Source organism: Carboxylicivirga caseinilyticus, assembly GCF_050589785.1.
Classification (GTDB): Bacteria; Bacteroidota; Bacteroidia; order Bacteroidales; family Marinilabiliaceae; genus Carboxylicivirga; species Carboxylicivirga caseinilyticus.
Genome location: NZ_JBNGOX010000020.1, coordinates 1 through 90,524, shown reverse-complemented (window position 1 = coordinate 90,524; position 90,524 = coordinate 1). Strand labels below are relative to the sequence as shown.

Below are 90,524 nucleotides of genomic sequence, written 5' to 3'. Positions count from 1 at the left end.
TACTAAATATCAAGCATATAAACAAATAATTAAGAAGATAAAATACTGATTATGAACAAAAAAAGAGGGCATCCGTTTTTGGACACCCTCTTTTTATAGTATATATTGCCAAAATAAATATTCGGGATCCGTTTTGTCAAATCCTTCACTTAAATATAAATTCTGAGCTACAGGGTTGTCTGTTCTGACTTCAAGGGTGATTTTACAACATTCATTTTTTAGTGCAACATCTTTAACTGCACTCATCAATTTTCTTCCAAAACCTTTACCTCTTTCTTTTTTAAGAACAATAAAATCATGAATATTCAAAAGAGGGGCAGCTCTAAATGTAGAGAAAGCATAAAAGCAATTGGCTAAACCAACATAGTTATTACCTTCTTTAAGTAAGACCCCGCAATAATTGCTTTGCTTTTTTAGACCTTCTTTCATCAATTCAAAAAGATCTTCACTTAAAACGGTTTCTGAACCCATCGGGTCTTGCATGTAGGCATTCATAAGCAAGAAAAGAGCATTCTGATGCTCTTTCTTAGTTAAATCTACAATTTCGTAAGTTGATAAATTGGTATTCATTTTTACAAATTAAACTTTAAATCTCCAGGCATCAATTTCGTATTTTTTTATTCGAGTACCTAACATTCTTTCAGTAATTTGTAATACTTCTGCTGCCTTGGTAATATTTCCTTTTGTAGTGGTAAGTGCATCGCGTATTAATTGCTTTTCAACTTGCTCTATTATAGGAACCATACCGCCTTCAATCTGTGTATTGGTTGAGTCGGCTGTTTGAAGAGTAGGAGGTAGGTCGTAACTATGAATTACATCATCCTTACACATAATACAGGCTCTTTCGATTACATTTTCCAATTCACGGATATTGCCCGGCCAGCGATGTACCATAAGCATATTGATGGCAGAAGTTGTTATTCGTTTGATGCTTCTTCCATTCTTTTTGTTAAACTTATCTATAAAGTGGTCAACCAAAATTGGAATATCATCACGTCTTTCTCTTAATGGGGGTATGAATATTGGGAATACATTGATACGATAGTATAAATCCTCACGATATTCTCCTTTTTCAATTTGTTCTTCCAGGTTTCTATTTGTAGCTGCTACTATGCGAACATCTGTTTTTATTGTTTCAGTTCCACCTATTCGCTCAAATTCTCTTTCCTGAATTACACGAAGTAACTTTACCTGTGTTGGAAGTGGTAAATCACCAATTTCATCCAGGAATATTGTTCCTCCATGAGCCAGTTCAAACCTTCCTTTTCGCTGCTGGTCAGCACCTGTAAAAGCACCTTTCTCGTGACCAAATAATTCACTTTCGATTAACGACTCAGGTAATGCTGAACAGTTAACCTTAATCAGGTTTTTATTTTTTCTGTTACTATTATTGTGAATGGCCTCGGCAAATAACTCCTTTCCAATACCACTCTCGCCACGTAGCAATACGGTACTGTTAGTTTGAGCAACACGGTTAACTAAGGCAAACAGGTCCTTCATTTTACCAGAATTGCCGATGATATTATGCCGATTGGTTTCTTTAATCTGATCCTGCAGATTTCTATTTTCTTCACGTAAACGCTCAAGCTCCTCCATCTTAGCTTGTTTGTAACGAGCTGTTTTTGCAATCATGGAGCCTATGATGCTTAGTAATTGGATGTCTTCAGACCCTTCTATTTTTGGGTTAAAAACTTTAATAACACTTAAAGCTCCCGATACAATATTGTCAAGCAATAATGGAACACATATATATGTAAGTTCTTGTCCGTTTTTGGTAAGTTCAGCTTTTGTTTTATTGATAAATAATTTAGATTTAGATATCTCAGGTATAACAACGGGTTTTGCTAATTCAACAACTTTACCAATAATACCTTCACCTAAATTGTATTTTCCTCTTGCTTTTTGAGATTCGCTTAATCCATAAGAGGCTTTAATTAATATTTGTTGATTTTCGCGGTTAAAAATTGTTACAAAGCTTCTTTCTGCATTAAGGTGTTTTACTAAAGAAGCCATAATGGGGGTTAGGTCATTATTTAATTCTTTACTTTCAAGCAATCGCTGGCTGATATCAAAAAGTAATGTTAACTCTTTGAATCCATAACATTCATCACCAACTTTTCTACATCTGAATTCCATAGGCTTTGTTGTCGTGGTTGTATTAGATATGTCAAAAATACAAATTATTCGATACAACCCCTTTGAATTGTAGCTTAAAACAGTTAATTTATAATAAATATAAATTTAAACCCCTTAAAAAGTTCTCAAATGTAAGGAGTGTTTTTGATTTTCTCGAATAAGGATTGATTGCCGGTTTTTACTTTTATCACAATTTATGTCAAAATAACGTTTGAGAGTTTATTTTGAATTAATGATTAAAAGGATTATTCTACTCTAATTTTGCTAGAGTATTTATTGTTTTATATTATCGTATTTGCTTGTATTTTTTGTTTATTTTATCAAATAAATATTTGAACAAAATACTCGGGTAGTCGTTTGAATGATATTGTTTAAAGATTATTTAATGAAAAAAACAGGTGTATTATTAGTTAATTTAGGAACTCCTGATAGTTTTTCCAGAAAAGACGTAAAGAAGTATCTGGCCGAATTTCTAATGGATGGTCGTGTTATTGATATTCCATATTGGAAACGTTTTTTATTAGTTAGGGGAATAATAGCCCCATTTAGGTCAAAAAAAGTATCAATAGAATATGAAAAGTTGTGGTTGGATAATGGATCACCCCTTTTAGTTTATGGAAAAGAATTAAAAGAGAAAGTACAGAATTTATTTATACGGAATGCAGCTAATGTTGAAGTTGAGCTTGCAATGAGATATCAAAGTCCTTCGATTGAATCTGCTTTAAACAAACTTAAACATAAATCCGTTGACCGAATTATTGTTTTTCCATTGTTTCCTCAATATGCATCGGCTACTATTGGTTCTGTTGCTCAAAAAGTAATGGAAATTATCTCTAAATGGGAAGTAATACCATCTATTGATTTTATAAATGATTACCATGAGGATTCTGAATATATTAATGCATTTGCAAAAAAGGTGAGTGACGATGTAATTAAATATAAACCTGACCATATTTTATTTAGTTACCATGGTATACCAGAAAGACACTTGGAAAATATACAAAAACAAAATTCTAATCTTTGTAGTTGGCCTGAATGTAGTTGTAGTCGTAAAAATGAAGTTAAAAGATATTGTTATAGGTCTGCTTGTTTCAATACAACCAGGTTAATTGCTGAAAGAGCTACCTTGGATATGAATACCTTTACTACTTCCTTTCAAAGCAGATTAGGTAAATCGCCATGGATTAAACCTTACACTGATGTCACGGTTGAGCAATTGGCGAGTAAAGGAATTAAAAACTTATTGGTTGTGTCGCCTTCTTTTGTGGCGGATTGTTTGGAAACAACACTGGAGATTGGTGAGCAGTATAAAGAATTATTTTTGGAAAAAGGAGGTGAGAAGTTTGCATTTACAGAAAGTTTAAACGCCGATAATAGTTGGGCTGAAGCAATTTATAATATTCTAAATCAAAGAATATAATTTTATGAATTTAGAAATTTTAAAAGCGTTATTAAAGTATAAAAAAGATGGTAGCCGTTGCTGCCATCTTTTTTATATAACTCAAATTTATAAAAAAAATCTACTGAAGTTAACTCAAATCCTATGCCAAATTAATTGACAAAAATAAATTAAAGTTGATTGGTGAAAATATAGCACTAGAAATATTATTAAATTAAATAAATGCGTGTTTGACAAGATGAATAATTCAAGGATTGAGAATATTAATATTCCTCTAACTATTTGTATTTCTTTAATGATAAAAAATAATGTTTTCTTAGGTTGGATTAGTTGACTTCTTTATTCAATTTAAATAAGAATAGTTGTATTGAATATTATTTTTACAGATAGATTGTTGACGTATTGATCAATAAATGTTATATTAAGTTTATGAATTGCTTTTAAACCCTTCCTAAACTTAATAAAATGAGTATTTTATATCAGAAACATTCCCGGTTTTCTAAATCAATACTTATACGTAATTTTAAAGGTGAGGTAGATGTTAATGAGATTATACGATCCTGGGAATATTTGCGAAATGAAAGTCTTTTAACGCACCAGCTAAAAGGCGTCATCAATAATCTTACAGAGTGTGATTTGGTAATGGATTTAAATTCCTTTAAACTGTTAATGTCATATTTAAATCAGCATGAATGCTTTTACTCTATAAAATTAGCTGTTGTTTGTGATAAACCTAAGTCAACTGTTTACCCAACATTAGGAGCAGAGAAAGAAAGTAAACTAAAGATTAAACCGTTTTCAACTGTAGATGCTGCCGTTCAGTGGATTATAGTTTGATTGGTTGAGATAGGATTTTGATATAGCTTGCAATGTAATTTTAAAAAACTACCATAGGGTTGAATACTTATGGTAGCTAAACATGTATACAATTTCAACCGAGAAAAGTGAATTAGATATAGATATGATTGTTCAATATCTTTCTGAAGACTCATACTGGGCTCAGGATAGAACAAAAGATATGATACAGGAATCTATTAATAATTCGTTATGTTATGGTATTTATAAAGACTGTAAGCAAATTGGTTTCGCACGGGTTATTACCGATTTTGTTGTTTTTGGTTGGCTGTTAGACGTTTTCATATTGCCCGGATATCAAGGTTGTGGAGTTGGTAAGTACTTATTGAAAGCAATAATGGAAGATGAAAAATTAATTAATGTTAAGCGTTGGCGCCTTGCTACTGCTGATGCTCATGGGTTTTATGAACAATTTGGATTTAAGTCACCGGCTAATCCTGAATATATTATGGAAAAATAACGTTATAGAGTTAGCTATACTTTTTTATTAACTCATTGCATAAATCTTTAGGTTTCTTTTTGAAAAAGGAGATTACTAAAGATATATTACTTAATGCCTCCATATTTTTATATAGTAAATACAATTTACACCTTATATTATTAAGCAAGTAATACATTACTTGCTTATTGCAAAATTGCGTTTTATCCAACTAATTATCTAATCTGCTTTTTTATTTGCGTAATGTATAATATTCAAATATTGATATTCTTTATATTAAATCCCGATCTATTCAGTGAAATTATTTTTTAGTCTCTTTTCGTTTATTGATTTTGCCTGCCACTTTAAGTTTATCTTGTATAAGGTTAAACTCAATCTATCTTCCTTTGATATATCCTGAATAATATATGTGTTTTTTACACTAAATGTAACATTAATGTGTTTTTTGAAGGATTGAATATATATTTAAGGGGGTTGTAATCAAATAATTGCATATTTTTTACTTCAAATGTTGCTTTAGAATAGGGTTTCTACATAAATGTAGGAAAATAGGTGCGTGCCAAAAAAGCAAAAAAATATTTTCAAAATTTTATAGTGCAGAATATCAATAAGATAGGATCTTTTTAAGATGGTTCTTTATATCATGATTTTTGTCATTGGCACATTGTGTGCTTTGACTCTTGCAAATAATAACCATTAAATATTAAGAGTCATGAGAAAAGTTGCAATTTACGGAAAAGGAGGAATTGGTAAATCTACCACTACTCAAAACACAGTAGCCGGTCTTGTTGAAATGGGTAAAAACGTAATGGTAGTTGGATGTGACCCTAAAGCAGATTCAACACGTTTATTACTTGGTGGCTTGGCACAAAAAACTGTATTGGATACTCTTCGTGAAGAAGGTGAAGATGTTGAATTGGATGATGTAGTAAAAAGAGGATACGGACAAGTTCGTTGTGTTGAATCAGGAGGTCCGGAACCAGGAGTAGGATGTGCTGGTCGTGGTATCATTACTTCAATTAACCTATTGGAACAATTAGGTGCATGGGATGAGAAATTCGAAACTGAGTACACTTTCTATGATGTATTAGGTGATGTTGTATGTGGAGGTTTTGCGATGCCTATTCGTGATGGTAAAGCTGAAGAAATTTACATTGTAGTATCAGGTGAGATGATGGCAATGTATGCAGCAAACAACATTTGTAAAGGTATTAAAAAGTATGCTCAAGCTGGTACAGTGCGTTTAGGTGGTTTGATCTGTAACTCACGTAAAGTTGAAAACGAAAGAGAAATGATCGAGCAGTTGGCTAAGCAAATCGGTACTCAAATGATTCACTTCGTACCTCGTGATAACATGGTTCAACAAGCTGAGATTAACAGAAAGACTGTTATTGAATTTGCTCCTGAGCATACACAAGCTAACGAATACCGTGCACTAGCAAAAGCAATCGATTCAAACGAAATGTTTGTTATTCCTGAGCCTCTTGAAATTGAAGAGCTTGAGAAATTATTGATCGATTACGGTATCGCTAACTAATAAAAACCTTTTACAGGTTGTGCTAAATTAAACTCAGACAAAATAACTACTAAAGAGAATCGACTATGTTAATGATAAAAGCGATAATTCGCCCAGAAAAAACAAGTAAAGTGTTAAAAGCTTTGTTCGAAGCTGGTTACATAGCTGTTACAAAAATGCCTGTTGTAGGTCGTGGTAAGCAGCGAGGAATCAAAATTGGTGATGTTACCTATGATGAGCTTCCAAAAGAAATGTTAATAATGGTGGTAAAAGACGAAGATAAAGACTTTGCAGTTACTACAATTATGGAGGCTGCTCGCACTGAGCCTAAAGGTGCTTTCGGAGACGGTAAGATATTTATTTCTCCTGTTGACGAATCGTACACTATCAGTAGAGGTAGTAAGGAACTTTAATCAATTAACCTGATTCTATGTAACTAACCGAAAGAGGTGCCAGGTACAATTCCTCTTTACAAGCTAAAGAAAAGTACTGATTTCGGTAAGTTTCATATGACCATTAAAAAACTAAGCAGATGAAATGTGTAATGGCCATAATTCGCATCGATAAGATGAACGAAACCAAAAGAGCTTTAAGAGATGCAGGTATCACTTCAATGACAGCATCAGGAAAAGTTTTTGGAAGAGGTAAAGGCTTATGGGATGCAAAAGTAATTGAGGGAGCTAAAAATGATACTCCTGAGGCACTGGAACTACTGGGTAAAGAACCGCGTCTACGTCCACAAAGGGTAATCCAAATCATTATCCCTAATAATAAAGTGGAAGCATGTGTTGAAACAATTATCGAAGCCAATCAAACTCCTTCTCCAGGTGATGGTAAAATATTCGTTCTTCCAGTTAGCGAATCCATCAGAGTTAGAACCGGTGAAAGAGGTGATTCAGTGTTGGACATTTAAAAAAAGAGTGCAATGGTAAAAAAGAAAGATATCACAAAAGGATTACCTGATCCATCCCCACTTATGGATGAGATCCTGGCAAAATACCCTACAAAAATTGCTAAGAAGCGTAAGAAAGGGATGGTAATTAACGATCCTTCTGAGGAGCAAGAAATTCAGGCTAACATTCGTACTATTCCTGGAATTATAACTCAAAGAGGTTGTACTTACGCAGGTTGTAAAGGGGTAGTTTTAGGACCTACAAGAGACATTATTAACCTGGTACATGGTCCAATTGGATGTAGTTTCTACGCATGGTTAACCCGTCGTAACCAAACCCGTCCAGCTGAGGGAGAAGATAACTTCATGATGTACGCTTTCTCAACTGATATGCAAGATGAGAACATCGTATTCGGTGGAGAGGCAAAATTGAAAGATGCTATCCGCGAAGCAATGGAAATTTTCAACCCAAAAGCGATAGGTATATTCTCAACTTGTCCGGTAGGTTTGATTGGTGATGATGTTCATGCAGTAGCTCGCGAAATGAAAGCAGAAACCGGAATCAATATCTTTGGTTTTAGTTGTGAAGGATACCGTGGTGTATCACAGTCTGCTGGTCACCATATTGCCAATAACCAGGTGTTTAAAAACGTTGTAGGTCTTAACGATCGCGATCGTAAAGGTAAATTCCAGATTAACCTGTTAGGTGAATATAATATTGGTGGTGATGCTTTTGAATTAGAGCGTTTATTCGAAGAAGCTGGTATTGAGTTATTATCTACTTTCTCAGGAAACTCTACTATCAAAAGTATGGAATACTCGCACACTGCTGACTTAAACCTGGTAATGTGTCACCGTTCTATCAACTACATCGCTGAGATGATGGAGACAAAATACGGTATTCCATGGTTCAAAGTTAACTTCATTAGTGCTGAAGGTACTGCTAAGTCACTTCGTAAAGTAGCTGAGTTCTTCGATGATGCTGAACTAACAGCTAAAGTAGAAGAGATTATTGCAAGAGAAATGGCAAAAGTTGAAGCTGTTAAAGCAGCTGTGAAGCCAAAAACAGAAGGTAAACTAGCCATGATGTTCGTAGGAGGATCTCGCGCTCACCACTACCAGGATCTTTTCAATGAGCTAGGAGTTACTACCGTATCAGCAGGTTACGAATTTGCTCACCGTGATGACTACGAAGGACGTCACGTGATTCCAGATATAAAAATTGATGCAGATTCACGTAACATCGAAGAGATTACTGTTACCAAAGATGAAGAGCTTTTCCGCGACGATCTTGTTGCTAAAAAAGAAGCGGCTGTTGCAAAAGGTATGGAATTCAGCGATTATGTTGGAATGATGCCTGAAATGAAAAAGAATTCATTGGTAATTGATGATGTTAACCATTGGGAAACAGAAAAGTTAATTGAGTTCTACAAGCCAGACATGTTCTGTGCAGGGATTAAAGAAAAATATGTGGTTCAGAAATTAGGGGTGCCTTTGAAGCAGTTACACTCTTATGATTATGGTGGTCCATATGCCGGATTTGAAGGTGCTATCAACTTCTATAATGAAATGGAAAGAATGTTGGGTACTGATATCTGGAAAATGGTTGATGCACCATGGAAATCAGAACCAGAGATTGTAGGTAGTTTCGCTTTTAACGGATAGGAGGATACATTATGTTATTACGTCATACAACAGATAAAGTAAAAGAAAGAAAGGCTTTAACCGTAAACCCGGCTAAAACTTGTCAGCCGGTTGGAGCCATGTACGCAGCCCTTGGTATTCATGGATGTTTACCACATAGCCACGGTTCTCAGGGATGTTGCTCATACCACCGAAGTGCTTTAACACGTCACTATAAAGAGCCAGTAATGGCAGCCACCAGTTCATTTACCGAAGGTTCTTCTGTATTTGGTGGACAAAGTAACCTTTTGCAGGCGATTGGTAATATCTTCCAAATTTATGAGCCAGATATTATTGCTGTTCACTCAACTTGTTTATCAGAAACTATTGGTGATGACCTTGCTCAAATCGTTACAAAAGCTCGTACTGACGGTAAGGTACCTGAAGGAAAGCATGTAATCCAGGCTCCAACACCTAGTTATGTAGGTAGTCACGTTACAGGTTACGCTAACATGTTAGAAGGTATTGTAAAATATTTCCCTACAAAAACTGATAAACTGATCAATCAGATCAACCTATTGTCAGGATGGGTAGAGCCTTCAGATATGAAAGAGTTGAAGCGTATCATGGGCTTGATGAAAGTAAACAATGTATTGTTACCTGATACTTCTGATGTTTTGGATACTCCAATGACCGGTAAATACGCCATGTATCCAAAAGGAGGAACTACCATTCCTGAAATGGTAAGTATGGGTGACAGTCTTCATACTTTAGCTCTTGGAGAATGGGCAACGAATAAAGCCGCTATTGCTTTGGATAACAGCTGTAAAGTAGCCTTTACTCAGGAGGATTTACCAATCGGTATCAAGGCGACAGACCGTTTCATTCAAGCGCTATCTAAAGTAGCTGGTGTTTCTGTACCAGAATCAATCAGCGACGAGCGTGGTAAACTAATGGATTTAATCACTGATATGCACCAATATCTTTATGGTAAGCGTGTAGCCCTTTTTGGCGATCCTGATCAATTAATTCCATTAACTGAGTTCTTATTAGATATGGATATGAAACCTGTATACATTGTATCTGGTACTCCTGGTAAGAAATTCGAAAAACGCATGAGCGCATTGTTAAGCGAACGTTGTCCGGAAGCTAAATTTAAAAATGGACCACAAGCTGATATGTTCCTGTTGCACCAATGGATTAAAGAAGAAGGAGTTGATTTGTTAATGGGTAATACATATGGCAAGTATATTGCTCGTGATGAAAACATTCCTTTCGTTAGAATGGGATTCCCTATCCTTGATCGTGTTGGACACAGTTACTTCCCAACTTTAGGTTACATGGGTGGTATCCGTATCTTAGAAAAAATGCTTAACGAGATCATGAGCTACCAGGATGCTACTTGTCCTGATGAAAAAGTAGAATTGGTTATGTAATTGCAAATTTTTGAGCCTAATACTAATAATGCATTGATGAGGAGGAGCAGGAGAAGTTTTTCTCTACCTTTTATGACACATTCCAGTTTTTAAATATTCGTCTCCTGCTTCCTTTCTTCGTCAATTCATTATCTCATCAAACAAAAAAGTTTGTTTGAATAAACTAAAAAAATACCGGAAAGAAGATAGCCCACAAATTTTGAAATGTGTCTGCTTAACATTCTCTCTATTATTGATTGACCTTTGTAATGCATTTACACCATTTACTCTTGACATTTCAAAAGGGCTCCTTCACCGGTTAAATAAAAAGAAAATTAACCTATAAAAATGACGACGATGGAAAGGTTAATAAAAGAAAGAGATAATCAAATTCATACCATAGGAAGCTCAAAGCATGAGGTAGCCTGCGAAAAGAAAAGTCTGGCAGGTAGTGTTAGTCAAAGAGCTTGTGTTTTCTGTGGATCAAGGGTAGTACTTTACCCAATTGCTGATGCTTTACATTTAATTCATGGCCCTATTGGGTGTGCGGCCTACACCTGGGATATCCGTGGAGCAATGTCATCAGGACCTCAGTTACACCGCCTTAGTTTCTCAACCGACCTTAGAGAAAAGGATGTAGTTTTTGGTGGTGAACCCAAACTTAAGAAAGCCTTAACAGAACTTATTGAAGCCTATAAGCCTAAAGCAGCATTTGTATACTCTACCTGTATTGTGGGTGTAATTGGCGATGATGTGGAAGCTATTTGTCGCGAAGTATCAAAAGAGCAAGGTATTGATGTTATACCTGTAATGGCAGAAGGTTTTAAGGGTACTAAAAAAGATGGATATAAAGCGGCTTGTGATGCTTTATCTACATTGGTTGGTACCGATAATGATTACGAAGCTCCTGAATACAGTATTAATATTTTAGGTGATTTTAACCTTGCTGGTGAGCTTTGGATTTTGAAAGATTATTACGAAAGAATAGGAGTTAATATCATTACATGTCTAACAGGTGATGGTAGAATAAACGAAATACGTAAAGCTCATAAAGCTTCTTTAAATGTTGTGCAATGTTCAGGTTCAATGATGCACCTGGCCAAAGAGATGAAAGAGAAATACGGTATTCCGTTTAAAAAAGTATCCTATTTTGGTATAGAAGATATGTCAGAAGCCTTGTACGAAGTAGCAACTTTCTTTAAAAATGAAGAGATGCTTAATAAAGCCCGTACTTTGGTTTCAAACGAAATACAAGAGCTGATTCCTGCTCTGGAACCATATAAAAAGAAATTAACTGGTAAAAAAGCTGCCATTTATGTTGGAGGGGCTTTTAAAGCCATCAGTCTTGTAAAGGCATTGCGATTGCTGGGAATGGAAACGGCAGTAGTGGGTTCGCAAACTGGTAACCAGGATGATTATAACCTGTTAACCAAACTTTGCGACAAGGGTACTGTGATTGTTGATGACTCAAATCCAAATGAGTTATCAGAATTTGTAAAAGAAAAAGGAGTTGACTTATTCATTGGAGGTGTTAAAGAACGCCCCATAGCTTATAAACTGGGTTTAGGATTTTGCGATCATAATCATGAGCGTAAGGAAGCCTTAGCCGGATACGAAGGAATGCTAAATTTTGCCAAAGAAGTACATGCATCAGTTTGTAGTCCTGTTTGGCAGTTTTTCAACAGACCATCATCAACCAACGAAAATGAATAGCTATGGATAAGTTACCTAGATTAAAAGATATACGCCCATTTGTATCAACCCGTAACGCATGTAAATTGTGTTCTCCATTGGGCGCCAGTATTGCCTTAAAAGGCATTGAAGGATGTGTTCCTGTTATTCATGGTTCACAAGGGTGTGCCACATACATCCGTCGTTATATGATTAGTCATTATAAGGAGCCTGTAGATATTGCTTCATCAAATTTTAGTGAAGAAACAACCATTTTTGGTGGAGCTGAAAACCTGAGAGTTGCTTTAGGAAATGTAATTGGCCAGTACAAGCCAAAAGCCGTTGGTGTAGCCACAACCTGTTTAAGTGAAACCATTGGTGAGGATGTAGAGCTGATGCTGAATCATATCAAAGGCATGACTAATGATGAGGAATGGCCTGACTTGTTTACGGTATCAACACCAAGTTACCAGGGTACTCATATGGATGGTTTTCATGCCACTATTTTACAAATGGTAAAAAACTATGCCAAGGATAACATTAAAAACGAAAAAGTTAATGTGTTACCTAACCTGGTTTCACCTGCTGATATTCGTCATCTAAAGGAGATATTTACCGATTGTGGATTAGATGCAATTATTTTACCTGATTATTCAGATACTTTGGATAACGGTGCATGGGATAAATACTACAGAGTACCTAAAGGTGGAACTCCTATAAAAGATCTGAAATTATGTGGTGGAGCTAAAGCAACTTTCGAAATGGGTGAGTTTACAAAGGTTAGTGCAGGTAAAAATACCAGTGGAAACCTTAGTGCTGCAGCCTGGCTTGAGAAAGAACATGGAGTTGCTAAGTATCAAAGTATACTACCTATAGGAGTAAAGGCTACCGATGTTTTATTCAACAATATAGCCACTATAAGTAGTGAAGAAACTCCTGAAAAATATCAGGCTCAAAGAGCTCGTTTACTGGATTCATATGCCGATGGACATAAATATGTTTTTGGAAAAAAAGCCATTGTCTATGGAGAAGAAGATTTAGTGTTAGGCATCTGTGCTTTTCTTGATGAAATAGGAGTGGAAGTTATTTTAGCTGCAAGTGGAGCTAATAATAACCTTACCGAAAGATTAAAGTACCATTGCCCTTCAAACGCTGAAACAATAAAGGTTATGTCTGATTCGGATTTTGAGCAAATCAATGAACAGGCACACGAGTTGAAACCAGATTTTATTGTTGGTAACAGTAAAGGTTATTACATAGCCAGAGAACTTGAGATTCCTATTATTCGGGTTGGATTTCCAATTCATGACCGTTTGGGCGGACAGCGAATTAAGCATTTGGCATACGAAGGAACACAGGAATTATTCGACCGAATAGTGAATTCATTGATTGAATACAAACAGGATAATTCACCAATAGGATACAAATACATTTAATATAAATCGATTATAAACCTCTTTAAATATACTCTCATGAAAGATTTTTCTAAACATCCGTGTTTTAACAAGGGAGCGCATCATACTAATGCAAGGGTTCATTTGCCGGTAGCACCTCAATGTAATGTGAAGTGTAACTACTGCAATCGTAAGTTCGACTGTGTAAATGAGAGTAGACCCGGAGTTACCAGTAATGTTCTACAGCCAGAACAAGCTCTGGAATATGTAAAGAAGTTAAAGAATATTATGCCCGAACTTACCGTGGTTGGTATCGCTGGGCCTGGTGATCCGTTTGCCAATGCGGAGAAAACCATGAAAACACTTCGCTTAGTGAAGGAAGAATTTCCGGATATGTTGTTGTGTGTTTCTACCAATGGCTTGAATGTTGGGCCTTATATTGATGAATTGAAAGAACTGGATGTATCTCACGTAACCGTTACCTTAAATAGTTTCCGTCCTGAAACATTAGAGAAAATATATGGATGGGTACGTTACGATAAAAGAGGTTATTTCGGTAAAAGTGCCGGAGAAGTTCTTTTGGAGAACCAATTGGCAGCCATTAAAAAGATGAAATCTTTAGACATGGTTGTAAAAGTTAATTCGATTGTTATTCCTGGTATTAACGATCATGAAATAGAAGAAGTAGCAGAAAAAATAGCGGAACTGGGAGTGGATCTGATGAATACAATTCCTTTGTTTCCTGTTAAAGATACGCCATTCGAGGACTTAAAAGAACCATCGTCGGAGTGGATGAAAGCATTGCGCCAAAGAGTTGAAACTTATTTGCCACCTATGTCACATTGTGCACGCTGCAGGGCCGATGCAGCGGGACTATTAGGGAAAGACTCAGCTGAAGCGGCGCAATTGCTTTCTGAAGCTGCAAAACTTACCATAAATGATGGAGAAGAAAGACCTTATGTGGCTGTTGCCAGTATGGAAGGTATATTGGTTAACCAGCATTTAGGAGAAGCAGACCGAATTCATGTTTTTAAAGAAACACCCAATGGTTATAAACTGGTTAATATCAGAACAACACCAGACAGAGGAGCAGGAGATAAGCGTTGGCTCGAATTGGCAGATACTTTAAATGATTGTCGTTCAATGTTGGTGGGTGGTATCGGACCTAAACCTTCAAAGATTCTTGCAAAAAGTGGAATCAAAATAGTTGAGATGAGTGGGATGATAGATCAGGGTCTGGATCATGTCTATAAAGGAACAGAATTAAGAACGCTCTGTAAATCTGAAGTATTTAAATGTGGTTCAGGTTGCACTGGTAATGCTTCTGGTTGTGGTTGATATTTTATAAGTAGAACAGTTTTTAGGCAGAAGGCAGAAGTGTTGGTTATGACGAAATAAAATCTTAATACTTCTGTCTTGTTAATTAATAAAGCAAATAACAGACATAAATAAACTAAACAAATAAAATCGAATCGTATGAAAAAGCCGGATTATCACATTTTAGTATGTAATTCCTTCAGAATGGCAGGCGATGCGCAAGGTTACTGTAATAAAAGTGGAGCAGTTGATCTGATACAGTACCTGATGGAAGAGTGTGACGACAGAGGTCTTGATGTTACTGTTTCAACAACAGGATGTTTAAATGTTTGCTCACAAGGACCAATTATGGTTATTCATCCAAATAACCTTTGGTATGGAGGTGTTACTGAAGAGCGCATCGATGAAATATTGGATGCACTTGAAGAAGGAGAAGCTGTAGAGGATTACTTGATTACAGACTAGTAATTAGGCAGATTTTAAAATATAAATTTAAATTCCTTTGTTATGGCCTACAAATTAATTGATACGACTTTGCGTGATGGAGAACAGGCTCCGGGTGTTTCTTTTTCGTTAAAGGAAAAGATGGAAATTGCTGCTTTGCTTGATGAAGCAGGAGTTCAGGAGCTCGAAATAGGTACGCCTATTATCTCTGACAAAGAAGAGAAAGATATTAAGGCATTAATTGCACAGGGATTTAGATTTGATTCAACGTGTTGGGCGCGTGCAAACCGTGCCGATTTGGAAGCGTCGTTGCGCACAGGTGCAAAGCGGATCAATATTTCCTTCCCCGTATCTGCAATACATCTGGCGTCGATGAATAAAGATCGTTCCTGGTTAATGCAAACGCTTCAAACAATGATGAAAGAAGCCCGTGAAAGGTTTGAATTTGTTTCAGTGGGTGCTCAGGATGCATCGCGCACTGATCAGACATTTTTAAATGATTTTATCTCTCAGGCTATTAATTTGGGAGCTGATCGAATACGTCTGGCTGATACTGTGGGTATCATGAATCCGTTAAGTACAGCAGAAATGTTTAAACGTTACAAGGAGCTTTGTAATGGCGTTGAGCTGGAGTTTCATGCCCACAATGATTTGGGCATGGCTACAGCCAATACGCTGGTTGCATTGCAGTCTGGTGCAACATGCGTATCACTTACCGTTAATGGTCTAGGCGAGAGAGCCGGTAATGCTGCCCTGGAAGAAGTGGTTGCAGCGCTTCATTATTCGGTTCATCAGAATAATAGAATTAATCTGGAGACTTGTACCAGGTTAAGTAGTTTTATTGAAAAGGTTTCGGGCAGGAAGAATTCTGTTTCAAAACCAATTGTAGGAGAAAGAGTTTTTTCGCATGAATCAGGTATTCATTGTCGTAGTTTAATAAATGATCCAATGAGTTATCATGCATTTAATCCAAATGATATTGGTCAAAATAGCAGATTTATCATTGGAAAACATTCAGGTAGTGCAGTAATTCAATCTGTACTAAGCGAAGTAGGTGTTCATTTATCTAAATCAGAATCTCAAAAAGTTCTGGATGCAATCAAAGAACGTGAAAAGAGTTTGAACGGTGAGGTAGATAAAGATGAATTGTTCGCTATTTATAAGCAATTGTTTAATTAGTTTTAAATATGGTGTGGCAGAATCAAAAACACTAATTGAACAAGGCTTTAAGTATTGTAAGCATGTTGAGGGATTTAAAACTTCTAAATTATTAACCATACCCATTTTGGTTAATATGGCCGGAATGGCAGGTGAATGTTTACTCGGTGGGTTATCTCAGAAATATCAGTTAATTGCCGATCATGGTGATATTATAAGTCATCTTACCCTTTTAAAAACAGTATTGATTATTCCAGAGGACGTTGAGACGGCCTCTCAAAATATTGCCCGAACAACTACGATGTGTAGCATAAATACAAATGACGAAATTGTATTGGGAGAATTGGCAAATGATATTAAAATCTTGAAAGAGTGGGTTGCAGATAAAATTAGAGAGGTTTGAAAAATGCCTGCAACCTTAAAGAAAATGCGCATGACGAAACGGTAGTCATGCGCTTTTTTACTTTTTCACAAACTCTAAATTTGAAGTTATCCCATCAATTGTTATTAAACAAATATATGCTCCCATGTGTAAATGGCTAATATCAAGTGTAACATTGTTTCTGGATTGCAATGCAATACATCCTGAAAGGTCATAAACTTCTATCAGCAATTCTTGATACGTTCTGTTCATTATGATATTTAAATGGTCATAAGCTGGATTGGGGTAAAGAATTGGATCGATAGTGACAACAGTATTTATGTCAAGGTCCGTACTTGAATCGCAATAATCAATTCTAGGATTTGTTTGACTATTACAAGGAGAATTGTATTTCGATTGATTATATATAGAAATGGGAATATCACTCCAGGATAAAGCTTGTACCAATCCCATATCAATTTGTTCTGTACTTCCATTGCCCAACGCTATTTGCTTTGCTGTTACATTACCAGTAAAGGTATAATCAGCCAATGCATCCAGCAATCGAAAGGTTACATAATAGTCTAGGGCATCAAATTCACTATCACCAGTATATTGTGCAGGAAGAGTATGGTCAGCTTCATAATTGTATCCTTCAATTGTTGATGAATAAGCTATGAGACAATCTTTATTCTCCTTTCCAATGGAAATATTATTAAAAATGTCCATTCCCATACGATGATCATTTGATGTGTCATCATCATATATAACAGTTAAAAGATTACAGTCATTTGGGAAGTTCTGTAATTCCTCTTGTGTTATTTCCAACGCATACCAAGGAGCCGAACAATACATAAAACGTCCGTTTTCTCCCCAGTTATTTTGGGTGAATAATTTATACGCATTGCATGGAGTAGCTCCGCCACCAAATGATTGACCAAAGAAACCGACCTGAGTTGTATCGATAATTGATTTTGCTGTTCTAGCAGCTTTCATAAAGCCATTTCGTAGTGTTACATAACGTTCAGTGTTATCTATCCCAATTGATTTATAAGGAACAAATACAACAGCAAATCCTCTGGATGCAATATGTCGAAGTGTTTCAATGTGATAAGCGGTATCTACTGATGCATAACCGTGTGAATAAAAAACCGTAGGGACCGGAGTTGTAATATCAGAAGGATAAAAAATAGAGATATCTCTTAATAGCCAATAATCATTAGTGATATTTAGTACTGAGACGTCATGTGTACCATTGGCACCGTATCCTTCATAAATTGGTTCGATGGGTCCTTGATATTGTGCCTTAATAGATAATGTTATTAAGCAAGTTGCTAAAACAAAAAAATATTTCATGAGTCGGTTTTGGCTCAAATGTAAGTAATTTTAATACCACCCCACAATTTGCAATATTGTAGCAGAAATTACTGTTGTAATAGCAGCAACTCCAATTGCCAGACTACTAACGGCGCCTTCTGTTTCACCCATTTCAATGGCTTTGGTCGTTCCCAAAACATGAGCCGCGGTACCTAATGTTAAACCTTTGGCAATAGGGTGGGTTATTTTAAGTATTTTATATAATATTTTCGCTATTGCAGCTCCCAATAATCCGGTAATAATAATGGAAATAACAGTAATGCCTTCTACTGCATTTAAAGAGTTACTTAATGCAATGCCTATTGGAGTGGTTACAGAATGTGGTATAAGTGAACGTTCAAGTACATCATTTAAATGAAAAATACGAGATAATATAATCACAGAAATAAATGAGGCAGCCACTCCACTAATAATACCTCCAATAATTGAGTATTTATGTTGTACTAATAATTTTCGCTGTCGGTATAATGGTAAAGCCAATACAACTGTTACCGGACCAAGAAAAGCATGAATAAAACCTGCTCCTTTAGTATAATGTTCATATGGAATGTTGAGTTGAGTAAGGAATATAATGATTGCAAATGCACTTATCAGAAGTGGATTAATCCAGTTTTTTTTATGGCGTTTACGTAACCATATACAACCAAAATATAGTCCAAGTGTTAACAAAATTCCAAATAAGTGTGTATTTGTCAGGGCTTCAGTCATCATTCTTTTTTTTAATTAAAAACTGTGTTATAAGACCTGTAATAATCATTACAAATAAAGTTGATAAAACAATGGTACTAATGGTTGCGGCCAGATGCCCTTCCAGGAATTGATATGAAACCATTACACTAACTCCAGCAGGAATAAAGAAAAATGGCATATTATCAAGTAGGAAAGAGGCAGTTTCTGCTATATGTTCCTCTTTCACCAATCCTAACAGTAAAAAAGTTAGTAGTATCAACATGCCAATAATACTGCCTGGTAAGGGTAAAGAAAGTGCTTCACTTAATAATTCTCCGGCAAAATTGATTGAAAGGATAATCAGAAGTTGTTTAAATATTTTCATTCCCCGCAGTTAAAATCAGATATCATGCAAAAATAACACAATTATCAAAACAATTAGAACTGCCTTTGCTTATTGATTTATTTAATTTTTAAGAACAGTTTTTTCCTGTATCAATTGTAACCACTGATATAATTGAATAGCTGCTTGTGAAAGGTTTTCTCTGCTACAATCTCCACTTTGCTTAAGCAATATCCTATGGTATTTATGAGTTCGATTATTCAGTATATAAGCTGAATAAACAATGGTGCCGGCATCAGCCATCTCACATTTAAGGTCGGAAATTGGTCCTATTGAGGCCTGATAGATTTTAGCGGCTTTATCTATAATCTCATAATTATCAATAGAATGTGTAATTGAATCGGTAAATGTAAGATTTTCATTCATTGCTTCTTCATGAAAAGTTCCATCATCTTCGATAAAATTCCATTCACTTGGGTTGTTGTAATAGTATATATTGCCCGAACAGTCAATCAGAAAACCATTGTGTTGATACACCCATGCATAATTTAGATACTCTACCTGAAATAGAATTCTTTGATTATTTGGTAAGATTTCAGTGTCTTTCTGACAAGATGTGAGCAAAAAAATTATGAAAAAAGTAAAAATGGAAAATAAGATTCTTTTCATCATATCTGTTTTATTCATTGATGAAAAGATAAATACATGGTTGCGTATTAAATGATAAAATTAAGCGTTTTAGTAGTTACAATTTATATCTCGTTTTATTACCTCAATACGGTGAAATAAAGCTGATGTTAAAGTGTTAAGAGTTTAGTAAGGGTATGGAATCAAGATAATTATTTTTCCATAGTGCGGTTTGAGTTATATTATCAATGTTGCCTCCGGAAAGGATGATCATAACACGTTTTTTATTTTTTTGTGTTTTCAACCATTGAAAAGCAGCTTCCATTGCCATGGCACTGGTAGGTTCTATATGCAATTTTAACAAATGAGTTAGCCATTGGGTCCAGTAAATGATTCTAGACTCACTTACCTCATAAAATTCATCCAATTGTTTAAGATATTCAAAAGTGATATCACCAACCGACATTGTCATTGCACCATCTGCAAGTGTGTCTGGCGTTGCATTTAGTTTCTGAATAGAACCCTGTCTTAATGATTCGGCAGCATCATTGGCATTTAATGGCTCTGCACCAACAACTTTAGTCTTAGGTGATAAAGAACGGGTTGTGATTAATGTTCCTGATAATAAGCCACCTCCACCACATGGGGCACAAATGGCATCAATAGTTTCTACTTGTTTCAGAGCTTCAAATGCAGCAGTACCCTGACCAGCGATAACCTGTTCGTGGTTAAAAGGGTGAATCCAATACGTGCCTTTGTCAAGTGAAGCTTGTTTAACTTTTTCGTCGGTGATAATTCTATTCTCAGATAAATCAACTAGCGCACCATACGCTTGCGTAGCCTGTACTTTTACTTTAGATGCATAAGCCGGCATATAAATAGTTGACGGAATATTAAACTGACTTGAAGCATAAGCAACAGCCTGAGCATGATTTCCTGAACTATTGGCAATTATTCTATCAGGTTTGATATTATTTTCTATTAACCACGAAACTGTATTACATGCTCCTCGTGCCTTAAACGCTCCAATTTTCTGAAAACATTCAGCTTTAAATAAAATGCTATGTCCTAGCCAATCATTTAATAATGAAGATTGTATTACGGGTGTTTCATTAATGAACGGTTGAATACGACTACTGGCATTTTTTATATCCTCGATTGCTAGCGGCATATTGAATAATATTTGGATTCAATAAATATATATAAAATCAAAAAAAGGATGAAAGCTTAAGCAATCATCCTTTATAATGTCTAAAGATATTAATTATCAGATATGATCTTAATTTTCTTTATTCTGTAAAGAAGCAATATAATCCCAATCTGCTTGATTAACACCAAAAATGCTATTGGTTAACTTCCAAACAGATTGCTGAATCTTACCTTGAATAACATTATAGTCAGACATGTTATCGCTGAATTCAGAAATATCTATTTTTTTAGGTTCCAAAGCGTTGACTAAATCCTTGAAGGACTTAGAAGCTGTAACACCTCTGATTATATATGTGTCAACAGTTCTACTTGCTGGTCTACCTTCATTTAAACATTGTAAATAAAATTTAACTTGAACCTTACTATGGCCAAGTACATGTATTCTGATGGTTTGCATACACATTCCACTTTGTCCATCTTCTTCTAAACATTCAAAAATAGTTCCACCTTTAATTTCTATATCACAATCTTCGGCATTAGCATTTCCAAAGGTTAGTTCACATTGTACCTGACTACCACAACCTCTTTCTCTTCTATCTGAAGTTTTCTTTAAAGAAAGGTCGACATCAGTAATTTCAATTGAAGAAAGTCCTGTAATGGCAGACATTTCAATTCCAGCTGGCAATACAAAGGCTTCTGAGATTTCAAAATCACCGGGTGTTTCACCCATACCAGGGATGTTTCCTGATTCAATTTCAGTATTTTCTTTCTCACACGAAGCAAGAAAAGTCATCCCAATTGTTAAAATAATAACAAACAGTTTTTGGCTAAGTCTAATCATATCTTATTTATTTAATTTGTTCCAATACTAATTCAGCAAAATTCTATTATTCCCAATTAAATGTCAATAGGGAAATGATTAAATTGAGATTAATTGTGACAGACGTGCTTAATTAAATGTCAAGTTGATATTCTAGGAACAATATTTAAGGTTTTCTATTTGTGTGTACTCTAGTTTTTATAACATAACTGTTCTTAAAAGCAATTAAATAGATTGTATATCATTTAATCTCGCAATTGGATGTTTAGATTATTTATTATACAAATAAAATTCTATGTACTTAAAACAATAAAAAAGTCCCAATTAATGGGACTTATACAAACATTCAGTCAATTGTGTTGTCGGAATGGGTTGGTTTGTATTGAAACATGACTTAATGCCATATTAATATTTTAGTTCATCTGGAACGAATTTAATGAATGACCAGGAAGGTTAACTTCCAGGTATTTCGTACCTATTTTTACAGTTATTTCTTTAGCCTCATAATTAAAATTTCCCGCAAATATTGATAATTTCCCTTGTGGATTTTTTATAATCATAACAGGCGTTTTTTCATCTTTATTATTTACAAAAGCCAAAATTTTGCTACCTGGAGTGATATATTGAGTATAATGTTTAACTGCAAAATATTCGGGAGTATAAGTTGCTGTTTTGGTTTTGGAATCCACACGGATAAGAGCATTTTGCTTCCAGCCCCAGCCACTTATTCCGTCATCACTCAAAATAGCATTCCAAAATGTATATTCTTCGCAACCGTTGCCCAGATAATGATTTATCAACTGAAAGGTGTGTTCTGCAGCACCCCAGTCAAATGATCCCCAGCCACATTCGCTTTCGGTTTGTACATATTTATAATTAGGATATTTCTCACGAAGTTTTGGAAGAATCTGACCACCTTCCCATTGAAATCCAACACCGTCAAATGTTTCAGGCATACGTGGATCCGATAAAACCTGATCAACAACATCATAACGGTTGGTATTTATGGTTCCAAAATATAATTTAACATCAGGATGTTGCTTCTTTAGGGCAGGAGCAAGATATTCAGCATTAAATTGTATAATCCCTTCAGGAGTCCAAGCACAGCCAGGGTAGGGAGTATAACTCCAGGGTTCATTTTGGAACATTACCATATCAATATTTATCCCTTCTTCCTGATAAGCTGAAATAAATTTGCAGAAATAATTGGCATATGTTGTCAGATAACGTGGTTCTTGTATAAAGTAGTTATTAACTGTTATTTGATGCGGAAAAACACTGTTGTCTTTTTGTTCTAATCCTTCAAATAAAAGAAAATTCATTTTTGGATCCATTTCATTATACTGATCATTACTAACGACTGAGTAATAATGATTAATCTTCATCCAGGACGGAGGTGACCAAGGTGAAATCCAAAAACTTAGTTTCGGATTTTGCTCTTGTGCTGCTTTTATAAACGGAATTAGCGTAGTTTTATCCCTATCAATATTAAAGTATTTAAGCTGAAAGTCACCTGATACTTCATCGCAACTATACCAATCACGGGCATAATCATTGGCATTCATTGAAAAACGACCTAAAGTAAATTGCAAATCTCCACTTGGCGAGAATAAGTTTTTAAGGATTGATTCCTGTTCTTCTCTTGGAAGTAAGTTTAACGCATCCCAACCGCGTTCATTAAAACAAGTTCCCCAAGCTTTAAAGGTTACAATATGTTCATCTCCATTAACCTCAAGAATAGGCTCAGTTGATGACTTTGATTGTAATTTAACTTTCGATTGTTGCCAGGTATTTCCTTCCGTACTAACGGTCCATGTTAATGTTTGAGCTTTAACTAATAAGGAAGTAATACTAAATAGAATAATTAGAAAGGTTATTTTCATGATTGTTCTTGAATATAGTTACATTATATAATCACAAATTTATTGGCTTACAGTTGTTAATCATGTAGTAAATTCGTCAATTACAACCAGAAAATAATCAATAAAGAAATATGAGTGATTATTCCGATTAATGATTAGATATTATATGCGAACTGAATAATTCATGGTTGTTTAATGCCTTTAAATCCCAAAGAATTGTCAATTTTCTGATTTATATTTTTGAAACTAATTGTAGAAAAATAAGGTTATGTAGAAGATTTCATATTGTTAATTGCTTCTTCTATTAAAGTTCTGACTGATTTTTTAATTCCAAATTGAGAAATAGCAGTATCTATGCCGGAGACAGTATGAATTTGAAATCTTTTATACTTTTGAAACGATTCCAATAAATTACTGAAAACAACTTGATTTGGTGTATGAGTTAAAAAAACGATTATTCTTTTCGTTTGTAATGATGGATGCTTCCGGATGTTATCTGCAAATATTCTTATTTCATCCATATCTATATTAAATTCAGCTTCTCTGAAATCAAAAAGGGATTTAAGATTTGAATTATAATCCTTATCCGATAAACTCTGAATAATATTTGTATACAGATCATTAATAAGAACTTTATTTCTGAAATATCGAATTATCAGGTTATGCTCTTTCAAAATTTTATATCTGTGTACACAACTTTCCATTTAATGAATAATGTCAATAAATTATAAACAATCAGATAATGCAGATTGTATATTTAGGGAAAAGTATGGATTTGGGTGGACAGTTAATTTTTAGTTTCTAATTCAAATTTACTAATTATTTGGAGTAGGTAGTAAGATGTATCTTAAAATTTTAAATAGTTTTCACTTTTTGAACAAATTTACTTTATTGAATATAAAGATTTAACTTCTTACATTTGATTTTCCTAACAAAATGCATACGAAGAATTCACATAAACTTTTAAACCTTAATAACTATGAAAAGTATGAAGTGGGCTTTACTTGCTTTTTTTGCAGTATTTTTTGCTCAAAGTTTTGCTCAACCAGTTTGGATGAGATATCCTGCCATTTCACCTGATGGCAAACAAATTGTATTTTCTTTTAAAGGAGATATTTATAAAGTTGATGCTGAAGGCGGAATGGCTGTGCCGTTAACAATTCATCCATCTCATGATTACAGGCCAGTATGGTCTCCTAACGGAAAATCTATTGCATTTGCATCGGATCGTTATGGGAATTTTGATGTATTTATTATACCTGCAGAAGGAGGTAGTGCACGACGATTAACTTATCATTCAACAAACGAGGTGGCTTATTCATTTACACCTGATGGACAGAATATAGTTTTTTCAGGTAGGATTTTGGATGATGCCGCTTCAACACAGTTTCCATATGGCCGATTTTCAGAGTTATATAATGTGAACATTGAAACGGGTGATGTCAATCAATTATTAACCACACCTGCAGAGGAAGTTGTATATAGTACGAATGGTGATTTTATGCTGTACCAGGATTATAAAGGGTATGAAGACCCTTGGAGAAAACATCATACTTCAGCTGTTACACGTGATTTATGGAAATATAATATTGCAGATGGTTCGCATACTCAGTTAAGTTCATTTAAAGGTGAAGACAGGTATCCTGTATTGTCCTCAGATCAGCAAACCGTTTATTACTTAAGTGAGCAGTTTGGTACTTTTAATGTTTGTAAATTTCCTTTGAGTGATCCTGCAAAAGTGAGTCAAGTTTCGTCGTTTAAAAATCACCCATTACGATTCCTTACCATTTCAGAAAATGATGTTCTTTGTTATGGCTATAATGGTGAAATATATACACAAACACCCGGACAAGATCCTCAAAAGGTTAATGTTGAAATAAACCTTGATAATGGTGACAGTGAACTTGAATACATGAGTTTAAGCAGTGGTGCCAATGAAATGGATTTATCTCCGAATGGTAAAGAAATAGCCTTTATTGTAAGAGGAGAGGTGTTTGTAACTTCAACTGAATATGGAACTACTAAAAGGATTACTTCTACTCCTGAACAGGAAAGGTCAGTGAGTTTTAGTCCTGACGGAAGATCATTAGTTTATGCTTCTGAAAGAAATGGAAGTTGGAATTTATATCAATCAACAATAGTAAGTGATGATGATTTATATTTTTCCAATTCAACACTTATAAAAGAAGAACCAATCCTTGAGATTGATGAAGAAACCTTCCAACCACATTATTCGCCTGATGGTAAGGAAGTAGCTTATCTGGAGAACAGAGTCATATTAAAGGTAATTAATCTAAAGACGAAGGCTGTCAGAACTATTCTTGACGGTAAATATAATTACTCCTATTCTGATGGAGACCAGTGGTATCAATGGTCTCCTGATAGTAAATGGTTTTTAGTTGATTATACACCAAATCATTGGATGGTTAATGAAATAGGATTAGTGCCGGCTGATGGTTCAGGAAAAGTCATTAATATAACAAAAAGTGGATATGGTGATAACCGGCCACAATGGATGATGAAAGGAAATGCGATGATTTGGTTTACTGATAAAAATGGTATGCGAAATCATGGTAGTTGGGGTGCTACAGATGATGTATATGCTTTGTTTTTTAATCAGGAAAGCTTTGATCAGTTCAAACTGACAAAAGAAGAACTTGAATTGAAAAAAGAGGCAGAAAAAGAAAAGAAAAAAGATGATACATCTGACGATAAAAAGAAAGACAAAAAAGGGGATGATAAAGAAAAAGCCGATGAATTGATCAAAATTCAGATGAATGGATTGGAAGATCGTAAACAACGTTTAACCATTCATTCTTCATCACTTGCCGGAGCTTTGCTTTCTCCAGAAGGAGATAAATTATATTATTTAAGTCGTTTCGAAAAAGGTCATGATTTATGGGTACAGGATTTTAAGAAGAACGAGACAAAAAAAGTAGCAGTACTTGATGGACAAGGAGGTTATATGCAGGCCGATTCTTCGTTCAACAATATTTTTGTAATGTCGGGTGGTAAAATAATGAAGATTAGTACTTCTGATAACAGTACCAAAGCTGTAAGTTACAAGGCCGAAATGTACCTGGACACTCAAGGTGAAAGAGAAGCAATGCTTGAACATGCCTGGCGTCAGGTGATGCGAAAGTGGTATCGTAGTGATTTGCATAATGTTGATTGGGAGTTTTATAAGAGTGAGTATTCCAGGTTTTTACCTTTCATCAGTAATAATTACGATTTCTCAGAAATGATGAGTGAATTGCTGGGTGAAATGAATGGATCTCATACTGGTTGTCGCTATTATCATAGTGCAAAGGGAGGTGATCAGACAGCTCATTTAGGTTTATTTTATGATAATAATTACGATGGATTAGGTCTAAAAATTACAGAGGTAATGGACAAAAGTCCGGTAGTGGATGATGAATCTAAAATAGCTACAGGAGTAATTATCGAAAAGATTGATGGTGTTCAGGTTACCAATGCTAATAAGTATAAAATAATGAATCATAAAGCAGGTAAACCAACGTTGCTAGGTTTATACAGCCCTGCTAGTGGACAAAGATGGAATGAAACAGTTAAACCAATTACACAAGGTCAGGAAGATCAGTTGTTATATGAACGATGGATAAAAAACAGGAGAGAGGAGACGGAAAAACTATCGAATGGCACCATTGGTTATGTCCATGTAAGAGGAATGGATTCTCCAAGTTTCCGTGAGTTCTACTCTGAAGTTTTAGGCCGTAATCATGATAAAAAGGCTTTAATTGTTGATACCCGCTTTAATGGTGGTGGCTGGTTGCACGATGATTTGGTAACTTTTTTAAGTGGTAAGCGATATGTTGATTATTATCCAGGTGGACGTTTCTTTGGTTCAGAACCCATTGCTAAATGGAATAAACCATCCTGTGTACTTATGAGTGAAGGAAACTACTCTGATGCGCATGCTTTCCCATTTGCGTATCATGCTTTGGAAATTGGTAAATTAATAGGAATGCCTGTGCCTGGTACAATGACTGCAGTTTGGTGGGAGCGTATGCAGGACCCTTCATTGGTTTTTGGTATTCCGCAAGTAGGAGCCAAAGATATGAATGGACAGTATCTTGAAAATTCGCAATTAGAACCAGATGTGAAGGTTAAAAATACCTATGAGATTATGACATCAGGTAGAGATGAGCAGTTAGAAAAGGCTGTTGAAGTTATGATGGAAGAGGTGAAAGAATAAAATTATAAGAGCATAATTAAGGCTTGAAAAGCAAATGATTGGGTGATTTTGATATTTATCAAAGTTACCCAATTGTTATTTTTTAAAAAGAGTTTTCCTTGGTAATTAATATTAAATTTACGTATCTTTGAATTCCGGAATGAAGAAAGAAATTAATACAAACGGGCGTCATAAATGCCATGCTTATCATCCGGTTGACGATAAGTTAAGTAATGGTTTTTCTTTCTTTAGTGACGTTACCTATAACAAAGAGCAATTTTTCATTTTTAGATATTTTTTAAAAGACCTGATATTTTTATCAGGTCTTTTTTTTGTGAAATCTTCGGTTCTTTCTCTTTTTAATAATTCTCAAACTAAAAATAATAAACCAAAATATCTGTCGTGCCTTGTGGTATGATTAATCGCTAAAAAAGAATGCAAATGAAGAACAAAAGTTTAGTATCCATCACTGATTTCTCTAAGGATGAGATCATGCGCATTGTTGAGTTGGCTTCAGAATTTGAGGCAAATCCTAATCAAAAGCTTTTGGATAGTAAAGTTGTGGCAACACTATTTTTTGAACCCTCAACCCGAACCCGTTTAAGCTTCGAAACTGCTATCACTCGATTAGGAGGTGGTATTATAGGATTTTCCGATTCGTCATCTTCATCTACCACTAAAGGCGAGACACTTAAAGATACCATTAAAATGGTTAGTAATTATAGTGATTTGATTGTAATGCGTCATCCATTAGAAGGAGCTGCTCGATATGCATCTGAACAGTCAAGTGTGCCTATTATAAATGCCGGAGATGGTGCCAACCAACACCCTACTCAAACCTTATTGGATTTGTATTCAATCTATAAAACTCAGGGAACTTTAGACAATTTGAATATTTTTATGGTGGGTGATTTAAAATACGGACGTACGGTGCATTCCTTATTAATGGCTATGTCACATTTTAATACCACTTTTAATTTTATTGCTCCAGACTCTTTAAAAATGCCTGATGAGTATAAGTTGTTTTTAGACTCAATAGGTATCAAATATTACGAACACAAGGAATTTACAGATATCATATCGGAAGCCGATATTTTATATATGACAAGGGTTCAACGTGAACGTTTTTCTGATCCAATCGAATATGAAAAAGTCAAGAATGTATATGTATTGCGTAATTCAATGCTTAATCATACTAAAGATAATTTGAGAATTCTTCATCCTCTGCCTCGGGTTAACGAAATTCATACTGATGTTGATGATAATCCTAAAGCCTATTACTTTCAGCAAGCCGAGAATGGTGTTTATGCGCGAATGGCCATCATAGCCTCAATTTTAGGTTTAGTGAAATAATTTAAGAATTGATAAAGTAAGAAGTCATGGTTAAAAAAGAATTAAACGTAAGCGCTATAAAAAACGGAACTGTAATTGATCATATTCCGGCAAATCATTTGTTTAAAGTTATTTCCATCTTAGGTTTGGATCAAAGCGAGAGTATGATAACTTTTGGAACAAACTTTAAAAGTAAAAAGCAAGGAAGAAAGGCTATCATTAAAGTGGCTAAAAAATTCTTCGCTGATGATGATATTAATAAAATTTCATTAGTTGCTCCGTCAGCCAAATTAAACATCATTAAAGATTATCAGGTTGTTGAAAAAAGAAATGTAGAAATACCAGAGCGTATTATAGGTATAGCAAAATGCTTCAACCCAAAATGTATTACTAATAATGAGAAGATTACAACAAAATTTTCATTAGCAGGTAAGGAGCCCCTAGCTCTAAAATGTCATTATTGTGAAAAAATTACTACAGCTGAACATCTGGAGGTATTGTAGTTGAATATATTAATTTAACAGAAAACATCTATTTGAATAACAGATGTTTTCTGTTAAAACCTTATAAAATATCCAAGATTTAAAACTTTATTATATCCAAAATCTAACTTTCCTGTTAAACTATAGCTCTGTCCCTATGTAATGCTATCATGTTTAGTCAATGGGTTATCTTCAATCGCATAGTTAGAATTAAAATAACTACTCACTTCAAAATATTCCAATGTAAATTAGTTTCAGAATATTGAGTAAAAAAGACCAAAGCAAAGAATTGAACTAATTAAAAAGTATCTCATTTTATAAAGTACAACTTTTAAGCAAAACATATAAGCGGGATTCTATGCCTTTTATGAAAATGCTTTTAGCCTAATTTTTATATGTTATTTTTGTATAATAAAGACGTAAGAATATGGGAAAGCAAGATTGGAAACCAGGAAATATGATTTACCCACTTCCTGCTGTAATGGTAACAGTAGGAGATAAGCCGGAAAACTATAATATAATAACAATAGCATGGACAGGAACAATATGTTCTGATCCGCCAATGTGTTATATATCTGTTCGAAAAGGGCGACATTCTTATCCCATTCTTAAAGAAACCGGAGAGTTTGTTATCAATCTAACAACAAAAGATATTGCTTATGCAACCGATTGGTGTGGCGTTAGGTCAGGAAGGCAGTTTGATAAGTTTAAAGAAATGCATCTTACTCCCGGAAAGGCTCTTAAGGTAAAGGCACCCATCATTGAAGAATCATCTGTTAATATTGAGTGTGTAGTTACTGAGATTAAAGAGCTTGGAACACATGATATGTTTATTGCCGAAGTGGTTAATGTGAAAGCAGATGAAAAATATATTGACGAAAAAACAGGTGCTTTTAGTTTGCAAAAAGCAAGGCCGATAACTTATTCTCACGGACATTATTTCGAAGTGGGAAAACGCATTGGTAAATTTGGTTATGCGGTTGAAAAGAAAAAGAAGAAACCCAGGGCGACAAAAAAAACAAACAAGTAATAAAAGATTCATTAAATATATTCTAAAATTCGATTTTTAAATTAAGTATTTGATTGTTTTATTTACCTGTATGTAAGTTTCTTAATTGAACTTTATAATAGGAGTTTTGTTAGAGTTATGAATTGTATTTTTTTTAACAAAACACCTACCCAAACATGTTTAAAAAAAGTATTCTAAGACGACTACAGTTATGCATGTTAGCATTTGGAATTATAATGGGATTTGTATTCCCTGTTTATGCTAACTTCTTTGTGCATTGGAAAGAAGGAATGTTTATTTGGTTTTTAATTGGTTGCATTTGCGCTGGTATAACTGTTGGTTTAGTAAGTTATGGCTTTGTGAAATTGTTGTTAATTAAAAAATTAAGGCTAATTGCCAATGTTGCAGATGATTTAAGTAATAAAAATATTCCTGATTTAATTATACTGGAGAGTAATGACACTATTGGAGTGATAATAAAAGGCATTAATTCAAGTATCGAAAGTATCAAATTGCTTTTAAAGGAAATATTAAAAGTAACCAATTATTCTGGTACTATTTTAAACGACTTCGAACATACCAATAATGGCGTAACTACATTGGAAGATTTAAATAAATCACTTTATCATGTGCGTGAGATAGGAGAAAGATTAGGTAAAAGTTCAGGTGAGTCAGAGAGAGTTGTAAATACAGCCCTAAGATCGATGGGTATTGTAGAAAATAACTTTAAGCTAACTCAGGAAAAGATTGTTAATTACAAAAAAGTGATTGAGGAAATGGTGCATCACTCCGATGAAATTGAAAAATCACTTGATCAGATTGACAGTATTGCAGCACAAACTAATATTATTTCTTTAAATGCCTCAATAGAAGCTAGTAAAGCAGGTGACGCTGGTAAAGGGTTCGCAGTTGTAGCTGGAGAAGTTCGTAAATTGGCAGATCTTACTGTTCAGTCTTCAGCATCAGTAGCTTCAAAAGCAAACGAGATTAGAAGCAATCTTAATTCGATAATTGAAATTATTTCGGATATTGTACATAAGGTTGATCAGAATAACTCAGACGTAGAGAAGTTAAGTGAAGATCTTCAGATATTACGGACCAATGTTGGCTTTACCAATAATAAAAGCTTCGATTTACATGATTCAACAGAGTCTTTACATACTAATTTTGAAAAAGTTAATGCTTCATTTCAAATGATGAAAGAGCAGTTATCTATTATGACAGGAAAAATTAATGAATATCAGTTCTGATTTAGAAAAGTTTACCTTGTTGCGGTTGATCAAGTACTTCTTCAATTAAATTCTCGGATCCCATATACCATAAAAAACCTCTCACATTTTTATAACCCATTCTAATTAAGAGGTTTTTATAACGGTTAACCTGAGATCTATATTTGTCGTTTCTGATTTCACCAAATTTATAATCAATAACGATGGTTTCATTTTTTGTTATAATTACACGATCAGGGCGATATAGTCCAGAAGGCGTTAGTATATCACCTTCGTTAATGATTGTATTTTGGGGGTTAAACCATTCAGATACCAATGGTTGATTAATTTTTTCGCTTATAAAATCGATAATTTTATCTTTTTCCGAAGTTTTAATCTGACCATTGATTATAAGTTGCATTACTGCTCTTTCAACGTCTTCAGATGTTACAATCAGTTCAAATAACTTATGCATTAACTTGCCTTTTTTCAGATTAATAAGCCCGTCAGGTGAATTCAATATCATGCTTTCAGGGTGAATTTTAATCCGATCACTTAAGGCATAGGTGCGAACGATGTAATTTTCGGTCTGAGGTTCATTTATTTTATTGTTTTCATTCGCTGGTATTGCTCCGTATTCAAAAATCAAATGGTCAATGTCCCATGCAGCAATCATTTTTTCTTTTCTGGAAGCATCATCGATCTGTACCAGGTTAAGTTGATTGACAATTCGATGTAAAATATTGGATACGCTTTTAAGTCCTCCTGTTTTTGTAGGTTGTTCTCCCAATACGATCAGGCTTTCTTTGGCGCGGGTAAAAGCAACATATAGCAGGTTTAGATTATCTACAAACTGATGCAATCTTTCATCAAGATATTCACCAATAAAATGAGATTGAAGTAGTTGTGAATTGTATGATACAGGCACAAGATCTATTTGATTAAAAGGTTCACTTTGGGGTTTACACCATATCAGGCTTCCAAAACCTTTGTCATCTATAGGCCAGTTGCAATAGGGAATGACCACTGCCTTAAATTCCAGACCTTTAGATTTATGTATGGTCATTACATTAATTGCATTTTGTCCTTCCGGAACTGATATGGCTGTGTTCATACCTTTATCGTCCCACCAGGCAATGAAATCATGCACATTAACAGAATAGTTGGTCACATAGTCGCGTATTGCATCCAATAATCCCTGGATGAAAATAAACTGATGCTCAAAAATTTGCTGGGGTAATTCACGCACCAATGTTTCGGCCATTTCAAACAAAGGCTGACCTTTTAATTCAAGTAATTTTTGTTTTAGTACTTCTTTAATAGTTTGATCACTACTAATTAAATCTGTTCCATCACAACTGCCAACTTGGTCAACATTGTCAACTTTGTAAAACGAGTTGTATAAATCTACATAGGCTTCATAAACTGTGTTTTCGGGATCCTGAATGTACTTAATTTGTTGAATTACCAGGTTTACGGCCGGAGAACTACCCAGCAAAAGTGTTTCGTTTGAAATAACCGGATGTTTTTGATTCGTGGTTGAATAAATTCCCGAAAGCAAAGCTTCTGTTATTTGCTGACCTTCTTTTTTACGACGAACCAAAATACAAATGTCCTTGTATTCATAACCCTTAGCAAGTAAGGACTCAATTTCTTCAACAGCCTTGGTTGTTGCATTAATCATAAATTCGGCTTTTTTACTGCCTTCCGGAAAAGCCATTTTAATATAGCCACCTGTTCCTGTTGATTTTGAAGCTACTTTCTGAACCGTATCATCATATGCTTTCGTTATTTTTGTTTTTAAATCTTCAGGTATTTCAAACTGAGGGTTGTTTTCTTCTGTTGATGAAATAAATTCATATTGAAGCATTCTGGCTGCTTCTTTGAATACAATATTGTTGAAATGAATGATATTTTCAAAGCTTCTCCAATTTGTTTCCAGAATCAGAGGATCTGTTCCGAAATCACTGAAGTCATTTTCAACCTGATCACTTAACAATTTCCAGTCTGAATTACGCCAGCGATAAATTGATTGCTTTACATCCCCAACAATCATTGCCATTTTATCCTCAGCTACACTGTTCAAAAGCAAAGGTTTAAAATTATTCCATTGCAATCGAGAGGTATCTTGAAATTCATCTATCATATAGTTTTGATAGCGTGTTCCTGTTTTTTCATAGATAAAAGGTGTTTCATTCTGATCAATAATCTGAAACAACAATCTATTGGCATCAGCAAGTAGAAATAAATTCTCGTTACGAGCTATTTCCTGAACTTTAATCGCAATATCGGTTGTTATACCCAGTGCATTAATATTTGACGAAATAAGTCTGGCCGTGCAATAATTTGTCTTGTTTTTTATAAAGAGTTCAGAAAGGTCGAATAATATTTTATTTAACCCGTCACCAAAGCAATCAGCTATTTTGTTATTATCCGATTCGTTATTCTTCTTGTTAAAACACTCTTCCGGATTATCAACTAACGGAATTAATTTCTGAATAGTAAGAATATCATCTGCCTTTTGCAGAAGACTAAGTTTTTCAAGATTTTTAAGTGGAGACCTTGATTTTAAATGAAGCATGTCGTAGTTAACTCCATGTTGCTTTATAACCAGCAATCCTTCCGATGCAAGGTTTTTAACAGCGTTTTCAAAGTCGTGAGTGATCTGTCGTAATTGTTTATTATAGAGGTTAAGAAGTTGTTTATTTTGCAGTTTTTCTAGGGTTTCACTATTCAAACTCTGAAATTCCTCTTTAAATACTTCTTTACCAAGTGTTTTTAGCTCACTGGCGATATTCCAGTCTCTTCCGTCTTCAATTTTTGATAATGTATGATTGATAAGCCATCCACGAAGTTCTTCATTTCCTTTTAATTCTAATTCTCTTAGTAATTCATCAACCGCCTGTGATAAAACTCGATCGGTATCAAGTTCCACCTTAAAACCCGCAGGCAGATTAGCTTCATAAGCAAATGAACGAATTACTTTCTGAAAGAAACTATCGATTGTATTAACTGAGAATTTCGAAAAATCATTTAGAATATTAATTAATAAATGTCGCGCAGTCTTTTGTATTTGTTTTTTTGATTTGTTATAAATCTTCATTAAATCTTCAAGATAATCAGCATCATTTTCAACCGATAAGGCATATAAATTTTCGAGAATCCTGTTTTTCATCTCGGAGGTAGCTTTATTGGTAAAGGTAACTGCCAGTATGCTTTTGTAATTTAAAGGATCTTCAAATAATAGCTTGATAAATTCGCCCGAAAGAGTATATGTTTTACCAGAACCGGCGGAGGCTCTGTATATTTTTAGTTGCGACATGCATTAATCTTTTTTCAAAAATAGGTAATCATCACGGGCTATCAAACAAAAAAATAGCCGCTTTTGGCGGCCATTTAAATAAAATGTTATAGGTGATTAATTAAAAACTTCACTCTCACCCATAAACCCTTCTGATATAACAGTCATTTTGATATTTTGGCGATTAACAACACTAGCTTCTAAAAGTATAGCAGGTACTAATCTTTTACCGTTATTAACAGTGATATTCATATTTGAAGGTGCTTCTCCATCTGCAATTTTCATAGCTGCATTGGCAGCAGCAAACGCCAATGCTTCAATGGGTTTGTAAATTGTTATGGTTTGGTTGCCTGCAACAATATTTCTAACGGCCTGTATGTTAGCATCCTGTCCTGCAAGTAAAACGGTCCCTTCTTTGTGTGCATCTTTCAGGGCAATAATAACACCTGAGGCCAGAGCATCATTTCCACAAATGATAGCATCAACCTGATCTGATGTTTTCAAATAGGCATTCATAATTCTGAAAGCTTCATCGGGAAGCCAAAAGTTGGAGAATTCATCCACAACAATTTCAATATCTCCTTTATCAATTAAAGGTTGTAATATATTCATCCATCCTAAATGAAGTAAATAAGCATTATAATCACTCTTAGGTCCACTGATTAAAGCATATTTACCTTGGGGTGAGATCTTTGTAAGATAATTAGCCTGTAATTCACCGACATGAATATTGTCGGTTGATATATAGTAATCCAGATTGCAGTCTTTTATTAAGCGGTCGTAAGAGATAACAGGAACATAATTTCGATGGGCTAATTTTACTATTTCAGCAGCTTTTTGAAGGTCTACAGGAACAACGACCAAAACATCTATATCCTGATCAATCATTTCCTGAGCCTGTAAAATTTGTTTTTCCGGATCGGTATTAGCAATTTCAACAATTGCTGTACCTCCCAGTTCTTCAACTTTTTGAACAAACAGCTCTTTATCTTTTTTCCATCTCTCGTTATTGAGGCTATCCATCAAAAAACCAATTTTTGGCTTTTGATTACATCCCGTAATAAGAATTACGAATATTATCCATAATAATGCAATGCCAATCCGTTTCATGTGATAACTATTTAGGTACGTAATTTTGTATATAATTTACAAAAACTATTTCAGAAAGTAAAGAGAAAGATGTATTGTCTTTTCTGATTTGCAAGTTAATAGATATCATTTTTTAAGGATAGTTATGCATTCTATTTCAGCCAATAATTACATTTGGATATGTAATTAGAGTTACGTTAGAATAATGAGTGTTGGAATTTATTTTGAAGACAGTTTTGTGAATTTGATCTTCAAATTAATGCAAAAAATGGGCTGTTATTTTTGATTTGATAATTATCTAATTATATTTGTGTTGTATTCTAAAACAAGTGACAGAAATAATGATGATTTATAATCTTACATCTACTCTAACAAATACCACAACCCCTTTGGGGGTATAATTGTTAATATCATCAGGTCAGGTTTTTATTCTATTTTGTTATCACATTTTACTTATAAATATGAAAGTACTTAAGTTTGGAGGTACCTCAATGGGTTCATCTGTAGCTATGCTAAGTGTTAAGCGTATTGTTGAAAAGATACAAGGTCCCAAGGTCGTTGTAGTTTCGGCAGTAGGCGGTGTAACAGATGAACTAATTAATGCATCCAAAAAAGCGGTTAAAGGCGAAGCATATCAGGATGTATTAAGTTATTTAAAAGAAAAACATAATAAGATTATATCGGAACTGTTTACTCCTTCTGTAGAAGTTATACTTCAGGAAGACCTGAGTGTAATTTGGAAAGAGTTGGAGCAGTTATTAAAAGGTGTAAGCTTAACGGGTGAACTAAGTACGAAAAGTTACGATACCATTTCAGGTTGTGGTGAAAGGTTATCTTCAAATATTATCTCATATTTAATTACGGAAGCTAAATTATTTGATAGTCGTAAGTTTATTAAAACAGAGATAAACGGTCGTGGCCATGTTGTGAAAATCAACGAAACCATGCAAAATATCGGTGAACTAAAGTTTAGTTTGCCAGAAGTTGCTGTTTTTCCAGGATTTATTGCCAGTGATGAGCACGCAGATAATACCACTTTAGGTCGAGGAGGTTCAGATTATTCTGCCGCTTTATTAGCTGCCGGATTAGATGCTGAAATATTGGAGATATGGACTGATGTGGATGGTTTTATGTCTGCCGATCCAAGAGTGATAAAACGTGCATATTGTTTGGATCATCTGAGCTATGCCGAAGCAATGGAGTTATCACATTTTGGAGCAAAAGTAATCTATCCTCCAACTATTATACCAGCGCTTCAAAAGCAAATTCCGATATTAATTAAAAATACCTTTAATCCAGAGGCACCGGGAACTTTAATAGATAAAAATACCGATGAAGAAAGAAAAGTAAAAGGATTATCATCGATCAAAGATGTGAGTCTTTTAACTCTTCAAGGTAATGGTATGATTGGTGTTTCGGGTATTTCTATGAGAATGTTTAAAGCATTAGCTTCTGAAAACGTTAACATCATTCTTATTTCTCAGGCATCAAGCGAAAGCAGTATTTCAGTTGTTATTAATTCAACCGAGGCTGAAATAGCAAAAATGGCTTTGGTAAATGAATTTGAAAAAGAGATTAGTCGTAAACAAATAAACGGAGTACTGGTAGATAGTAATATGGCAGTAGTTGCCATAGTGGGAGAGGGAATGAAGCATACTTCCGGTGTTTCAGGTAAATTGTTTAATGATGTAGGAAAGAACGGTATCAATGTATATGCAATAGCTCAGGGTGCTTCAGAGTTAAATGTATCCTTTGTTGTTCATCAGGATGATTTAAGAAAGGCGCTTAACGTTGTGCATGAAACGTTCTTCCTTAGCCAGTATCAGGCAATTCACCTTTACCTAGCTGGTGTTGGAACAGTTGGAAAAAGTCTCTTAAAAAAGATCGAACGCCAGGCAGAAAGATTGCTTAAAGTGGAACGTTTAAGCATTCGTGTTGCCGGTATTGCCAATTCAAGACAAATGATTTTTAAAGATAGAGGTTTGGATCTTGAATCTGCATTAGAAGTTTTGAAAGAGGCTAGTCCTGGCAATATTGCTCAGTTTGTTGATCAGATAATTGAAAACAACATGTCTAATAGTGTTTTTGTTGACTGTTCTGCCAGCCCACAAGTTGCACAACATTATTTAAAATTACTTCAGAATAATGTTTCGGTGGTTACCGCAAATAAAATAGCCAGTTCTTCTGATTACGAAACGTATAAAAAGCTGAAGACAACTGCTGTTCAAAAAGGAGTAAAGTACCTGTTTGAAACAAATGTTGGTGCTGGATTACCAATTATCAATACGATTAATAGTATGATACAAAGTGGAGATAAGATTCTTCAGTTGGAAGCCGTATTATCAGGTACACTGAATTATATTGTCAATAATGTGTCTGCCGAAAGAAAATTATCTGAGGTTGTTCAGGAAGCCAAAGAAAAAGGTTATAGCGAACCAGATCCACGTATCGATTTAATTGGTAAAGATGTGTTGCGAAAATTGTTAATTCTAGCACGTGAGTGTGAGTATCCGTTGGAAGAAAAGCATATTGATATTACCCCATTTCTTCCACAGGAATTCTTTACAGATGAATCGGTTGAGCAATTCATGGCTCGTTTAAAAGACTATGATGAGGCTTTCGAGCAAAAAAGAAAAGAGGCTGAGAGTAGAGGAATGATCTTACGATATGCAGCTTCATTAAAAGAAGGTAAGGCAAAAGTTGGATTTATTGAGGTGGATGCCAGTCATCCGTTCTATCAGCTTGAAGACAGTAATAACAAAATAATGTTACGTACCGATTATTATTACGATCATCCGATGGAAATAAAAGGTTATGGTGCGGGTGCAGATGTTACTGCGGCAGGTGTTTTTGCAGATATAATTAAAGTTGTTAACCTTTAAACAATTCCCTGATTTTTAGGGTTAGTTATGCATTAAAGCTGCATCTTAACAAACAAATGAAAAACATTAATCTATGAAATATTTAGTAATTCTGGCTGATGGTTTTGCTGATCGCCCTATAGAAAGATTGGGCGGAAAAACACCGATGATGGCAGCCAAAACACCACATATTGACCAGTTATGTAAGATTTCAAGAACTGGATTCTTAAAAACAGTGCCCGATTCACTTCATCCTGGTTCTGAAGTAGCAAATATGACCATAATGGGATACGATGCTGCCAAATATTATCAGGGTAGAGGAGTATTGGAAGCTGCAGCTCTTGGAATTGAATTCTCTGAGGATGATCTGGTTTTCCGGTGTAATTTGGTGAGTGAGGAAAATGGTATTCTGTTGAATCATTCTGCAGGACATATTACCACAGAGGAAGCTAAAGAACTGATTGACGAATTGAATGATAAGATGAGTGATGACAGAGTCAGTTTTTATGCAGGGGTAAGTTATCGTCATGTTATGATTATCAAGGGAGGGAAGAATGGATTAAATTGTATTCCACCTCATGATGTTCCTGGTGAAAAAATTGATAAAATATTACCAACTCCTGCTGAAGGACATGAAACAGCTGATTTGTTACGAGAGTTGATGTTTAAATCAAAAAGCGTTCTAGAAAATCATCCGGTTAATCAAAAGAGAAAAGAAAATGGAAAGGCAATAGCTAATATGATTTGGCCGTGGTCTGCCGGTTTTAAACCTAGCATGCCAACTCTAAAGGAGCTTTATGGACTTGAAAGTGGTGTTGTTATTTCGGCTGTTGATTTGATCCATGGTTTGGGTAAACTGGGAGGACTTCAATCTGTTTTTGTTGAAGGGGCAACAGGTCTATTTAATACAAACTATTCAGGTAAAGCCGAGGCTGCTTTAAATGCTCTTGAAAGTAATGATTACGTATTTCTTCACATCGAAGCACCCGACGAAGCCGGACATGAAGGTGATGTTGAATTAAAGATTAAGACTCTTGAGGATATTGATCAATTGGTTGTAAAACCAGCTTTGGAGTATTTGGCTAAGCATAAAGATGAATTAAGCATTGCTATGTTACCAGATCACCCAACACCTTGTGAAATAAGAACACATACACGTGACTTTGTACCATTTATGATCTATCGTCCAGGCAATGAGCCTGATTTGGTGCAGGAATATGATGAAGAATCGGTTAAGAAAGGTGATGTAGGCTTTTTAGATCAAACCGAATTTATGAAAGTGTTTTTATCTGGAAGTAAATAGTTAGTTGTTAAAGCAGTAAAAAATTGGATATGCAATTTTATAGTACCAATAACGTATCGCATAAAAGTGATTTAAAAAATGCCGTAATTAACGGATTGGCACCTGATAAGGGTTTGTATATGCCCGAGGAAATTCCTGTTTTGCCTGAAAGTTTTTGGATCGATTTGCCAAATATGAATTTAGGTGAAATAGGGTACCATGTGCTTAAACCTTATTTTTGTCCGACTATTCCAGAAGGAGAGTTTAAAGAATTAACAAAGGAAGCCTTTAATTTTCCTATTCCTTTACAGAAGGTTAGTGAAAATATCTCTTCACTGGAACTTTTTCATGGACCAACACTTGCTTTTAAAGACATAGGTGCCAGATTCCTGGCAAGGGTAATGGCCCAGTTTACACGTGGTATGGAACATCATATTAATGTACTGGTTGCAACATCAGGTGATACGGGTAGTGCCGTGGCCAATGGTTTCCTGGGTGTTGATGGAGTTGATGTATATGTTCTATATCCTAAAGGATTAGTGTCTGAAGTACAGGAAAAGCAATTTACAACTCTGGGGCAAAACATTACAGCAATTGAAATTGATGGTACTTTTGATGATTGTCAGCGTTTGGTTAAGTCAGCTTTCATGGATGAAGATTTGCAAAATAAACTGGTACTTACATCTGCAAATTCAATTAATCTGGCCCGTTTCTTACCACAAATGGTTTATTATTTTTATGGATATGCACAAGCCGTAAAACAAGGTAAAAAAGATATTATAGTTTCTGTTCCAAGTGGAAACTTTGGAAACCTTACTGCCGGAATTATTGCCTATAAAATGGGTTTGCCGGTTAAACATTTTATTGCTGCTACCAACATTAATGATATTGTTCCCAAATACCTGTATTCAGGTATATATTCACCTGCAAAAAGTATATCAACCCCAGCAAACGCTATGGATGTAGGCGATCCAAGTAACTTTGTGCGAATTCAGGATTTGTTCGATAAGAAACTGGAAGGAATCAAAAATGTAATTACAGGCTATGTTTGTCCGAATGAGGATATCTTTGCAATGATTGAAAAAGTGTTTACAGATAATGATTACATATTGGATCCTCACGGAGCGATAGGTTATAAATCTTTGACAGAACTTTTGGATGAAGGAGAGTTTGGTATGTTTCTTGCAACTGCTCATCCAGCAAAGTTTCCCGAAACGGTAGAGGAAATAATAAAACAAAAAGTTGAGCAGCCAGATCGATTAAAGGCTTTTCTAGCTGGTAAGAAAGATGTGGAAGAACTATCAGAAGATTTTGAATCGTTCAAATCGTTTCTTCTGAATGTTTGTAAATAATCAACTTTAAAGAAAATGCCCTATAAATATTAGTGTTTTTCAAAAAAAAACTATTTTTACGGGCATTGAAATGAATCAAATCTATTAAATAAAGATTAAAAGTTTATTATTATGAGGTATTTAGCAACTTTATCCTTTTTGATGTTGATGTTTGTTGGAGTAACTGCTCAGGACAAATCTGCTGCTGAGCTAAAAAACGAAGGAAATGAGGCACTAAAAGCAAAAGATTACAAAACAGCCCTTGGTTTATACGAACAAGCAATTGCATCTTGGGAAGAGGAAATGGACGCAGCCATGGTGTATAATGCAGCTACATGTGCATACAAAACAAAAGCAAATGATAAAGCAATAAAGTATTATTTACAAGCTAAAGGATTAGATTATAAAGCTGACGCTTGTAATTATTATTGTTACAAAATCTATGATGCACAGGGAAATGAAGCGGAGATGAAGAAGTTAAGTGATGAGTCTATCGAAAAATTCCCAACAAGTAAATACACAACTGCAATCAAAAAAGATTTAGTTAAACCATTGGTTTCAAAGGCAAACGAATTATATGCAAGTGCTCAGGCAAAATTAAATGCAAGAACATCTGATAATGCTGATCAATGGGCTACACTTAAATCTGAATCAGTAGCATTATGTGATGAAGCAATTGCTAAATGTGATGAAGTATTATCAATTTATAAAGGAGAAAAAAATGCTCCTACTATCAAAGCTCGTTGCGAAGAGTTGAAGAAAGCTGAATAAAAGCATAAAAAATATTTATCAAAGCGCTTGGATTCTCCAGGCGCTTTTTTTGTGTTTTGTAGTGACAGAATTCAGTTATCTTTGCATTCTTGCTCAAATTTAAAATGACAGAGTTGAAGTTTGATTTATCTAAAATAGAATTACCTATTGTTGAAGTATTATCTGAAATAAGCGAAGTACTTGTAAATGATAATCGATTAATTATTCATGCACCTCCCGGGACTGGAAAAAGTACCATTGTTCCTTTAGCTTTGCTTGATCAGCCTTGGTTAAAGGATAAAAAGATTATAGTGCTTGAACCCCGCCGTTTGGCAGCAAGAGGAATTGCTTCTCGCATGTCAGACTTAATAGGAGAGAAGGTAGGAGAAACTGTGGGATATCGAATTCGATTTGATAATGTTGTTAGTAATAAAACAAGAATAGAAGTTGTTACAGAAGGAATACTTACCCGAATGCTTCAAAGTGATAATGCTATTGAAGATATTGGATTAGTAATTTTTGATGAATTTCACGAGCGTAATTTATTTGGAGACCTGGCATTGGCACTTTCATTGGAATCACAACAGGTTCTACGAAATGATTTGCGAATTATAGTGATGTCGGCAACACTGGATGTTAATAATTTAACTCATTTACTTAACAGTAAGGTTGTAAAAAGCGAAGGACGTCAATATCCTGTTGAAATAAAATACACAGGAGACTCAGATATGTATATGATTCCTGAATTGACGGCAAGGATCGTATCCAGAGCTTTAAATGAGCAGGATGGCGATATTCTTGTGTTTTTACCAGGTGAAGGAGAAATTAAGAAATGTGAATCACTCCTAAAAGGTAAAGTTGGAAATACTCAAATTCATAAATTATTCGGGCAATTAAATATTTCTAAGCAATATGCTGCTATAATGCCTGATCGACAGGGTAGAAGAAAGATTGTATTGGCTACTTCAATAGCCGAAACCAGCTTGACAATAGAAGGTGTAAAGGTCGTAGTTGATTCTGGTTTTGGCAGAACTTTGCGTTTCGATAGTCGATCTGGCTTATCAAGGTTGGAAACTATTGAAATAACAAAAGATTCAGCTGATCAACGTGCCGGACGAGCTGGGCGATTAGGTCCTGGTGTGTGTTATCGGATGTGGACCAACGCTAGTCATCATCAAAAAACAGAGCATCAAAAACCTGAAATTGAAGATGCTGATTTGGCATCTTTAATGCTTGATCTTGCCAAATGGGGTGTGGCTGATATAGAGTCACTAAACTGGTTAACCTTGCCACCTAAAGGTCATGTCAGACAAGCTAAGAATGTGCTTCATCAGATTGATGCATTGGAAAATAATACCATTACTGAACATGGGAAGCAATTAAGTACTATTCCATCTCATCCCCGCATAGCGCATATGTTACTAAAAGCGAGTGAAGAAGGTTTGAGTTCTTTGGCTGTAGATTTGGCTGTAGATTTGGCTGCAGTGCTGGAAGAACGTGATCCATTGGGGAAAGAAGCAGGAATTGACATTAATCTGAGAGTTGAAGCATTACGAAGATATCGAAGTGGAAATCTTAAGAATAACAAGCTAAAACGAATTGAGCAAATATCACTTCAATACAGAAAAATGCTCAATTGTGAGGTTGACAATGGTGATTTTGATCCTTTTGAAACAGGATTATTACTTGCTTTTACCTATCCTGAGCGGATCGCTCATTGTAAACCGGGTAATAATGCCCAGTTTAAATTAGCCAACGGTAGAATAGCAGCAGCGGGACATGAAGATGATTTGGCACACGAAGAATGGCTTGCAATTGCTAACCTGAATGCAACAGAAGGAGTCGGAAGAATATTTCTGGCTTCTCCACTAAATCCGCGAGATCTGATTACAATGGTGAAAAACGTTGATCGGGTTTACTGGGATACAAAAGATGGAGGTTTTAAAGCTGTAAATGAGTTGCGAATAGGTAGTATTATTTTACAAAGTAAACCATTGACTGATTATTCTGAGAATGCCAAAATAGAGGCTATATGTGATGCCATTAAAAAAGAAGGAATTAGTCTGCTTGATTTTAATAAAGAAGTAGTTCAATGGCAAAACAGGGTATTAAGCCTGCGTGTCTGGAATGGAGATCAAAACTGGCCGGATGTTTCCAATGATGAAATAATTGCCACTTGTGCCGAATGGTTGGCTCCTTATCTGAATAATGTAAAGCGGCCAGAAGATTTGAAGAAAATTAATCTGAAGGAAGTGCTTCAGCATTATTTATCTCATGATTTACAGCAACAGTTGGATATATTAGCTCCAGAACGAATTACAGTGCCTAGTGGATCCAAAATTAAACTGCAGTATTTTGATAATGGCAATACACCTGTATTGGCAGTACGATTGCAGGAAGTATTTGGTATGATGACAACACCAGTCATTAATAATGGAAAAAACAAAGTATTAATGCACCTTTTGTCACCAGGTTTTAAACCTGTTCAGATAACAGGTGATTTAGAAAGTTTCTGGAGCAATGCTTATTTTGAAGTTAGAAAAGAACTGCGAGCCCGTTATCCAAAACACGAATGGCCAGAAGACCCTTTGAAAGCGATGGCAATAAGAGGTGTTAAAAAATGAGGTGAGAAAATATGTTTAAGAATTTCTTGATATAAAGACTTATAAATTAATATAGTTTTCCCCTGTTTAACGAAAAATAAATACCACTGAAACAAAGTAAAGAGAATATTAGAAATAAGATTTTCATTCCTTTTACAAAAGTGTTGATATCAATTGTATCAATTGATTTTTTATCGAAATAAACGGCAAATAATGCAGTAGCTATTGTCATACTTAAAATCTGACCTAAAACACGCATGGTTGCAGAAATACCACTTGCCATTCCTGCCTTCTCCTTACTTACTGAACTCATTATGGTATTCATATTTGGTGAGGAGAACAATGCAAAACCTAATCCAATAAACGCCAGATTAATAATAATAAAATATAAAGAGCTGTTTTCATTAAGAGTAGCGAAAAGTCCTAAACCTAAACTACATATAAACATTCCGGCTGAAGCAAGGTAACGAGGTTCGTACTTATCCGATAGTTTACCGGCAATTGGTGAAAGAACTGCCATTACAATGGGTTGAGCAATCAATATACTTCCAGCAGTTCTAGGATTTAAATCAAGTGCTTTTTGTAGAAATAAACTCATTAAGAATACAATAGCAAATGTCGCACTGTAATTAATTAAAGCTGCCAGATTAGAATAGGTAAACAAACGATTTATTTTGAACTCCTTAACCGGAAAGAAAGCATCTGATGACTTACTTTGTTGCCATATGAAAAGAAACATTAGCACTATACCACTCAAAACAATAATTTGACCACTATATTCTTTAATAACAGATGATCCGTATACAAGAGCTGATAAGCCTATGGCATAAATTATTGCACCTTTATAATCAAGGGATTTTTTGTCAGACTGAAGTTTGTCAGATCCCAAATATTTAAAAGCCACAATCATTACTACTAATCCTATTAATGAAGAAAGCAAAAATATAGCCTGCCATCCCCAATAAAAGGTGATAAATCCTCCTGCAGTCGGCCCAACAGCTAATCCTACATATACAGCAGCAACTGTAATTCCCAATACTGCCCCTCTTTTTTCTTTTGGAAATTCACGAACCAATATGGCCGGGCTTGTTGCCATTAATAATGATGCCCCAATACCTTGTATAAATCGAACTATTATAAGAATGTTACCATTGGTTGAAAAACTACAAAGGAGTGTAAAAACCAGAAAAAGCACTGTTCCTGCTTTAAATATTTTTTTATGACCTAAAAAATCTGCCCATTTACCTGCCGGAAGCAGGAAAATTCCTGATGATAGCAAAAAAGAAGTAATAACCCAGCTTAACGAAACGGCATTCAATTGTAATTGTTTCTCAATAATTGGTAAGGCAATATTAACAGATGAGATCAAAAATGGTCCCATAAACGAAGTAATTATGGCAACCAGTAACACTGATTTCTGAGCTCTTGTCATTCCTTCTTCAATTAATTGTGAGATATATCAAAGGTATGAAAATGTATAGTGGATAAAACAAAAAAAGGTTCATCACTTAAAAGCAATGAACCTGAGTATATAAAAAAGATAGTATTAATTCGCGATTAATTTTCCTTTAATATTGTCTTCAAACGCTGATAATGCTGCTTTTGAGCCTTCACCCATAGCAATTACAATTTGTTTGTAAGGAACAACCGACACATCGCCTGCTGCATAAATTCCCGCTTGTTTTGTTCTACAGTGTGCATCTATTTCAATTTCACCCATACGATTGGTTTCAACTAGATCGGCAAATACCTTACTATTGGCCTGCAAACCTATTTGTACGAATACTCCATCGGTTGAAATAGTTTCTTCCTTCTCAGTTGTTCTGTTTTTATATTTTAAAGCATTTACCTTACTACCGTCTCCGTCTATGGCCAGAGTTTGAGCATTGGTAACAATTTTTACATTAGGCAATCCTGCCAACTTATCCTGTAATACCTGATCACCTTTTAAGGAATCCATGAATTCAAGAACAGTAACATCTTTCGCAATGGAAGAAAGATCAATTGCAGCTTCTAATCCTGAGTTACCGCCGCCAATTACAACAACCTTCTTATTCTTGTAGAAAGGACCGTCGCAATGGGTACAAAAGGCTACTCCGGAACCGATGTACTCTGTTTCTCCTGGTATACCCAGTTTACGCCAACTGGCGCCTGTAGCAATTATTAATGCAGGAGTTGTTAGGCTTTCTCCTAATGAAGAGGTTAATTTTTTAATACCGTTCTCCAGTTCAATTTTTTCTATAAGTCGGTTTTCTAATATGTCTATCGGGTAATCGTTAAGATGCTGAATTAAATTTCCGGCTAATTCACTACCTGTAGTTTTAGGTACCGAAATCATATTTTCGATAGCAACCGTTTCGGTTACCTGGCCTCCAATTTTCTCGGCAACCAATGCAACTTTAAAACCTTTACGCGCTGAGTAAATAGCTGCAGAAGCACCTGCCGGTCCACCACCCACAACAACTACATCATATTCTTTTTTAACTTCACTTGTTGGCTTAAATTCGGTTCCAAGTTGATTTTCAATTTTAGAAATCAATTCAATCATAGTTGAGCGACCCACATGCAGTTGTTCGCCGTTTGCATAAACGGTAGGTACAGCTTGTATACCCAATCGGTCTACTTCCTCCTGATTGATCGATCCATCAATTATTTCATGCGAAATATAAGGATTGTTGAAAGCCATTATATTTAAGGCCTGAACAACGTCTGGACAATTCGTACAGGTTAGAGAAATATAGCTTTTTAATTCAACCTTCTGATTGATATTATTAATGCGTTGAGTAAGAATTTCATCAGGTAAGTTTTTACCTATGCCATCCTGATTCAGAACAGCCAATAATAAAGTTGTAAACTCATGACCATTAGGAACAGCCCTAAATATTACATTGGTTGTTTTGTCATTTTTTAATATCGTAAAAGACAACCCATCACCTGAATCTATTTTAACATTAACATTATCTGAGCACGATGCAACATCTTCAAGCAATGAAACTAATTCATTTTTACTTTTGTGGTCATCTGAAACAGTAATGGCAAAAGTATACTTGTTTTTAAGGTTACTGAATAATGATCGTACCTGGTCTTTTATAGTTTGTTCTAACATAATCTTATATTTTATTGGTGATGGTCGGGGTTCTTAAAAAGAGGCTCCACTCATTTTTAGTTGATAGGAGTGGAGCCTGATAATTATATAGGTAACTTAATTTCTTAAAAAATTAGATTTTACCAACTAGGTCAATACTTGGTTCCAAAGTTTTAGCGCCTTCTTCCCATTTAGCCGGACAAACTTCAGCTGGATGTTCTGCAACAAACTGCAAAGCTTTCAATCGACGTAATAGTTCATCTGCATTACGACCAACATTTCCGGCAACTACTTCGTAAGCAACTATTTCTCCCTGTGGATTAACAATAAAAGTTCCTCTTTCGGCCAAACCAGCTTCTTCAATCATAACATCAAATCCACGAGAAAGAACTCCGGTTGGATCGGCTAACATAGGATATTTAATCTTTTTGATTGTATCAGATGTATCGTGCCATGCTTTGTGTACAAAATGAGTATCTGTTGAAACAGAATAAATTTCAGTACCAGTTGCAGCAAACTCATCGTATTTATTTGCCAGGTCTTCTAACTCAGTTGGACATACAAAAGTAAAATCGGCAGGATAGAAGAAAAAGATTGACCATTTCCCAAGTACATCTTCTTTTGATACTGTTTTAAAATCCTCGTTTACGTAAGCTTGTACCTTAAAATCTACAATCTCTTTTCCAATTTGTGACATAATTTCAATGTTTTAATATTAATACTATTTGTTTCGTTCTTTTTACATCAGCAAAACTAGAATAATGATCGTCATAAATCAAATAGATAATATTAATGACCGCATAGATGATATTTATATTGAAAGACAATATGCACAATATGAATACATAACACTAGCAAATTAATAATTTGCTACTGCATTTTATTTTGAAAAAGAAATATCAGAAAGTAAAATATCAGACTGAGAACACTTGAAAGAATTTGATCAAAATACTGATGTAAATTCTGAAAAAGAAAAAAAAGAAGGTTTATTCTGTTGCTAAATGAGCCTGCTTAGTAAGAATCTCCTGTAGTTTATCTAAATTCTTATAACAGTTAATTATTCCTGAATTAACATTTGACAGCCAGTTTATGGCAGCATCCTGAGTTGAGAATATCTTGGAAACAATTGGTAGTTCCCGATTAAATAATTCGAATAAAGTAGCAACAACGACTTCATTGGGTTTACTGGTAAGAACAGATACGTACCTTTCACCGAGAATTGTTGGCAATTGTTTTAATTTGGTAACGTATTCATTAACTTCAATAGAACCACCAACTATCGTAGCAGGTCTGAAATCCATGATAACACTAAAATCGGGCTGGTAGTTTTTGTCCTGTGCACTTCGTAATTTTAGTTGCAGAATATCGTCAACATAAATTGAACCTTGGTACAATTCTACAACAAGTTTACACTCAGGGAATAATATATAATCCGTTTTAGCTTTCATAACAGGGTAAAAATTCCGAATACAAAAATACTTTGAGAATTATTTAAATAGTTAATAATATGTAGTTAATTAGTATTAAATAAGTTAATTGATTGTGAAACGATAATTGATTACAATGCAATTACATTCTAAATTATTTTAGTTATTGTTTTTAAGTACTTAGTTTTTAGGTCAATGAATGGTTTTATTGGGCTGGATGTATTCAATGGCGAAATTAAACATTAATAATGAAATCAACTAAATTTTCATCACCTTCTAATCCTAATTTTTTTCGCAAACGATACCGGTGATTCTCAACTCCTCTAACAGAGATTCCTAGTAAAGGTGCAATGTCTTTTGATGTTAAATTAATTCTAAGATATGCACATAATCTTAAATCACTTGGTGTCAGTTCTGGGTAATTAGCTTTTAATGTTTTCAGAAAGGTTTCATGTGCCTGTTCAAAATTTGCTTCGAAGATGTGCCAGTCATCCTGCCCTGAAATATTCTCATCAATCTTATTAATTAATTCCTGATAATACTTATCTGGATAACGGGTCCCTAATGCATCTTTTTGCTTTTTAATTTTTGCTTTTAATGACATTAAAAACTCGTTTTTCTTTATAATTCCCATGGTTGAACCCGCCAGTTGCTGACTTTTATGAGACAATTCATCTCTTAATTTTTCGTTTCTAAGTTTAATGAGTTCTTTTTCCTTTTCTTCTCTTTTTCGCCTCTCTTTTAGTTTTATTTTTCGGGTGGTAATTCGTCTTGACAATCCAAATAAAATGCTAATAAGAATAAAATACATCGTGATTGCCTGCCATGATTGATACCAGGGATGATTAATTTTAAAATGTAATTCACTGGTTTTAGAGTATTTATTCCAATTGTTTATGGCTCTTACCAATATTGTATATTCACCTGGCGGAATCCTTCTTATTTCGAATATTGGCTCATCTGTAAGTACAGACCATTCGTTAGATAAACCTTCAATTTTATATTGAAATTGTGTAGGATCTCCATTTATTATTGGAAATGAATATCGGAAAGTGATGTTATTTAATCTGTTGGGTAATGAATATGATGTTTCTGAGACATTAAGACTAACAATCTCTTTTTTTCCATCATCACATTTGGCTTCTCTTAATATTGGTACGAAATTACTTACTTCATCCCCTTCAGATTTACTAAGTGGATTAAGTAAAGCATAACCGTTCTCCATGCTAACAAGTATGCTAGAATCATTAAACTGAATAACATTTTCATGGGTTGGAATCAAATGATCCTGAAAAACTGCATTCGGATACATTTTTAAAAGACGAATATCATCCGGCCTAATATCAAAGCATGCCATACCTTGTTTATTGATAAACCAGTATTTATGTTTGCCGGCAGGAATTATCCTGTGGGATGATTTAAAATCTCCCAGTTTATTATTAAAATCATTGTATAATATAATGGTATCATTCAAATCATCGTAGGTATATATATCTTCACCAGATGTAATTACAATTCTGCCCTCAACTTTGAAAGCCTTTGGATTTCTGATGTTTTTATTATTTGTATCTATTTTTTCGTAATGTCTGATGGATATTATGCTGTCTAATGTTTCATTTAATCTCAATTTATAAACGCCTCTATAATTGTGACTTGCCCATAAATTTCCAAGGTGATCAAATTCAACAAAACGAATTAAATTATTGAAACCCTTAATTGTATTGGAGAAATGCCATTCTCCATTTGTTCTTTTATATACAATTAAATCATTGTATGTACCTTGAATTAGAATATCAGGATTTTGAGGATGACGGGTTATTGAATAAGCACCTGCATAATTTGAGATGGTCTCCATTTTATTATTCTCAATCATGAAGGTGCCGGAATTATGACCAACGAATAACTTGTTATCAATTACATTACAATCCCATATTTGACCTTGCGTATTATCTAAGAGTTCAAATTTTTCATCCTTACTATTCCACGGAGTAGTGTATAAACCCTGGTTTGTACCAATATATAATTGATTATTATACAATGCAGCACTATATACGGCTCCTAATTCTTCAGAATAGAAAAATCTTTTTTTACCATCAAATGATCCGGGAATAAACTCGATGCCGTTATCTAAAGCCAACCATATATTACTAAGATTATCCATTACAATACCTAAAACGGTGTTGCTTTGTAATCCATTTTCTTTATTGTAATGAAATATGACTTTTCCATTTTTATTAAAAGAAATCACCCCATCTAAAATGGTTCCTAATATAAAATCACCATTATGATTTAAAATTCCTTTATTAATCTGATTTTTAATTAGAAATGGCTGAATGCTTGTGCTTGTTATTTCTATTTTTTTAGTTTCCTCATTATAACTGAAAAGACCGTCAGATTCAGTACCTACATAGTAAACATCCAATTCACGATCGTGAGCAAGGAACCTGATTAACTTACTTTTTAAAAAGTCATCAGTAATTAGTGGAGTGAGTTGTTGATTATTTAATCTGTAAATACCTTGATTGAGAATAGCTATATAAACAGAATTATTTACCTTGGTTGCAAAATTTATAAAACCACCAGGTTGAATAATTGAGAAGGTATCATTTTTATAAATGTATATTTTAGAAAAGGAATGAAATATAACAGATTCATCTGTGATAAAGATACTCCAAAACTCTTCATTGTTGGTAAATTGCTTTTCAACAAGGTGCGTTAATGAATAATAAGTAAGTTCATTATTTCCATTATTCTCCCAATATCCGAGCTCTCTATAACCACCTGTGTATATGCGGTTGTTTTTATCTATGGCAACAGCTCTGATAATTGTACTGTTGGGTGAAGGATAAGATTTCCATGTCACTCCGTCAAATTGTAATAATGCGGTACTGTTACAGAAATAAGCATAGCCATTATTATCAAAACCAACAGACCAGTTTTGGCTTGCTGCATGATACTCTTTTTTTGAAAAGCTTCTGTTTGTTTGGGCAGTAAGAATGAATTGGTAATTAAGTAAAATAAGAAAGATGATAAGTATTACTCTCCTAAAGATTAAATTTAATTTAATCATACAACTTAAATATTGATTACTTAAAAAAAACTTAGATGTGCTGTTTGGTTATTTGTTTCAACAAATATGCTCTAAAATTAAGAATTATTCACAAATTGAGATGATTTAAAAGAATAATATGGCTGTAATTAGGGGCTTTTTTAAAGTATTCAACTCATTATTTGTGAAATATTTTAACATTTGCAAATAGTTAAATGTTAAAAAATGAAAATTATATCTATCAGGTATATAATGTTTTGCAATAAAATGTTTTGAATTGGTGAGGTAATTGTGAAAAAGAAAATTAGCACTTTTTAACATTGAGAGTTTGTCGTGTATACTATTATTTTACTTGCAACAATCGCCTCTTTAATTTTGAACCAGCGAACTAATAAATCTAACATCATGAAAAAAACTCTTTTTGTTATTTCTCTATTGTTAGTTTCGACTTTAATTTTTGCACAGCAACAACTGAATGTAAAAGGTAAAGTTACCGGAACAGATAATTTGGGAATCCCAGGTGTTTCAATAGTTGTTAAGGGTTCATCCTCAGGAACTATAACCGATCTGGAAGGTTTTTATACTATTGAAGCCACATCTGATGATATAATAGTTTATAGCTTCATTGGTTTTGATACACAGGAAATACCTGTGGCAGGCAGAACAGAAATAAATGTTGTTTTCGAAGAATCAAATCAACTGGTTGATGAAGTAGTTGTAGTAGGTTATGGTACTCAAAGGGTAAAGGATCTTACATCAGCAATTACTACAGTTAAGTCAGAAGAACTGGTTAAAAGTCCAAACGGGCAAACAATGCAGGCACTACAAGGTAAGGTTGCCGGTATGCAGATTATTAATGCCGGTGCTCCCGGAACAGAACCCACAGTTCGAATCAGAGGTATTGGTTCTTATCCATCCAGTAGTAATTCACAACCTTTATATGTAGTGGATGGAATGTATTTTGATAATATTGATTTCCTGAATCCATCAGACATTGAAAGTTTATCGGTGCTTAAAGATGCTTCTGCTTCAGCTATTTATGGAGTAAGGGCCGCAAATGGTGTAGTGTTGATTACTACTAAAAAAGGTGGTGTAAGCAAAAAAGCTACTGTTACTTACGAAGGTTACATTGGAGTGCAGGTTCCACAAAATGTTCTTCAAATGGCAAATGCTGAACAGTTTGTGGAATATATTAATCAAACAGGATCTGCAGCTGATATTCAGTTTATTGAAAATGCCATGCAACGTTATGGAAGAAGCAGAATTAATCCTAACGTACCTGATGTAAATACAGATTGGTATGCCGAGATAATGAAAAAAACAGCTCGTCAGCAGAACCATTCAATTAGTATGACAGGTGGATCGGAAGCAACCACTTATTCTTTAGGCGTAAGTTATTATGAGCAACAAGGTTTGCTTGAAACAGCCAAAAACTCGTATGAGAGATTAAATATCAGAGGAAACTTTGATCACGAAGTAAATAACTGGCTGAAGGCTGGTATGAATGTAAATGTTAGTAATGGTACAAAGTATATTGCTGATGATGGCGCATGGTTTAGTGCTTATCATGCTGTACCAATACTACCTAAATACGACATGGAAAACTATGATAAGTTAATGGACGCTGGTATGTCAAATGCAAGTATGTACTCAAGTGCTCAATTAATTGGTTACCGAGGTTCTCAAAATCCATTCTTAAATCTGGATTATATGAGTAATCGACAAAATATCAGAAAAGTTTTAACGGGTATTTATACAGATATTACTCTGATTCCTAATAAGCTGAATCTAAAAACTACTTATAGTTTGTACATAATGGATTTAAAAAGCCGTAATGTAGGATTACCTTACTATGTAACAAATGATACTAACCGAGAACTTTCAAGCATTTCTTCTTATAAGTCATCTGACACCAATCAGTTTCTTGACAATGTTCTGACTTATAATGATAGTTTCGGAGCTCATAACATCAGTTTAATGTTGGGTACTTCCTATCGCGACGAATGGTATGATTATCTGCAGGGATATGCACAGGATATTCCATTGAATGAAAATTCATGGTACATAGGTCAGTCACAGTCAGAAACATCAAAATCTGTTGAGGATAATGCTGAGCGAATTTACGGTATTTCATATTTTGGTCGTGCTTCATATAATTACAAGAGCAAATATCTTGCATATTTTACATTGAGAAGAGAAGGAACTTCAAAGTATCAAGAAAAATGGGGTACTTTCCCTGCATTTGGTTTAGGATGGGTGGTTTCTGAGGAATCATTTATGGATGGAGCTAATTTTATTGATTATTTCAAATTAAGAGGAGGTTGGGGGCGCTTAGGTAACGATAAAATTGCCCGTCAGGATGGAGCCAATACAACCAATCCGGTTTACCTGGCAATAGATGACACACAGGTTGATGCTACCACCACAACAAGTACATTTGGTTACCTGGGATGGGAAACTGTTACCGGAACCAACATTGGTTTAAATGCTACCTTATTTGGAAATAAGCTGGATATTGAGGCTGATTATTATGTAAGAGATACAGAAAATGCTGCTATTCCTGTGAGTTTAAAGCTTCAGTCTGGAAGTGTTTTGAAGAATGTAGGTGTAATCCGTAATTCTGGTTTAGAAATGGCAGTTAACTGGAATGGAAAGATAACCAGTGATCTGAAATATACACTAGGATTTAATTTTGCTACGCTTAAAAACGAAGTGCGTGATCTATACGGACAGGAATACCTAAATGGAGGTTCTGCAGAGTTTCGTCAAAGATCTCAAATAGGTGAGCCTCTTTTATCATTTTATGGTTACGAAGTAGCGGGTGTTTATCAAAATCAAGGTGAGATAGATAATGATCAGGTTGCACAGGATAACAGCCTTGTTCCCGGGGATCTAAGATTTGTTGATCAGGATGGCAATAATATTATTGATGACGATGATAAGGTATTCTTAGGTTCATATTTCCCAAATTTAACTTATGGTGGAGTATTGGGATTAAGCTACAAGAATCTTGAATTCTCGATGAATATAATGGGGCAAAGTGGAAACAAAATTCTGAACAGAAAGAGAGGGGAAATTATCTGGACAAACGATACAAACATTGATGCTGAATTGGCCAATAATCTATGGAACGGAGATGGAACTTCCAATAAATATCCTTCGGCATCTGGTTTGAGAAGAGGATGGAACCAAAATTTTAGCGACTATCTGGTTGAAGATGGTTCTTTCTTCAGAATTCAAAATGTAAGGTTAGCATACAAACTTAAGGGATCTTCCATAATTGGTCCGGGAATGCCCGATGCAGTTGTATTTGTAACTGCAGAAAGACCATTGACAATGTTTAATTACAATGGATTTAATCCTGAGGTTCCTAATGGAATTGATCGTCAGTTCTATCCAATTCCTTCTGTTTATACAATTGGACTAAATCTTAAATTCTAAAATCTACCATGATGAAAGTAAACAAGATATATAAGTATTTCACACCTTTTGTAATTGGTGCGTTAATATTGACATTGCTTTTTGGTTGTGAAGACAAATTAAATGAGCCTTTCGAAGATGAAGCCTTTACAAGTGATGTTGATTACACTATTGGTGATAACATGGTACTCCCTTTACTGGGTGCCTATTATGGATTATATACCCGTTCATGGGAAGAACCTTTGACATTAGGCATAAGAGGTGACGATGTGAATGCTGCTGGAGATCAGGTGCCAATGCAGGAGCAGGATGAGTTTAAATATCTAGCCAGTCATTGGAATCCTAATTCAGTTTGGCAATTACACTATAACGATATAATTAATGTATTTACAGCAATGGAGGAAATTGAAAAATACCGGCCAGCTGCTGCAAACGATGCATTAGCTGATCAATACATTGCAGAATGTAAAGTGATCAGAGCTTATTTATATCTCAATATTGCCCGCACTTTCGGAGGCTGTATAGTGATTGACGAGTTAAGTAATATTCAGGCAACTCCTTTGAGTAATCTTAACCAGGTAATGCAATATATTGTTGATCAGATGGATGAGGCAATCCCTTATTTGCCGGACACACATCCTAATAAGCGAAGTGATATTAAAGGTGGTATGACAACTTATACAGCTTATGCTATTCAAGCTTTGGCTTATCAGGAGATGAAAGATTATCAGGGAGTAGTAAGTGCAACTTCTCAAATAATAAACTCTGGTGAATTTGAATTGTCTGACGATTATTATCACCTATTTAAACAAGCCGGCAAATTAGATGATGAAAATATATTGGAGTTCCAATATTCAGACTTTAATCAAAGCGAAGGTGATCGTTTTTCATTCTTATATGCTCCATTCGGTACAAATTGGACGCCAGTTGTAACAGGTGCAAGTTCTGGCTGGGGATTTTATGAACCAACATTAAAATATATCAAATTTATGTTGGACAGAGGAGAAACTGTTCGTTTGGAAACCAGTGTGGTGTTTACTCCTTCAGGAATAACTGAAATTCAGGATCAATATGGATCTATTCCGGAATGGATCTCGAATGTTAACCGCGAAGGGGATATATTCAATGATAATGCGCGTATGAATTTTGCTAGCGGTAAACATATTCAACCATCAACCGAATTGATTGATGGACGAACTTCTCAGGGTAGTAATAAAAACTTCATTGTTATCAGATATGCTGAAATGTTATTGATGTATGCTGAAGCACTAACAAGAGGAGCTACTACATCATTATCACTTACTGCTGATGATGCTGTTAACCTGGTGCGCGAAAGAGCCGGATTAACTGATTTGTCGGGTGTGACAACAAAAAATGTTTTGGATGAAAAATTTGCTGAGCTTGCCATGGAATGGGGAACCCGTTATTACGATATGGTTCGTACCGAAAATGTGGCTGAGTTAACTCATGAAGGTAAAACATTTACCATGGACAAGGCTTATTTGCCATTCCCTGCCGATCAGGTTGCAGAATTACCACAATTGGGAGACGGAATCTAATTAAACTGAATTAACATGAAAACATATAGTAAATTAATGATTCTTGCATTGACCCTTTTGTTTGTTAATGCTTGTAAGGATGGGTTTATTGATGATATATCAAAGGTTGACCCGGGCGCTGATGAGTCAGCTCCACAGATAACTGTTAATTTTCCACCCGAAGGGTACGAACTTCAGACAAACGCTGCCATTGCTACGATGACCATTGATTTTGAAGTAAGAGATGATATTGAAATCAAATCAGTGGCATTAAAGGTAGATGGCACAGAAATTAGCAGTTATGCGGAATTTAAAGATTATAGAGTCTTCCTGGAAAAATACACATATGATAATGTTACCACAGGAAGTCATGTTCTTACAATAGAAGCCACCGATTTAGAAGGACAAACATCTACTTTGGATGTGAATTTTGCAAAATCACCACCATATGTACCATTGTATGATGGAGAGATATTCTATATGCCTTTTAATAACGAGTATCGTGAAATGAATTCTCTTGAGTTGGCGTCTTCATTTGGTTTACCTGGTTTTACAGGGGGTATTCAAGGTGGAACAGCTTATCAGGGTGCTGCTGATTCATATTTAACATTCCCGGTATCTGCTCTTGAAGGTGCAACCGAAGTTAGTGCCAGTTTCTGGTTGAAGATTGATAATAGTATGGATCGAGCGGGTATATTGGTTGTTACTCCTCCATCAGACACTAATAATGACAGAACCAAAGGTTTCCGATTCTTCCGCGAAGCCAGTGGTGATATGCAACGATTCAAATTAAATGCAGGTAATGGTACTGCGGATTCATGGTTTGATGGTGGATCAGCTGCAGATGTTACACCTAATACCGGCGAATGGACACACTTTGCTTTTACCTTATCAGGTACAGAAGGTGTTGTTTACATCAATGGAGAAGTTGTAAAACAGGGCGCATTTAGTGGTGTCGACTGGACTGATTGTGAAGAAATTTCCATTATGTCTGGTGAACCTAACTGGACTGGTTGGAGTCATTACTCTGATGGCAGTGCAATGGATGAATTACGATTGTTCAACAAAGCTTTAACACAGGCTGAAATCCAAACTATTATGTTGAAGGAAAAGGCTACCTTCTACATGGATTTTAATGGCGACTATAAGGAATTATTAACAGGTGTGGAAGCTACAGTGGTTGGTTCACCTTCATTCGACTATGGAAGTGGGGTTGATGGTGATGCCTATGTTGGAGCAACAAGTTCCTATTTAACTTTTTCGACAGATGATATAGCAGTGCAAGGTTCAGAATTTAGTGCTAGCTTCTGGATGAATATCAATGCTACTCCTGACAGAGCTGGTATTCTGACAATGGGACCAGAGGATACAGCTAATCCGGATGCTCAAAATGATCGAACAAGTGGTTTCCGTTTCTTCCGAGAAGCAAGCGGAGGTATGCAACGATTTAAACTTAATGCAGGTAATGGTACCGCAGACTCCTGGTTTGATGGTGGATCTGCAGCTGATGTTGATCCAGCAACGGGTAACTGGGTTCATTTTGCCTTTGCAATTAGTACTACCGAAGCTAAGGTGTATATCGACGGAGTAGAAGTTAAACAAGGCGATTTTACAGGCATTGACTGGACGGGTTGCAATATACTTTCCATTATGTCAGGAGCTCCACGATTTACTGGTTGGGGACACAATTCTGATGAAAGTATGATGGATGAATTGTATTTATTCGATAAGGCCTTATCAGCAGAAGAGGTTGCTCTAATGCGTGCTGATGGTTTATAATTAATAATGATGAACACCAATAATGACCCGTTATCATAGGGTAACGGGTCATTATAAATCAAATGTCCTTTAATCTTCCCAAAATATCTGTTTAATGAAATTCATACTATCAGCCTTTGTTATATTATTTATGTTTTCATGTGGTAAGGATCAATCAACCAATGATTCTCCAAAAGAAAGCATTGAAATCAACTATGTATATATTGGTGATACAGAACTTTCGGAAACAGAATTAAATGAAGATTTACCTATAGATGAAGTTATTCAAATACGCTTTAATAAACCTGTCAATCCTTCTTCAGCTCAAGAAAGTATTGCATTGTTGAATGATAACAATGAAGAGATAGCTTTAACCTTAACATTTTTCAATTCCAATCAATTGATAAAGTTGAATCATGATCAATTAGATCAAAACACTACTTATCAATTAATTATAAGTGATGATCTGACAGGAGCAGAAAATGAAGCATTTGAAGAAGTTCAATATTCCTTTACAACGCTTATTAGTCCGTTAGTCTTGGAGATGATAAGAATGGATGGAACAGAGGTAAATCCAATGTCCAGAATATTTGATGTGAGCAGAACCACAACCATAGAATTACAATTTGATACACCTGTTGATGTGAAGGATATCAACGATTATTCAACATTGACTTCAGGTAACTTAACTCAAGGATATACCTTGACACAATCGAGTGCGAATGTGATTTTGTTTACAGCAAACAATGCGTTGGATGGATATACAAAATATTCTTTCAATATTTTATCATCAATAGAAAACCGAATCGGGCGTCCGTTCGATGGACTAAGTCTGGAATTTTATACGGAAGTGGATGCGAGTCTGAAATTTCCTGAGATAACAGACAATGAGTTATTAACTCTTGTTCAGCAACAAACATTTAAGTATTTCTGGGATTTTGCACATCCTACTTCGGGTCTGACACGTGAACGAAATACTTCATCAAGAGTAGTAACAATAGGAGGTTCAGGTTTTGGTGTTATGTCAATATTAGTAGGAATCGAACGTGGTTTTATTACCAGGACAGAAGGAGTGACCCGTTTGAAAAAAATCGTAGATTTTCTTTATCAGGCTGATCGTTGGCATGGCGTATGGCCACATTGGATGGATGGTGATACAGGTGAAACAATCCCTTTTAGTTCAGATGATGATGGTGGAGACATTGTGGAAACTGCATTCATGATTCAGGGCTTACTGGCTGTTAAACACTATCTGGATAGCACTAATCCAACTGAGAAAAGTATAATTGATATAATTACTACTTTATGGGAAGAAGTTGAATGGGATTGGTATACTCAGGGAGAAAATTCTATTACATGGCATTGGTCGCCTAATTACGACTTTGATAAAAATATGAAAGTTAGCGGCTGGAATGAGGCATTGATAGTTTATGTTTTAGCAGCATCTTCTCCTACTCATTCAATTAGTAAAATTGTGTACGATGAAGGCTGGGCCCGAAATGGGAATATGGTAAACGGAAATACTTTTTATGACATTACATTGCCATTGGGAAATAGAGATTACTGTGGACCTTTATTTTTCGCTCATTATTCATTTCTAGGACTCGATCCCAGGAATCTATCAGATCAATATGCAAACTATTGGGAACAAAACAGGGCTCACACGCTGATTAATAGTAGTTATTGCATTGATAATCCTGGTCGTTTCGTTGGTTATAAGCAAGATTGTTGGGGACTTACAGCCAGTGATAATCACAGTGGATACTCCGCACATTCACCAACCAACGATTTAGGTGTTATCACTCCAACAGCGGCTTTGTCATCTTTCCCATATACACCTGATGAATCGATGGAAGCCTTAAAACACTTCTATTACATAATGGGAGATAAATTGTGGGGAGAATATGGTTTTTATGATGCTTTTAACATTACTGAGCAATGGACTGCCAGTTCGTTTCTTGCAATTGACCAGGGACCAATTATTTTAATGATCGAAAACTACCGATCCGGGTTATTGTGGGATATGTTTATGCAGGATTCAGATGTGCAATCTGGTTTGAATAAATTGGGTTTTAGTTATTAATCCAATCTGCTTAAATCGTTAAAAAATAACAAGATGAAATATCGAAGTTACACAAGTGTTTTAAATACAATTATATATCTGTTTCTGATACTTATTTTGACAAATTGTGGAACAGCTTCGCAAAAGTCAGGTGTTTCAAAAAATACTGAAGAAGATAGTAAACAGTGGACAGATGAAGCATTATTGGATACAATACAATATCAAACCTTTCAGTACTTCTGGGGGGGAGCAGAACCGAATTCAGGTATGGCATGTGAGCGTATTCATATGGATAATATTTATCCTCAAAATGATCAGGATGTTGTAACGCTTGGAGGATCAGGATTTGGTGTTATGGCAATATTAGTTGGAATTGAAAGAGGTTTTATAACCAGACAGGAAGCCTTAAATCGTTTCCAACAAGTAGTGACATTCCTAAAGGGTGCAGATCGTTTTCATGGGGCCTGGCCACATTGGTTAAATGGTAAAACCGGTAAGGTAGTTCCATTTGGTAAAAAAGATAATGGTGGTGATTTAGTTGAAACTGCATTTATGATACAAGGTTTACTAGCTGTAGCTGAATATTTTAAAGATGGAAATGCTCAGGAAGAGCAATTGGTAGCCGATATTAATAAATTATGGAAAGAAGTTGAATGGGATTGGTATACAAAGGGTGGAGAGAATGTTTTATACTGGCATTGGTCGCCAAATTATGGTTGGGAGATGAACTTTCCTGTGGGAGGATATAACGAATGCCTTATAATGTATGTATTGGCAGCTTCATCACCAACACATCCCATTGATCCCGAGGTTTATCATCAGGGATGGACTGTAAATGGTGCCATAACAAATGATACGGTTTATTATGGTTTACCAACAATTTTAAATTATTACGAGCATAACAATGATCCAATTGGACCTCTGTTTTGGGCCCATTATTCCTATCTGGGTTTAAATCCGTATGGTTTAAAGGATAGATATGCTGATTACTGGCAGTTGGTATCAAATCACGCCAAAATACATTATAAATACTGTGTTGATAATCCTAAAGGATACGAAGGGTATGGATCTGATCAATGGGGATTGACTTCCAGTTATTCCATGACAGGATATGCAGGTCACCATCCTGGTGAGTCTGATTTGGGCGTAATTTCTCCAACGGCTGCCTTAAGTTCTTTTCCATACACGCCAAGGGAATCAATGCAATTTTTGAGGTATTTATACATCGAAGCGGATTCACTTGTTGGACCCTATGGCCCATACGATGCCTATAGTCAGTCTGATAACTGGTACTTACCTCGCTATTTGGCAATTGATCAGGGACCTATTCCTGTTATGATTGAGAACTATCGAAGTGGCTTGTTGTGGAAGTTGTTTATGCGAAATAAAGATGTTCAGCAAGGTTTAGACAGGCTGGGTTTTACAATTGATTCGGTCAATTAAAATCATGATTATGAAAAGAAATTTGATTTGGATTGCAGTTACAATGGGAATTTTATCATCATGTACAAATGATGAAAATTCAACTCTTAGATGGAACAGTTATAGTGGAGATCCAATAATTGAGCACAAAGTTGATTCTGTACTTAATTTAATGACCCTGGAAGAAAAAATAGGTCAGATGAATCAGTATTCAGGCAATTTTGCAGCTACTGGTGAAGTGAGTGATAACCAATCGGGCGAATATCTTAAAAAAGGTATGATTGGTAGTACTTTTAATGTTTTTGGAGCTGATCATTTGCGAATGCTTCAGGAACAAAATCTGAAGTATTCAAGACTTAAAATACCCATGTTGTTTGCGGCTGATGTTATTCATGGTTTAGAAACAACCTTTCCCATTCCATTGGCAGAAGCCTGCTCATGGGATTTGGATTTAATGGAACAGACAGCAAGGGTAGCAGCTGAAGAAGCAACAGCATCCGGTGTAGCCTGGAATTTTGCTCCTATGGTAGATATAGCACGCGATCCGCGATGGGGAAGAGTTATGGAAGGTGCAGGAGAAGATGTTTTTTACGGAAGTCTGGTTGCACGTGCCCGTGTAAAAGGTTTTCAGGGAATTAATGATTATACTGATTTTACTAAAAATAATACAATGATGGCCTGTGCCAAGCATTTTGTAGCCTATGGTGCAGCTCAGGCAGGTCGTGATTATAATTCGGTTGATATATCTGACCGAACTTTACATGAAACATATTTACCACCGTTCAAAGCTGCTGTGGATGAAGGTGTGGCCTCTTTTATGACTGCTTTCAACGATTTGAACGGAGTACCTTGTACAGCTAATAAATACATTTTTAACGATATATTGAGGAATGCATGGGGATTTGGCGGTATGGTTGTTACCGACTATACCGCTATTATGGAGTTAATCGACCACGGATATGCCAAAGATTTAAAGCATGGAGCTCAATTAAGTCTGGATGCAGGAATTGACATGGATATGATCAGTGAGGCTTTTGTTACTCATCTTAAAGAATTAGTTGAAGAAGGAAGTATTCAGGAGTCTCAGATTAATGTTGCAGTTTCGCGTATCTTAGAAATGAAATTTCTTCTGGGTTTGTTCGATGATCCATATTTGTATTTTAATGAGCAAAGACAAACAGATGTAATAAACAATCCTAAACACAAAGATCTGGCTCTCACAGCTGCTCAAAAATCAATTGTGTTGCTTAAAAATGAAAATGATATACTTCCTCTGGAATCATTAAAAATGAAGAGTGTGGCTGTTATTGGTCCTTTTGTCGATGAAAGGGAAAGTTTGAATGGAGAGTGGGCAATTAAAGGAGATAGAAGTAAATCTGTTACATTAAGAGAAGGACTTGACGCTAAATATGCAGGAAGCAATGTCAAAATAAACTATGCTCAAGGCACAACTTTACCGCTTATCGATAGATCAACGGCTCACGTTTCAAAAGTGAATATGCCCGATAAAAAGGGATTCTCAGAAGCATTAAGAATTGCTAAACAAAGCGACGTAATAATTGCAGCCATGGGAGAAAATTATCATTGGTCAGGTGAAGCCGCCAGCAGAACAGATATCACTTTGCCGGGTAATCAACGCGAATTGTTGACGGAATTGAAAAAGACAGGTAAACCTATTGTTCTCGTGTTATTTAATGGTCGCCCATTGGATTTATCGTGGGAAGATGAAAATATGGATGCGATTGTTGAAGCCTGGTATCCGGGATTAAAATCAGGCGAAGCTATTGCTGATGTTCTAGGTGGAGACTACAATCCATCAGCTAAGTTAGTTATGACCTTTCCTAGAAATGTAGGACAGATACCAATTTTTTATAGCTCTAAAAATACTGGCCGTCCTTTTAATCCGGATCAACCGGCAGATTATCGATCGTCATATATCGATTCTGATAATTCACCTTTATATCCTTTCGGGTACGGACTGAGCTATACGCAGTTTAGTTATTCAAATCCTGCATTAAGTTCCACAATTCTGGAAAAAGGAAAAACAATTAAAGCTTCCATCGAAATTAGAAATGCCGGTAATCGGGATGGGGAAGAGGTCGTTCAATTATATATTCGTGACAGAGTAGCATCAGTTACCCGACCAGTGAAGGAATTAAAAGGATTCAAAAAAATATTTCTTGAAAGCGGAGATTCAAAAACCGTAGATTTTGAGATCAATGAAGAATTGATAAGTTTGTATGATAGTAATAACAATTGGGTAGCTGAACCCGGAGAATTTGATATTTGGATTTCAACCAATTCTTCTGATGAGAGTAACCATTTAACCTTTGAATTGAAATAATAATCATGCGAATTTATAGTTTATTTATCCTGATATTTTTTGTTGGAACCTTATGGGCTCAGGAGTATGATGCCTATGAGAAAAAAGTATTCATTGAAGGTACTGATACCCTTCAATATCGAATACTTTATCCCGAAAAAATGAAAGAGGGCAAAAAGTATCCTTTGATATTGTTTTTGCATGGAGCAGGCGAAAGAGGTGATGACAATCAGAAACAATTGACACATGGAGGTAAATTATTTCTGGATAAGAAAATACGTAAAAAGTATCCTGCAATAGTTGTTTTTCCTCAATGCCCGGATGGAGTCATGTGGACCAACCGACAAAAGCATCAAAACGAAGATGGTGAATGGATTTTTGAATTTCCGGTTGATAATAAAGCTCCTTGGCCAACTTTATTGGTCGATCAATTGGTTGATGAAATTGCTCAACGCAAACAGATTGACAAAAAAAGGATGTATATAATGGGTATTTCAATGGGAGGTATTGGTACGTTGGAATTTCTACATCGATTTGAGAATAAATATGCTGCAGTAACTGTAATTTGTGGTGGGCATAATCCTGAATTGTCAAAGTCATACCAGGATAAACCGATTTGGTTTTTTCATGGAGGAAAGGATAATGTTGTACCTATGCATTATTCGAAAGACGTATTTGATAAAATTCAAGGCTATAATTCGAAAACAAAATATACTCTTTATCCAGAGGCAAATCACAACAGTTGGGATGCTGCATTGGCAGAACCGAAACTTTTACATTGGTTGTTTTCAAAGAAACTTAATCAGAAATAAAATATATGAACAGGCGAGTAGCAAATATTCGCCTGTTTGTTTTTGAAATTGGTATAATTCACCAATAATTATAATGCTTCAATAGCTTCTTTAGCACGGGTTAATTGTAAATCTAAAAGACTTTCATTTCCGGTTGCGGCATGTATAAACTGGTAATCTTTTATACCCATAAAGTCCAATTCGATTTTAAGAATGGTTTTTAAATTATCCATAAATCCATATTCTCCCTTGTAACTACCCATGCTCGTATATAGTGCTGTAAACTTCTTTTGAGTCATTAGTCCAATTTGCTTACCATCTTCGTATTTAAATGTTTTCCCATTTTGCATAATTGCATCAAAATAGAGCTTAACAATACCCGGCAATGAAAAATTATGCATTGGAGTTACCAGAACTATCCAATCTGTATTCATAAATTGCTCAGTGTAAATATCCATTTGTTTGATAGATTCAGCAAGCTCATTATTCAATGTTAAACCTCCATAATTTCTCATTTTATAAGCTTTCATCGAAGTTTGATTAAAAAATGGAGGAGGAGTTTCGATCAAATCGGTTTCAGTTATTTCATGCTCTTTATTCATCTTCTGTTTAAAATGATTGAGCAAGGTAAGTGTGTTGGATGTGTCTCCGGATGGCAGGTATTTTACAATTAAAATTTTCATTTGTTCATTTTTTATGGGTTGAGTAATAATAATGCAGGATTCTTGTCCTGCATTATTTTATTGATAATTAAATTGCTAAGTCGATATCCAATATAAAGATGTCATCAATTGCTTTGTCACCCAAGTTATCAAAGAACGAGCCTGAACCATAGCGTACATCAAATTTTGATCTGTCAACTTCAATTTGAGCTGTATACCCCTTGCCCTTTTTAACTGCATCAAAACTAATATCTTCACTTTTACCTTTGATCGTTAAAGTACCACTAACCTTAACTTTATCATCTGATTGTTCAGAAACTTTTGTGATAACAAACTCAGAAGTTGGATATTTTTCTACTCCAAAGAAATCATCCGATTTTAAATGGCCAACTAACTTTGCGTTGTATCCTTCATCTTCCAGGTCAGTGTTTGTAATAGAATTCATATCTATCACGAATTTACCACCTGAAAGTTTTCCTTTTTCAAGCACCAGGTATCCATCTTTTAATTCAATTTCTCCCGTATGTGATCCTGCAATTTTTTTTCCAGTCCAAACAATTTTAGAATCCTCTGTTTTAATTTCTTTCTTTTGTGCGTAAGTAGTTACGCTTGATAATACTAATAGAGCTGCTAATGCTAATTTAACTGTTTTCATACTTCAAGTAATTTATTTGTTTATATTTAATTATTTACTGTAATAATATTTCTCATTAAATATTTCACCTTCATTGTTCCAGCATTGAACTGTTAAAATTGACATTGATTGGTGTCCATATTTTTCATGAGTAAATTCCAATTCCCATTCTATCACGGATATTTTCTCACTAATAAGCGAATTGACAACTTTAGCATTTTGGTAATCAATTAACCCGGTGACAAAATCTTCCTGTAATTTTCTACATCTGTCCTTGCCTTTAATGGGTTCATTATCATTGTTCTGGATAATAATACCCTCAGCATAGAACTTTTCAAAAGCCTGCAGAATTAAACGATCCTCAATCATCGTATTTAGGTATTTAACCCTATCATTAAGCGACATATTTTTTAGATCAAGTTTCCGCATTGACTGTTTTGATTATTAATTACAATGCAAATTTATGGCACCAGAAAACCAATCAACTTGATCTATGTTAAGAAATGAAATTGATGTAAGTTAAGTCAGTGCTTAACCATCATTAAAAATGGGGAAGTAATATTCTATTTTTGACGTCTTATTCTGCTTAGACTTTCTGGCGTAATTCCTAAATATGATGCAATGTAAACCAATGGCACTCTTTGAAACATTTCAGGATTCTCTTTCAGCATATCAGCATAACGTTCTGTGGCAGGTTCCCACATGGTAGCATTCAATCTCTTTAAAGAATTTAAATACGCCTTTTGAAAAAGGATTCGGAAGTATCTTTCCAATGCGGGAACTTCAACATATAATTTTTCAAGTCTATCATATGAAATACGCAGAAGTGTAGTTTCTTCCAATGCTTCGATGTAGTAGTTGGATGGCTTTTTACTAAAAAAACTTTCAAGATCACTTATCCAGTTATTATCCATTCGAATCTGAAAAATATGCTCAATACCCTTCTCATCTGCATAATACGAACGCATACAGCCTTTTATAATAAAGTAGATATGATTACATACTTCGCCCACAACCAAAATGTCTTTTTTCTTTTTAATGGTTAACGTATCAAAAGAAGATAGTATGGTATGTTCATCACATTCATTAATCTTTGTCCACTTTGATAAATAGTATAATAACTTATGATCCGGCCTCTTGTTTTCCATGTATTCGAATATATAAATAAGATACAATATAAAGCCTTTTAGGTTTATTAAAATTAAAAATAATACCCTGTATCTTTAAACTAATTCAATGCAGGTTTTATATTTATATCTGAAAATTTAGAAATAATGAAAAAACTACTACTTTTTGTCCTTATAGTAATTAATTCGGTTACTTGGGCACAAAACTCACCAGCACCAATTAAGATGGTAGACATTCTTCTATCACCTTCAAATGGGGATTGGAATTATAATATTGGTGAGGATGCAATAGTTGAAATTAGCGTTTTAAAATATGGCGTTCCCATAAACAACATTGAAATAAACTATGAATATGGTCCTGAATTATTGAAAGCTGATAAGCAAGGTAAACTGATATTGCTTAATGGTACAGGAAGTTTGAACATTGAAACAACAAATCAACCTGGATTTCGACAACTAAAAGTTTGGGTTGAATTGGATGGATATAAATATAAAAACCAGATTAATCTTGGTTATTCTCCTGATAAAATCAAACCAACACAGTTATATCCTGACGATTTTGAGAGCTTTTGGACTAATGCCGTAAAAGAGTTAAGAACTATTGGTTTTAAAACAGAGCTGAACTATCTGCCGGAATTCTCTACTGAAAAGGTTGAAACTTTTCTCATGAAGATGAGTACTGGGTTGGGTAAGAAAACAATATTCGGATACTTGAGCAAGCCTAGAGAAGAAGGTAAATATCCGGTTTTGTTTTTGCCGCCCGGAGCTGGAGTAAAACCAATAAAACCATATCTAGGATTTGCTGAGCAAGGTTATATAAGTCTTAGTATAGAAATACATGGAATCAATCCAATGCTGGATAAGGAAATATATTCTCAAATAAGCTCGGCTTTTGGCAATTACGTAATTTCTAATTTGGATAATAGGGATGAATATTATTATAAAAATGTTTATTTGTCGTGTGTGCGTTGTGTTGATTACTTATGTGGTTTATCTGAATTTGATGGTAAGAATGTTTTTGTGTCGGGAGGAAGTCAAGGGGGTGCACTTGCCATTGTTACTGCAGCATTGAATGAGAAAGTTACGGCACTGGTTTCATTTTATCCTGCTCTTTGCGATCTTACGGGTTATTTATATGATAGGGCAGGTGGTTGGCCACATATGTTTCGTGATGAGAAAATCAGATCAGAATCACGCATTAAAACAAGTGCATATTTTGATGTTGCAAATTTTTCCCGAATGCTTAAGGTTCCTGGTTTCTATTCTTGGGGATATAATGATACAACCTGCTGTCCAACATCGGTATATTCAGCCTTTAATCTGATTACATCACCTAAGGAGAAATGGATTACACCTGTTTCGGGACATTGGCGTTTTCCAGAGAGCAATGAAAAATCATTGAATTTCCTGAAAAGACAAGTAAAGTAGCTTTATATCTAACAGCGAAACATATAATAATAGTGTGCTTGAGAAATTTTCTATTTTTGCGGCATGAATATTCAATCACACGACGCATTAGATCAAGTAAGGCAGAGTATACAATCGTTAGATCCTTACGCAGACATCTATGTTCTATTTCCTGCTTCGTATACTTATGATCAAAAAATTGATATCTATGTTCTAACGCCCAAGGCTGTTGATTATGCGTTGGAACAACAATATATCAATGCACGATATGCGGCGGAAAAACTTTCCACTATGGAAATAAATATTCATCTAATTAATAAAACTGAATGGCATCAGGATTATAATGATTCAAAATTATACGATCAGGTGCATAATGAAGGTGTTCTTTTGTAGTTAGTAGTATTTGATTAACCAGATGTTTTAAAACGGGTTCTTAGGTTAATAAACGAACTGCTTTATCGTTTTTTGTAAGGCTTATAGGTATTATTTAGGATTAGATTGCTTATTAATTAAATTCTTCTGCGATTGCAATTTTTAAGAATGAATATCATTAAAATGAGGATGATATAAAATTTTGCAGTAACTTCAATGGGTAAATAAGTAAGTCGAGATACTCTCCTTATTTATAAAAAAGCTTTTGAATCATATTCAATTTACAATTTTAACATTCGCTATGAAAGTTGAATTTGAATAAATCGAATAAAAACATAATCAATACCCAATGAAACAAATAGGTCAGTTTTTAATGTTATTGCTGTTTGTAACATTTATAAGCAGTTGCTTTAGTTCAGGATCAAAACAAAATAGCGTAAAAAAGAAGCCAAATATTTTATTCATTTTTTCCGATGATCATGCATTTCAGGCGATAAGTGCATATGGCGGTCGTTTAAAAGATGTTGCACCAACCCCAAATATTGATCGAATTGCTGATGAAGGAATGTTGTTTAACCGTTGTTTGGTTACAAATTCTATTTGCGGGCCATCAAGGGCCACAATTATTTCTGGTAAATATGGGCATCTGAACGGATTTGTCTCAAATGAAGGAGGAACAAGGTTTGATGGCTCTCAGCTTACATTTCCTAAAGTTCTGCAACAAGGTGGATATAAAACAGGTATCGTTGGTAAATGGCATTTAGGTTCTGATCCAACAGGATTTGATTACTGGGAAGTTTTACCGGATCAAGGGTTTTATTATAACCCTAAGTTTATAACACCCGATGGAGTTCACGAAGAGACCGGTTATGTAACTGAAATTATAACGGATAAAGCCATTGATTTTTTAAATAATGCCAGTCAGTCTGATCAGCCATTTATGTTGATGGTACAACATAAGGCTCCTCATCGCGAGTGGGAACCGGGTCCAAATGAATTAAGTCTGTATAAAGATGTAAACTTCCCTGAACCTGAAACAATGTTTGATACTTATGAAGGGAGAGGAAGTGCTGCCCACGAACAGGATATGACTATTGCAGTAACCATGCGGATGGATCGGGATTTGAAGATGTTTGAAAATGAAAAATTAGGCACAACAACACGCTTAAATGAAGAACAGGAAAAAGCATGGGATGCAGTATATGATCCAATTATAAATTATTATAAGGAGGCTAACTTAACGGGTGATGATTTAGTGCGTTTTAAATATCAACGTTATATGCAGGATTATCTGGCATGTATTGCAGGTGTCGATAAAAGTGTTGGGAAAATCCTGAATTACCTTAAAGAAAAAGGTTTAGACGAAAATACCATTGTAGTTTATTCTTCTGATCAGGGATTTTATTTAGGAGAGCACGGTTGGTTTGATAAACGTTTTATGTATGAAGAATCGTTACGCACACCCTTGTTGGTAAAATGGCCGGGAGTAACTAAACCTGGTTCAAAAAATAGTGATATCGTTTCTAATCTCGATTTTGGTGAAACATTTCTGGATATGGCAGGATTAGAGGTGCCTGAAGAAATGCAGGGTGAAAGCTTTGTTCCCATTTTAAAAGGGAATACCCCGAATGATTGGCGTAAAAACTTTTACTATCATTATTACGAATATCCAAGTTGGCATATGGTAAAACGTCATTATGGTATTGCTACTGAACGGTACAAGCTAATACATTTTTATTATGATGTGGATGAATGGGAATTATATGATTTGCAGGAAGATCCAATGGAAATGAAGAATGTATATAATGATGCAAATTATTTATCTGTTCGTGAAAATCTTCATCAACAGTTGAATGAATTAAGAATGAAATACAAAGACTCAGATGAATTAACCCAGGAATATCTTCAACAAAGTCTTAAAAACCTTAAACACTATCAATAACCAAAAAGCTTAGGTTCTAATTCAAAGTACTTATTTGTTTACCATAGGGATTAAATGATGTTCGTATTGATAAGATACTATATATCAATTAAATTCTTATCTTTAGTACGTTATTAAACCCGAGCTATGGAACTAAAAGAATTAAGTATCAGAAATAATATAAACTCTGATAATAGATTGCACAAAAAACTTAATTACCTTAAAAAGTTATTGCTGGAGTTAAGTAAAAAAGATCTTCCATCTGATATTGTAGGAAAGATAAATAGCGTAATAGAAGAATTAAATTCCTTTACAGGATCAAATAATGCTTTGGGCAAGAAGCTTTTGAAATCTAAAATTTATATTATAAGACTTGTAGAGAAGGAGCTAAAGCTGGTGCCAAAGAACCTGTATCTTATACGCTGGATGGCTATAGGAATGTCAGTGTTTGGTGTTCCTATGGGTGTGTCTTTTGGAATGGCATTGAGTAATATGGCTTTTTTGGGTATAGGTATTCCAATAGGAATGGTACTAGGATTAGCAATTGGTTCAGCAATGGATAAAACTGCCGCAGACAATCAAAATTTACAGCCTTTAAACAAATATTTTAAACGATTGAAAACGATAGAATAATGAAATACATAAAATTAGTTTCAGCTCTTATTTTTCTTTTTTCGTGCACTACTATACTCAATGCCCAGTATGACCCCCACGTCAAGTACGGGAAGGCTATTGATGCTTTCGAAAAAATGGATTCGGTAAATCATCCTAACGAAGGTGGAATTTTGTTTATTGGTAGCTCATCTTTTACCAAGTGGCAGGATGTTAACGATTATTTCCCTGATAAATATATTATTAACAGAGGTTTTGGAGGTTCTCAGATGAGTGACTTGTTATATTTTAAAGAACGACTGATTTTACCTTATAAACCAAAGCAAATAGTTGTTTTTGTAGGAGGAAATGATATTACGGCAGGAGAGAAGGCCAGATCGGTTTTTAAAGAGGATAAAGAGTTGGTAAAATGGACATTAAAGCAATTTCCTGATGTTGATTTTTTGTTTCTTTCATTAAAACCTACACCTAAACGATGGGCTTTGAAAGATGAAATGATAAGACTAAGTAAGAAACGAGAAAGGTATGCCCTTAAGAATAGACAGGTTGATTATGTAGATGTATGGACTCCTTTACTAAATGATGAAGGAATGCCTAAAGAGGGGATTTATATTGCTGATCAATTACATCTGAATGCCAAAGGATACAAAATATGGCAACAAGTTATGGCACCTTATTTAAAATAAGTTATTTCATTTTATTCTGAATTAATTACTTTTTTAAGTAAGAGGCTGTCAAACAGCCTCTTACTTAATTTATATATATGCTTATTGAAGCTAATCTTTTACACAGCGAACAGATAAGCCATGAGATTTTTGAGAATCTTCGGTACCTAATCCATAACTATCTGATGACAAATACCAATTATAGGCATAATTGCTATCCGATTCTGTAGAACTCCACCATGTTGCACCATCCGGCTCAGAAAATCCTTCACCTTTATGTCGAACTCCGACTGACAAAGCCGTAAATCCACTTTTATTGTTTTTCGATAAATCTATGCCGATGAACCCTTCTTCATAATAGTATGATTGCCATCCACTATTGGAAGCCAACGCCTTGGCCACTTTATTCTCATTTCTTGAGCCATCATAATTAAAACCATTATTTATTAAATAGGTCAACATTTCATTCCATTCTTCATCGTTTGGGACATGCCAACCAACAGGGCATGCACCCTGAACCAGATTATCACCAACCTGATATTCTCCATTCACTGCTGCTCCATATGTATAGAGAGCTCCATAGTTTAAATCGGCATTATTATCAAAAAAACAATAAGCCTTCGCAGTACTGCTGTTATCAAGATTATCCCAGCTATTATCACTGGTAATATTGGCAATTGGTGTTCCATCTGAATAGGTGGTTGTCTTTAAATTTTTTGCCATCCACCATTGATTACCAATCTGAACAATGGGATAGGTGTTATTATCACCATCTTTGCATTCGTAAAGTTCTACATCAATGGTTTTTGATGCTTCAGGTACGTCATTTAATATTGTAACCAGGTTGCCTTGTCTGATTTTCATGGAAACTATATCTTCTGAAGAAATATTTAATACATTTTCAGCCTGCGTCGACTTTAAAACCTTCTGATTACTGTTTGTCGATCCTTCATAGGTAATTTGCCCAACACCCGATCCCGTCTGTATTACTTTAATACTTTTCCGGCTATTTTCGGTAATTAAAGAAACAATATAAACACCGGGATTATTTGCAGCAATTCTAAAATGGTTGTCACCAGATTTAAGAGATACACTTATTGATTGTATAACCTCACCGGATAAACTATTAATTGAAATTATGCCACTCTGATTACGATCTGATTTGTAAGTTAATGTTGTACTGCCATTAAATGGGTTGGATGCAATTCTTAAGGCGTCTGAAGCTGAAGTGCCTTCAATGTTTGTTGATATACTTCTGAAAATAATAGCTTCAGTGCCTGAGACGGTGATTGATTCGTTAGTTGTTAAGTTGGTAGCAGTTATTTCATCAATAGCAGTGGCATCTCCACCAGCTGTAAAATTTATAGTATACTCCTGAGCAATTAAATTACTAATGAATCCAAATATTAAAACTGTAAATATGTATTTCATAATTTTCTATTTTTGATTGTTACAAATGGAAAAAAACTAGTGTTTAATGATTAATTATAGTAATTAACCAAAAGTAGAAGTCTGCGCTGGCAGAGTAAATCCCCCAAAAGGGGGAAATATTTAAATTTTTAGATAGAAGGTTGAAAAAAGGAAGAAAAACAGTTTGGAAAATGAAGGAGTTTTAATTCTAGGAATTTAATCAAAATAGCAATTGATTCTGATTGAAGTATAGTAATATATTACTCAATTCGAATCGTGTTTGATACTTTCTATTTAAAACTAATTATAAACTCCCTATGAATTTGATGACCATGATGATAAAGCTTGTATTCATAACCATCAGTATCTTTAGTAACCAGTGATATATTGTCTAATAACACCAACGCCTTTCCTTTCCCGCATTGACAGTGCAAACCAATAGCTCTACCATTATTATCGTTACAAAACACAGTCCATTTATTTGAATAATCTTTAAGATACAAACTATTGGTCAATCTACTTTGGATAGGCACAGTAAAGAGCATTTTTTGTAATTTTAGTGAGCTTGATATCGCAGGATTCCAAAGTATACTTTTCATTGATTCTCCAATTCGTACAGAATAATCAAAAGGGAAATTACTTGTTTTATTATCAAATATTAAAGAACCTGAAAAATCAGATAAATCTCTATTCAAGTCAAAACTAATTATAAATATTCCTCCATTGAAAATATAGAGTTCAAGTATATTGGAAAGCTCTTCTGTCAAGCAACTGCCAAAATCAGTATTTTTCCATTCATCAGCAAATGAACCATCCAGTATGACTTTTTTATAAAGACTAAGATCTCGAGAATTTACTTCTAATACAGAAGTAAAATCTATATTTTCATAATCTTCAAAGGCCTTACGCGTTTTTTTATACCACCATCTTTCGGAGCAAGTTAAAATGAGAGTCCTGTTTTTTGTTTTCAATTTAAATTCATGATTAAATACTTACCAATACATCAGTTGCTAGTAAACTAAACAATAATATGCCTATTACTTATCAAAAGTATTAACACACCGAACAAACATGGCGACATAACTTTTTGCGCACTATAGAATTGATTTACCAAACACAACTAGCAACTTTTGTTTTATTGCAAGCTTACTATATGTAGTTTTTTCTTTAGTCTGTATCGGTTATGTCAAGTAATGTCAGAATGTTATTTCTCTTATCAAATAATAGAATTGAATAGTCCCAGACTATTTTATAAAACCATCTTGCATTCTTAATTGAAAAAACGAACTGCAGTATTTCGTCAAATCGATTCTCGAATTCACTTTTAATAAAATTATTTGATACTATCCATGCTTCCTTTGGATCTATTCTATTGTAAGCACCACCGTATCCCAAAATTCTTGCAAGTAATCCTGATAGATCATAAATATCAGTGCAAGATTTAATCATTTGAATTTCAGGAATGCCTTCTATTTCCAAATCATTTCTATAATTATTTAGATTTTTATGGCTTATTATTCTCTCAACAAAATTAATTTTATTTAGCCTGTTTCGATATGCAAACCAGTTGAAATGCTCATTGCTCGTTAGCTTATATTTGTGTAATTGAATACCTCCGTTAATGTGAGTATATTCAATCTTTTCTTTTAATATTTCAGCATTATTGGACCAATTATCAAATGGTTTAAGTATAGTTTTCTCCCAAATATCAACACTCTGTTGTTGATTAGGTCGTTCTTGTTCCCAATTTATATTAAATTCATTCATATTTTGCCAATTAAGAGAGTGGTATCCCGGCAAACTAAAACAGTGAACTATGATCAATCTTGAATGTAATGAAAGGAAACAATATTTATCTTGTTAAATTGTTCCGTTGTGAATAACTAAATCTTAAAACAGAGGCTTATTTTTCTGTTTACTTAATTTTGCAAGATGCTGCAGTGCTTTAAAAATTCGGTCAATTTCATCCATATTTTTCGTATATAAGATAGAAAGAGATTCAGAAGTTTTATTCCAGTCATTATATATGCTTTCCTCTGTAATGCTTGTTGGATATATTCCATATATTACCATAAGAGATCTTTCATCCGGTGCAGCAACAGAATCAATTTCATTCAAATTAATGTAATCCCTGGTTTTTAGTTCATCTTCATCATCCAGTCTATTATACACATATATTACAATTTGGGTATCGGTAACTTCATAACGGAACTTCTCACCTACCCTATGTGTTTGTGCATTATTTAAAAGCTTTTGCAGGAATTCAACGGTCTCTTCAAAAGTGGGCTCATTCGCGTTTTGCCCAATAGCAACATGGCTTACAAAACTTGCAAAAAGAATTATGATAATATGTTTCATGTCTATTTTTTTATTGGTTAGATATTAACTACTAGTAATACAATTGAATAGATCGCTATCTCACTAGCTAATGTATAGAACAATCCTTCAAAAGAAGTTTGGTCAGATCCATAAAAGGTGTTTTGGTGCTCACAATTGGAAAGCTAGGAAATGCGTTTATTAACCTAGCTTTCGATTTATTAGTAAATATTAATTAACCTTAATAATTTCTTAATGGAATTGTGATGTAACTGATAACAGGAGGTCTCCCAAATTCAGGTCTTGTGTCATTCTCTATAATTCCATCATAACCATCAGCTCCCTTACGTCCACCTTTACCACCTTTGCACCATGTACTACCATGGCCTCCTCCTCCTTGCCTACCTCCAATACCCTTATTCCCTTGATTTCCATTTTGTCCTTTTGCTGCAGCTTGATGGCTTTCTAGAGAAATTGAAGATAACGGTTGGTGTTCTATTTGTGGACCAATTACAATTAGTTTGCCTCCATCTCCTGCGTCTCCTCCAAGACCGGCGGCTCCACCATTTCCTCCTCTGCCTCCATTTCCACCATTTCCTCCTCCTCTTTTACATGTAAAAGGTATACCATCAACAGCTTTGCTCCCACGATGTCCTTCACCTCCATTACCTCCACTACCACCTTTGCCACCAGACTGAGCCTCAAGGTTAATCCTTATTTCTGAGTTAACCGGATTGCTTAACTGTATTAGGACATCGCCAGCATCAAGACCATTATCTCCATCTGTTCCATCTTCACCATGAACTCCATTTTGCCCACTGCTGCCATCACTTGAACCGCTTGCGCCAATTGATCCATGAAGTCCATTTTTACCATTTGCTGCCTTACGATCATTTTTGGGATATGATAATATTGCAGTAACAGGGGTCTGAGAGTTAGTGCTAATTATACCTTCTATAATGATGTTAAGAGTAGTTGGTCCTATAATAAGTTTGGAATCATCCAATATTATAAGATCGTTTAATCGCCAATTCTCTGAAGCACCCGCAATTGATCTAATATCTACATGCCCTTCAATTGTATAATCCTCTTTTATGTTTGGGTTTCTAAGATTATCCAAATGTTGTGCGATTGTGTCTTGTTTTAAATTAATTGGCATAACTTACGAATTTAAGTGAATAATTATATAAATATTAAGATGTTTAAATTTTAAAACATGTTGATATACAATATTTTAAATTGGATATAATTCAAACTATTAGTTTGGTTATCCGTAGTTTAAGGGTAGTGTTAGAGTTTTACTTCAACTATCTTATGGCCTTTCTTGTACTCTGTCATAATAAATGAACGTCTTTTTTACAGCTTTTTGTTGGGAGTCTTCACATGGCATAAAATCATAAGAAGTAGATTGTACATTTACATTATGGGTAATAAGCAAAGTTTAACTCACGAATTGTGTAGCCATTTTTTTTGTGATAAACCATTGTCTCTCTTCTTTTCTTAAGAGCATCGTCCTTTGTTTTATACATTCTATATTTAATCTCACCCGCATGGTTCTTGTATTTAGAGTATTTAGATAGCGCTATGGCTTCCTTCCATTGCTTATAAAATGCTATTTCGCCTAAATTGCACTCTGCTTTATATACTTGCGAAATAATCACATTAAATTCAGTACCCGAAGAGTTTTGTCCAATGCATGTTTGTTCAATGTAATAATAGCATTGTGCATTAATACTAATACCTACCAACAATAATGGTAATACAAATAATAACTTATAATTTTTCATAGTTAAAATTTTAATTAGAAGAAACTATGAAGCTAAATTATGGCTGACAGTATTGAAGGTAAATCCCCCAAAAGGGGGAAATTGCATTACTTAAGAAAAAAATATGGTTATTTTTTTTTAAAAGGGATAGCAACCAGAATATGTGTTCCTTTATTAGGTTGGGATGAAATTTCGAAGGTGCCATCCAATGCCTGAACGCGCGTCTTCATATTAAATAATCCGTTTGATTTATTGGAATTCACAGCATAAGGATCAAAACCTTTACCATTATCATCAATGGTCAGTATAAGTTCGTTATCGTGAGTTATTAATTGAATCTCAATGCAACTTGCGTCGGCATGTTTTTGGATGTTAAGTAAGGCTTCCTGAATAATACGGAATACCTGGTGTGTAATTTCAGGATTCAGATTTTGATGTAAATCTTTAAAGTAAGGTATAACCTTAACTGATGTGCTTTTCTCAAAATCATCTAAATAATTCTGTAAGTATTCGTGTAAATTAATAATCTCAAATTCATGAGGTGACAGTTCATGCGACATGGAGCGCACATTTTTATACAATGAATCAAGATCATCGGTAACCTCAGAGTTGTCTGCTGCTTTATTTATTTTATGCTTGAGTAAGGCCAGTCGGCTTCCAACATTATCATGCAATTCGGCAGATAAACGGGCACGTTCTTTTTCTGTTCCTTCAACATAAGCAGCCAAAAGGTTTTTCTGGTGTTCGGCATTGGCAATTAAAAGATCGTTTTTGGTCTTGTTAATTTGATGAACCTCATAGAGCAAAGCAATAGAGAAGATACCAAACTCAATAACAGAACCTATTAACAGTGGGTTGGTCGGAAACCATTCGTAAGGAATATGTCCGGCATAGGAGAGAGCAAATAATATGGCTCCGACCAGAAGAACAAATACTGCCGACATAAAAAAATAGGCTTTAATACGTTGATATTTTATACCCAGAACAACAATGCTTATCTGTATTGAAAAAGTAAGAAAAACAAAAGTATAATTAGCTAATAAGTAATAATGCATTGTTAGTTGCGCTCCACTTATCACCCAAAATAAAAGATACAGTAAAATAGACCAATAATAGACTTTTATAAGTTTAAATAAAGTAGGGTGCTTTTCGGGTATCTTAAAGTAGGTAGCACCAAAATGAACAAATGAGAATAGGAGAGGAGCTATCAAAGACGTATCCAGAAATCGTTTTATAAAGGGTTGGTTGGGATAGAAAAACTCATAGGCAAAACCTAAATTATCGAACATAAACCAAACCATTATTAAGGTATAAAAGCTGTAGGCAAAAAATGCTTTCATTCTTAATATCAGTCCAATAAGCAAACTAAACATTGCAATAAAAACCAGTCCGCCAAAGTAGAGGTTGTAAAAGAGCAGATCTTTGGCTTCATTTTTATTAAAAGCTTGTTTGTTCCATACCCTTAAGGACAGGCTGGTTTCTCTTTCTCTATCATCTATTTTAAGAATATACGAACGAGTAGAATCGCTTTCGATGGAGAGGTTCTCAATAAAACGCCTGTTATCAATATTTCGCCAATGAAACGGATAGGCAATTCCTCCTTTTGCCAATAAACCAATACTATCAGATACTAATTGGTAAAGCTCATATTTATGCAGATAATTATTATTAATCTCCAGTATTACATTGTTTTTATTTGTGCTGTTTTTAATCGTAAAACAAATCCACAGATATTCGTTATACCCGGGTTTGCCCAAGTAAGTACAATTGAAACTATCAGCTATCTCTGAAACCGAATGATCATGAATTGAAGAATATATCTGATAATGTCCATTCAGAGATACAGACTTCAATTCTTCGGTTAAATTTACAGGCATTAAAGGTTGGTCGTTATTTTCAGTACTGCAGCCTGTACTGATTAACGATAGAATTATAGGAATTAATAAAAGCCTAAATAAGCTTGTATTCATAGGCGTATTTTATTAATTCGGTTACCTTACTCAAATTTAGTTTACGAAAGATGTTTTTTCGGTGTGATTTCACCGTTTCAGAGCTGATTATTAGTATGTCAGAAATCTCCTCTGTACTTTTTCCGTCAACAATAAGTCTGATAATTTCTTTTTCACGCTGGGTTATTTGAACCGAAACGGAAAAAGGATCTTCAACCAGTTCGAAGCTACTGTTTGTTGCTTCATTTATATTTTTACTTATATAAAACGGATCCTCCTTACCTGAAAAAATTACCTGTTGAATTTCGTCAATGCTAGCACTCTTCGACAGAAAGGCATTGGCTTTATGTTCTCTTATTTTCTTAATCAAATAAGCATCTTCATACATGGTTAAGATAGCAATGATCAAATCCGGAAATTTACCTCGTATTTCTTTTAGTATTTCGAGACCGTTTTTTTTAGGTAGATTTAAATCAAGAAAGAGCACATCCGGTTGAAGAATAGATAATTGATAGGTAATATTTTCACCTGAATCAATGGTTGCTATCACTTTAACCTTGTCAAGGCCATTAACAATTTTAGCGATTCCTTCGGCAAATAGATTTTGATCGTCAACAATTACAACTTTCTTATCAGAATCATTAATATTCATTTCGGTTACAGTAAAATAAGGTTTGGTTAATACATAGCTGTTTATATTACAATTAACCCAATCAGTTGTTTAATAAAAAAATTTTATAGCTCAGTTTTAATAGGAGGGGGATGTTACCAAAAGAAAAGCAAAAAGTCTTTGAAGGAGAAAAATAATGAGGTTGAATATTATTTGTATTGCTCTAAGTGCAATAAATATATGATGATTTTGAAAATTTTTAAATGTGCTCCCTTGTTAATTTTAGCAAGGGAGTTTTTGTTTAATTCCAATTAATTATTTGATAAGTCATTTCATATGTTAATAAATTGAAATTAAAATAATAATGTGTTTGATCGATATCATTAGATTTTATGGTAGATTTGATGTAAGCTTTTTAATTTATAAGTTAATGTAAATTCAATGAGAAATCTTTTTAATGGATATTATATACCTAATCAAGATGATTTAGCAAAGGCATGGAAAGATGAATGTACATTGTTCATTTTTGACACAAATATCTTCTTGAACTTATATAGTTATGCAGAACAAACAAGAGAAGACTTTTTTCAAGTTATTAACAATATAACTGAGCAAATTTGGATTCCTTATCATGTTGGTTTGGAATATCAGAGAAGAAGATTGGATGTAATAAAAAATGAAAAGGCAATATTTTCTTCCGTCAACAATTATATTTCAAAAATTGAAAAGGTATTTTCTTCTGATATTGAGCAATTAAATCTTAAGAGTAAATTTCCAAAGCTTCATGAAAGCACAGTGAAGTTTCAAAAAGAAACTCAAAAATTAATAGTCAATTATAAAAAATCACTTACTTATTGGGATGAAAAGCAACCTTGTGTAAGAACTCATGATTCAATTAGAGAAAAGTTGGATATTCTTTTTGAAAATAAAGTTGGAAACAAACCAGATCAAATTTGGATTGATGAAGTTGAAAAAGATGGAGAAGAAAGATATAAAAATGAAATTCCACCTGGATATAAGGATGCTTCAAAGGACCAAAATGATAAGCCTACATTTAGTTATGGTGGAATAAAATATCAAAGAAAATATGGTGATTTAATTCTTTGGAAGCAAATCATTAAAAAGGCAAGCAAGGAAGATGTGAAAAATGTCATATTTATTACTGATGATGCTAAAGCTGACTGGTGGACTATAATTGATTCGCGGGGCAAAAAGAGAATTGGTCCTCATGCAAACTTACAAGCCGAATTAATGGATGAAGCTAATATAAAACTTTTTCATATGTATAGTACTTCATCTTTCCTTGAAGATGGGAAATCTATTTTAGGCATAGGTGTTAGTGAGAGTTCAATAAATGAAGTTGATAGTGTTTTTGAGCGTAACATTCTAAGGAATATATACTTCAAAAATCATTCAAACATAGATGGGTTGGACAATCTAAGATGGTTAAATAAGAGTATTGATACTCAAAACATAGCATTAAATAATTATTTGCTTGAATTGCATAAAACAGAATCCGAAGAAAATAAGAAAAAACAGTTAGAGCTGGATTTATTTAACACGATGAAAGATGAAGATAAAGGAAAATATTTAGATTTTATTAAATCAAGTTCTATAGATATTGAGAATAAATTACGAAAAATAATTACAGACAACGAGGAGAGAGAAAAAAGAAAGAAAAATATTTTATTGTGGAGTAAATGGATACAAGAGCTAAAGAAAAATGATAAGGATGAAGATGAAGATTTGACACCAAGTTTGACACCTTAAAAATACAAAAACCAGTAAATCATTGACTTACTGGTTTTAATGTGATCCCGAAGGGACTCGAACCCCTAACCTCCTGGGCCGTAACCAGGTGCTCTATCCAATTAAGCTACGGAACCTTAATATTTGAAATATTGGTATTTGTATTTTAGCAGTGATGCTCTATCCTCCCGATACCCACGATAGCTATCGTGGCGGGATAAGCTACGGAACCAATATTTTTAGCATTTTTAAAGCCCCTTGGCTCAAATGCGGTGCAAAGAAAGGTAATTTCATTGTATAATACAAGTGCTGAATACAGCTTTCTTTGTGCCTTTTTGCTAATTCGTTTGTAATGAAGCTGATTTATTCTTCAGCTTCCTGAACTTTTCCTTTAATTTCTATTTTTGCCGGTTCGCCTTTGTAAGTAACCGATCCACCGGTACTGGTTGAAGCATTTAGTTTTTCCTTAACGGTAATTTCAATGGTGCTTCCCAATGTTGCTTTAACAACGGCTTCTTTACTGTCTAATGGATAACTGTAGTATTTACCTCCGGTACCCATATTAACTTCCTGCACGTTACAAACACCCGATAATTCAATGCGGGCAGCATTACCCGAAGCTTCCACCGCATTTACATCCACATCCAGTTCAATACTTGAATCGGCACCAGCCTTAATTTTAAGCTTATCAGCGTAAATGGTATTTTCAGCATCAATACTACCGCCTGATCCGGTTTCAACCTCACGAATAGTTTTGTACGTTACATACACTTGTACTGCCACACCTTTGTAAATCTTGGTTTTCATCTTAACAACCAACTGTCGGCTTTCCAATTCGGTAATTACATCGCTTAATTCACCGTTTTTAATATGTACTTCAACCGATTCTTTTTCTCCTTCTATCAAGGTAACATTTACACCTTTACTGGCCTTAACCCGGTCGAAAGAACCCATTTTACGTACTTGCTTCTGTACAGTACTATCTTCTTCCTGAGCCTGCATTCCAACAACAAGTAGAAATGACAGAAATAATGTGCTAAATATTTTCATATGATTAATGTTTTCAGATAAATTTTCCCTTTAACAAAGCCTTTAAGTAATTTACGGCACTAAGCTACAAAAACTATGCAAATAATTCTTTTAGCTCCGAATCACTAATATCTTTTAACGGATTATTGGTGGTGATGAAGGTATCAGCCAGCTCCATTTTCTTCTCCTGCAGGCGCATAATCTTTTCTTCAATACTATCGGCCGAAATAAATTTATATACAAACACATTTTTTGTCTGTCCGATTCGATGGGCCCGGTTGATTGCCTGAGCTTCAGCTGCAGGATTCCACCAGGGATTAAGTACAAAAACATAATCGGCTTCAACCAGGTTTAATCCAACACCACCGGCTTTTAGCGATATCAGAAAGATTCTGCAGTCTTCGTTTTTGGTAAATTCTTCCACTGCCTTATTTCTATCGAGGGTTGAACCTACCAATTTCGAATATCTCAATCGTTGAGCTTTTAAATCCTTTTCGATAAGTTCCAGATCTTTCACAAAAGATGAAAAGATCAACACTTTATGTTTTTCCTTGATAATATTCTCGAGCTTCTCAAAAATCTGCTGGTATTTACCTGAATTGCCTTTGTAGGTATCATCAACCAATACCGGGTGGTTGGCAATCTGGCGTAATTTAGTAAGAGCTTTAAGTGCCAGGATTGCATTTTTATTAATTCCGGTTTGCTCAACAGCCTTCAGTAATTCATTTCTAATACCGGATTTCTCTCTGTCGTAGAATTTCTGTTGATCCTCGGTCATATCACACAGTAAAACCTGCTCTGTGACAGGAGGGAGCTCTTTGGCAACCATTTCTTTTGTCCTTCGCAAAATAAACGGAGTAATTAACTGTTGTAATTTCTTTTCTTTTTCTTCATTCTGCTTTTTCTCAATAGGACCTGCAAAATTGTTTTTAAAGAAGTTTAAACTGCCCAGTAATCCTTTATTTACAAAGTTCATTTGTGCCCATAAATCAACCAGTGCATTTTCAATTGGGGTACCTGTAAGCACCAAACGGTACGCTGATTTCAGTTCAGAAACAGCCTGGTAAATCTTGGATCCCGGATTTTTAATATTCTGACTTTCATCCAGAATAACATAGTGAAACGGATAATTACCCAGGTATTCTATATCATTCCTTACCACACCATAACTACTCAAAACCACATGATAATGTCGTAGAATCTTACCTATTTCCTTGGTTTTAACACGGTTGGTTCCTGTATATAAATAAACCTTTAGTTGTGGTGCAAACTTTCTAATTTCATTGGCCCAGTTATGAACCAGCGAAGTAGGCATAACAATTAATGATGCAGGTAAAGTACTTTTATTAAATCCAACGATGTTACTATCAAAGAGATCCAGCTGTACTTCAGGTTTTTCTTTTACTTCATCCTGACCTGAATGATTATACTGCTGAAGCAACAACGAAATGGTTTGTATTGTCTTACCCAATCCCATATCATCAGCCAGAATACCTCCAAAGTTATTATTATTCAATAGTTGCATCCATGTATAACCTTCCTGCTGATAATGCCGCAACTGTGCATTTAAGCCGGCAGGAGTTTCCAGCAAACTACCATTACTTTCATTAATGAGCTGACCAATTTTATTTTTCCAGTCGGGTGATACTTCTGTCAGCTTATCCTGATCCAAGAGGTTAAAATGCATCTTGCCTAATAGCAATTTATTGTCTTTTACTTCCACAAAATGCATCAGATCAGAAAAACGGGCAAACCATTCCTCGGGGATTATAAAAATCTCTTTATTCGGCAGGAGGTATTCACGTTTTCCTCTTAAGATATGCTGTCGTATCTTATGAAATGGTATTTTAAATTCGCCCACCGTAATAACTGCATTAATATCGAACCAGTCATTATCTTCGGTATAAGCTACTTCCAGCTTAACCTTTCCGGTATAATAGCTTTCTTCAAAACCGTTTTGAACCAGAATTATATTATTAGAAATAATGTCACCGTAATGATGGTTAATCCATTCGATCAGTTGGTTTAACATTGCCTGCGGTTCCGCAGAAATATCCTTTGGAAGGTACTGCGATTCACTCACATTTCGTAGTCCCATGTTCTTAAGGGCTTCAATAACTGCTGATTCAATCGTTTTATTTCGTTTGAATCGAGTAAAATGATAATGCCCGGCTTTTTTATGCAAATCAACAAATACTTCCGATTTAGTTCCGGCCAGATATTCCTTTTGATCGTATTTGAATTTCAAAGTAAGAACAGGATTATGCGATAAATCCTTTTCCAGTACAAGAATAGGACGCATCTCCACCTTTTTATCCATTATATCAAAACCAATGGCTTCCACATCATGATTTCGAATACTGGTTTGTACAAAGGTATTCATATACGTTTCAACACTTTGTGGTCGAACCAGTACATGATTTACCCGCATAAACGGCCGGAATTTCTTACTGTCGATGTTATCGAAACGATAAAGTTGATTATTTATTAAAAAGGTTGCTGGAGTGTTGGTTACTTCCAGTATTTCACGATTGGTTAAACCAAAGTACTGATCCCCTTTTTTTATTTTCAGGGTGTATTTAAGCCCTGTATTATCCAAAGTAAACGAGAACAAAGCCTCGTCGTGTATGGGGCTGATATTTATTCGGTCAGCTTTGTATAACCTGCTATATTTAGGGTTTTTATAATATACCGGCGTATTATCCAATGCTATAATCTCCAATGCCTGTGCAATCTTTTTATCGATATAGGGTCTTATATGTTCTTCTGCATATTTTTCATCCAGATTATCAAAAAAGAGTTTTTGTGTCTTCTGTTTTGAGAATCGTTTAAAAATATGTTGCTCATTTATGGTGTTGAGCAGCTTTACAGTTTCTTTTTGCGATGCTGAAAAAGGAAAACGATTTTCAGTCAAATGCTCAGATGTGGCTTGTTCTATTAACGACAAATAATTGTCGTCCTCCATTTCTACAAAAAAAGGGATAAGCGTTAATCCAATATTTCTCTTTTCCGTAATAACAGCAACCAACTGCTCCATAAAATCTTTGCGTTTTTAATTTTACGACATATGTTCAGCCCAAGGCAGTCAACAAAGATAATAGCTTTATTTTTTCAAACAGGACTTTGTTGGATTTCTTAATAACAGAGAGAAAGAATACCTCCTTAACACCTTATAAGTTAGATATTCAACAATTATTTACCACTTTTAACTTCTGATGATCGAACTTTTTCAGGCTTTGTTGGTCTTTACTTAAACAGTAATTGAAATACCTGATACTGTTGAATTGTAATAATTAGTTTTGATAAAATAATGAAACACTTAATAATATATGCACATCCATCAAAGAAAAGTTTTAGTTTTCAGTTAAAGGATGCATTAAAAGCTGAAAGTGAAAAGAGAGGATGGTCAGCAACAGTCAGAGACTTATACGAAATGAAATTTGATCCTGTACTTTGGCCTTCTGATCTTGAAAAATTAAAAAAAGGAGAAACTGAAGAAGATATTCTTTCAGAACAAGCACTGGTTAAAGAAGCAGATATTATTAGCGTGGTATATCCACTGTGGTGGGCCGGTTTTCCAGCTATCTTAAAAGGTTATATTGATAAAATTTTTGCCTATGGCTTTGCTTATAAAGCTGGAAAAAATGGGATAGAAGGCTTGCTAACCAATAAAAAGGTGTATTTGTATACATCAATGGGTAATACCGTAGAAGAGTATGAAGAAAAAGGTTTAATTGAAGCTTTTAGAAAAATTCAGGGAGGTGAAATTTTTGAATTTTGTGGGATGGAAGTAAAACATCAGGAGTTTTTTCCTCAAATACCATCGGCATCAACGGAAGAAATTGAAAAACATTTAAAAGTTGCCCTTTCAGTTTTCGAACCAGCTAAACAAATTATAACTAACTGAATTTATTCACTATACCATAATTAACATCATATAGTTTGTACATTTTTCGAGGCCTGATTTCTAAGAATTTATATTTTTAGAAGTTTAGGCCTTTTTTTTGTTTTAAAGGGTAACAATTATTTTTAATTTTGCAGCACATTTTAAATGATTAACAGGAATGTTTGAGAATCTTAGTGAAAGGCTTGAAAAGTCGTTTAAACTTCTGAAAGGTGAAAACAAAATCACCGAACTGAATATTGCAGAGACATTAAAAGATATCCGTCGAGCGCTGCTTGATGCCGACGTTAACTATAAAACAGCCAAACAGTTTACCGAAACCGTTAAAGATAAAGCCATGGGCCAAAACGTGCTTTCAGCCGTTAAGCCTGGTGAAATGATGGTTAAGCTGGTTCATGACGAGTTAGCTGTTTTAATGGGAGGTAATCAGGTAGATATTAACCTGAAAGGTAATCCTGCCATTATTCTTATTGCTGGTCTGCAAGGATCTGGTAAAACAACTTTTACAGGTAAACTGGCAAACTTACTTAAAACCAAAAAAGGTAAGAATCCTTTGTTGGTTGCGGGTGACGTTTACCGTCCTGCGGCGATCAACCAGTTGCAGGTTTTAGGTGAGCAGATTGGTGCAAAGGTATATACCGAAGAAGGTTGTAAAGATCCGGTTAAACTGGCTACCGATGGTATTAAAGAAGCTAAGAAAGGTGCTCATGATGTAGTAATCATCGATACCGCTGGTCGTTTGGCCATTGATGAGGAGATGATGAACGAGATTGCAGCTGTTAAAAAAGCAACCAATCCTGATGAAATCCTTTTCGTGGTTGACTCCATGACGGGTCAGGATGCTGTTAACACTGCAAAGGAATTTAACGATCGTCTGGATTTTGACGGGGTTGTTCTTACCAAATTAGATGGTGATACACGGGGTGGTGCTGCTTTATCAATTCGTAGCGTTGTTGACAAGCCTATAAAATATGTGGGTACCGGCGAGAAAATGGAAGCATTGGATGTTTTCCACCCAAGTCGTATGGCCGACCGTATTTTGGGTATGGGTGATATCGTTTCACTTGTTGAGCGTGCTCAGGAACAATTCGATGAAGAAGAAGCCCGTAAGCTTCAAAAGAAAATTGCCAAGAACCAATTTAACTTTGATGACTTCCTTAAGCAAATCCAGCAAATCAAAAAAATGGGTAACCTGAAAGATTTGGCAGGTATGATTCCTGGAATGGGTAAAATGCTTAAGAATGTAGATATTGATGATGATGCTTTTAAAGGTATTGAAGCCATCATTCGTTCGATGACTCCATTAGAGAGAGAACAACCAAGTGTTATCGACGGAAGTCGTAAAAAAAGAATTGCAGCCGGTAGTGGAACATCCATTCAGGAAGTGAATCGACTCATTAAGCAATTTGATGATACCCGAAAGGTAATGAAGATGATGACCACGGGTAATAAAATGAGTAAAATGATGGGTAAGATGCCAATGGGGCGACGCAAATAATTAAGAAGATTTACAAAAGAAGCACAATTGTGCTTCTTTTTTTATTACATAAACCGTAAAATCAATGCCATGCAGTTAATAGACGGAAAATTAACATCCAAAAAGATTCGTGAAGAAATTGCTGAAGAAGTAAAACAATTGATTGCTTCAGGAGTTAAAAAACCTCACCTGGCAGCCATTTTGGTTGGGCATGATGGAGGAAGCGAGTCCTATGTAGCCGGTAAAATGAAAGCCTGTGAAGAAGTGGGTTTCAATTCAAGCTTAATTCGTTATGAAGACGATGTTACTGAAGAAGAATTACTGGCTAAAGTGCATGAATTAAACAATGATGCGGATATTGACGGATTTATCGTTCAACTACCTTTACCTAAGCATATATCAGAGGAGAAAGTTACAGAAGCCATCGATCCCCGTAAAGACGTAGATGGATTTCACCCTGTTAACGTAGGACGCATGACCATTGGTATGCCTGCATTTATATCGGCTACTCCGCAAGGAATTATGGAGTTGTTGAAACGATATGAAATTGAAACATCCGGTAAGAATGTGGTTGTTATCGGTCGTAGCAATATTGTGGGTCGTCCGATGAGTGTACTTCTTTCACAAAAAGGATATCCGGGAGATGCAACTGTAACCGTTGCCCATAGCCGTACTAAGAACCTGAAAGAATTGTGTTTACAGGCTGATATTATTGTTGCCGCTATTGGATCACCTGGTTTTGTTAAAGGCGAAATGGTAAAAGAAGGAGCTGTGGTAATTGATGTAGGCACCACTCGAGTTCCATCAACCGAAACAAAGTCGGGTTGGCGTTTAAAAGGAGATGTGCTGTTTGATGAAGTAGCTCCTAAATGTTCATTTATAACACCTGTTCCGGGTGGAGTAGGGCCGATGACGATTACATCTTTGATCATTAATACATTGAAATCGGCTAAAAAGGAAATATATTCATAATAATGAATAATCAGTTATAAGACATTAACAAGTGTTTTATTTACAGATTCTTATAACTGTTGATAGGCGATTTCAGAAGTAATACTTAAAAAGGAAAATATATGAGGTTAATCTTTACCGATTAGCCTCTTTGTTTTTCATAATAATATATTGATTC

72 protein-coding genes and 1 tRNA gene are annotated in these 90,524 nt (G+C 34.8%); 41 read left to right on the top strand and 32 right to left on the bottom strand.

The window, feature by feature from the left end; all coding sequences use genetic code 11:
• Positions 1-93: 93 nt before the first annotated feature.
• Together ACRD62_RS11900 and ACRD62_RS11895 are read right to left on the bottom strand one after the other, a co-directional pair.
• A complete protein-coding gene (locus ACRD62_RS11900) occupies positions 94-570 on the bottom strand; it encodes a GNAT family N-acetyltransferase (protein ID WP_430820335.1) in 477 nt (158 codons plus the stop codon).
• A 9-nt stretch (positions 571-579) separates the two neighbouring features.
• Complete coding sequence (locus ACRD62_RS11895) at positions 580-2,136, bottom strand: sigma-54 interaction domain-containing protein (protein ID WP_430820334.1); 1,557 nt, start codon at positions 2,134-2,136, stop codon at positions 580-582.
• 385 nt (positions 2,137-2,521) lie between these two features.
• Between ACRD62_RS11895 and hemH the strand changes: the two genes are divergently transcribed.
• The 14 genes from hemH to ACRD62_RS11825 all read left to right on the top strand — a co-directional run bounded on the left by hemH (position 2,522) and on the right by ACRD62_RS11825 (position 16,662).
• Positions 2,522-3,556 (top strand): ferrochelatase, encoded by a 1,035-nt coding sequence (gene hemH / locus ACRD62_RS11890; RefSeq protein ID WP_430820333.1) that lies wholly within the window; start codon positions 2,522-2,524, stop codon positions 3,554-3,556.
• Between the two features lie 444 nt (positions 3,557-4,000).
• Complete coding sequence (locus ACRD62_RS11885) at positions 4,001-4,372, top strand: hypothetical protein (RefSeq protein ID WP_430820332.1); 372 nt, start codon at positions 4,001-4,003, stop codon at positions 4,370-4,372.
• An 82-nt stretch (positions 4,373-4,454) separates the two neighbouring features.
• Positions 4,455-4,850 carry a GNAT family N-acetyltransferase gene (locus ACRD62_RS11880; RefSeq protein WP_430820331.1) on the top strand — a complete coding sequence of 132 codons (396 nt, stop codon included), beginning with the start codon at positions 4,455-4,457 and terminating at the stop codon, positions 4,848-4,850.
• Between the two features lie 691 nt (positions 4,851-5,541).
• Complete coding sequence (nifH, locus tag ACRD62_RS11875) at positions 5,542-6,366, top strand: nitrogenase iron protein (protein WP_430820330.1); 825 nt, start codon at positions 5,542-5,544, stop codon at positions 6,364-6,366.
• Between the two features lie 71 nt (positions 6,367-6,437).
• On the top strand, positions 6,438-6,758 hold the full coding sequence (locus ACRD62_RS11870) for a P-II family nitrogen regulator (RefSeq protein WP_430820329.1): 321 nt from the start codon (positions 6,438-6,440) through the stop codon (positions 6,756-6,758).
• 119 nt (positions 6,759-6,877) lie between these two features.
• Positions 6,878-7,258 carry a P-II family nitrogen regulator gene (locus ACRD62_RS11865; protein WP_430820328.1) on the top strand — a complete coding sequence of 127 codons (381 nt, stop codon included), beginning with the start codon at positions 6,878-6,880 and terminating at the stop codon, positions 7,256-7,258.
• Positions 7,259-7,270: 12 nt separating this feature from the next.
• Positions 7,271-8,902 (top strand): nitrogenase molybdenum-iron protein alpha chain, encoded by a 1,632-nt coding sequence (gene nifD / locus ACRD62_RS11860; RefSeq protein ID WP_430820327.1) that lies wholly within the window; start codon positions 7,271-7,273, stop codon positions 8,900-8,902.
• Positions 8,903-8,913: 11 nt separating this feature from the next.
• Positions 8,914-10,296, top strand: coding sequence for a nitrogenase molybdenum-iron protein subunit beta (nifK, locus tag ACRD62_RS11855; protein WP_430820326.1), 1,383 nt, complete (start codon positions 8,914-8,916; stop codon positions 10,294-10,296).
• A gap of 336 nt (positions 10,297-10,632) precedes the next feature.
• Positions 10,633-11,988, top strand: coding sequence for a nitrogenase iron-molybdenum cofactor biosynthesis protein NifE (nifE, locus tag ACRD62_RS11850; protein ID WP_430820325.1), 1,356 nt, complete (start codon positions 10,633-10,635; stop codon positions 11,986-11,988).
• A 2-nt stretch (positions 11,989-11,990) separates the two neighbouring features.
• On the top strand, positions 11,991-13,382 hold the full coding sequence (locus ACRD62_RS11845) for a nitrogenase component 1 (protein ID WP_430820324.1): 1,392 nt from the start codon (positions 11,991-11,993) through the stop codon (positions 13,380-13,382).
• 36 nt (positions 13,383-13,418) lie between these two features.
• Positions 13,419-14,678 carry a nitrogenase cofactor biosynthesis protein NifB gene (gene nifB, locus ACRD62_RS11840; RefSeq protein ID WP_430820323.1) on the top strand — a complete coding sequence of 420 codons (1,260 nt, stop codon included), beginning with the start codon at positions 13,419-13,421 and terminating at the stop codon, positions 14,676-14,678.
• Between the two features lie 138 nt (positions 14,679-14,816).
• Positions 14,817-15,122 (top strand): (2Fe-2S) ferredoxin domain-containing protein, encoded by a 306-nt coding sequence (locus tag ACRD62_RS11835; protein ID WP_321410556.1) that lies wholly within the window; start codon positions 14,817-14,819, stop codon positions 15,120-15,122.
• A 42-nt stretch (positions 15,123-15,164) separates the two neighbouring features.
• Positions 15,165-16,280: a homocitrate synthase/isopropylmalate synthase family protein gene (locus ACRD62_RS11830; RefSeq protein WP_430820322.1), complete on the top strand. Its 1,116-nt coding sequence runs from the start codon at positions 15,165-15,167 to the stop codon at positions 16,278-16,280.
• A 13-nt stretch (positions 16,281-16,293) separates the two neighbouring features.
• A complete protein-coding gene (locus ACRD62_RS11825) occupies positions 16,294-16,662 on the top strand; it encodes a hypothetical protein (RefSeq protein ID WP_430820321.1) in 369 nt (122 codons plus the stop codon).
• Positions 16,663-16,719: 57 nt separating this feature from the next.
• On the opposite strand, the gene ACRD62_RS11820 is transcribed toward ACRD62_RS11825, so the two are convergent.
• The 8 genes from ACRD62_RS11820 to ACRD62_RS11785 all read right to left on the bottom strand — a co-directional run bounded on the left by ACRD62_RS11820 (position 16,720) and on the right by ACRD62_RS11785 (position 24,141).
• A complete protein-coding gene (locus tag ACRD62_RS11820; RefSeq protein WP_430820320.1) occupies positions 16,720-17,976 on the bottom strand; it encodes a T9SS type A sorting domain-containing protein in 1,257 nt (418 codons plus the stop codon).
• Between the two features lie 30 nt (positions 17,977-18,006).
• A complete protein-coding gene (locus ACRD62_RS11815) occupies positions 18,007-18,708 on the bottom strand; it encodes an LrgB family protein (protein ID WP_430820319.1) in 702 nt (233 codons plus the stop codon).
• Positions 18,698-19,051, bottom strand: coding sequence for a CidA/LrgA family protein (locus ACRD62_RS11810; RefSeq protein WP_430820318.1), 354 nt, complete (start codon positions 19,049-19,051; stop codon positions 18,698-18,700). The genes ACRD62_RS11815 and ACRD62_RS11810 overlap by 11 nt, the downstream gene beginning before the upstream one ends.
• A gap of 81 nt (positions 19,052-19,132) precedes the next feature.
• Entirely contained in the window at positions 19,133-19,678 is a 546-nt protein-coding gene (locus tag ACRD62_RS11805; RefSeq protein WP_430820317.1) for a hypothetical protein, read from the bottom strand.
• A 136-nt stretch (positions 19,679-19,814) separates the two neighbouring features.
• Positions 19,815-20,807, bottom strand: coding sequence for a serine/threonine dehydratase (locus tag ACRD62_RS11800; protein ID WP_430820316.1), 993 nt, complete (start codon positions 20,805-20,807; stop codon positions 19,815-19,817).
• 108 nt (positions 20,808-20,915) lie between these two features.
• Positions 20,916-21,626, bottom strand: coding sequence for a hypothetical protein (locus ACRD62_RS11795; RefSeq protein ID WP_430820315.1), 711 nt, complete (start codon positions 21,624-21,626; stop codon positions 20,916-20,918).
• A 392-nt stretch (positions 21,627-22,018) separates the two neighbouring features.
• On the bottom strand, positions 22,019-23,488 hold the full coding sequence (locus ACRD62_RS11790) for a glycoside hydrolase family 30 protein (protein WP_430820314.1): 1,470 nt from the start codon (positions 23,486-23,488) through the stop codon (positions 22,019-22,021).
• A gap of 245 nt (positions 23,489-23,733) precedes the next feature.
• Positions 23,734-24,141 carry a hypothetical protein gene (locus ACRD62_RS11785; RefSeq protein WP_430820313.1) on the bottom strand — a complete coding sequence of 136 codons (408 nt, stop codon included), beginning with the start codon at positions 24,139-24,141 and terminating at the stop codon, positions 23,734-23,736.
• Positions 24,142-24,446: 305 nt separating this feature from the next.
• On the opposite strand from ACRD62_RS11785, the gene ACRD62_RS11780 reads away from it, so the two are divergent.
• From ACRD62_RS11780 to ACRD62_RS11755, 6 genes are all read left to right on the top strand, one after another.
• Positions 24,447-27,683, top strand: a complete 3,237-nt coding sequence (locus ACRD62_RS11780; RefSeq protein ID WP_430820312.1) for a S41 family peptidase — start codon at positions 24,447-24,449, stop codon at positions 27,681-27,683.
• A 139-nt stretch (positions 27,684-27,822) separates the two neighbouring features.
• Positions 27,823-28,080 carry a hypothetical protein gene (locus ACRD62_RS11775; RefSeq protein ID WP_430820311.1) on the top strand — a complete coding sequence of 86 codons (258 nt, stop codon included), beginning with the start codon at positions 27,823-27,825 and terminating at the stop codon, positions 28,078-28,080.
• 23 nt (positions 28,081-28,103) lie between these two features.
• Positions 28,104-29,015, top strand: coding sequence for an aspartate carbamoyltransferase (gene pyrB, locus ACRD62_RS11770; RefSeq protein WP_430820310.1), 912 nt, complete (start codon positions 28,104-28,106; stop codon positions 29,013-29,015).
• 26 nt (positions 29,016-29,041) lie between these two features.
• Positions 29,042-29,497 carry an aspartate carbamoyltransferase regulatory subunit gene (pyrI, locus tag ACRD62_RS11765; protein ID WP_430820309.1) on the top strand — a complete coding sequence of 152 codons (456 nt, stop codon included), beginning with the start codon at positions 29,042-29,044 and terminating at the stop codon, positions 29,495-29,497.
• Between the two features lie 406 nt (positions 29,498-29,903).
• A complete protein-coding gene (locus ACRD62_RS11760) occupies positions 29,904-30,506 on the top strand; it encodes a flavin reductase family protein (RefSeq protein WP_430820308.1) in 603 nt (200 codons plus the stop codon).
• Positions 30,507-30,661: 155 nt separating this feature from the next.
• A complete protein-coding gene (locus ACRD62_RS11755) occupies positions 30,662-31,735 on the top strand; it encodes a methyl-accepting chemotaxis protein (RefSeq protein WP_430820307.1) in 1,074 nt (357 codons plus the stop codon).
• A 1-nt stretch (position 31,736) separates the two neighbouring features.
• Here the strand turns inward: ACRD62_RS11755 and ACRD62_RS11750 are convergent, their stop codons facing one another.
• Positions 31,737-35,015, bottom strand: a complete 3,279-nt coding sequence (locus tag ACRD62_RS11750) for a UvrD-helicase domain-containing protein (protein WP_430820306.1) — start codon at positions 35,013-35,015, stop codon at positions 31,737-31,739.
• Positions 35,016-35,111: 96 nt separating this feature from the next.
• Complete coding sequence (locus tag ACRD62_RS11745; RefSeq protein ID WP_430820305.1) at positions 35,112-36,104, bottom strand: substrate-binding domain-containing protein; 993 nt, start codon at positions 36,102-36,104, stop codon at positions 35,112-35,114.
• A gap of 440 nt (positions 36,105-36,544) precedes the next feature.
• Here ACRD62_RS11745 and thrA point away from each other — a divergent pair, with 440 nt between their 5' ends.
• The 5 genes from thrA (at position 36,545) to hrpB (ending at position 44,931) form a co-directional block, all read left to right on the top strand.
• The gene (thrA, locus tag ACRD62_RS11740; protein ID WP_430820304.1) at positions 36,545-38,965 is read left to right on the top strand and encodes a bifunctional aspartate kinase/homoserine dehydrogenase I; all 2,421 of its coding nucleotides are present in this window, start codon (positions 36,545-36,547) and stop codon (positions 38,963-38,965) included.
• Positions 38,966-39,038: 73 nt separating this feature from the next.
• Positions 39,039-40,247 carry a cofactor-independent phosphoglycerate mutase gene (locus ACRD62_RS11735; protein ID WP_430820303.1) on the top strand — a complete coding sequence of 403 codons (1,209 nt, stop codon included), beginning with the start codon at positions 39,039-39,041 and terminating at the stop codon, positions 40,245-40,247.
• 29 nt (positions 40,248-40,276) lie between these two features.
• Entirely contained in the window at positions 40,277-41,578 is a 1,302-nt protein-coding gene (thrC, locus tag ACRD62_RS11730) for a threonine synthase (RefSeq protein ID WP_430820302.1), read from the top strand.
• Positions 41,579-41,689: 111 nt separating this feature from the next.
• Positions 41,690-42,328, top strand: a complete 639-nt coding sequence (locus ACRD62_RS11725; RefSeq protein WP_430820301.1) for a tetratricopeptide repeat protein — start codon at positions 41,690-41,692, stop codon at positions 42,326-42,328.
• A 104-nt stretch (positions 42,329-42,432) separates the two neighbouring features.
• The gene (gene hrpB, locus ACRD62_RS11720; protein WP_430820300.1) at positions 42,433-44,931 is read left to right on the top strand and encodes an ATP-dependent helicase HrpB; all 2,499 of its coding nucleotides are present in this window, start codon (positions 42,433-42,435) and stop codon (positions 44,929-44,931) included.
• 46 nt (positions 44,932-44,977) lie between these two features.
• Here the strand turns inward: hrpB and ACRD62_RS11715 are convergent, their stop codons facing one another.
• From ACRD62_RS11715 to ACRD62_RS11695, 5 genes are all read right to left on the bottom strand, one after another.
• A complete protein-coding gene (locus ACRD62_RS11715; RefSeq protein ID WP_430820299.1) occupies positions 44,978-46,342 on the bottom strand; it encodes an MFS transporter in 1,365 nt (454 codons plus the stop codon).
• Positions 46,343-46,456: 114 nt separating this feature from the next.
• Positions 46,457-48,016 carry an alkyl hydroperoxide reductase subunit F gene (gene ahpF / locus ACRD62_RS11710; RefSeq protein WP_430820298.1) on the bottom strand — a complete coding sequence of 520 codons (1,560 nt, stop codon included), beginning with the start codon at positions 48,014-48,016 and terminating at the stop codon, positions 46,457-46,459.
• Between the two features lie 112 nt (positions 48,017-48,128).
• Positions 48,129-48,692, bottom strand: coding sequence for an alkyl hydroperoxide reductase subunit C (gene ahpC / locus ACRD62_RS11705; protein WP_430820297.1), 564 nt, complete (start codon positions 48,690-48,692; stop codon positions 48,129-48,131).
• Positions 48,693-48,981: 289 nt separating this feature from the next.
• Entirely contained in the window at positions 48,982-49,443 is a 462-nt protein-coding gene (locus ACRD62_RS11700) for a hypothetical protein (RefSeq protein ID WP_430820296.1), read from the bottom strand.
• 214 nt (positions 49,444-49,657) lie between these two features.
• On the bottom strand, positions 49,658-52,492 hold the full coding sequence (locus ACRD62_RS11695) for a triple tyrosine motif-containing protein (RefSeq protein ID WP_430820295.1): 2,835 nt from the start codon (positions 52,490-52,492) through the stop codon (positions 49,658-49,660).
• Between the two features lie 384 nt (positions 52,493-52,876).
• On the opposite strand from ACRD62_RS11695, the gene ACRD62_RS11690 reads away from it, so the two are divergent.
• From ACRD62_RS11690 to ACRD62_RS11660, 7 genes are all read left to right on the top strand, one after another.
• A complete protein-coding gene (locus tag ACRD62_RS11690) occupies positions 52,877-55,912 on the top strand; it encodes a SusC/RagA family TonB-linked outer membrane protein (RefSeq protein WP_430820294.1) in 3,036 nt (1,011 codons plus the stop codon).
• Between the two features lie 8 nt (positions 55,913-55,920).
• Positions 55,921-57,450, top strand: a complete 1,530-nt coding sequence (locus tag ACRD62_RS11685; RefSeq protein ID WP_430820293.1) for a RagB/SusD family nutrient uptake outer membrane protein — start codon at positions 55,921-55,923, stop codon at positions 57,448-57,450.
• Positions 57,451-57,465: 15 nt separating this feature from the next.
• Positions 57,466-59,208: a LamG domain-containing protein gene (locus ACRD62_RS11680; protein WP_430820292.1), complete on the top strand. Its 1,743-nt coding sequence runs from the start codon at positions 57,466-57,468 to the stop codon at positions 59,206-59,208.
• Between the two features lie 94 nt (positions 59,209-59,302).
• Complete coding sequence (locus ACRD62_RS11675; RefSeq protein WP_430820291.1) at positions 59,303-61,270, top strand: glucoamylase family protein; 1,968 nt, start codon at positions 59,303-59,305, stop codon at positions 61,268-61,270.
• 33 nt (positions 61,271-61,303) lie between these two features.
• Positions 61,304-62,692 (top strand): glucoamylase family protein, encoded by a 1,389-nt coding sequence (locus ACRD62_RS11670; protein WP_430820290.1) that lies wholly within the window; start codon positions 61,304-61,306, stop codon positions 62,690-62,692.
• 10 nt (positions 62,693-62,702) lie between these two features.
• The gene (gene bglX / locus ACRD62_RS11665) at positions 62,703-65,015 is read left to right on the top strand and encodes a beta-glucosidase BglX (protein WP_430820289.1); all 2,313 of its coding nucleotides are present in this window, start codon (positions 62,703-62,705) and stop codon (positions 65,013-65,015) included.
• A 5-nt stretch (positions 65,016-65,020) separates the two neighbouring features.
• The gene (locus ACRD62_RS11660) at positions 65,021-65,806 is read left to right on the top strand and encodes a carboxylesterase family protein (RefSeq protein WP_430820288.1); all 786 of its coding nucleotides are present in this window, start codon (positions 65,021-65,023) and stop codon (positions 65,804-65,806) included.
• A 68-nt stretch (positions 65,807-65,874) separates the two neighbouring features.
• Here ACRD62_RS11660 and ACRD62_RS11655 read toward each other — a convergent pair whose 3' ends face one another.
• The 4 genes from ACRD62_RS11655 to ACRD62_RS11640 form a co-directional block, all read right to left on the bottom strand.
• Complete coding sequence (locus tag ACRD62_RS11655; RefSeq protein WP_430820287.1) at positions 65,875-66,468, bottom strand: NAD(P)H-dependent oxidoreductase; 594 nt, start codon at positions 66,466-66,468, stop codon at positions 65,875-65,877.
• Between the two features lie 67 nt (positions 66,469-66,535).
• On the bottom strand, positions 66,536-67,102 hold the full coding sequence (locus ACRD62_RS11650) for a YceI family protein (protein WP_430820286.1): 567 nt from the start codon (positions 67,100-67,102) through the stop codon (positions 66,536-66,538).
• Positions 67,103-67,132: 30 nt separating this feature from the next.
• Complete coding sequence (locus ACRD62_RS11645; protein WP_430820285.1) at positions 67,133-67,510, bottom strand: hypothetical protein; 378 nt, start codon at positions 67,508-67,510, stop codon at positions 67,133-67,135.
• 134 nt (positions 67,511-67,644) lie between these two features.
• Positions 67,645-68,229, bottom strand: a complete 585-nt coding sequence (locus ACRD62_RS11640; protein ID WP_430820284.1) for a Crp/Fnr family transcriptional regulator — start codon at positions 68,227-68,229, stop codon at positions 67,645-67,647.
• 126 nt (positions 68,230-68,355) lie between these two features.
• Between ACRD62_RS11640 and ACRD62_RS11635 the strand changes: the two genes are divergently transcribed.
• From ACRD62_RS11635 to ACRD62_RS11615, 5 genes are all read left to right on the top strand, one after another.
• Complete coding sequence (locus ACRD62_RS11635) at positions 68,356-69,636, top strand: acetylxylan esterase (RefSeq protein ID WP_430820283.1); 1,281 nt, start codon at positions 68,356-68,358, stop codon at positions 69,634-69,636.
• A gap of 63 nt (positions 69,637-69,699) precedes the next feature.
• On the top strand, positions 69,700-70,008 hold the full coding sequence (locus tag ACRD62_RS11630; protein ID WP_430820282.1) for a hypothetical protein: 309 nt from the start codon (positions 69,700-69,702) through the stop codon (positions 70,006-70,008).
• 328 nt (positions 70,009-70,336) lie between these two features.
• Positions 70,337-71,929 carry a sulfatase family protein gene (locus ACRD62_RS11625; RefSeq protein WP_430820281.1) on the top strand — a complete coding sequence of 531 codons (1,593 nt, stop codon included), beginning with the start codon at positions 70,337-70,339 and terminating at the stop codon, positions 71,927-71,929.
• A 126-nt stretch (positions 71,930-72,055) separates the two neighbouring features.
• Positions 72,056-72,541, top strand: coding sequence for a hypothetical protein (locus ACRD62_RS11620; RefSeq protein WP_430820280.1), 486 nt, complete (start codon positions 72,056-72,058; stop codon positions 72,539-72,541).
• On the top strand, positions 72,541-73,206 hold the full coding sequence (locus ACRD62_RS11615) for a GDSL-type esterase/lipase family protein (protein WP_430820279.1): 666 nt from the start codon (positions 72,541-72,543) through the stop codon (positions 73,204-73,206). The genes ACRD62_RS11620 and ACRD62_RS11615 overlap by 1 nt, the downstream gene beginning before the upstream one ends.
• Positions 73,207-73,296: 90 nt before the next feature.
• Here ACRD62_RS11615 and ACRD62_RS11610 read toward each other — a convergent pair whose 3' ends face one another.
• The 8 genes from ACRD62_RS11610 to ACRD62_RS11575 all read right to left on the bottom strand — a co-directional run bounded on the left by ACRD62_RS11610 (position 73,297) and on the right by ACRD62_RS11575 (position 81,278).
• On the bottom strand, positions 73,297-74,616 hold the full coding sequence (locus tag ACRD62_RS11610; RefSeq protein WP_430820278.1) for an FISUMP domain-containing protein: 1,320 nt from the start codon (positions 74,614-74,616) through the stop codon (positions 73,297-73,299).
• 269 nt (positions 74,617-74,885) lie between these two features.
• A complete protein-coding gene (locus ACRD62_RS11605; protein ID WP_430820277.1) occupies positions 74,886-75,566 on the bottom strand; it encodes a hypothetical protein in 681 nt (226 codons plus the stop codon).
• 196 nt (positions 75,567-75,762) lie between these two features.
• Positions 75,763-76,362, bottom strand: a complete 600-nt coding sequence (locus ACRD62_RS11600) for a hypothetical protein (RefSeq protein ID WP_430820276.1) — start codon at positions 76,360-76,362, stop codon at positions 75,763-75,765.
• A gap of 123 nt (positions 76,363-76,485) precedes the next feature.
• A complete protein-coding gene (locus ACRD62_RS11595) occupies positions 76,486-76,953 on the bottom strand; it encodes a hypothetical protein (RefSeq protein WP_430820275.1) in 468 nt (155 codons plus the stop codon).
• A gap of 199 nt (positions 76,954-77,152) precedes the next feature.
• Complete coding sequence (locus tag ACRD62_RS11590; protein ID WP_430820274.1) at positions 77,153-78,070, bottom strand: hypothetical protein; 918 nt, start codon at positions 78,068-78,070, stop codon at positions 77,153-77,155.
• A gap of 262 nt (positions 78,071-78,332) precedes the next feature.
• Positions 78,333-78,698, bottom strand: coding sequence for a hypothetical protein (locus ACRD62_RS11585; RefSeq protein WP_430820273.1), 366 nt, complete (start codon positions 78,696-78,698; stop codon positions 78,333-78,335).
• A gap of 107 nt (positions 78,699-78,805) precedes the next feature.
• Positions 78,806-80,647 (bottom strand): sensor histidine kinase, encoded by a 1,842-nt coding sequence (locus tag ACRD62_RS11580; protein ID WP_430820272.1) that lies wholly within the window; start codon positions 80,645-80,647, stop codon positions 78,806-78,808.
• Positions 80,628-81,278 (bottom strand): response regulator, encoded by a 651-nt coding sequence (locus tag ACRD62_RS11575; protein ID WP_430820271.1) that lies wholly within the window; start codon positions 81,276-81,278, stop codon positions 80,628-80,630. The genes ACRD62_RS11580 and ACRD62_RS11575 overlap by 20 nt, the downstream gene beginning before the upstream one ends.
• Positions 81,279-81,677: 399 nt before the next feature.
• On the opposite strand from ACRD62_RS11575, the gene ACRD62_RS11570 reads away from it, so the two are divergent.
• A complete protein-coding gene (locus ACRD62_RS11570; protein ID WP_430820270.1) occupies positions 81,678-83,006 on the top strand; it encodes a PIN-like domain-containing protein in 1,329 nt (442 codons plus the stop codon).
• A 42-nt stretch (positions 83,007-83,048) separates the two neighbouring features.
• On the opposite strand, the gene ACRD62_RS11565 is transcribed toward ACRD62_RS11570, so the two are convergent.
• The 3 genes from ACRD62_RS11565 to ACRD62_RS11555 form a co-directional block, all read right to left on the bottom strand.
• Positions 83,049-83,122 (bottom strand) — tRNA-Arg (locus tag ACRD62_RS11565).
• A 226-nt stretch (positions 83,123-83,348) separates the two neighbouring features.
• Positions 83,349-84,035, bottom strand: a complete 687-nt coding sequence (locus ACRD62_RS11560) for a head GIN domain-containing protein (protein WP_430820269.1) — start codon at positions 84,033-84,035, stop codon at positions 83,349-83,351.
• 73 nt (positions 84,036-84,108) lie between these two features.
• On the bottom strand, positions 84,109-87,051 hold the full coding sequence (locus ACRD62_RS11555; protein ID WP_430820268.1) for a DEAD/DEAH box helicase: 2,943 nt from the start codon (positions 87,049-87,051) through the stop codon (positions 84,109-84,111).
• 273 nt (positions 87,052-87,324) lie between these two features.
• On the opposite strand from ACRD62_RS11555, the gene ACRD62_RS11550 reads away from it, so the two are divergent.
• From ACRD62_RS11550 to folD, 3 genes are all read left to right on the top strand, one after another.
• Positions 87,325-87,921, top strand: coding sequence for an NAD(P)H-dependent oxidoreductase (locus ACRD62_RS11550; RefSeq protein WP_430820267.1), 597 nt, complete (start codon positions 87,325-87,327; stop codon positions 87,919-87,921).
• Between the two features lie 157 nt (positions 87,922-88,078).
• Positions 88,079-89,416: a signal recognition particle protein gene (ffh, locus tag ACRD62_RS11545; RefSeq protein WP_321410483.1), complete on the top strand. Its 1,338-nt coding sequence runs from the start codon at positions 88,079-88,081 to the stop codon at positions 89,414-89,416.
• A 69-nt stretch (positions 89,417-89,485) separates the two neighbouring features.
• Positions 89,486-90,367 (top strand): bifunctional methylenetetrahydrofolate dehydrogenase/methenyltetrahydrofolate cyclohydrolase FolD, encoded by an 882-nt coding sequence (gene folD / locus ACRD62_RS11540; RefSeq protein ID WP_430820266.1) that lies wholly within the window; start codon positions 89,486-89,488, stop codon positions 90,365-90,367.
• Positions 90,368-90,524 lie beyond the last annotated feature (157 nt).

What these genes read in the sequence shown, in the direction of transcription:
- ACRD62_RS11900 (WP_430820335.1), bottom strand. Translation starts at nt 570, where the DNA reads ATGAATACCAATTTATCAACTTACGAAATTGTAGATTTAACTAAGAAA.
- ACRD62_RS11895 (WP_430820334.1), bottom strand. Translation starts at nt 2,136, where the DNA reads ATGGAATTCAGATGTAGAAAAGTTGGTGATGAATGTTATGGATTCAAA.
- hemH (WP_430820333.1), top strand. Translation starts at nt 2,522, where the DNA reads ATGAAAAAAACAGGTGTATTATTAGTTAATTTAGGAACTCCTGATAGT.
- ACRD62_RS11885 (WP_430820332.1), top strand. Translation starts at nt 4,001, where the DNA reads ATGAGTATTTTATATCAGAAACATTCCCGGTTTTCTAAATCAATACTT.
- ACRD62_RS11880 (WP_430820331.1), top strand. Translation starts at nt 4,455, where the DNA reads ATGTATACAATTTCAACCGAGAAAAGTGAATTAGATATAGATATGATT.
- nifH (WP_430820330.1), top strand. Translation starts at nt 5,542, where the DNA reads ATGAGAAAAGTTGCAATTTACGGAAAAGGAGGAATTGGTAAATCTACC.
- ACRD62_RS11870 (WP_430820329.1), top strand. Translation starts at nt 6,438, where the DNA reads ATGATAAAAGCGATAATTCGCCCAGAAAAAACAAGTAAAGTGTTAAAA.
- ACRD62_RS11865 (WP_430820328.1), top strand. Translation starts at nt 6,878, where the DNA reads ATGAAATGTGTAATGGCCATAATTCGCATCGATAAGATGAACGAAACC.
- nifD (WP_430820327.1), top strand. Translation starts at nt 7,271, where the DNA reads ATGGTAAAAAAGAAAGATATCACAAAAGGATTACCTGATCCATCCCCA.
- nifK (WP_430820326.1), top strand. Translation starts at nt 8,914, where the DNA reads ATGTTATTACGTCATACAACAGATAAAGTAAAAGAAAGAAAGGCTTTA.
- nifE (WP_430820325.1), top strand. Translation starts at nt 10,633, where the DNA reads ATGGAAAGGTTAATAAAAGAAAGAGATAATCAAATTCATACCATAGGA.
- ACRD62_RS11845 (WP_430820324.1), top strand. Translation starts at nt 11,991, where the DNA reads ATGGATAAGTTACCTAGATTAAAAGATATACGCCCATTTGTATCAACC.
- nifB (WP_430820323.1), top strand. Translation starts at nt 13,419, where the DNA reads ATGAAAGATTTTTCTAAACATCCGTGTTTTAACAAGGGAGCGCATCAT.
- ACRD62_RS11835 (WP_321410556.1), top strand. Translation starts at nt 14,817, where the DNA reads ATGAAAAAGCCGGATTATCACATTTTAGTATGTAATTCCTTCAGAATG.
- ACRD62_RS11830 (WP_430820322.1), top strand. Translation starts at nt 15,165, where the DNA reads ATGGCCTACAAATTAATTGATACGACTTTGCGTGATGGAGAACAGGCT.
- ACRD62_RS11820 (WP_430820320.1), bottom strand. Translation starts at nt 17,976, where the DNA reads ATGAAATATTTTTTTGTTTTAGCAACTTGCTTAATAACATTATCTATT.
- ACRD62_RS11815 (WP_430820319.1), bottom strand. Translation starts at nt 18,708, where the DNA reads ATGATGACTGAAGCCCTGACAAATACACACTTATTTGGAATTTTGTTA.
- ACRD62_RS11810 (WP_430820318.1), bottom strand. Translation starts at nt 19,051, where the DNA reads ATGAAAATATTTAAACAACTTCTGATTATCCTTTCAATCAATTTTGCC.
- ACRD62_RS11805 (WP_430820317.1), bottom strand. Translation starts at nt 19,678, where the DNA reads ATGAAAAGAATCTTATTTTCCATTTTTACTTTTTTCATAATTTTTTTG.
- ACRD62_RS11800 (WP_430820316.1), bottom strand. Translation starts at nt 20,807, where the DNA reads ATGCCGCTAGCAATCGAGGATATAAAAAATGCCAGTAGTCGTATTCAA.
- ACRD62_RS11795 (WP_430820315.1), bottom strand. Translation starts at nt 21,626, where the DNA reads ATGATTAGACTTAGCCAAAAACTGTTTGTTATTATTTTAACAATTGGG.
- ACRD62_RS11790 (WP_430820314.1), bottom strand. Translation starts at nt 23,488, where the DNA reads ATGAAAATAACCTTTCTAATTATTCTATTTAGTATTACTTCCTTATTA.
- ACRD62_RS11780 (WP_430820312.1), top strand. Translation starts at nt 24,447, where the DNA reads ATGAAAAGTATGAAGTGGGCTTTACTTGCTTTTTTTGCAGTATTTTTT.
- ACRD62_RS11775 (WP_430820311.1), top strand. Translation starts at nt 27,823, where the DNA reads ATGAAGAAAGAAATTAATACAAACGGGCGTCATAAATGCCATGCTTAT.
- pyrB (WP_430820310.1), top strand. Translation starts at nt 28,104, where the DNA reads ATGAAGAACAAAAGTTTAGTATCCATCACTGATTTCTCTAAGGATGAG.
- pyrI (WP_430820309.1), top strand. Translation starts at nt 29,042, where the DNA reads ATGGTTAAAAAAGAATTAAACGTAAGCGCTATAAAAAACGGAACTGTA.
- ACRD62_RS11760 (WP_430820308.1), top strand. Translation starts at nt 29,904, where the DNA reads ATGGGAAAGCAAGATTGGAAACCAGGAAATATGATTTACCCACTTCCT.
- ACRD62_RS11755 (WP_430820307.1), top strand. Translation starts at nt 30,662, where the DNA reads ATGTTTAAAAAAAGTATTCTAAGACGACTACAGTTATGCATGTTAGCA.
- ACRD62_RS11750 (WP_430820306.1), bottom strand. Translation starts at nt 35,015, where the DNA reads ATGTCGCAACTAAAAATATACAGAGCCTCCGCCGGTTCTGGTAAAACA.
- ACRD62_RS11745 (WP_430820305.1), bottom strand. Translation starts at nt 36,104, where the DNA reads ATGAAACGGATTGGCATTGCATTATTATGGATAATATTCGTAATTCTT.
- thrA (WP_430820304.1), top strand. Translation starts at nt 36,545, where the DNA reads ATGAAAGTACTTAAGTTTGGAGGTACCTCAATGGGTTCATCTGTAGCT.
- ACRD62_RS11735 (WP_430820303.1), top strand. Translation starts at nt 39,039, where the DNA reads ATGAAATATTTAGTAATTCTGGCTGATGGTTTTGCTGATCGCCCTATA.
- thrC (WP_430820302.1), top strand. Translation starts at nt 40,277, where the DNA reads ATGCAATTTTATAGTACCAATAACGTATCGCATAAAAGTGATTTAAAA.
- ACRD62_RS11725 (WP_430820301.1), top strand. Translation starts at nt 41,690, where the DNA reads ATGAGGTATTTAGCAACTTTATCCTTTTTGATGTTGATGTTTGTTGGA.
- hrpB (WP_430820300.1), top strand. Translation starts at nt 42,433, where the DNA reads ATGACAGAGTTGAAGTTTGATTTATCTAAAATAGAATTACCTATTGTT.
- ACRD62_RS11715 (WP_430820299.1), bottom strand. Translation starts at nt 46,342, where the DNA reads ATGACAAGAGCTCAGAAATCAGTGTTACTGGTTGCCATAATTACTTCG.
- ahpF (WP_430820298.1), bottom strand. Translation starts at nt 48,016, where the DNA reads ATGTTAGAACAAACTATAAAAGACCAGGTACGATCATTATTCAGTAAC.
- ahpC (WP_430820297.1), bottom strand. Translation starts at nt 48,692, where the DNA reads ATGTCACAAATTGGAAAAGAGATTGTAGATTTTAAGGTACAAGCTTAC.
- ACRD62_RS11700 (WP_430820296.1), bottom strand. Translation starts at nt 49,443, where the DNA reads ATGAAAGCTAAAACGGATTATATATTATTCCCTGAGTGTAAACTTGTT.
- ACRD62_RS11695 (WP_430820295.1), bottom strand. Translation starts at nt 52,492, where the DNA reads ATGATTAAATTAAATTTAATCTTTAGGAGAGTAATACTTATCATCTTT.
- ACRD62_RS11690 (WP_430820294.1), top strand. Translation starts at nt 52,877, where the DNA reads ATGAAAAAAACTCTTTTTGTTATTTCTCTATTGTTAGTTTCGACTTTA.
- ACRD62_RS11685 (WP_430820293.1), top strand. Translation starts at nt 55,921, where the DNA reads ATGATGAAAGTAAACAAGATATATAAGTATTTCACACCTTTTGTAATT.
- ACRD62_RS11680 (WP_430820292.1), top strand. Translation starts at nt 57,466, where the DNA reads ATGAAAACATATAGTAAATTAATGATTCTTGCATTGACCCTTTTGTTT.
- ACRD62_RS11675 (WP_430820291.1), top strand. Translation starts at nt 59,303, where the DNA reads ATGAAATTCATACTATCAGCCTTTGTTATATTATTTATGTTTTCATGT.
- ACRD62_RS11670 (WP_430820290.1), top strand. Translation starts at nt 61,304, where the DNA reads ATGAAATATCGAAGTTACACAAGTGTTTTAAATACAATTATATATCTG.
- bglX (WP_430820289.1), top strand. Translation starts at nt 62,703, where the DNA reads ATGAAAAGAAATTTGATTTGGATTGCAGTTACAATGGGAATTTTATCA.
- ACRD62_RS11660 (WP_430820288.1), top strand. Translation starts at nt 65,021, where the DNA reads ATGCGAATTTATAGTTTATTTATCCTGATATTTTTTGTTGGAACCTTA.
- ACRD62_RS11655 (WP_430820287.1), bottom strand. Translation starts at nt 66,468, where the DNA reads ATGAAAATTTTAATTGTAAAATACCTGCCATCCGGAGACACATCCAAC.
- ACRD62_RS11650 (WP_430820286.1), bottom strand. Translation starts at nt 67,102, where the DNA reads ATGAAAACAGTTAAATTAGCATTAGCAGCTCTATTAGTATTATCAAGC.
- ACRD62_RS11645 (WP_430820285.1), bottom strand. Translation starts at nt 67,510, where the DNA reads ATGCGGAAACTTGATCTAAAAAATATGTCGCTTAATGATAGGGTTAAA.
- ACRD62_RS11640 (WP_430820284.1), bottom strand. Translation starts at nt 68,229, where the DNA reads ATGGAAAACAAGAGGCCGGATCATAAGTTATTATACTATTTATCAAAG.
- ACRD62_RS11635 (WP_430820283.1), top strand. Translation starts at nt 68,356, where the DNA reads ATGAAAAAACTACTACTTTTTGTCCTTATAGTAATTAATTCGGTTACT.
- ACRD62_RS11630 (WP_430820282.1), top strand. Translation starts at nt 69,700, where the DNA reads ATGAATATTCAATCACACGACGCATTAGATCAAGTAAGGCAGAGTATA.
- ACRD62_RS11625 (WP_430820281.1), top strand. Translation starts at nt 70,337, where the DNA reads ATGAAACAAATAGGTCAGTTTTTAATGTTATTGCTGTTTGTAACATTT.
- ACRD62_RS11620 (WP_430820280.1), top strand. Translation starts at nt 72,056, where the DNA reads ATGGAACTAAAAGAATTAAGTATCAGAAATAATATAAACTCTGATAAT.
- ACRD62_RS11615 (WP_430820279.1), top strand. Translation starts at nt 72,541, where the DNA reads ATGAAATACATAAAATTAGTTTCAGCTCTTATTTTTCTTTTTTCGTGC.
- ACRD62_RS11610 (WP_430820278.1), bottom strand. Translation starts at nt 74,616, where the DNA reads ATGAAATACATATTTACAGTTTTAATATTTGGATTCATTAGTAATTTA.
- ACRD62_RS11600 (WP_430820276.1), bottom strand. Translation starts at nt 76,362, where the DNA reads ATGAATGAATTTAATATAAATTGGGAACAAGAACGACCTAATCAACAA.
- ACRD62_RS11595 (WP_430820275.1), bottom strand. Translation starts at nt 76,953, where the DNA reads ATGAAACATATTATCATAATTCTTTTTGCAAGTTTTGTAAGCCATGTT.
- ACRD62_RS11590 (WP_430820274.1), bottom strand. Translation starts at nt 78,070, where the DNA reads ATGCCAATTAATTTAAAACAAGACACAATCGCACAACATTTGGATAAT.
- ACRD62_RS11585 (WP_430820273.1), bottom strand. Translation starts at nt 78,698, where the DNA reads ATGAAAAATTATAAGTTATTATTTGTATTACCATTATTGTTGGTAGGT.
- ACRD62_RS11580 (WP_430820272.1), bottom strand. Translation starts at nt 80,647, where the DNA reads ATGAATACAAGCTTATTTAGGCTTTTATTAATTCCTATAATTCTATCG.
- ACRD62_RS11575 (WP_430820271.1), bottom strand. Translation starts at nt 81,278, where the DNA reads ATGAATATTAATGATTCTGATAAGAAAGTTGTAATTGTTGACGATCAA.
- ACRD62_RS11570 (WP_430820270.1), top strand. Translation starts at nt 81,678, where the DNA reads ATGAGAAATCTTTTTAATGGATATTATATACCTAATCAAGATGATTTA.
- ACRD62_RS11560 (WP_430820269.1), bottom strand. Translation starts at nt 84,035, where the DNA reads ATGAAAATATTTAGCACATTATTTCTGTCATTTCTACTTGTTGTTGGA.
- ACRD62_RS11555 (WP_430820268.1), bottom strand. Translation starts at nt 87,051, where the DNA reads ATGGAGCAGTTGGTTGCTGTTATTACGGAAAAGAGAAATATTGGATTA.
- ACRD62_RS11550 (WP_430820267.1), top strand. Translation starts at nt 87,325, where the DNA reads ATGAAACACTTAATAATATATGCACATCCATCAAAGAAAAGTTTTAGT.
- ffh (WP_321410483.1), top strand. Translation starts at nt 88,079, where the DNA reads ATGTTTGAGAATCTTAGTGAAAGGCTTGAAAAGTCGTTTAAACTTCTG.
- folD (WP_430820266.1), top strand. Translation starts at nt 89,486, where the DNA reads ATGCAGTTAATAGACGGAAAATTAACATCCAAAAAGATTCGTGAAGAA.